Origin of the sequence: Sulfitobacter indolifex, assembly GCF_022788655.1 — a bacterium.
Classification (GTDB): Bacteria; Pseudomonadota; Alphaproteobacteria; order Rhodobacterales; family Rhodobacteraceae; genus Sulfitobacter; species Sulfitobacter indolifex.
This window is the reverse complement of sequence record NZ_CP084951.1, coordinates 1,353,777-1,466,340: the sequence shown is the minus strand read 5'-3', so window position 1 is coordinate 1,466,340 and position 112,564 is coordinate 1,353,777. Positions and strand designations below refer to the sequence as shown.

Annotated in this window: 105 protein-coding genes and 1 tRNA gene (1 of these 106 running past the window's edge); 48 read left to right on the top strand and 58 right to left on the bottom strand. The window is 60.0% G+C overall.

Features of this window, described 5'->3' with window-relative positions:
• From DSM14862_RS07110 to guaB, 3 genes are all read right to left on the bottom strand, one after another.
• Window positions 1-1,981, bottom strand: the 5' portion of a protein-coding gene (locus tag DSM14862_RS07110; protein WP_040701207.1) for an ATP-binding protein. It extends 254 nt beyond the left edge of the window; the window shows 1,981 of its 2,235 coding nt (coding positions 1-1,981); it begins with the start codon at window positions 1,979-1,981; its stop codon lies beyond the left edge, outside the window.
• Window positions 1,982-2,156: 175 nt separating this feature from the next.
• Window positions 2,157-3,317, bottom strand: a complete 1,161-nt coding sequence (locus DSM14862_RS07105; protein WP_007119568.1) for an RsmB/NOP family class I SAM-dependent RNA methyltransferase — start codon at window positions 3,315-3,317, stop codon at window positions 2,157-2,159.
• Between the two features lie 51 nt (window positions 3,318-3,368).
• Window positions 3,369-4,817, bottom strand: a complete 1,449-nt coding sequence (gene guaB / locus DSM14862_RS07100) for an IMP dehydrogenase (RefSeq protein ID WP_007119567.1) — start codon at window positions 4,815-4,817, stop codon at window positions 3,369-3,371.
• A 190-nt stretch (window positions 4,818-5,007) separates the two neighbouring features.
• Here guaB and DSM14862_RS07095 point away from each other — a divergent pair, with 190 nt between their 5' ends.
• The 4 genes from DSM14862_RS07095 (at window position 5,008) to DSM14862_RS07080 (ending at window position 10,279) form a co-directional block, all read left to right on the top strand.
• Window positions 5,008-7,068, top strand: a complete 2,061-nt coding sequence (locus DSM14862_RS07095; RefSeq protein ID WP_007119566.1) for an ASKHA domain-containing protein — start codon at window positions 5,008-5,010, stop codon at window positions 7,066-7,068.
• Window positions 7,068-7,913, top strand: coding sequence for a methyltransferase domain-containing protein (locus DSM14862_RS07090; protein ID WP_007119565.1), 846 nt, complete (start codon window positions 7,068-7,070; stop codon window positions 7,911-7,913). The genes DSM14862_RS07095 and DSM14862_RS07090 overlap by 1 nt, the downstream gene beginning before the upstream one ends.
• Before the next feature lie 41 nt (window positions 7,914-7,954).
• Window positions 7,955-8,028: transfer RNA gene (locus DSM14862_RS07085), tRNA-Gly, on the top strand.
• A gap of 199 nt (window positions 8,029-8,227) precedes the next feature.
• On the top strand, window positions 8,228-10,279 hold the full coding sequence (locus DSM14862_RS07080) for an ATP-binding protein (protein ID WP_007119564.1): 2,052 nt from the start codon (window positions 8,228-8,230) through the stop codon (window positions 10,277-10,279).
• A gap of 51 nt (window positions 10,280-10,330) precedes the next feature.
• On the opposite strand, the gene DSM14862_RS07075 is transcribed toward DSM14862_RS07080, so the two are convergent.
• From DSM14862_RS07075 to zwf, 4 genes are all read right to left on the bottom strand, one after another.
• The gene (locus DSM14862_RS07075; RefSeq protein WP_007119563.1) at window positions 10,331-11,959 is read right to left on the bottom strand and encodes a long-chain fatty acid--CoA ligase; all 1,629 of its coding nucleotides are present in this window, start codon (window positions 11,957-11,959) and stop codon (window positions 10,331-10,333) included.
• Window positions 11,960-12,120: 161 nt separating this feature from the next.
• Window positions 12,121-13,713: a glucose-6-phosphate isomerase gene (pgi, locus tag DSM14862_RS07070; protein ID WP_007119562.1), complete on the bottom strand. Its 1,593-nt coding sequence runs from the start codon at window positions 13,711-13,713 to the stop codon at window positions 12,121-12,123.
• Entirely contained in the window at window positions 13,710-14,381 is a 672-nt protein-coding gene (pgl, locus tag DSM14862_RS07065) for a 6-phosphogluconolactonase (protein WP_007119561.1), read from the bottom strand. The genes pgi and pgl overlap by 4 nt, the downstream gene beginning before the upstream one ends.
• Window positions 14,378-15,841 carry a glucose-6-phosphate dehydrogenase gene (gene zwf / locus DSM14862_RS07060; RefSeq protein ID WP_007119560.1) on the bottom strand — a complete coding sequence of 488 codons (1,464 nt, stop codon included), beginning with the start codon at window positions 15,839-15,841 and terminating at the stop codon, window positions 14,378-14,380. The genes pgl and zwf overlap by 4 nt, the downstream gene beginning before the upstream one ends.
• A gap of 160 nt (window positions 15,842-16,001) precedes the next feature.
• Between zwf and DSM14862_RS07055 the strand changes: the two genes are divergently transcribed.
• A complete protein-coding gene (locus DSM14862_RS07055) occupies window positions 16,002-16,949 on the top strand; it encodes a radical SAM protein (protein WP_007119559.1) in 948 nt (315 codons plus the stop codon).
• Between the two features lie 17 nt (window positions 16,950-16,966).
• Here DSM14862_RS07055 and DSM14862_RS07050 read toward each other — a convergent pair whose 3' ends face one another.
• Window positions 16,967-17,236, bottom strand: a complete 270-nt coding sequence (locus DSM14862_RS07050; protein ID WP_007119558.1) for an usg protein — start codon at window positions 17,234-17,236, stop codon at window positions 16,967-16,969.
• Window positions 17,237-17,426: 190 nt separating this feature from the next.
• Here DSM14862_RS07050 and gyrA point away from each other — a divergent pair, with 190 nt between their 5' ends.
• Complete coding sequence (gene gyrA / locus DSM14862_RS07045) at window positions 17,427-20,177, top strand: DNA gyrase subunit A (RefSeq protein ID WP_040701132.1); 2,751 nt, start codon at window positions 17,427-17,429, stop codon at window positions 20,175-20,177.
• A 145-nt stretch (window positions 20,178-20,322) separates the two neighbouring features.
• Here the strand turns inward: gyrA and DSM14862_RS07040 are convergent, their stop codons facing one another.
• The 4 genes from DSM14862_RS07040 to DSM14862_RS07025 form a co-directional block, all read right to left on the bottom strand.
• Window positions 20,323-20,655, bottom strand: coding sequence for a hypothetical protein (locus DSM14862_RS07040; protein ID WP_007119556.1), 333 nt, complete (start codon window positions 20,653-20,655; stop codon window positions 20,323-20,325).
• A 178-nt stretch (window positions 20,656-20,833) separates the two neighbouring features.
• Window positions 20,834-22,315, bottom strand: a complete 1,482-nt coding sequence (locus DSM14862_RS07035; RefSeq protein WP_007119555.1) for a carboxypeptidase M32 — start codon at window positions 22,313-22,315, stop codon at window positions 20,834-20,836.
• Window positions 22,316-22,318: 3 nt separating this feature from the next.
• On the bottom strand, window positions 22,319-23,464 hold the full coding sequence (gene ctaA / locus DSM14862_RS07030) for a heme A synthase (protein ID WP_007119554.1): 1,146 nt from the start codon (window positions 23,462-23,464) through the stop codon (window positions 22,319-22,321).
• Window positions 23,465-23,717: 253 nt separating this feature from the next.
• A complete protein-coding gene (locus DSM14862_RS07025; RefSeq protein WP_050770390.1) occupies window positions 23,718-24,482 on the bottom strand; it encodes an RNA methyltransferase in 765 nt (254 codons plus the stop codon).
• Between the two features lie 122 nt (window positions 24,483-24,604).
• Here DSM14862_RS07025 and DSM14862_RS07020 point away from each other — a divergent pair, with 122 nt between their 5' ends.
• Window positions 24,605-25,222 carry a thiamine phosphate synthase gene (locus DSM14862_RS07020; RefSeq protein WP_007119552.1) on the top strand — a complete coding sequence of 206 codons (618 nt, stop codon included), beginning with the start codon at window positions 24,605-24,607 and terminating at the stop codon, window positions 25,220-25,222.
• 46 nt (window positions 25,223-25,268) lie between these two features.
• Here DSM14862_RS07020 and DSM14862_RS07015 read toward each other — a convergent pair whose 3' ends face one another.
• Entirely contained in the window at window positions 25,269-26,414 is a 1,146-nt protein-coding gene (locus DSM14862_RS07015; RefSeq protein WP_007119551.1) for a HupE/UreJ family protein, read from the bottom strand.
• Here DSM14862_RS07015 and DSM14862_RS07010 point away from each other — a divergent pair.
• From DSM14862_RS07010 to DSM14862_RS06995, 4 genes are all read left to right on the top strand, one after another.
• Window positions 26,413-27,240, top strand: a complete 828-nt coding sequence (locus tag DSM14862_RS07010) for a DUF4198 domain-containing protein (RefSeq protein WP_007119550.1) — start codon at window positions 26,413-26,415, stop codon at window positions 27,238-27,240. The genes DSM14862_RS07015 and DSM14862_RS07010 overlap by 2 nt on opposite strands.
• A 42-nt stretch (window positions 27,241-27,282) precedes the next feature.
• On the top strand, window positions 27,283-28,167 hold the full coding sequence (locus DSM14862_RS07005; protein ID WP_007119549.1) for a PfkB family carbohydrate kinase: 885 nt from the start codon (window positions 27,283-27,285) through the stop codon (window positions 28,165-28,167).
• Window positions 28,164-29,096 carry a pseudouridine-5'-phosphate glycosidase gene (locus tag DSM14862_RS07000; RefSeq protein ID WP_007119548.1) on the top strand — a complete coding sequence of 311 codons (933 nt, stop codon included), beginning with the start codon at window positions 28,164-28,166 and terminating at the stop codon, window positions 29,094-29,096. Before DSM14862_RS07005 ends, DSM14862_RS07000 begins: the two co-directional genes overlap by 4 nt.
• Before the next feature lie 84 nt (window positions 29,097-29,180).
• Window positions 29,181-29,933, top strand: coding sequence for a DUF502 domain-containing protein (locus DSM14862_RS06995; RefSeq protein WP_007119547.1), 753 nt, complete (start codon window positions 29,181-29,183; stop codon window positions 29,931-29,933).
• Here the strand turns inward: DSM14862_RS06995 and DSM14862_RS06990 are convergent.
• Both DSM14862_RS06990 and DSM14862_RS06985 read right to left on the bottom strand, forming a co-directional pair.
• Window positions 29,913-30,947 carry a patatin-like phospholipase family protein gene (locus tag DSM14862_RS06990; RefSeq protein ID WP_007119546.1) on the bottom strand — a complete coding sequence of 345 codons (1,035 nt, stop codon included), beginning with the start codon at window positions 30,945-30,947 and terminating at the stop codon, window positions 29,913-29,915. The two genes, DSM14862_RS06995 and DSM14862_RS06990, sit on opposite strands and share 21 nt — an antisense overlap.
• A 5-nt stretch (window positions 30,948-30,952) precedes the next feature.
• The gene (locus DSM14862_RS06985) at window positions 30,953-31,738 is read right to left on the bottom strand and encodes a 3-hydroxybutyrate dehydrogenase (RefSeq protein WP_007119545.1); all 786 of its coding nucleotides are present in this window, start codon (window positions 31,736-31,738) and stop codon (window positions 30,953-30,955) included.
• Window positions 31,739-32,140: 402 nt separating this feature from the next.
• Here DSM14862_RS06985 and DSM14862_RS06980 point away from each other — a divergent pair, with 402 nt between their 5' ends.
• Window positions 32,141-33,871, top strand: coding sequence for an extracellular solute-binding protein (locus DSM14862_RS06980; protein ID WP_007119544.1), 1,731 nt, complete (start codon window positions 32,141-32,143; stop codon window positions 33,869-33,871).
• Here the strand turns inward: DSM14862_RS06980 and DSM14862_RS06975 are convergent.
• On the bottom strand, window positions 33,860-34,483 hold the full coding sequence (locus DSM14862_RS06975; RefSeq protein WP_007119543.1) for a helix-turn-helix domain-containing protein: 624 nt from the start codon (window positions 34,481-34,483) through the stop codon (window positions 33,860-33,862). The two genes, DSM14862_RS06980 and DSM14862_RS06975, sit on opposite strands and share 12 nt — an antisense overlap.
• A 104-nt stretch (window positions 34,484-34,587) precedes the next feature.
• On the opposite strand from DSM14862_RS06975, the gene DSM14862_RS06970 reads away from it, so the two are divergent.
• Window positions 34,588-35,232, top strand: a complete 645-nt coding sequence (locus DSM14862_RS06970) for a DsbA family oxidoreductase (protein ID WP_007119542.1) — start codon at window positions 34,588-34,590, stop codon at window positions 35,230-35,232.
• Window positions 35,233-35,377: 145 nt separating this feature from the next.
• Window positions 35,378-36,583 (top strand): multidrug effflux MFS transporter, encoded by a 1,206-nt coding sequence (locus tag DSM14862_RS06965; RefSeq protein ID WP_007119541.1) that lies wholly within the window; start codon window positions 35,378-35,380, stop codon window positions 36,581-36,583.
• Between the two features lie 18 nt (window positions 36,584-36,601).
• Here the strand turns inward: DSM14862_RS06965 and mfd are convergent, their stop codons facing one another.
• Window positions 36,602-40,072, bottom strand: coding sequence for a transcription-repair coupling factor (mfd, locus tag DSM14862_RS06960; RefSeq protein WP_007119540.1), 3,471 nt, complete (start codon window positions 40,070-40,072; stop codon window positions 36,602-36,604).
• Window positions 40,073-40,103: 31 nt separating this feature from the next.
• Complete coding sequence (locus tag DSM14862_RS06955; RefSeq protein ID WP_007119539.1) at window positions 40,104-40,631, bottom strand: hypothetical protein; 528 nt, start codon at window positions 40,629-40,631, stop codon at window positions 40,104-40,106.
• Between the two features lie 119 nt (window positions 40,632-40,750).
• Between DSM14862_RS06955 and hemB the strand changes: the two genes are divergently transcribed.
• Window positions 40,751-41,755, top strand: a complete 1,005-nt coding sequence (gene hemB / locus DSM14862_RS06950) for a porphobilinogen synthase (protein WP_007119538.1) — start codon at window positions 40,751-40,753, stop codon at window positions 41,753-41,755.
• Between the two features lie 123 nt (window positions 41,756-41,878).
• Complete coding sequence (locus DSM14862_RS06945) at window positions 41,879-42,445, top strand: lipid-binding SYLF domain-containing protein (protein ID WP_007119536.1); 567 nt, start codon at window positions 41,879-41,881, stop codon at window positions 42,443-42,445.
• Window positions 42,446-42,521: 76 nt separating this feature from the next.
• Here the strand turns inward: DSM14862_RS06945 and DSM14862_RS06940 are convergent, their stop codons facing one another.
• On the bottom strand, window positions 42,522-43,394 hold the full coding sequence (locus DSM14862_RS06940; RefSeq protein WP_007119535.1) for an NAD(P)-dependent oxidoreductase: 873 nt from the start codon (window positions 43,392-43,394) through the stop codon (window positions 42,522-42,524).
• Between the two features lie 96 nt (window positions 43,395-43,490).
• Here DSM14862_RS06940 and DSM14862_RS06935 point away from each other — a divergent pair, with 96 nt between their 5' ends.
• Complete coding sequence (locus DSM14862_RS06935; RefSeq protein ID WP_007119534.1) at window positions 43,491-45,956, top strand: penicillin acylase family protein; 2,466 nt, start codon at window positions 43,491-43,493, stop codon at window positions 45,954-45,956.
• A complete protein-coding gene (locus DSM14862_RS06930; protein WP_007119533.1) occupies window positions 45,953-46,519 on the top strand; it encodes a pseudouridine synthase in 567 nt (188 codons plus the stop codon). The genes DSM14862_RS06935 and DSM14862_RS06930 overlap by 4 nt, the downstream gene beginning before the upstream one ends.
• On the opposite strand, the gene DSM14862_RS06925 is transcribed toward DSM14862_RS06930, so the two are convergent.
• From DSM14862_RS06925 to trkA, 5 genes are all read right to left on the bottom strand, one after another.
• Complete coding sequence (locus tag DSM14862_RS06925; RefSeq protein ID WP_007119532.1) at window positions 46,516-46,917, bottom strand: DUF2177 family protein; 402 nt, start codon at window positions 46,915-46,917, stop codon at window positions 46,516-46,518. The two genes, DSM14862_RS06930 and DSM14862_RS06925, sit on opposite strands and share 4 nt — an antisense overlap.
• Window positions 46,918-47,016: 99 nt before the next feature.
• Window positions 47,017-48,315 (bottom strand): GTPase HflX, encoded by a 1,299-nt coding sequence (hflX, locus tag DSM14862_RS06920; RefSeq protein WP_007119531.1) that lies wholly within the window; start codon window positions 48,313-48,315, stop codon window positions 47,017-47,019.
• Window positions 48,312-48,551, bottom strand: a complete 240-nt coding sequence (gene hfq, locus DSM14862_RS06915) for an RNA chaperone Hfq (protein WP_007119530.1) — start codon at window positions 48,549-48,551, stop codon at window positions 48,312-48,314. The genes hflX and hfq overlap by 4 nt, the downstream gene beginning before the upstream one ends.
• Window positions 48,552-48,681: 130 nt before the next feature.
• On the bottom strand, window positions 48,682-50,250 hold the full coding sequence (locus DSM14862_RS06910; RefSeq protein ID WP_007119529.1) for a TrkH family potassium uptake protein: 1,569 nt from the start codon (window positions 50,248-50,250) through the stop codon (window positions 48,682-48,684).
• A 15-nt stretch (window positions 50,251-50,265) separates the two neighbouring features.
• The gene (gene trkA, locus DSM14862_RS06905; protein ID WP_007119528.1) at window positions 50,266-51,642 is read right to left on the bottom strand and encodes a Trk system potassium transporter TrkA; all 1,377 of its coding nucleotides are present in this window, start codon (window positions 51,640-51,642) and stop codon (window positions 50,266-50,268) included.
• Window positions 51,643-51,768: 126 nt separating this feature from the next.
• Here trkA and DSM14862_RS06900 point away from each other — a divergent pair, with 126 nt between their 5' ends.
• Window positions 51,769-52,263 (top strand): hypothetical protein, encoded by a 495-nt coding sequence (locus DSM14862_RS06900; RefSeq protein ID WP_243254342.1) that lies wholly within the window; start codon window positions 51,769-51,771, stop codon window positions 52,261-52,263.
• A gap of 45 nt (window positions 52,264-52,308) precedes the next feature.
• On the opposite strand, the gene ntrX is transcribed toward DSM14862_RS06900, so the two are convergent.
• The 5 genes from ntrX to dusB form a co-directional block, all read right to left on the bottom strand.
• Window positions 52,309-53,721, bottom strand: a complete 1,413-nt coding sequence (gene ntrX, locus DSM14862_RS06895) for a nitrogen assimilation response regulator NtrX (RefSeq protein WP_007119526.1) — start codon at window positions 53,719-53,721, stop codon at window positions 52,309-52,311.
• Complete coding sequence (locus tag DSM14862_RS06890; protein ID WP_007119525.1) at window positions 53,714-55,969, bottom strand: sensor histidine kinase NtrY-like; 2,256 nt, start codon at window positions 55,967-55,969, stop codon at window positions 53,714-53,716. The genes ntrX and DSM14862_RS06890 overlap by 8 nt, the downstream gene beginning before the upstream one ends.
• 95 nt (window positions 55,970-56,064) lie before the next feature.
• Window positions 56,065-57,444 (bottom strand): response regulator, encoded by a 1,380-nt coding sequence (locus tag DSM14862_RS06885; protein WP_007119524.1) that lies wholly within the window; start codon window positions 57,442-57,444, stop codon window positions 56,065-56,067.
• 1 nt (window position 57,445) lies between these two features.
• On the bottom strand, window positions 57,446-58,531 hold the full coding sequence (locus DSM14862_RS06880; protein WP_007119523.1) for a two-component system sensor histidine kinase NtrB: 1,086 nt from the start codon (window positions 58,529-58,531) through the stop codon (window positions 57,446-57,448).
• Window positions 58,528-59,472: a tRNA dihydrouridine synthase DusB gene (dusB, locus tag DSM14862_RS06875; protein ID WP_050770388.1), complete on the bottom strand. Its 945-nt coding sequence runs from the start codon at window positions 59,470-59,472 to the stop codon at window positions 58,528-58,530. The genes DSM14862_RS06880 and dusB overlap by 4 nt, the downstream gene beginning before the upstream one ends.
• Window positions 59,473-59,704: 232 nt before the next feature.
• Between dusB and DSM14862_RS06870 the strand changes: the two genes are divergently transcribed.
• Genes DSM14862_RS06870 through DSM14862_RS06860 form a run of 3 tightly spaced genes read left to right on the top strand, consistent with a single transcriptional unit; the run spans window position 59,705 to window position 61,796 of the window.
• On the top strand, window positions 59,705-60,835 hold the full coding sequence (locus DSM14862_RS06870; protein WP_007119521.1) for a bifunctional 2-C-methyl-D-erythritol 4-phosphate cytidylyltransferase/2-C-methyl-D-erythritol 2,4-cyclodiphosphate synthase: 1,131 nt from the start codon (window positions 59,705-59,707) through the stop codon (window positions 60,833-60,835).
• Complete coding sequence (locus DSM14862_RS06865; protein WP_007119520.1) at window positions 60,832-61,323, top strand: phosphatidylglycerophosphatase A family protein; 492 nt, start codon at window positions 60,832-60,834, stop codon at window positions 61,321-61,323. Before DSM14862_RS06870 ends, DSM14862_RS06865 begins: the two co-directional genes overlap by 4 nt.
• Entirely contained in the window at window positions 61,323-61,796 is a 474-nt protein-coding gene (locus DSM14862_RS06860) for a CinA family protein (protein WP_007119519.1), read from the top strand. The genes DSM14862_RS06865 and DSM14862_RS06860 overlap by 1 nt, the downstream gene beginning before the upstream one ends.
• Here DSM14862_RS06860 and DSM14862_RS06855 read toward each other — a convergent pair.
• Complete coding sequence (locus tag DSM14862_RS06855; RefSeq protein ID WP_007119518.1) at window positions 61,793-62,245, bottom strand: type II toxin-antitoxin system RatA family toxin; 453 nt, start codon at window positions 62,243-62,245, stop codon at window positions 61,793-61,795. The two genes, DSM14862_RS06860 and DSM14862_RS06855, sit on opposite strands and share 4 nt — an antisense overlap.
• 68 nt (window positions 62,246-62,313) lie before the next feature.
• Here DSM14862_RS06855 and hpt point away from each other — a divergent pair, with 68 nt between their 5' ends.
• From hpt to DSM14862_RS06835, 4 genes are all read left to right on the top strand, one after another.
• Window positions 62,314-62,850: a hypoxanthine phosphoribosyltransferase gene (hpt, locus tag DSM14862_RS06850; protein WP_007119517.1), complete on the top strand. Its 537-nt coding sequence runs from the start codon at window positions 62,314-62,316 to the stop codon at window positions 62,848-62,850.
• Entirely contained in the window at window positions 62,847-63,023 is a 177-nt protein-coding gene (locus DSM14862_RS06845; protein WP_007119516.1) for a hypothetical protein, read from the top strand. The genes hpt and DSM14862_RS06845 overlap by 4 nt, the downstream gene beginning before the upstream one ends.
• Before the next feature lie 93 nt (window positions 63,024-63,116).
• Window positions 63,117-63,596 carry a c-type cytochrome gene (locus DSM14862_RS06840; RefSeq protein WP_007119515.1) on the top strand — a complete coding sequence of 160 codons (480 nt, stop codon included), beginning with the start codon at window positions 63,117-63,119 and terminating at the stop codon, window positions 63,594-63,596.
• Between the two features lie 3 nt (window positions 63,597-63,599).
• Window positions 63,600-64,487: a c-type cytochrome gene (locus DSM14862_RS06835; protein WP_007119514.1), complete on the top strand. Its 888-nt coding sequence runs from the start codon at window positions 63,600-63,602 to the stop codon at window positions 64,485-64,487.
• Window positions 64,488-64,510: 23 nt separating this feature from the next.
• Here the strand turns inward: DSM14862_RS06835 and lipA are convergent, their stop codons facing one another.
• Entirely contained in the window at window positions 64,511-65,464 is a 954-nt protein-coding gene (lipA, locus tag DSM14862_RS06830; protein WP_007119513.1) for a lipoyl synthase, read from the bottom strand.
• 242 nt (window positions 65,465-65,706) lie between these two features.
• Between lipA and DSM14862_RS06825 the strand changes: the two genes are divergently transcribed.
• Entirely contained in the window at window positions 65,707-66,255 is a 549-nt protein-coding gene (locus DSM14862_RS06825) for a peroxiredoxin (RefSeq protein ID WP_007119512.1), read from the top strand.
• A 57-nt stretch (window positions 66,256-66,312) separates the two neighbouring features.
• Here the strand turns inward: DSM14862_RS06825 and DSM14862_RS06820 are convergent, their stop codons facing one another.
• Window positions 66,313-67,230 (bottom strand): hydrogen peroxide-inducible genes activator, encoded by a 918-nt coding sequence (locus DSM14862_RS06820; RefSeq protein ID WP_007119511.1) that lies wholly within the window; start codon window positions 67,228-67,230, stop codon window positions 66,313-66,315.
• A 95-nt stretch (window positions 67,231-67,325) separates the two neighbouring features.
• On the opposite strand from DSM14862_RS06820, the gene DSM14862_RS06815 reads away from it, so the two are divergent.
• Complete coding sequence (locus DSM14862_RS06815) at window positions 67,326-68,822, top strand: catalase (RefSeq protein WP_243254340.1); 1,497 nt, start codon at window positions 67,326-67,328, stop codon at window positions 68,820-68,822.
• Window positions 68,823-68,864: 42 nt separating this feature from the next.
• On the opposite strand, the gene DSM14862_RS06810 is transcribed toward DSM14862_RS06815, so the two are convergent.
• Complete coding sequence (locus DSM14862_RS06810; RefSeq protein ID WP_007120464.1) at window positions 68,865-69,956, bottom strand: DUF6456 domain-containing protein; 1,092 nt, start codon at window positions 69,954-69,956, stop codon at window positions 68,865-68,867.
• A 280-nt stretch (window positions 69,957-70,236) separates the two neighbouring features.
• Between DSM14862_RS06810 and DSM14862_RS06805 the strand changes: the two genes are divergently transcribed.
• Window positions 70,237-70,533 carry a DUF6477 family protein gene (locus tag DSM14862_RS06805; RefSeq protein WP_007120463.1) on the top strand — a complete coding sequence of 99 codons (297 nt, stop codon included), beginning with the start codon at window positions 70,237-70,239 and terminating at the stop codon, window positions 70,531-70,533.
• Window positions 70,534-70,570: 37 nt separating this feature from the next.
• On the opposite strand, the gene DSM14862_RS06800 is transcribed toward DSM14862_RS06805, so the two are convergent.
• Window positions 70,571-72,109 carry a trimethylamine methyltransferase family protein gene (locus tag DSM14862_RS06800; protein ID WP_007120462.1) on the bottom strand — a complete coding sequence of 513 codons (1,539 nt, stop codon included), beginning with the start codon at window positions 72,107-72,109 and terminating at the stop codon, window positions 70,571-70,573.
• Between the two features lie 198 nt (window positions 72,110-72,307).
• Here DSM14862_RS06800 and guaA point away from each other — a divergent pair, with 198 nt between their 5' ends.
• From guaA to DSM14862_RS06750, 10 genes are all read left to right on the top strand, one after another.
• A complete protein-coding gene (gene guaA / locus DSM14862_RS06795) occupies window positions 72,308-73,870 on the top strand; it encodes a glutamine-hydrolyzing GMP synthase (RefSeq protein WP_007120461.1) in 1,563 nt (520 codons plus the stop codon).
• A gap of 2 nt (window positions 73,871-73,872) precedes the next feature.
• Window positions 73,873-74,151 carry a putative quinol monooxygenase gene (locus DSM14862_RS06790; RefSeq protein WP_040701490.1) on the top strand — a complete coding sequence of 93 codons (279 nt, stop codon included), beginning with the start codon at window positions 73,873-73,875 and terminating at the stop codon, window positions 74,149-74,151.
• On the top strand, window positions 74,148-75,017 hold the full coding sequence (locus tag DSM14862_RS06785) for a DMT family transporter (RefSeq protein WP_007120459.1): 870 nt from the start codon (window positions 74,148-74,150) through the stop codon (window positions 75,015-75,017). Before DSM14862_RS06790 ends, DSM14862_RS06785 begins: the two co-directional genes overlap by 4 nt.
• Window positions 75,018-75,134: 117 nt before the next feature.
• Window positions 75,135-76,223 (top strand): OmpP1/FadL family transporter, encoded by a 1,089-nt coding sequence (locus DSM14862_RS06780; RefSeq protein WP_007120458.1) that lies wholly within the window; start codon window positions 75,135-75,137, stop codon window positions 76,221-76,223.
• A 110-nt stretch (window positions 76,224-76,333) separates the two neighbouring features.
• The gene (locus DSM14862_RS06775; RefSeq protein WP_007120457.1) at window positions 76,334-77,266 is read left to right on the top strand and encodes a DMT family transporter; all 933 of its coding nucleotides are present in this window, start codon (window positions 76,334-76,336) and stop codon (window positions 77,264-77,266) included.
• A gap of 12 nt (window positions 77,267-77,278) precedes the next feature.
• Window positions 77,279-78,139, top strand: a complete 861-nt coding sequence (locus DSM14862_RS06770; RefSeq protein ID WP_007120456.1) for a hypothetical protein — start codon at window positions 77,279-77,281, stop codon at window positions 78,137-78,139.
• A 56-nt stretch (window positions 78,140-78,195) separates the two neighbouring features.
• The gene (metA, locus tag DSM14862_RS06765; protein ID WP_007120455.1) at window positions 78,196-79,113 is read left to right on the top strand and encodes a homoserine O-acetyltransferase MetA; all 918 of its coding nucleotides are present in this window, start codon (window positions 78,196-78,198) and stop codon (window positions 79,111-79,113) included.
• Complete coding sequence (locus DSM14862_RS06760) at window positions 79,097-80,077, top strand: alpha/beta fold hydrolase (protein ID WP_040701489.1); 981 nt, start codon at window positions 79,097-79,099, stop codon at window positions 80,075-80,077. Before metA ends, DSM14862_RS06760 begins: the two co-directional genes overlap by 17 nt.
• 48 nt (window positions 80,078-80,125) lie before the next feature.
• Complete coding sequence (ppk2, locus tag DSM14862_RS06755; RefSeq protein ID WP_007120453.1) at window positions 80,126-80,995, top strand: polyphosphate kinase 2; 870 nt, start codon at window positions 80,126-80,128, stop codon at window positions 80,993-80,995.
• Complete coding sequence (locus tag DSM14862_RS06750) at window positions 80,988-81,605, top strand: TetR/AcrR family transcriptional regulator (protein ID WP_040701531.1); 618 nt, start codon at window positions 80,988-80,990, stop codon at window positions 81,603-81,605. Before ppk2 ends, DSM14862_RS06750 begins: the two co-directional genes overlap by 8 nt.
• 14 nt (window positions 81,606-81,619) lie before the next feature.
• Here the strand turns inward: DSM14862_RS06750 and DSM14862_RS06745 are convergent, their stop codons facing one another.
• Window positions 81,620-82,615 (bottom strand): LLM class flavin-dependent oxidoreductase, encoded by a 996-nt coding sequence (locus tag DSM14862_RS06745; RefSeq protein WP_007120451.1) that lies wholly within the window; start codon window positions 82,613-82,615, stop codon window positions 81,620-81,622.
• Between the two features lie 239 nt (window positions 82,616-82,854).
• On the opposite strand from DSM14862_RS06745, the gene DSM14862_RS06740 reads away from it, so the two are divergent.
• Window positions 82,855-83,544 (top strand): hypothetical protein, encoded by a 690-nt coding sequence (locus DSM14862_RS06740; protein ID WP_007120450.1) that lies wholly within the window; start codon window positions 82,855-82,857, stop codon window positions 83,542-83,544.
• Between the two features lie 155 nt (window positions 83,545-83,699).
• Here the strand turns inward: DSM14862_RS06740 and rpsI are convergent, their stop codons facing one another.
• From rpsI to DSM14862_RS06725, 3 genes are all read right to left on the bottom strand, one after another.
• On the bottom strand, window positions 83,700-84,200 hold the full coding sequence (gene rpsI, locus DSM14862_RS06735) for a 30S ribosomal protein S9 (protein WP_040701529.1): 501 nt from the start codon (window positions 84,198-84,200) through the stop codon (window positions 83,700-83,702).
• A 2-nt stretch (window positions 84,201-84,202) separates the two neighbouring features.
• Window positions 84,203-84,664, bottom strand: coding sequence for a 50S ribosomal protein L13 (rplM, locus tag DSM14862_RS06730; protein ID WP_007120448.1), 462 nt, complete (start codon window positions 84,662-84,664; stop codon window positions 84,203-84,205).
• A gap of 160 nt (window positions 84,665-84,824) precedes the next feature.
• Complete coding sequence (locus tag DSM14862_RS06725; RefSeq protein ID WP_007120447.1) at window positions 84,825-86,240, bottom strand: aminotransferase-like domain-containing protein; 1,416 nt, start codon at window positions 86,238-86,240, stop codon at window positions 84,825-84,827.
• Window positions 86,241-86,336: 96 nt separating this feature from the next.
• On the opposite strand from DSM14862_RS06725, the gene DSM14862_RS06720 reads away from it, so the two are divergent.
• Window positions 86,337-86,567, top strand: a complete 231-nt coding sequence (locus DSM14862_RS06720) for a DUF1127 domain-containing protein (protein WP_007120446.1) — start codon at window positions 86,337-86,339, stop codon at window positions 86,565-86,567.
• A 245-nt stretch (window positions 86,568-86,812) separates the two neighbouring features.
• Here the strand turns inward: DSM14862_RS06720 and DSM14862_RS06715 are convergent, their stop codons facing one another.
• On the bottom strand, window positions 86,813-87,241 hold the full coding sequence (locus tag DSM14862_RS06715; protein ID WP_007120445.1) for a PaaI family thioesterase: 429 nt from the start codon (window positions 87,239-87,241) through the stop codon (window positions 86,813-86,815).
• A 106-nt stretch (window positions 87,242-87,347) separates the two neighbouring features.
• Here DSM14862_RS06715 and DSM14862_RS06710 point away from each other — a divergent pair, with 106 nt between their 5' ends.
• From DSM14862_RS06710 to gluQRS, 4 genes are all read left to right on the top strand, one after another.
• Complete coding sequence (locus DSM14862_RS06710; protein WP_007120444.1) at window positions 87,348-88,085, top strand: enoyl-CoA hydratase; 738 nt, start codon at window positions 87,348-87,350, stop codon at window positions 88,083-88,085.
• A gap of 278 nt (window positions 88,086-88,363) precedes the next feature.
• On the top strand, window positions 88,364-89,704 hold the full coding sequence (trmFO, locus tag DSM14862_RS06705) for a methylenetetrahydrofolate--tRNA-(uracil(54)-C(5))-methyltransferase (FADH(2)-oxidizing) TrmFO (RefSeq protein WP_040701485.1): 1,341 nt from the start codon (window positions 88,364-88,366) through the stop codon (window positions 89,702-89,704).
• 53 nt (window positions 89,705-89,757) lie between these two features.
• Window positions 89,758-90,372, top strand: coding sequence for a class I SAM-dependent DNA methyltransferase (locus DSM14862_RS06700; RefSeq protein WP_007120442.1), 615 nt, complete (start codon window positions 89,758-89,760; stop codon window positions 90,370-90,372).
• Window positions 90,369-91,226 carry a tRNA glutamyl-Q(34) synthetase GluQRS gene (gene gluQRS, locus DSM14862_RS06695; RefSeq protein WP_040701483.1) on the top strand — a complete coding sequence of 286 codons (858 nt, stop codon included), beginning with the start codon at window positions 90,369-90,371 and terminating at the stop codon, window positions 91,224-91,226. Before DSM14862_RS06700 ends, gluQRS begins: the two co-directional genes overlap by 4 nt.
• Window positions 91,227-91,249: 23 nt before the next feature.
• On the opposite strand, the gene hisI is transcribed toward gluQRS, so the two are convergent.
• Complete coding sequence (gene hisI / locus DSM14862_RS06690; RefSeq protein ID WP_007120440.1) at window positions 91,250-91,609, bottom strand: phosphoribosyl-AMP cyclohydrolase; 360 nt, start codon at window positions 91,607-91,609, stop codon at window positions 91,250-91,252.
• A 74-nt stretch (window positions 91,610-91,683) separates the two neighbouring features.
• Here hisI and DSM14862_RS06685 point away from each other — a divergent pair, with 74 nt between their 5' ends.
• Window positions 91,684-92,145 carry an iron-sulfur cluster assembly scaffold protein gene (locus tag DSM14862_RS06685; RefSeq protein ID WP_007120439.1) on the top strand — a complete coding sequence of 154 codons (462 nt, stop codon included), beginning with the start codon at window positions 91,684-91,686 and terminating at the stop codon, window positions 92,143-92,145.
• A gap of 201 nt (window positions 92,146-92,346) precedes the next feature.
• Here the strand turns inward: DSM14862_RS06685 and DSM14862_RS21790 are convergent, their stop codons facing one another.
• The 5 genes from DSM14862_RS21790 to sciP all read right to left on the bottom strand — a co-directional run bounded on the left by DSM14862_RS21790 (window position 92,347) and on the right by sciP (window position 97,948).
• Window positions 92,347-92,475 (bottom strand): hypothetical protein, encoded by a 129-nt coding sequence (locus DSM14862_RS21790; RefSeq protein ID WP_007120438.1) that lies wholly within the window; start codon window positions 92,473-92,475, stop codon window positions 92,347-92,349.
• Window positions 92,476-92,574: 99 nt separating this feature from the next.
• The gene (gene recG / locus DSM14862_RS06680) at window positions 92,575-94,665 is read right to left on the bottom strand and encodes an ATP-dependent DNA helicase RecG (protein WP_007120437.1); all 2,091 of its coding nucleotides are present in this window, start codon (window positions 94,663-94,665) and stop codon (window positions 92,575-92,577) included.
• Window positions 94,662-96,782: an NAD-dependent DNA ligase LigA gene (gene ligA / locus DSM14862_RS06675; protein WP_050770425.1), complete on the bottom strand. Its 2,121-nt coding sequence runs from the start codon at window positions 96,780-96,782 to the stop codon at window positions 94,662-94,664. The genes recG and ligA overlap by 4 nt, the downstream gene beginning before the upstream one ends.
• Window positions 96,783-96,868: 86 nt before the next feature.
• On the bottom strand, window positions 96,869-97,576 hold the full coding sequence (gene ctrA / locus DSM14862_RS06670) for a response regulator transcription factor CtrA (protein WP_007120435.1): 708 nt from the start codon (window positions 97,574-97,576) through the stop codon (window positions 96,869-96,871).
• A 93-nt stretch (window positions 97,577-97,669) separates the two neighbouring features.
• Complete coding sequence (gene sciP / locus DSM14862_RS06665) at window positions 97,670-97,948, bottom strand: CtrA inhibitor SciP (RefSeq protein ID WP_040701526.1); 279 nt, start codon at window positions 97,946-97,948, stop codon at window positions 97,670-97,672.
• Between the two features lie 120 nt (window positions 97,949-98,068).
• Between sciP and mnmA the strand changes: the two genes are divergently transcribed.
• The gene (gene mnmA / locus DSM14862_RS06660; RefSeq protein WP_007120433.1) at window positions 98,069-99,211 is read left to right on the top strand and encodes a tRNA 2-thiouridine(34) synthase MnmA; all 1,143 of its coding nucleotides are present in this window, start codon (window positions 98,069-98,071) and stop codon (window positions 99,209-99,211) included.
• A 6-nt stretch (window positions 99,212-99,217) separates the two neighbouring features.
• Here the strand turns inward: mnmA and lpxB are convergent, their stop codons facing one another.
• From lpxB to pyrH, 13 genes are all read right to left on the bottom strand, one after another.
• Window positions 99,218-100,369, bottom strand: coding sequence for a lipid-A-disaccharide synthase (gene lpxB / locus DSM14862_RS06655; RefSeq protein ID WP_007120432.1), 1,152 nt, complete (start codon window positions 100,367-100,369; stop codon window positions 99,218-99,220).
• A complete protein-coding gene (locus DSM14862_RS06650) occupies window positions 100,366-101,166 on the bottom strand; it encodes an LpxI family protein (protein WP_007120431.1) in 801 nt (266 codons plus the stop codon). Before DSM14862_RS06650 ends, lpxB begins: the two co-directional genes overlap by 4 nt.
• On the bottom strand, window positions 101,163-101,945 hold the full coding sequence (lpxA, locus tag DSM14862_RS06645; RefSeq protein WP_007120430.1) for an acyl-ACP--UDP-N-acetylglucosamine O-acyltransferase: 783 nt from the start codon (window positions 101,943-101,945) through the stop codon (window positions 101,163-101,165). Before lpxA ends, DSM14862_RS06650 begins: the two co-directional genes overlap by 4 nt.
• Entirely contained in the window at window positions 101,942-102,412 is a 471-nt protein-coding gene (fabZ, locus tag DSM14862_RS06640; protein WP_007120429.1) for a 3-hydroxyacyl-ACP dehydratase FabZ, read from the bottom strand. Before fabZ ends, lpxA begins: the two co-directional genes overlap by 4 nt.
• An 82-nt stretch (window positions 102,413-102,494) precedes the next feature.
• Entirely contained in the window at window positions 102,495-103,076 is a 582-nt protein-coding gene (locus DSM14862_RS06635) for an OmpH family outer membrane protein (RefSeq protein WP_007120428.1), read from the bottom strand.
• Window positions 103,077-103,080: 4 nt separating this feature from the next.
• Window positions 103,081-105,414: an outer membrane protein assembly factor BamA gene (gene bamA / locus DSM14862_RS06630; RefSeq protein ID WP_007120427.1), complete on the bottom strand. Its 2,334-nt coding sequence runs from the start codon at window positions 105,412-105,414 to the stop codon at window positions 103,081-103,083.
• Between the two features lie 195 nt (window positions 105,415-105,609).
• On the bottom strand, window positions 105,610-105,735 hold the full coding sequence (locus DSM14862_RS21785) for a hypothetical protein (RefSeq protein ID WP_007120426.1): 126 nt from the start codon (window positions 105,733-105,735) through the stop codon (window positions 105,610-105,612).
• A 129-nt stretch (window positions 105,736-105,864) separates the two neighbouring features.
• Window positions 105,865-107,208: an RIP metalloprotease RseP gene (gene rseP, locus DSM14862_RS06625; RefSeq protein WP_113075729.1), complete on the bottom strand. Its 1,344-nt coding sequence runs from the start codon at window positions 107,206-107,208 to the stop codon at window positions 105,865-105,867.
• A 13-nt stretch (window positions 107,209-107,221) separates the two neighbouring features.
• Complete coding sequence (gene dxr, locus DSM14862_RS06620) at window positions 107,222-108,403, bottom strand: 1-deoxy-D-xylulose-5-phosphate reductoisomerase (protein ID WP_007120424.1); 1,182 nt, start codon at window positions 108,401-108,403, stop codon at window positions 107,222-107,224.
• Between the two features lie 6 nt (window positions 108,404-108,409).
• Window positions 108,410-109,201, bottom strand: coding sequence for a phosphatidate cytidylyltransferase (locus DSM14862_RS06615; protein WP_007120423.1), 792 nt, complete (start codon window positions 109,199-109,201; stop codon window positions 108,410-108,412).
• Window positions 109,202-109,212: 11 nt separating this feature from the next.
• Entirely contained in the window at window positions 109,213-109,950 is a 738-nt protein-coding gene (gene uppS / locus DSM14862_RS06610; RefSeq protein WP_007120422.1) for a polyprenyl diphosphate synthase, read from the bottom strand.
• Window positions 109,951-109,998: 48 nt separating this feature from the next.
• Window positions 109,999-110,565: a ribosome recycling factor gene (gene frr, locus DSM14862_RS06605; protein ID WP_007120421.1), complete on the bottom strand. Its 567-nt coding sequence runs from the start codon at window positions 110,563-110,565 to the stop codon at window positions 109,999-110,001.
• A gap of 171 nt (window positions 110,566-110,736) precedes the next feature.
• Window positions 110,737-111,462: a UMP kinase gene (gene pyrH / locus DSM14862_RS06600; RefSeq protein WP_007120420.1), complete on the bottom strand. Its 726-nt coding sequence runs from the start codon at window positions 111,460-111,462 to the stop codon at window positions 110,737-110,739.
• Window positions 111,463-111,592: 130 nt separating this feature from the next.
• Between pyrH and miaA the strand changes: the two genes are divergently transcribed.
• Window positions 111,593-112,483: a tRNA (adenosine(37)-N6)-dimethylallyltransferase MiaA gene (gene miaA, locus DSM14862_RS06595; protein WP_007120419.1), complete on the top strand. Its 891-nt coding sequence runs from the start codon at window positions 111,593-111,595 to the stop codon at window positions 112,481-112,483.
• Window positions 112,484-112,564 lie beyond the last annotated feature (81 nt).

Genomic DNA, 112,564 nt, shown 5'->3' with positions numbered 1-112,564 from the left:
CGGCTTCGGCGGATTCTGCTTCCAGCACAGTATAGCCGCGCAGGCGCAGTGCACGGCTGGCGAATGCGCGCACCGGGGCCTCATCTTCAACCAGCAAGATCACCCCGTCCGCACGTGGTGGCGGCCCCTTGTCGGGTGAGGATACTACGGCACGCGACACGGTCGTCGGCTGCCCTTCAAGTACAGGGAAGTAGAGGGTGAACGACGTCCCCCTGCCGACCTCGCTATCAACAAATATAAAACCGCCGGTTTGTTTGACGATGCCGTAAGCGGTTGAAAGGCCAAGGCCTGTGCCCTCGCCTGTCCGCTTTGTCGTAAAAAACGGCTCAAATATCTTTTGTAGCTTATCCCGCGGGATCCCGGTGCCATCGTCGTTCACTTGCACCGTTACAAATCGCCCGGCTGGGACGCTGACGCGGTCCCGTTCTAGCGGATGGTCAAGGGTGGTCACTTCCGTCACGATACGGATCTCGCCCCCGGCGGGCATCGCATCGCGCGCGTTTACGACGAGGTTCATCAAAACCTGCTCCAACTGACGTTTGTCTGCGCGAATGGGGGCAAGCACTGGGTCGTGACTAAGGGTGAGGGTCACCTTTTCCCCGACCAGGCGATTTAGCAGATGAGTTAGATCAGCCAGCGTATCGCGCATGTCGAGCGTTTCTGGCCGCAGGGTCTGTTTTCGGGAAAATGCCAGCAACTGGCCCACGAGAGCTGCCGCGCGGTTGGCATTCTGGTTGATCTGGACCAGATCGCTGAAATCCGGATCGCCTTGATCATGGCGCAGCAAAAGCAGGTCGCAATGGCCAGAAATCGCAGTAAGAAGATTATTGAAATCATGCGCCACGCCGCCGGCCAATTGCCCAATCGCCTGCATCTTCTGGCTTTGTACGAACTGGGCCTCTAGGGACTTTAACTCAGTCGCGTCTTGTAGAACCGCAATCAACGCCGCCTCCCCGGGCTCGGAAATCCGGTTGAGCGAAACCTGCACGAAAATTTCGCGATCCGTGCGGGTCAGCCTTAGAAATTCTGACTTTTGCACCAGCCGCCCAGCCAGACTGTCATCTAACCAATCTGAAATTGAGCGCCCTAAACCTTCCATAAGCTGCGAAAGGTGAGCTTCGCGTCGTAACGACACGCCAAGCAACTTCGCGGCCATGCGGTTAAATGCTAGTACGGTCCCGTCTGGGCCAAGTTTGATCAGGGGCACAGGCAGGTCTTGAAAAGTTTCCCATCCGAGTTCGCTGGGCGAGATGATTTCATCCGGGGGCGGCAGGAGGTAGAGCACGCGGCGGTTGGCACCGGCATCAATTTCAGCCACCAACACCTGTCTACTCCCTTCAGATGTTGATAACTCGGTCACCGCACCGGGCGTTAACGGAAGGGAATTGAACAATCTGTCCAGCGACTTCACCCGGTGCCCGACGAGGGTCCGCGCGGCATCATTCATGAACAATATGGCTCCGCTGCGACCAACCATTACCATCGGTAGAGCCACACCTTCTTGAGAGCTGCGAGGGCCGTCCCGGGCAGGGACCGGGTCAATGCGCCATAAAAATCTTTCGTTGGTAAGTTGGTGTACGGATATTCGGACTGGACCCTTGCGGGTGATCACCTCTTCGCGCGCATTACCGCTGGCCGTTGCCCGCGACTGCAAGCGATAGAGAAGTCCGACAGGATTAGAAAAATGTGCCTGCAGAGCCCGTGCAAGGGTTTCTGCGTTCAGCTCGCCAAACTGCACCTCAGCCGCCTGATTGCGGTACAAAATTTGCCTGTCTGTTGTCACAATAAAACTAGGCGTCCCGTCCTTTGCTATGAAATCTGCCACCCCGGCGCTAGCGGCCTGATCCCGCGTTTGAGCGCGCAGGTGCAGGCCCAAGTAACCCAATAATATTAAAACAAGTGTTACGGCGGAGGCGGCAAGGCCGATTGTCATTACCGCATCGGTGCTTTGAAGCGCGAGACCGGCGGTAGCCAAAGCCATAATGCCAAGCAACCATAGCCGCCCAAGGCCTGTCTGGCCGCCAATCGCTGAATGCCGGACGTCCTGCTGCACACAAATCCCCTCACAACCGAATCACACGACTATTACGTGCGACAGAGGTTAAGCGGGCTTTAACTCAGATCGCTTTGCACGCATTGGTTGATTATGAGGAAGTTTAGTCGCGCGTCAACTGTGCTGAAAAGAAGCCGTCGCCATCAGGGGTTACATCATAACGGTCCATCCGCGCGATTTTCCATGCCGGATGTCGGGTCAAAAAGGCTTCAACCCGCGCCTCATTCTCTTCGCGGAACAACGAACATGTTGCGTAAGCCAACACACCCTGCGGCGCCGTAAGTGCCGCTGCAGTATCGAGAATCTGATCCTGAATGCCAGTCAGCTCTGCCAGGCGGTCAGGGGTCAACGTCCACTTCCCTTCCGCCGCACGCCGCCATGCACCCGAGCCGGAACAGGGCGCGTCACATAGAACAAGATCGTAGGGACCGCCTGCCTTGGCCTGTTCAGCATCGGCCAGAGTAATCGACACGCCTGCACGCTCAGCGCGGGGGGTAAGATCGCTCATCCTGCGCGGGTCAATGTCATGAGCGGTGATTTCGCGAGACGGGTCCATTGCCAAAGCCAAAGCCTTGCCCCCGCCGCCAGCGCAGTAGTCAAGCACCCGACCCCCCAAAGGCAAAGCGGCGACGACCGCCTGGCTCGCAGCATCCTGCAATTCGACATAACCATCACTAAAAGCGCGCGAATTTCGGATGCGGCGTGCGCCTTCGGTAACTGTCAGAGCGGCATCGGCGAGGGGATTGGCGCAGGTTTGAACGCCATCCTCCGCGAGTAATGCCTGTGCGGCAGGAACCTCAATTCGCGCCGTGTTCACGCGCAAACAGATCGGTCCGCGTGCCTGTAATGCCACGGCGACTGCGTCCGCCTTATCGGCAAGCGCCGCGTCGAAAAGGGGCAGGAGCCAATCAGGAAGATTGTTCTTTGTAGCACGGTCTTCGGGCGCGTCCGGGACCTGTCGTTCTTCATCGCTTAGCGGAGTTGGCGCATGGCCTTCGCCCGTGAACAAAGTGTCAAGATCGGCCCCCTGCCCGTGCAGCACACCAATCATCAGCGCGCGACCTGTTTCACCGCATCCATAATGCGCCGCCGTACGCCTTTGACGTAGTACGTCAAAGACATGGTCGCGCACGGCGGCTCGGTCTTTGGAGCCTGCAAATCGGCTCTGCCGTGCCCACCGTGTTAACGCCTGTTCGGCGGCCAGCCCCCCGGCGATCGCATCAAGAACTTCTATTGCAGCCGATACACGCGCGCCCGGGGTCATGCCGTCTTCCTTTGTATTAAGAACGACCCTTAGGCCGTTGCTTTTTTTTCCTTAACCGATCCGATAGTTCGGAGATTCCCGCGTGATCTGCACATCATGCACATGGCTCTCTTTCAGCCCCGCACCCGTGATTTTCACAAAGCTACAGTCGCGGCGCATCGCGTCAACGGTGGCACAACCGGTATAGCCCATGGCCGCACGCAAACCGCCCACCAGTTGGTGGAGCACATTGCCCGCGCTGCCCTTATACGGCACCTGGCCTTCGATACCTTCTGGCACCAACTTGTCCGAAGCCGCGTCTTTCTGGAAATAGCGATCCGCCGAGCCGCGCGCCATGGCGCCCATGCTGCCCATACCACGGTAGCTTTTGAAGCTACGGCCTTGATACAGAATGACTTCACCGGGGCTTTCGTCGGTCCCAGCGATCATGCTGCCGACCATGGCGCATGAAGCACCAGCGGCAATCGCCTTGGCGAAATCGCCGGAGAACTTGATGCCGCCGTCCGCGATAATCGGCACGTCCCCCGCCGCAGCCACACAATCCATGATAGCAGTCAGCTGGGGCACACCGACGCCAGCGACCATCCGCGTGGTACAGATGGAGCCGGGGCCGATGCCGACCTTGACCGCATCGGCGCCTGCGTCGATCAACGCGCGGGTTGCGGCACCGGTGGCCACGTTGCCCGCGACGACCTGTACATCGCCGAAATGTTTCTTTGCCCGCGTCACCGCAAGGGCCACACCTTCGGAATGACCATGCGCCGTGTCGATCACGATCATATCGACACCGGCGTCAACCAGCGCTTCTGAGCGTTCAAAGCCCGCGTCGCCCACCGTGGTGGCGGCGGCAACGCGCAGACGGCCAAGATCATCTTTGCAGGCGGTTGGGTTCAACACGGCCTGTTCGGTATCGCGCAGGGTCAACAGCCCGGTCAGCTTGCCTTTGGCATCGGTCACCAGCAGCTTCTCGATCCGGCGCGCCTTCATCAGGCTGATCGCCTCGTCGCGGTCGGCAGGCTCTTGCAGAATGGCAAGGTGGTCAGAGGTCATCATCACCGAAACAGGCGTACGGTCGTCAGAGGCAAAGCGCATATCACGGTTGGTCACGATGCCCAGCACACGGCCACTGTCATCCACCACCGGGAAACCGGTCACGCGGTAACGTTCCTGCAGTTCCTTAGCATCCGCGAGGGTCTGGTCGGGGCGCAGGGTGATCGGGTTGTAAACGATGCCAGATTCAAAGCGCTTGACCCGGCGCACTTCGCGGGCCTGCTCTTCAACCGTAAGGTTGCGGTGCACAACACCCATGCCCCCGGCCTGCGCCAATGCAATTGCCATGCGGCTTTCGGTCACCGTATCCATCGCCGAGCTGAGCAGCGGGATGTTGAGCGCAATGCTCTGCGTGACGCGGGTTCTTGTATCTGCGGTAGACGGCAACACAGAGGACGCAGCGGGAACCAGCAGTACGTCATCAAAGGTCAGGGCCTCACGAATCTCCATTTAACACCTCGGTCTGGATGGGTTCATTTGGCGGTTTCCTATTTCACGGATGGCCCGGATTGGAAAGACCTATTCCCCAGCGTAAGCCGCAATGCAGGAATGACGTGGGCGGAGCACTAATTGCCGCGCAGCGGCTTTCCCCTGCCGCGCGGAACGCTATGGTGGCGCAAAGCAGTAAAGGACGGCCCCGATGAGCAGCGATCCCCTCGTGATTTTCACCCCCTCTGGCAAGAGAGGGCGCTTCCCCAAAGGCACACCGGTGCTGACCGCCGCACGGCAGTTGGGGGTTGATCTGGATTCAGTCTGTGGCGGGCGCGGTATCTGCTCGAAATGTCAGGTCTCGCCGGGATATGGCCAGTTTTCGAAACATGGCGTCACCGTAGCACCTGATGCTTTAAGCGAATGGAACGCGGTTGAGGAGCGGTACGACGAGAAACGCGGCCTGAAGGAAGGCCGCCGTCTGGGCTGTCAGGCCACGGTGCAGGGCGACGTGGTGATAGACGTTCCCCCAGAAAGCCAAGTCCACAAACAGGTCGTGCGCAAACGCGCTGAGGCGCGGGACATCGTCCTGAACCCTTCGGTGAAGCTGTTCTATGTTGAGGTGACAGAACCCGACATGCATGAGCCTTCGGGCGATCTGGAACGCCTGCGCACCGCGCTCGCTGAGCAATGGGAATTGAAGAAGGTGACTGCCGATCTGCACATCTTGCAGATGATGCAGCCTGTTCTGCGCAAAGGCGCGTGGAAGGTAACCGTCGCCGTGCATTTAGGCGATCAGGAGAACCCGCCGCGGATCATGAACATCTGGCCGGGGTATTACGACGGCACCGTCTATGGGCTGGCGGTTGATCTCGGCTCCACCACCATCGCGGCGCATCTGTGCGATCTGCAAACGGGCAAGGTCGTGGCCTCCTCTGGTGTGATGAACCCGCAAATTCGCTTTGGCGAAGACCTGATGAGCAGGGTCAGCTATTCGATGATGAACCCCGAGGGCGCGCAAGAAATGACCCGCGCGGTGCGCGACGGGATGAACGCGCTTTTTACCCAGATTGCCGAAGAAGGGGCGGTCGAGCAGAGCCTGATCGTCGATGCGGTCTTTGTCTGCAACCCGGTGATGCACCACCTGCTGCTTGGCATTGATCCCTTTGAACTTGGCCAAGCGCCGTTCGCGCTTGCGACTTCTGGCGCGCTACGACTGCGGGCTGAGGACCTGGATCTGAAAATCCACCCCTCTGCGCGGGTCTACCTGCTGCCCTGTATCGCAGGCCACGTGGGGGCGGATGCCGCCGCCGTTGCCCTTTCCGAAGCGCCCGAGAAGTCCGACGATCTGATGCTGGTGGTTGATGTGGGCACCAATGCGGAAATCCTGCTTGGGAACAAGGAAAAGGTGCTGGCATGTTCCTCGCCCACCGGCCCCGCCTTTGAAGGCGCGCAGATCAGCAGCGGCCAACGCGCGGCCCCCGGCGCGATTGAGCGTGTCGAGATTGACCCCGAAACCAAAGTGGCACGGTTCAAAGTGATCGGGTCCGATATCTGGTCTGATGACGAGGGCTTTGCAGAGGCCGTCGCAAGCACCGGCGTTACCGGCATCTGCGGCTCGGGGATCATCGAAATGGTCGCAGAGATGCGCATCCACGGCATTGTCGACGCCCCGGGCCTGATCGGCAGCGCAGAGCAGACCGGCTCTCCGTCAGTTTTTGCCGATGGGCGCACCAACAGTTATCTGGTTTATGACGGCACCGACAAAGGCGGCCCCAAAATCACCGTCACCAACCGCGACATTCGTGAAATCCAGATGGCCAAGGCAGCGCTTTATTCCGGGGCGCGTTTGCTGATGGACAAATTCGGCGTCGACAAGGTGGACCGCGTTGTGCTTGCGGGGGCTTTTGGCGCACATATCAGCCCGCGTCACGCGATGGTGCTCGGCATGATTCCAGATGCGCCACTCGACAAAGTGACCAGTGCTGGCAACGCCGCAGGCACAGGCGCCCGGATCGCGCTGCTGAACACCGACGCACGCGCCGAGATTGAGGCGACCGTGCGCGCGATCCACAAGATCGAAACCGCCGTAGAGCCGCGTTTTCAGGAGCATTTCGTGAACGCCTCTGCCATTCCCAACGCGGTGGAACCCTTCCCCATCCTCAACAGCCTCGTTGCCCTGCCGAACGTTACTTTCAACACCGGCGGCGGTGGCGCAGGCGGTGCAGAGGGCGCGCGTGGCGGACGCCGTCGCAGAAGAAAGACGACGTAATGAGCGATCATAACAACAGCGATCAGATCGAATTCTGGAGCAGTAAAGCCGGGCACAAATGGGTTGCACGGCAGGCAGAGTTGGACACCCTTATGAAACCCGTGCTCGACGGCGTACTGGCACGGGCGGAACTGAACTCAGGACTACGCGTGCTGGATATCGGCTGCGGCGCAGGTGCAGCTTGTCTCGCGGCAGCCGAGGCAGTGGGCACCGCAGGCGCGGTGCTGGGTGTTGATGTCTCTGAACCTCTTCTCAACCTTGCGCGGAAACGCAGCGCCGCCCTGCCCCAAATCGCCTTTCACCATGGCGACGCGACGGCGCTTCAACTTGATCCGCCCTATGACCGCCTGATCTCGCGCTTTGGGGTGATGTTCTTTGCCGACCCTGTCTTAAGCTTTAGGCGCATGGCCGCGCAGCTTACGCCTGGCGCACGGATGAGCTTTGCCGCTTGGGGGCAGATCCCTGAAAATCCCTTCTTCACCCTGCCCGCCCGTGCCGCCCGCGCGACCCTCGGCGCGATGCCCAAAAGCGATCCCGATGCACCCGGCCCCTTCGCGCTTCGCGATCCTGAGCGAATCCAAGCGATCCTCACGCAGGCGGGCTTGACCGAAGTGAGATGCGAGGTGGCCAAGATTGACCTCACGCCCGCAGGGTCGGTCGACGATCTGGCTCAACAAATGTGCGACATCGGCCCCGCTGGCGGGGCAGTCACCCATTTCGAACCGAGTGCAAAACAGGTGGACGAGCTGCGTCAAACAATTGCCGACGCCCTGCGCCCCTTTGCTGAAAACGGCCCTTTTCACTTGCCTGCCGAGATCAATTTCGTCACCGCAATCAAACCCTGACTTGACCTTCCCCGGCGCGCCGATTATCTGACCTTCAGCGCGCGGGTATGGTGAAAAGGTATCACGGCAGCTTCCCAAGCTTTAGTTACGAGTTCGATTCTCGTTACCCGCTCCACGCCGATTTACAGCCCCAGCACTGGCGACGGGTCGGACCTCGCAAGGTCCGATGGCTTCCCTTAGGTCATCCGTATGAAAAGTCTACTGATGTCCGAATTTTGCCATGATTCCCTAGAAAGGTAGCGCCCAACAGGGAAGTAACTTACGCGCAGCTGGCCCAACGATGTCAGAGGCGCCCGGAGGCAAAGGATAAAAGCGTGGCAAACACGTTTCGGGACTACGCGACATCCAAGGCGTTTATTATCGTCAATTTCATCGTGCTGTGCTGCGTGGCCGGCATCAGTTATTCGATCGTCAAACTGGATTACGAGCATCATATCGCCAGCATCCGTCAGGATGCGCGGCAAGCGCTGCATGAAGTCAGCAATCAGGTGCAACATCAGTTCCAAGAAACCATATTAGTTACCAAGAACATCGAGAATATCTTGCTGTCCGGCGAGGCATTCAAAGACAAAAAAATCGAATTGTTGGTGAAAGAGTTACGCGGGCGTAACCCCGGCATTCAAGCCTTTGCCCTCGCGCCGGATTTGAAGATCACGCAAAGCTATCCCAAAGCCCCGAGTGGCGAAATTATTGGGCTGGAATACAAGAATATTCCAGCCCAGTTGTCGGGTGTCGCCAATGCCTATCGACGCCAAAGCCCAACCATCGAAGGCCCGCTTGATCTAGTGCAAGGGGGTAAGGGCTACATCATGCACTATCCGGTGTTTGAACGCCCTATCGGCCTTGGCGCGCCGCGCTTTTGGGGGGTAATGTCGATCGTGTTTCAGCCTGACCGGCTGTTTGAACCGCATCAAAACCCGCATCAGGCTGCTGACTACATCTACAGCCTTCAAGCCTTTCCAACCGGCATATTGCCCCCTGAGATTGAGCCCGAAGCGACAGACCCCGGCTCGCCGGTCCGCACGCGGTTTGAACTATTGGGCAAGACATGGGAAGCCACGGCCAGCCCGGTCAACGGCCTGCCCCCCTATGCCCCGCAAAGCCCTTACCTCGTCGCCTTCGCGCTGGTTGCCACCATCGCGCTGATGGCAGGCCTTTGGGCGTTCCGCCGCGTGACGCTGAAAAAGCAGGAGGCGCACGCGCTTTTGGCTGAGGGCATCGGCTCGATCCAGGAAGGATTTATCGCCTTTGATGAAAAGGAACGGCTGGTCACTGTGAACAGCAAATTTCTTGAGTACCATCCCGAGATTGCCGATCTTCTTGTGCCCGGTAAGACCATTGAAGAACTGTTGCGCCATTGGGTCGCGCGCCATCAGCATCCTAAAGATGTTGAGGAACGTGAGAAATGGATCGCCAAGCGTCTCGCGCGGTTCCGCAACCCGACGGGCACCTTCAACCTAGAGGTTTCCGACAACTTCTGGCTCAAGGTGACTGAATCGCGCACGCCGCATGGGTATACCGTGGGCATTTGGACCGATGTGACCACCGAAAAACGCGCGCTGGATGCGGCCAAAGCGGCAGATCGGGAAAAGACCGAGTTCCTCAATAACGTCAGCCACGAGCTACGCACACCGCTTACGGTTATTTCAGGCCGGGCATCCTTTCTCCAGCATTCAGAAAAACTGCCGCAGGCGCGGCGCATGCAGACCGCCCTGACCAACAGCCCGAATGCCACGCCAGACATTCGTTCAAGCGTTAATGAATTTCAGGATTTCGTCTCTGATCAGGCGGGCGGCATTGCGGGATCGTCAAAGCATATGCTGCGTCTCGTCGAAGACCTGCTCGACTGGACCAAGGTTGCGCGTGGCAAGATGGAATTGGACCTGCAAGAGATCGAGGCCAGCGAAATTGCCCGATCCGTTGCCGATGATCTGCGTCCCGATGCCGAGGCAAAGGGGCTGACCCTCACCTATGAGGACAACGGCACCGCGACAGCCAACGCCGAACCGGTGCGCCTGCGGCAGATCCTCTACAACCTGATTTCAAATGCGATCAAGTTCACCCGCAGCGGCAACATTCATCTCAAGATGCATCAAGCCGCCGAAGAGATCACCTTTTGCGTGACCGACACAGGCTGCGGCATTTCTGAGGAAAACATCAAACGGGTTTTCTTGCGTTTCCAGCAGGTTGACGGATCCATGTCACGAGAGAATGGCGGTCTGGGTTTGGGATTGGCGATTGCCGAACAACTGGCGACGCTGCACGGTGGCGGGCTTTCGCTTGAGAGCGAAGTCGATGTCGGCAGCACTTTCCGGCTCACCCTGCCGCGGCCTCTGGCGAACAGCGAGCTGCGCCGTTCAGCATAAGCGACAGCCTAGAAAAAAAAGCCCCGGTCCGAAGACCGGGGCCGCTCTGCCTCAGCTTTCGTCTTGCAGTAGCACATCGCCAAATTGATCCCGAAGATCGCGCTTAAGGACTTTACCCGTCGCATTGCGTGGCAGCGCCTCTGCAAAGATCACCCGGTCGGGCACCTGCCATTTTGCGACCTGATCTTCGAATACTTTGAGTATGTCGGCCTCGGACGGGTCTGCCCCTTCGGCTTTGATTGCGATCAAAACCGGGCGCTCGTCCCATTTGGGATGGGTCGCGCCGATGACGGCGGCATCGGCCAAATCCGGATGGGCAATCGCGATATTCTCCAGCTCAACAGAGCTGATCCACTCGCCACCAGACTTGATGATGTCCTTCGCCCGGTCGCAGATGGTGACGTATCCGTCCTTGTCCATCGTCGCGATATCACCGGTATCGAACCAACCATCGCGCAGTGTGCTGGCGCGATCAGATTGGTAATAGGCGTCCAAAATCCAATGCCCGCGTGTGACCAGCGCACCTTGGGTTTTCCCGTCCTGCGGCAACGGGTTGCCCTCATCGTCCCAGACCTCAAGCTCTACGCCAAAGACCGGACGGCCTTGGTTCTCACGCAGTTTGTGTTGCTGCGCCTCGGGCAGATCGCCATGTTTTGCCAGCGGTTTGTTCACAGTGCCGACAGGCGACATTTCGGTCATGCCCCAGGCGTGGACCGTTTCAACCCCGAAATCTTCGCGGAAGGTTTTGATCATCGACGGCGGACAGGCCGAGCCACCCACGACGCTGCGTTCCAGGCTCGTCAGTTCGCTGCCCGACTTTTTGGCCGCCGCCAATAGCCCTTGCCAGATCGTTGGCACACCAAGCGCGAGGGACACTTTGTACTTGTCGATCAGCCCTACCAGCGACGCGCCATCAAGGTTCGGCCCCGGCAGCACCATCCGCGCGCCGGTCATGGCGCTGGCATAGGGCGACCCCCAAGCATTGACGTGGAACATCGGCACCACGGCCATCACAATATCCCGCGCGGAAATGGCAATACTGTCGGCCATGTTGATGCCGAAAGAGTGCAGCACAGTCGAGCGGTGGGAATAGAGCACACCCTTGGGGTTGCCCGTTGTGCCCGAGGTGTAGCACAGGCTCGATGCCGTGTTCTCATCCAGATCCGGCCAGGCGAAACCCGCGTCACCTGACGCGACCAATTCATCATAAAACAACAGCCCCGGCAGCGCCTCAGCGGCTTCTGTGTCGGGGCCAGACATCAGCACGAGGTGCTTAAGGTGCTCAAGCTTATCGCGGATCGCTGCGACCAGCGGCACAAAGGTCTTGTCGATGAACAGCACCTCATCAGCAGCGTGATTGAGGATATAGACCAGTTGATCGGGAAAGAGCCTTGGGTTGATCGTATGGCAGATAAACCCCGCGCCAGACGTGCCGAAGTAGATTTCCAAATGCCGCCGATTATTCCACGCGATCGTCCCGCAGCGCGCCTGAGGTGACAGCCCCAGACCCGTCAGTGCCGACCCCAAGCGCCGGGCGTTTTTGGCCACGTCTCCCCAGCTGGTTTCCTCTACCCCGCCCGTGGTCGAAACCGAGATGATCTCGCCTTCAGGATGATAGCGTTCGGCATGGGCAATCAGGCTCGAGATCAGCAGCGGCTGCGTCATCATCTGGCCAAGCATAATGGGATCCTCCAATTATTTATCTTCAGACTGTCCAATGGGCGCAGCAGTTGCAAGCCTTCCCCACGGACAAGTGAGGATCGGCGCTGATGGACATGGGCAAAGGCTGCGCGGCCGGACTTCGCCCACGCAGCCTAGTGGCCAACCTTCGATTGCAAAACCTAGTCGCGGTGCTGATGAATATAGCTGATCAGACTTGCAGTAGAGCCATCTTTGCCTTCGGCAGAGACCTCCCCCTCGATCAACGGCTGCAGCGACTTGGCCAGTTCCTTGCCCAGCTCCACGCCCCATTGATCAAAAGAGTTAATGCCAAGGATGATACCTTCGACGAAAACGCGATGCTCATACAGTGCGATGATCTGGCCCAGAGTAAAGGGATCCAGCGTTTCATAGACCAGCGTGGTTGAGGGGCGATTGCCGGGGAAAACCCGGTGGCGCGCTTGGCGTTCAAGCTCATCGCCCGATAGCCCGGCGTCGCGCATGATCGCCCGTGCCTCGTCCAAAGACCGCCCGCGCATCAACGCTTCGGACTGGGCAAGACAGTTAGCGATCAGCAAGTCGTGGTGATGCCGTAGGTCGGGCTCATGCCCCTTGGCCGCAACCAGAAACTCACACGGGATCACGCGGGTGCCTTGGTGGATCAACTGATAGAATGCATGCTGACCGTTGGTGCCCGCGGCCCCCCAAACCACCGGCCCGGTATGGCGCGGACTGTCAGAGCCATCCATCTGCACGCCCTTGCCGTTCGATTCCATCTCAAGCTGTTGCAGGTAGTCGGGCAGCATCTCAAGCCGTTGATCATAGGGCAGCACGGCGCGGGTGGCATGGCCGCAGATCTGGTTGTGCCAAATTCCGACAAGCGCTAGCAACATCGGCATATTTTCAGCCGGATCGGCGGCACAAAAGTGGCGGTCCATCTCCTGCGCGCCGCGTAGGAAACTGTCGAAGGCCTTGGGGCCAATGGCGATCATCAGCGAAAGGCCAATCGGGCCCCAAACGGAATAGCGTCCGCCGACCCAATCCTCAAATCCAAAAACCTGCGCAGAGTTAATCCCAAACTCGGCGGTCTTATCCTCGGCGGTGCTGAGTGCTGCAAATTGCGTGGCCGGATCGCCGCCATGATCTTGCATCCACGCCCGCGCGGTGCGCGCATTGGTCATGGTTTCAATGGTGGTGAAGGTCTTAGAGGCGACGATCACCAAAGTCGTCTTGGCATCCAAGCCGCGCAACGTATCCGCAATATGCGCGCCATCGACATTCGAGACGAAATGGCAGCGCGGCCCATCGTGATAAGGTGTCAGGGCGCGCGTCGCCATCGCAGGGCCAAGGTCGGACCCGCCAATGCCAATATTGACCACATCGGTAATCGCGCTGTCCCTGATCTGATCAGCGAAGCTGCGCATCCGCGCCAGCGTGTCGCGCACCGGAGGCATGACATCCGCGCCTTCGACCTCAATCGGCCCGCCATCAAGGTTGCGCAGGGCCGTATGCAGCACAGCGCGGCCTTCAGTCTCATTGATCGGTGCACCCGCAAACATCGCATCGCGGCGGCGGGGCACCTCTGCTTCGTCCACCAAACGCAGCAAAGCTGCGCGGGCCTCAGCGTCGATATTCGTTTTGGCGTAGTCAAACAGCATGAACTGCGTGCGCAACGAGAAGTCTTCGGCGCGGTCAGGGGCATCGAACAGCGTTGCAATTTTGCGATCTGCGGTCCCGCGTTGTTTTTCTTGAAGGTCTTGCCAAATGTTCATCATGCTGCCCAGTAAACTTCGGTTCCATCAAGCACCGCTGATATGGGTGCCTCCTCCGGTGAAAGCGTCTCCGCGCGCTCCAAAGCAGCACGTTTCTCATCGCCGAAGATAACGAGGTGTTTGTTCAATGCCCCATCCAACACATGTGCCGGGAGCGTGACACGCGCGGTCGGCTGACCCTGAGGATAGACCGGACATAGAAGCGGCGCATCTGCGGCCAGCGCGTCATGCAAACTTGGGTCGCCGGGAAAGAGCGAGGCGGTGTGCATGTCATCTCCCATCCCTAGCAGCATAACAGAGATCGGCATATGGGCGGCCAAACTGGGCGCCACAGCCTCTGCCCCCTCGCCCGGTGTCAGACCGGCGCGGAAAAACGGGATGAACCGCGCAGCGGCAGCGCGGTCGTTCAGCAGATGCTCCCGCACCAGCCGCGCGTTGGACAGCGGATCATTCCCATCGACCCAGCGTTCGTCGGTCAGCAACACGTCTACCCGGTCCCAATCAAGATCGGTCGCGCTGAGCATCTCAAAGATCGGCCCGGGGGTAGAGCCGCCGGGCACGGCAAACGACACCCGGTCATTACCCGAGAGCGCCGATTTCAATTTGCCCGCCAGTTTGTTGGCGACATTCATGACCAGCATTTCGCGGTCTGCATATTCGATGAAGTTCATGGGGATACCTTTCGCCATTCACGGCCATCGCGCCGCATCATTTCACCTGCATCCGTGGGCCCGGTAGAGCCGCTGTCATAGGGCTTTGGCACATCATTGCGCGCCTCCCAGCCTTGGATGATCGGATCGGTCCAAGCCCACGCGGCCTCGACCTCGTCATCGCGCATGAACAATGTCTGGTTGCCCCGGATCACGTCCATGATCAGCCGCTCATAGGCATCGACCTGATCGCCCCCATCAGGGCCGAGCGCCTCGGCAAATGTCATATCAAGCGGCACATCGACAAGACGCATGCCCCCCGGCCCCGGTTCCTTGATCGTCACGCCAAGGGTGATGCCTTCGTTGGGTTGCAGCCGGATCGACAGCACGTTGCGGTGACGGCCCGCGTCTTCGGCAAAGATCGAATGTGGCGTGTCTTTGAACACCACGGTGATCTCGCTTGACCGGGCGACCATGCGTTTGCCGGTGCGCAGATAGAAGGGCGTGCCATGCCAGCGCCAATTGCTGATATGCGCCTTCAGTGCCACAAAGCTTTCGGTGCGCGAACGCGGGTTCTCCACGGCATCGCGATAGCTGGGCGCCTTCTCCTCATTCCCCGCCTCGGCCTCATACTGACCTCGGACAAGGTGATGCGGCAGCACGGGGTCAAGCGCGCGGATCACTTTGAGTTTCTCATCGCGCACCGCATCAGGATCAAAGCGCGCTGGCGGCTCCATCGCGATCAGGCACAAAAGCTGCATCAGGTGGTTTTGCACCATGTCCCGCATGGCACCGGATTTGTCGTAATATTCGCCGCGCCCCCCGACCCCCACAGTCTCGGCCACGGTGATCTGGATGTGATCGACGTATTGCCGGTTCCAAAGCGGCTCAAACAGCATATTGCCAAAGCGTACGGCCATGAGATTTTGCACCGTCTCTTTGCCAAGGTAGTGGTCGATGCGGTAGATCTGCTGTTCCTTGAAATAGGTCGCCAGCGTTGCGTTCAGCGCCCGTGCACTTTCCAGATCACGGCCAAAAGGTTTTTCCACGACAATGCGGCTGTCTTCGCCCGCCATTCCCCATTGCTGCAAACGCTCGGCCAAATCACCAAACAGGCTGGGCGCGACGGAGAAGTAGTAAACCTCAATCCGATCCTTCCCGGCCATTATCTTCTGCAGTTCGGCCCAGCCGGTCTCTCCCCGTGCGTCGATCGCAATGTAGTCAAGCTTGGCCAGAAATGCGTCAAGGTTGTCGCAAGCATCTTTGCCGCCAAACTCACTGATCGCTTCAGACACCATTTCGCGGTAGCCTGCGACGTCCATCTCTGTGCGTGCGGCGCCGATGATCCGGGCCTCTTCTGGCATCTGACCCGCGCAATAACGCCGGTAGAGGCCGGGCAAAATTTTGCGCCGAGCCAAGTCGCCCGTCCCACCAAAAATAACCAAATCAAAGGGGTCGACAGGAATAACGCGCGAAACCATCAATTAATCCTTGTCTGTGAGAGCTAGCAAAGTTAGCGCAAACATACTCATTTTTACCCAGTTCACAAGACTGTGCACCCCGCACCTTGGACTTTTAGGCAGGGCCGCAATAGCTTAGCACAACTGGACAGGAACAAACGGGATCACGCAAGGACCAATCATGAAAGATATCGCGCAAGCAAACGAGGGCAAGTTCCAGAACCCGGCGGTCACCGCCAAGGGGGAACCACGCGCCACCGTTGCCCTGCGCGGGGCCGAGACGCTGTGGTTCAATACCGGCACCCTGTGCAACATCGAATGTGTGAACTGCTACATCGCCTCCAGCCCGAAAAATGACGCGCTGGTCTATATCACCGCTGATGAGGTGCGCGATTACCTTGACCAGATTGTTGAGCGTGACTGGCCGGTGCGTGAAATCGCCTTTACGGGCGGTGAGCCGTTCATGAACCCGCAAATGGTTGAGATCACGGAAGCCTCTTTGATGCGCGGCTATGAGGTGTTGATCCTGACAAATGCCATGCGCCCGATCATGCGCAAATCCGTGCAAGACGGGTTGTTGCGCCTGCGCGATGCGTACCCCGGCCAAATGACCTTCCGCATCTCTGTCGACCACTACCGCCGTGATCTGCACGATGCGGAACGTGGTGAAGGGGCGTTTGATAAGACGCTGATCGGCATGGAATGGCTGCGCGACAACGGGTTTCGAATGGCCGTCGCGGGTCGCTCTATTTTTGCCGACAGCGATGCCGACAGCCGCGCGGGCTATGCCGCATTTTACGCCGAGCATGGCTTTGACATCGACGCGCATGACCCCGGTATGACGGTGCTCTTCCCAGAGATGGACGAAGCCGTCGAGGTGCCAGAGATCACCACCGCCTGCTGGGGCATCTTGGATATTTCGCCCGACGCGGTGATGTGTGCCTCATCGCGTATGGTGGTCAAACGCAAAGGCGCTGAGAAGCCTGCTGTACTGGCCTGTACCTTGCTGCCCTATGACCCAGAGTTTGAACTTGGCACGACCTTGGCCGAAGCCGAGCGTGACGTGGCCCTGAACCATCCCCATTGTGCCAAGTTCTGCGTGCTGGGCGGGGCGAGCTGTTCTGCCTGACACCCCTGCCCATTAGATTAATGTAGCGTAAACTCACCCACCTGATTTTGCCATTCCCCGGGGCTGATCATCTTGCGGTGGGTAAAGCGCACCGAATGCAACGGGCCGTCTAACTCGGCTTGCCAAAACTCTACGAATTTAAACAGCCGCGGATGATCTGGCGCGATGTCATACTCCTGCCAGATGTAGCTGTTGAGCACATGGGCGTAGTCGGGCATATGATAAAAGAACTCTGCCGTGGTCAGCCCGTAACCTTTCAGCATCATTTCGGTTTCACTGCGGGGCATATTGCGCCTCCTTTGCTGCCTCTGTATGACAAGTTTGCGCGGTGAGAATTACTTTTCAATGAAAACAGCATGTTGGCACTCAGCTTGGAGTGCTGCCAGTGCGTTTTGGCCACAGCCATTGCACCTGATATGCCCCGTCTGCTATAGAAAACCCCAAGATATAGAACCATAAAAATGGTGGGCAAGACACGTGAACGATACGCCGGAAACTCCTGATAACGCAGACGAAAAGCCTATTTTCCACGGGCCGTCGGTAACAATCGAACACGAGATGCGCACGTCCTATCTGGACTATGCGATGTCGGTGATCGTCAGCCGGGCGATCCCCGATCTGCGCGACGGGCTAAAACCGGTGCATCGCCGCATCCTTTTTGCCATGCATGAAACGGGCAACACCCACGAAAAGTCCTATCGCAAATCTGCCCGCCCGGTGGGCGATGTTATGGGCCAGTACCACCCGCATGGTGACTCTGCGATCTATGACGCTTTGGTGCGTATGGCGCAGGATTTCTCCATGTCGCTGCCGCTGCTCGACGGTCAAGGCAACTTTGGCTCGATGGACGGCGATAACCCGGCGGCGATGCGCTATACCGAAGTGCGTATGGACAAGCCGGCCGCATTTCTACTGGCAGACATCGACAAAGACACCGTCGACTATCAAGACAACTATGACGGCAAGCAGAAAGAGCCGACGGTTCTGCCGGCGCGCTTCCCTAACATGCTGGTCAATGGCGCGGGCGGTATTGCCGTCGGCATGGCAACCAACATTCCGCCGCATAACCTTGGCGAAGTGATCGACGCCACGCTGGCCCTGATCGAAGATCCGGATCTGACGTCCGAGCAATTGATCGACTATGTCCCCGGCCCCGATTTCCCCACAGGCGGGATCATGCTCGGCCGTTCCGGCGCGCGCAAAGCCTACCTTGAGGGCCGCGGCAGCGTGGTGATCCGCGCCAAGACGCGGGTCGAAGAGATCCGCAAAGACCGCTGGGCCATCGTGATCGACGAGATCCCCTATCAGGTTAACAAAGCGTCGATGATCGAAAAGATCGCAGAACAGGTCCGCGACAAAAAGATCGAAGGCATTTCCCACGTTCAGGACGAAAGCGACCGTAACGGCGTGCGCGTGGTGGTCGAGCTTAAACGCGACGCGACTGCCGAAGTCGTGATGAACCAACTTTACCGCTTTACGCCGATGCAAACCTATTTCGGTTGTAACATGCTGGCGCTCAACGGTGGCCGCCCTGAACAGCTTACGTTGCGCAAATTCCTCAGCTACTTCATCGACTTCCGCGAAGATGTTGTCGCCCGACGCACCGCCTATCTGCTGCGCAAAGCGCGCGAGCGGAGCCATATCCTCTGTGGTCTGGCTGTGGCCGTCACCAACATCGACGAAGTTGTCGCCACCATCCGCTCCTCCACCGATGCTTCTGAGGCGCGCGAAAAGCTGATGACGCGCCGTTGGCCTGCCGAAGACATTCTGCCCTATATCGCGCTGATCGACGATCCGACCCATACCGCGAACGACGATGGCACCTATAACCTGTCCGAGGCTCAGGCCCGCGCCATTTTGGAACTCCGCCTACAGCGCCTGACGCAGATCGGCGTCAAAGAAGTCACCGACGAGTTGGAAGAGCTGGCGAGCAAGATCAAGGAATACCTTGAAATTCTCGGATCCCGCGAACGTATCCTCGGCATCATCTCGGACGAGTTGCGCGAAGTACGTGAACTCTTTGCCGTGCCGCGTCGCACCGAGATTGTCGACTGGTCCGGTGACATGGACGATGAAGACCTGATCGCCCGCGAAGATATGGTCGTGACCGTGACTTCTGGCGGCTATATCAAACGCACGCCCCTGGTCGATTTCCGCGCGCAGCGCCGCGGCGGCAAGGGTGTTTCGGGCATGCAGACCAAAGAAGAGGATGTCGTTACCAACCTTTTCGTCGCTAATACCCATACGCAGCTGCTGTTCTTCACCACCGACGGCATGGTCTATAAACTGAAGACATGGCGCTTGCCTCAAGGCGCGCGGACTGCCAAGGGCAAGGCCATCGTCAACATCCTGCCCATCCCCACCGGCGTCTCTGTTGCTGCGATCATGCCGGTTGACCGGGATGAGAAGGACTGGGACGATCTGCAAGTGGTTTTTGCCACCTCCGCCGGGACCGTGCGCCGCAACAAGCTGTCGGATTTCACCAACGTGAAGTCCAATGGCAAGATCGCCATGAAGTTCGAAGGTGAGCATGAAGGCACCACATTGATCAACGCCCGCATCGCATCAAACGATGATGACGTGATGCTGGTTACCGACGCTGGCCGGGCCATCCGCTTCCCCGCCACCGACGTGCGGATTTTCAACTCGCGCAACTCGGTCGGCGTACGCGGTATCCGTTTGGGCAAAGGGGACAATCTAGTTTCGATGTCCGTGATCCGCCATTTCGAAGCAACCTCGGAAGAGCGTGTCGCTTACCTCAAACAGCGCCGCTTGATGGCCGGGTTAACGGATGACGACAGCACAGATGACGAGGAAGAACAGGTTCAAGCCGGGCAGTTGAGCACCGAACGCTACGCAGAGATGTCGGCAGCCGAAGACCTGATCTTGACGATCACCGCCAAGGGCGCGGGTAAAGTTTCTTCTGCTCACGATTATCCTGTGCGCGGTCGAGGCGGCATGGGCGTCACAGCCTGGACGAAAGCCATGGCGCACGGTCCAATTGTTGCCTGCTTCCCAGTTGAGATGTCGGATCAGGTCATGTTGGCCACGTCCAAAGGCCAATCAATCCGCGTGCCAGTTGAAGGTATCTCTTTCCGGTCGCGTAGCGCGGGCGGGGTGAAGGTCTTTAGCACCGGCAAGAATGAAGAAGTTGTCAGCGTGGCTTGGATTGCCGATCAGGGGAACGAAGAGGATGACGCTGTCGAGGACGACGGCGCCGCCGAATAATAACCGGTTATCCCGCCCCGAAGTGAAAGCTTCGGGGCGATTTTCTTTCCAAGTCTACGTTTTTCCCAAGTCTACGATCGAACAGAAAAAATCCCCCGCGCCAGAGGCACGGGGGATTTTCTGATCTTAAGCTTATGTTAAGAAATTAGTTGGTAGTAGTAGTTGTCGAAGAGGACGAGGAGCCCGCTGCGATAGCAACCAGAACCAATGCCGCGCCAGCTGCTGCTGCGCCGCCACCAAGGCCAGCACCGGCTGCAAAGAGGCCAGCACCATCTGCGCGTACGCAAACGCGTGCAGTGTTGCCGTCAACTGTGACCGGGTTTGGCTTACAGTTATAAACAACGCCGTTGGCGCCCTGAACCTGAAGCGAATACACGGCATCGTCAGACGCGCCCAGCACAGCTTCTTGAGTTGTTGTTTGGGCGAAAGCAGCACCCGTAAGAGCGATAGTCGCCGCGACCGTTGCAAGAATTTTCATTGATTAGGTACTCCTATGATATCTTAAAAACCGAAACTCTCCGCACCATTGCATATTATCTTACCTAGAGCAAAGCCGAAATGCTAAAGCATAGTTAAGGATTGCAGTGGTGCCCGTTGTTTAAGCAACGCCGGCGAAGGCCAGTTGTTCCCTATTTATGAGCTTAAATTTTATGAGTTTAAATTCCATATAAATCGGTAAACTTATCTTCGAGATAGTTTAGCAAGGGTGCCTCATTCGGCGCCTTTCCGCAAGCCCGCGTAATAACCTCGCGGGGCTCATAAAGCCCACCATGCCGTTGTACGTTTTCACGGAGCCAGTTGGTTGCCGTGCTCGTGTCTCCCCGCGCAAGCGACTCGTCCAGATCCGGCACCGCTACACGTAGGGCTTCATTCAGGCATCCCGCGTAGACATTACCAAGACTATAGGTCGGAAAATACCCCAGCAGCCCGACTGACCAATGAACGTCCTGCAGCACACCGTTTGAAGGACGATCGACCCGGTACCCGAAATCGGCCTCAAACCGGTCATTCCACGCGGCTTCTAATCCATCGACCTGTAGATCGCCCGACATCAACGCCCGCTCAAGATCAAAGCGAAGCAACACGTGCAGGTTATATTGTAACTCATCGGCTTCGGTACGGATGAACCCGTCTGACACACGGTTAACGATTTTATAAAACGTCTCGTCATCCGCGACACCAAAGTCCCCGTAAGCAGTCGTCATTTCTTTATAAAGCCAACCGGTGAAGGCACGGCTGCGGCCAATCTGATTCTCATAGATGCGGCTTTGGCTTTCATGCACCCCCATCGACACACCTCGGCCCAAAGGTGTCAGCAGATAGGCGCTATCAATCCCCTGTTCGTAGGCGGCATGGCCAACTTCGTGAACTGTCGAATAAAAGCAGTTAAACGGATCAAGTGCATTGGTCCGCGTCGTAATCCGAACGTCCAACCCCGAACCGGAGGAAAACGGATGCACAGCCTTGTCGATCCGTCCCGTGGTAAGATCATAGCCAAAGCGCCGCGCCAGTTTAGCGGCAAGGGTCATCTGCGCGGCTTCGTCAAAGTGCCCCTCTAGCACCGGCGGCGCTTCGGCTTCACGCACGGCTGCCCGCAATTCAACCAATTTAGGGCGCAACGCGTCAAACATAGCGCTGAGATCAGCTGCTGTGGTGCCAGGCTCGTAATCCTCCAGCATTGCGTCATAGATGCCGATGCCCCGGCCTTCGGCCAGTGCGGCCCCCTCTTCACGTTTGAGAGAGATCACTTCTTTCAAGGTCGGTGCAAAGGCCGCGAAATCATCGGCGGCGCGGGCTTGGGCCCATGTGCCTTGAGCGGCTGAGGTGACACGTGCAATCCGTGCGGCCAGATCAGCAGGCACGCGAACGGTACGGTCGAAGTCGCGCTTGATATGACGCAGGTTGGCCTGCCCCACTTCATCCAAAGCAGACGGATCAATAGTTTCGAGCCAATCGGCAATGCGCGGATCGATGCGGCGGGCGTGCAGCACGCCTTCCATCGCCGCCATCTCCTCGCCCCGTTGCGGCGCGGCGCCACGCGGCATGACTGTTTCTTGATCCCAGCCCAAGCGGCCCGCGACCTGCGCCAGCGCTTCGGTTTCGCGCTGAAAGGCCATCAAATTGTCATATGCAGTCATGTCTCAGCCTCTCAGCGATGTGGCAACGGGATAGGCGGCAAGGAAGCGCGCGCGCAGGATGAGCACCCAAAGCAGCACAGCCAGTGCCTGATGCATCAACGCCAGATGCACAGGGGCGGCATAGAGCACCGTGGTGATGCCCAGCACCACCTGCAATGCCAGCACCGCCATCACAGCATTAAAGGCAAAACGCGTGCGTGCATGGGCCGAACGGCGGCCGCGCAGCCAGACGACTACGCCAAAAGCGAAAAGCAGATAGCCCGCCATCCGGTGCATGAATTGGACAAGTCCGGGGTTTTCGAAGAAATTGCGCCATGTGGGCGTGATGTCAAAAGCCTCCGGTGGGAAGAACTGGCCTTGCATCAGCGGCCAATCGACGAAGTAGCGCCCGGCGTCGATGCCCGCGACCAATGCCCCTAGCAGAATCTGCAGCGCTGCAAAATGCAAGAGCCCCGTGGCCAGACCGAACTGCTTACCCTCCTTGGCGCGCCGGGCCTGAATCAGGTCACGTTCGCTGCGGCCCAGCAGCAGCACATACCATGTGATGAAGCCAAGGATGACAAAGGCGAGGCCGAGATGGGTCGCCAATCGGTAAGAGGCCACATCCGTCACCCCCTGCCCGCTGGTCACGCCTGAGGCAACCATCCACCAACCAATCGCCCCCTGTGCGCCGCCCAACGCGCCGATAAAGAGCAGGCGTTTGGTCCAGCCCCCCGGGATCTGACGCCGAAGAAGGAAGTAGAGAAAGCCCAAAGCCCAGACGAGGCCGATGACCCGACCGAGTTGCCGATGCCCCCATTCCCACCAATAGATGCTTTTGAAATCAGCAAGTTCCATCCAAGCGTTCTGGACCTGAAACTCGTCGATCTGCTTGTATTTGTCGAATTCCGCCTGCCAGTCGGCCTCGTTCATTGGCGGCAAAGCCCCGGTCACGGGACGCCATTCAGTGATGCTGAGGCCGCTGTCCGTAAGCCGCGTAAGCCCGCCCACGGCAATCATGATAAAGACTAGCGCAAAGAGGATCATCAGCCAGATCCGGATCGGGCCGCGGGCGCCGCCACGGCCTTTGTCGATGCCACCGGTTTGCACCGGAGCACGGGTGGGTTGGTCGGTCCCGACCTCTTCGAAAAGTTTGCGTTTTTCCGCCATGGCGCGCCTCATTTTCCGTTTGGATGCAGTGGTATGCGATGGGCGGGGAAAGGTCTAGCGGGGTGGCGGCATAGCTGTTGCGGGCCATCGCCTGACCGAAGGGTGGCGATCTTAGGGTCGCGTCATGCCACTTTATGGTTCAGCCGTGGCGCGATCCATGTAAGGCGTTGTACCCATTTGTAAAATCGCCTCCCCGTTTGGCGGCAGGCGATGGCCCGGCGCCTGCGGCTTGAGTCCGGGCCAAGGGAAAACTTCAGCCCTTCTCTTTCCACCGGACCATTTGCCGCAGGATCCCATGCAGCATCTGCACATCCGCCCGGGTCAGCGGCATCCGCGACCACATATTGCGCAGGTTCAGCTTCATTGAGGCCGTCTTATGCTCAGGATAGAAGAACCCCGCCTCTTCCAACCGATCCTCATAATGCCGCGCCAGATGGTCGACCTCGGCCCCTTTGGCCCAGTCCGTGCCCGCCATTTCGGTCACCTCATGGGTTACCTCACCCTGCGCGCGCATCCATTCGTAGGACATCAAGAGCACACATTGCGCGAGGTTCAGCGAGGCGAATTTCGGGTTCACCGGGACCGAAACGATGGCATTGGCCTGCGCGATATCCTCATTCTCCAGCCCGGCCCGTTCTGGCCCAAAAAGCACCGCAACCCGTTGCCCTGCCGCGATTTTTTCCGCTGCCAACTTCATCGCAGCTTCCGGGCTATAAACCGGCTTGGTCAGATCCCGCCCGCGCGCCGTGGTGGCAAAGGTGAAGTCACAGTCACCAAGCGCACTTGGCAGATCGGCAGAGTGCTGCGCCTCATCCAACAGCCGCCCCGCACCCGAGGCCATCGCCACAGCAGACTGGCTTGGCCAGCCGTCGCGCGGTGCCACGACCCGCATATGATCAAGGCCAAAGTTCCACATCGCACGCGCAGCCGCGCCGATGTTCTCGCCCATTTGCGGACGTACGAGCACGATTGCCGGAATCGGCGCGGGAAGGACGGGAGATGAAGGTGTCTGGGTCATGCGCGCCTCATAGCCCCTGCGCTGCACCACCGCAAGAAAGCCCGCGCCACACACGCATATCCGTTTTCTTTTGCAACGCCTTGCGCTACTCAGACCTTCAGACCCGAGCAAGGACTTAGACCATGGACGCGCCAGAACAGCCGCAGATTTACCTTATCACCCCGCCCGAAGTTGAACTCAGCCGTTTCCCGGCGCAACTGGCCGCCGTATTGGACGCGCATCCCGTGGCCTGCGTGCGGATGGCGCTTTCAACGCGGGACGAAGACCGCCTGTCGCGCGCGGGCGATGCCCTGCGCGAAGTGACCCATTCCCGCGATGTAGCACTGGTGATCTCGGATCATCTGCTGATGGTCGAACGCCTTGGCCTTGACGGGGTTCACCTCAGCGACGCCGCCCGCACCGTGCGTCATGCGCGCAAAGAATTGGGCGAGGACGCGATTATCGGCAGCTATTGCGGTATCTCGCGGCATGAAGGCATGGCCGCAGGCGAAGCGGGCGCGGATTACGTCAGCTTTGGCCCCGTACAGTCCAGCGCGCTTGGCGATGGCAGCTTTGCCGAGGCCGAATTGTTTCAGTGGTGGTCCGAAGTGATCGAAGTGCCTGTCGTGGCCGAAGGCGCGCTCGACATCGACATGATCCGCGCGCTTGCCCCGCGCACCGATTTCTTCGGCATCGGCGCCGAGATTTGGGATAAGGACGATCCGGTAGCAGAACTCGCCACCTTGATCGCCGCCATGTAGGGCTAAGCGGCCCTTGGGGCAGCCCGGTTAAGGGCTGCCCGCTCGCTTACAGAAACACCCGCTCGACGAACCAATAGGCCCCCACCGCCGCGATCACGCAGGAGGCGGGCACGGCAATGGCGCGGCGATACCAGTCACGCTTCATCGCCCAGCCGACCAGCACAAAAGCGATGGCGATCACCGCAAGCTGGCCCAGTTCCACACCGATGTTAAAGCCGATGAGCGCGGGCACGAATTGTCCCGCAGGCAGGCCGAAATCCCCCAGCACTGACGCAAAGCCAAGCCCGTGCAGCAGACCGAATCCAAAAATCACCAGAGGTCGCCAGCGGTTCAGACCCGAGTGAAAGATATTCTCAACCGCGACGTAAGTGATCGACGCGGCAATCAGCGGCTCAACGATCGCGCCGGGGACATTCACCCAGCCCATCGCCCCGAGCGCCAGCGTCACAGTATGCGCCAAGGTAAAGGCCGAGACCTGCCAGATCAGTGGTCTCAGGTGTGACGAGAGGAAGAAGAGCCCTAAAACAAAGAGGATGTGATCCAACCCTTTGGGCAAGATGTGGTCGAAGCCGACTGGAATATAGCTGACAAACGCCTGCAACCCGCTTTGCGCATCGCCCCCGGAAAGAACGATCTCGGGGCTGGCTTCGCCGCCGGCCAAATATCCAGTATAAGGCTCCTCAACCCCCTGTTGGCGCAAGACCAACGCGCCTGCCCCCTCGGGCCATGTGATCTGCACGCGCGCGGACCCGTCAGGCAACTCTGCTTCCAGCCGCCAGATGCTATCGCGCGGCAGCTCGGCGTCGATCCCGTCGGGCACGTCGACCGATACGCTCTCCAGCGCCACGGCCTCTCCATCCACGCTCAGCAACGGGAGGCTGTTCCAGTCGGGCAAAAGCTCGGGCACGCGGGCGGCGATACGCTCGGCTGGCAGGCTGCGAAGCGCGTCATAATCGCCTGCATTCTCGGCATTGTCGGTGTCTTCAATGCTATCGAGATCAATCCCCGCGAGCAGCGCTTCAAAGTTGATCTGAAGCTCCAACACCGCGCGGCCTTCGGTGATCGTCAGGTCCGCGATCGTGGGTTTGACCTCATGGGCCTGTGCCGCAGCGACCAATGAAAAAAGGATCGCGCTTGACAAAAGCCATAGCAACGCCAGCTTGGATCTTAACCAAAAGAAAGTACTTTTCATGAAAATGTCCCAGTTGTCCGCTATTATTTTCAGTGCCTTACCGGCAGCACCGGCATTTGCCCATGAATACTGGCTGTCGCCTCTGAACTATCAAGTGGAAAGCGGCGAAAAGATCGCAGCGCATTTTCGCAACGGCGAAGAGTTTGTTGGCGCGACCTTTCCCTACCTCCCCAACCGCCTCACGCGTTTTGAAGTCTTGGTAGAGGGGCAGACCTACAACCTCTCCCCGCGCGCTGGCGACAACCCGGCCTTGCAAATCCCCGCGCCGGACAAGGATGCGCTGGTCGTCGTGGTCGCCGAAACGACGCCCTCCAAGGTGATTTATAAGGAATGGGAGAAGTTCCTTTCCTTTGCAGAACACAAAGATTTTCCCAAGGCGGAGGCCGATCATACCGCCAATGGCTGGTCGCAGGAAAAAATCATTGAGACCTACACGCGCCATGTCAAAACATTGATCGCCACCGGCACTGGCATCGGGCAAGATGCAGCAACCGGCATGGCCACCGAATTTGTGGCTATGACCAACCCCTATGACGCGAATTTTGACAATCAGATGAAGGTTCGTCTGCTTTATCAGGACGAACCGCGCGCCGATGCGCAGGTCGAAGTCTTTGACCGCGCGGCCGATGACAGTGTTACCATTTCGCTGCACAGCACAGATGCGGCTGGCGAAGCGGTGATTCCAGTAACAGCCGGCCATGAATACCTTTTTGACGCTGTGGTGCTGCGCACGGCGGCGGATGCGCAGACCGGCGGCAGCTACACTCCCGATGAACCGGTATGGGAGACGCTCTGGGCGGCCTTAACGTTCCAAGTGCCGGAATAAGGCCGCTTGCGCGCGGTGACGCTTGGCGGCTAGAAGCGCCGCATGACCAGAACACCTGACATCCTGTGCATCGGCTCCGTCCTTTGGGACGTGATTGGCCGCTCTGAAAACGCCATGCGCCAAGGCTCTGACATGCCGGGGCGCATTACGCGCCTGCCCGGCGGTGTGGCGTTGAACATCGGCATGGCGCTGGCGCGGTTTGGGCTGACGCCTGCGCTGCTGTCCGCCGTAGGCCGGGATGCTGAAGGCGACGAGTTGATCGCCGCTTGCACGCTGCGTGGGCTGATTACCGATTATGTCTACCGCTCTGATGATCTGCCGACTGATCGCTATATGGCCGTCGAAGGCTCAAACGGATTGATCGCCGCGATTGCTGATGCGCATTCGCTGGAGGCCGCGGGCGATAAGATCCTCCGCCCGCTCGAAGACGGCAGCCTGCCCGCGCCTTACAAAGGGGCTGTGGCGCTCGATGGGAACCTGACCGTCGAGCTGCTCGCCCGCATGGCGCAAAGCCCGCTGCTGGCTGAGGCTGATCTGCGGGTTGCCCCCGCCTCGCCCGGCAAGGCACTGCGGTTAACGCCCTTCCTCAAGGCCGGGCGCGGCACGCTTTATGTGAACCTCGAAGAAGCCGGGCTGCTCTGTCAGGCGAGTTTTGACGATTCCCCGGCCGCCGCTCGCGCCCTGCTGGCCCGTGGCGCGCGCCGCGCTGTGGTGACCGACGGCGGCAACCCGGCCACCGTCGGCGAAGGCGATGAGATCATCACGCTAACCCCACCATCGGTCCATGTGGCACGGGTGACCGGCGCAGGCGATACATTCATGGCGGCCCATGTGGCCGCTGAACTTGGCGGTGCCGTTGCGCAATCCGCCCTCAAGGCAGCACTCGACGCCGCCGCCCTCTATGTTTCCGGAGAGACCAAGATATGACCACCGCGCCCAGCACCCTGCCCCTGACCTTCAGTGCCGAAGTGGCCACGGCCCGCGAAAGCGGCGCACCGATTGTGGCGTTGGAAAGCACCATCATTACGCATGGCATGCCCTATCCGCAAAACCTTGAAGTGGCGCGGCAGGTCGAGCAGGATATTCGTGACGCAGGCGCTGTCCCAGCAACCATCGCCGTGATCCGTGGCGCGCTGCATATCGGTTTGGACGACGATCAGTTAAGCGATCTGGCGCAGGCCAAAGACGTTGCGAAACTGTCACGTGCGGATATGGCCGTCTGTATCGCATCGGGTGGCACAGGTGCCACCACTGTCGCCGCCACCATGATCGCCGCCAACCTCGCGGGCATCGAAGTTTTCGCCACGGGCGGCATCGGCGGCGTGCACAAAGGAGCGGAAGACAGCTTTGACATCTCCGCTGACCTGATGGAACTGTCGCAAACCCCCGTTACCGTGATCGCCGCGGGCGCCAAAGCCATCCTCGACGTGCCAAAAACGCTGGAAGTGCTGGAAACCCAAGGCGTGCCAGTCATCACCGTGGGCCAAGACAGCTTCCCCGCTTTCTGGAGCGCAGGCTCCGCGCTGCAATCGCCGCTCCGTCTAGACGACGCCGCCGCGATCGCCAAAGCCCACCGCACCCGCGCCGCCATGGGCCTGCCCGGCGGTCAACTCGTGGCCAATCCGATCCCAGCGGACGAAGAGATCCCCGCCGCCGAACTCGCGCCGATCATCGCACAGGCGCAGTCCGAGGCCGATGCGCAGGGTGTCAGCGGCAAAGGTGTGACCCCCTTCCTGCTCCAGCGCATTTTCGAGCTAACCGAAGGCCACTCGCTTACCGCCAATATCGCATTGGTGCGCAACAACGCCCGACTGGGGGCCAAGATCGCGGCAAACCTCGTCAACCTGCCGCGATAAAGGCGAAAAACATCGTCGAGCCATTGCCGGACCGGGGCATACGCCTTAGCTATGTTGCGAATAACTCTTCGGAAAACGGCGCAGATGAACACACCTTTTGATCCCGACCCGACGCAGGTCCGGCGCAGCCTTGTCGCAAGGCTGCGGGCGTCCTTCTTGACCGGGTTGGTCGTGATCGCACCCGTTGGGCTGACCATTTGGCTGATCTGGAGCGTGGTGGGCTGGATCGACGGCTTCGTGCTGCCACTGGTTCCTAAAGCCTATCACCCGGATCGCCTGATCCAAGACTTCCTTGGCCTCGACCCGTCGATGCAAATTAACATCCGCGGGCTTGGTGTGGTGATCTTCTTGATCTTCACAATCATGGTCGGCTGGGCCGCCAAGGGGCTGATCGGCCGCTCGATGATCCGCTTTGCCGAAAGTCTGGTGGAGCGTACGCCCGTGGTGCGGACCATCTACTCCGGTATCAAGCAGATTTCTGAGACGATCTTTGCCCAGTCCGAACGCAGTTTTGAGACCGCCTGCCTGATCGAATACCCTCGGCGCGGCATTTGGGCGCTTGGTTTCATCTCGACCGAGGCCAAGGGCGAGGTTTTGGCCCGCACCAATTCAAATGGCGAGATGCTCTCGGTTTTCCTGCCGACAACACCGAACCCGACCTCAGGGTTCTTGCTATTCGTCCCCCGTGGCGATGTGATCGAGCTTGATATGAGCGTAGAGGACGCGGCGAAGCTGGTGATTTCCGCCGGGTTGGTCTATCCGCCGCGCCCCGGTGCTGACTTGCCCGAGGCGCTGTCGCTGTCAGACCCCGAAAGCTCAGCTGAACATCGTAGGTAGATCGACGCTGCTGCGCTGGTTCAGATCGTCGAAGTGGTCTGTCAGGAACCGTTCCGCAGCCGCGACACCAGCCTCACGCAATGCCTTGATGATTGCCGGGTTGGGCAGCATCTTGGTCGCCACCGAAAGCTGCGCCATCAGCGCGTCGTCGGCGATCATATGCATGTGAACCCGCTTCATCCGCCCTTCGGGCAAAGTGCCATCCGCAATCAGACGCTGCACGAAATCGATCGCGCGCATCTCGCGTAACAGACTGGAGTTAAAGCTGATTTCGTTGATCCGGTTCTGGATCTGCTGCGGTGTTGTCGGCAGGTCTTCGCGTTCTAACGGATTGATATTCACCACAACGACATCTTCGGGCAAGTCATCGCGAAACAGCGGAAACAGCGCCGGATTGCCGGTATAGCCGCCGTCCCAAAACGCCTCGCGCTGGCCGGTCTGGGCATCGTCGATTTCAACGGCCTTAAAGACGGTCGGCAGACAGGCCGAGGCCAAAAGCGCATCAGGTCCAATCTCATCGCCTTCAAACACCCTGATCTTGCCATTGCGAACCCGCGTGGCACAAACAAAGAAGAACGGCGGTGTGTTCGCCCCAACCTTTCCATAGTCAAAGCGCGCGACGACGTCCTCCAACGGGTTACGGTAAAACGGCCCGTAGGCATAGGGCGAGACCATCCGTGTCAGAGAGTCCGAAAACGCCACCGGCAGCGAATATTCCATCGCTGGACTGAGCTTATCCAATCCAAAAGGCGCCAGCCAATGCGAGAGCCGTAGGTCGGAGATGCCCGAGACCTGCGCCCACAGCCAATCAAGGTTCTCTCGCGCCCCCTCGCGCCCGCCTGAGATCATGCCAGATTTCAGCGCCGCACCATTCAGCGCCCCGGCAGAGGTGCCGGAGATGCCGCAGATTTCCAGATCTTCCTGCTGCAACAGCCGATCCAACACCCCCCAAGTGAAAGCGCCATGCGCGCCGCCCCCTTGGAGGGCGAGGTTAATGCGTTTTTTGACCGCCACAGCCCTTACAACGCCGTCCAGCCGCCATCGACGCTGATCGTCGTGCCGGTGATCTGGGCTGCCGCATCAGAGCACAGGAAAGTGGCTGTGCCGCCCATTTGCTCAACGGTTGCAAACTCGCGCGACGGTTGGCGGGTGAGCATGACCTGCTCAATCACCTCTTCGCGCGACATGTCGTATTCCTTCATCGTGTCGGGGATCTGTTTTTCGACAATCGGGGTCAGTACATAGCCAGGGCAGATGGCGTTGCAGGTGATCGGCTCCTTCGCCGTTTCCAGTGCTGTGGTCTTGCTGAGGCCAACAATCCCGTGTTTCGCGGCGATATAGGCGGATTTGTAGGGCGAAGCCGTCAGACCATGGGCGGAAGCTATGTTGATCACCCGTCCCCAGCCCGCTTTGCGCATCATCGGCAGCGCTACGGCAGTGGTGTGAAAGGCCGATGAAAGGTTAATCGCGATGATCGCGTCCCATTTCTCGGCCGGGAAATCGGGGATTGGGGCGACATGCTGGATGCCCGCGTTGTTCACCAGGATGTCACAGGTCCCGGCTTCGGCAATCAAGCGCCGACACTCATCCCCTTTGGACATATCGGCCTTGATGTACCGGGCCGTTACGTTGCATTCCTCGGCAATCTGCTGCGCCAGCGCGTGATCCGCTTCGTCGTCGGTAAATGAGTTCAACACGATATCGGCCCCGGCCCGCGCCAGTTCCCAGGCGATGCCTAGACCGATTCCAGAATTCGATCCGGTGATGACGGCTGTTTTGCCGGACAGGTCGATGGTGAAAGCCATGGCGCGTCTCCTTGTTCATGCTGCGACTGCATCATGTACTGCGATCGGGCCAAAGGGAAAGGGTTTGCGCGCGAAAGCGCCAAGCGAATAAACTGGAGGGGCTCAGGCCAAAAAAAAACGCCCGCACGAAGCGGGCGTAAGTTATTGAGGCAGGTTTCATACAGGCAAGAAACCTATCGAGCAGTGATCTCTGTATACGCCTTCTATGGTCACAATCCAAGCTAAAAGTTTGATAAGGCGGGAATCCGCGGGTATGGATTAACTCCAACAAAATAAGGGCAGAACGTGATTGTTTCAAAATTGAGCAGGGATTTTTTCTCGACAGCACGGGGCGTTGCGGCCCTTTCTTCACTGATTCTGCTCTCGGGCACCGCTTTGGCGGCCCCTCAACATGGAATCAGTATGTACGGGGAACCTGATCTGCCCTCGGATTTCAGCGCCCTGCCTTATGTGAACGCCGACGCGCCCAAAGGCGGTGCGATTGTTTTGGGCAATACGGGGGGATTCGACAGCCTCAACCCCTTCGTGCGCAAAGGCACAGCACCTTGGCAGTTGCCGCATTTCACCCATGAGACCTTGATGGGGCGCTCATGGGATGAGCCATTTGCCCTTTACGGCCTGCTGGCCGAAACCATTGAGGTACCCGACGACCGCTCATGGGTTGAGTTCACCCTGCGCGAAGAAGCGCGGTTTTCCGATGGCAGCCCGGTGACCGTTGAAGATGTCATCTTTTCTTTCGAGCTTTTGGGAAGTGAAGGCCACCCGCGCTACCACGGGCTGCGCCAACAGATTGATACCATTGAACAAACCGGCCCGCGCAGCCTGCGCATGACCTTTAACAGCGACAACCGCGAGCTTGCCCTGCTGGCTGGGATGCGCCCTATTCTCAGCAAAGCGCAATGGGAAGGTCAGGACTTCGCCAACGCGCCTCTGGAAGAGTTCCCGCTGGGCACCGGCCCCTATGTCATCAGCGACTATCAGGCAGGCCGCCACGTGACCCTGACGCGCAACCCCGACTACTGGGGCGCTGAGGTGCCATTCCGCCAAGGCACGCATAACTACGACGAGGTCAAAATCGACTTCTACGGCGATGCCAATGTGTTGTTCGAAGCGTTCAAGGCTGGCCAGATCTCAGCCGTGCGCGAATTCAACGCCGAGACTTGGGCCACGCAATACAACTTCCCCGCCATTGCGCGTGGCGAAGTGTTGAAATCCACCTTCCCACACAGCAAACCCTCAGGCATGACCGGCTTTGTCATGAACTCCCGCCGTGCGCCTTTTGACGATTGGCGGGTGCGCGATGCGCTGATCTCGGCTTTCAATTTTGAGTATATCAACGAGACGCTTACAGGCGGCGCCTTGCCCCGGATCACCTCTTATTTCTCGAACTCCGACCTCGCCATGCGCGACGGGCCCGCGACGGGCCGGGTCTTTGACCTGCTGGCAGACTATGCCGATACGCTGCCACCGGGCACCGTGGATGGCTATACGCTGCCCGTGGCCGACGGTTCGGTCCGCAACCGCTCGGGCATCCGTGCGGCGATGCAGCAACTTAACGCGGCAGGCTATAAGGCCGAAGGCGGTATGATGCATCGCGCCGATGGCACGCCGCTGACCTTCACCATTCTACTATCCAAGGGCAGCCGCGAAAACCTAGCGATTGCAGAGCTTTACACGCAGTCGCTAAAGCGACTTGGGATCACGGCACAGATCGAAACGGTCGATGACGCGCAATTTGTAGCACGGCAAAATGAATACGACTTCGACATGACCTTCTTCCGGCGCTCCCTTTCGCTCAGTCCCGGCACAGAGCAGCGCTTTTACTGGGGGTCAGAGGCCGCGGATCAACCCGGCACGCGCAACCTCATGGGGGTCCGTTCTCCGGCCGTAGATGCGATGATTGATCAGATGCTACAGGCCCGCGAAAGCGCTGACTTTGTCGCTGCCACACGTGCGCTGGACCGTATCCTGACGGCGGGGCGCTATGTCATTCCCTTTTGGCAGTTCGACGAGGGGCTGATCGCCCATGACGCGCGGATGGCCTATCCGGACGAAATTCCGCTTTATGGCGATGGGCCGAACTTTATGCCCGAAGTCTGGTGGTGGAAACCGGCAGAGACCTCAGACCAGTGAGGTCACCCAAAGGATCGTCGCGTCCTCGTCGCTGAGCGACACCACATTATGCCCCATGGTAGCGTCGTAATAGGCGCTATCACCCCGTCGCATGTCGACGGGTTCATAAAACTCGGTAAACAAGCGCACCATGCCGGTCAGCACATAGAGGAATTCCTCACCGTCATGGCGCACCCAGCCGTCGAATTCTTCCATCCGGCGGGCGCGGATGCGCGCGCGGTAGGGTAGCATCTGTTTCTTGCGCAGTGCATCGGCCAGCAAGACATGTTCATAGGTGCCTGTGGCCTTGGCCGCGCCCTCTTCGGCACGGGTGACGGCCATGCGTCCGGTAATCTTCTCACCGGCAGGTGGGGTGAACAGCTGCGGCACGGTGATCTCCAACCCCACCGCAAGCTTCTTTAGTGCATCGTAGGTCGGCGACATCAGTCCGTTTTCGATCTTGCTGAGCGTGGAACGTGCCAGCCCGGCCTGCCGAGCAGCTTGTTCCAACGTCCAGTTTCGCGCTTTACGTAATTCGCGCACCCGTGCGCCAAGGTCGACCGGCGGTGCGGTCTCGCTCGCGCCGCTTTCGCGGGCGATTTGGATCATGGAACGGGGCGGGGTGTCTGTCATGAACCTGCTATAGACGCGCCCCCTAACGCTTGCAACGCCCGCCCGCCTTGCGATACGCGCCGCAGCCCGCTATGCCCGACGCGCAGCAACAGATGGGATGTACCATGGCCGAAGCGATCAAACTCGATATCATGTCAGACCCGATCTGCCCGTGGTGTTATATCGGTAAGGCGCATCTGGACCGCGCGTTGCAGGATCATCCCAATCATCCTTTCGCCATCGAATGGCACCCGTTCCAACTGAACCCCGACATGCCACGCGAAGGGATGGACCGCCGCGCCTATCTCGAAGGCAAGTTTGGCGGCAAAGAAGGCGCGGTGAAAGCCTATGCGCCAGTCGTGGAACATGCTGAAAAAGCCGGGCTGAACATTAACTTCGAGGCCATGCAACGCACGCCCAACACGCTGGATGCCCACCGCTTGATCCATTGGGCCGGAATTGAGGGCCGCCAGACCGCTGCGGTCTCAGCCCTATTCAAAGCCTATTTTGTAGATGCCCGCGACATTGGCGATGCCGAGGTGTTGGCCGACATTGCCGATGGTATCGAGATGGACGCCGCCGTTGTCACCCGCTTGTTGAAATCCGATGTCGATACGCAAGACATCCGCGACCGCGATGCGCACAGCCGCCAGATGGGCGTAAACTCGGTCCCGACCTTCATCGTTGCCAATGCCCATGCCGTGCCCGGCGCGCAGCCGCCTGAGCTATGGGCGCAGGTCATTGCTGATCTGACCAAACAGCAGGGCTAAACCGGGCGGAAATCATTGCCAAGTTAAGCGTTCTCGATTATCGAGAGCGCAACCACTAGTTATTCCCCAAAGCCCCCCGCGTTGACCTGTCCGCGAGGATCAACCGCCGGAGCGCCGTGTGACCACTGAAAACCCAAAATTCGCCATGGGTCGGATCGAATTTATCGGTCTGATCGCGATGATGTTTGCCACGATCGCCTTTTCCATCGACGCGATGCTGCCCGCCTTGCCAGAGATCGCTGCAGAACTTTCCCCAGAACTCGCACATCGGGCGCCGTTGATCCTCACGGCCTTCGTGCTGGGTATGGGGCTTGGCACCTTCTTTAGCGGGCCATTGTCCGACGCCTTTGGCCGCCGCAATGTGGTCTTCGGCGGTGCGGCGCTTTATTCGCTGTCGGCTTTTGTCGCTTGGATGAGCAACTCGCTTGAGGTCATGCTGGTGGCGCGGGTCTTTCAAGGGCTCGGTGCCTCCGGCCCCCGCGTGGTGGCCGTGGCGATCATCCGCGACCTCTTTGAAGGGCGAGAGATGGCGCGAATTATGTCGATCGTGATGATGGTCTTTGCACTGGTGCCAGCGCTCGCGCCGATGCTGGGCGCAGGGATCATCCTTACCGCCGGTTGGCGCGCGATATTCATCGCCTTTATGGTTTTCTCTATCATATCTGTGGTTTGGATGGGTCTGCGCCTGCCTGAAACCCTGCCGCGCAAAAACCGCCGCCCATTGCGGGCGCGACTTATCATTGCCGCTGTGCGCGAGTTGTTGACCCACCCTTCGGTGCGCCTATCGATCATTGTGCAGTCTTTGGCCCTAGCGATGCTGTTTTCCATGCTGATGCTGGTCCAGCCGATCTATGATAGCGTCTATGGCCGGGGCGATAGCTTCCCACTGTGGTTTGGCGGCATTGCCGTCGTGGCGGCCAGCGCCAGCCTGATCAATGCGCTGCTGGTCGTGCGCTATGGCATGCGCCGGCTGGTGACCATTGCCCTTGGCGTGCAAATCATCCTGTCGGGGGTCATGTATTTTGCAAACCTCGGCGCCCTGCCCGACCCTTACGGCTTTGCCGCCTTTGTGTTTTTCCAGACCTGCTTGTTTTTCCAGGCGGGCCTGACACTGGGCAACCTCAATGCCATCGCAATGGAACCGATGGGCCATATTGCGGGCATGGCCGCGTCGGTCGTGGGGGCGATTTCTACGGTTTTGGCCGCCCTCATTGCCTCACCCGTTGGGCTGATGTTTGACGGCACCACCAAACCGCTGGCTTTGGCCATGCTTTGCATGGCGGTCGTGGCCTATGGTTTGATGCTTTACATGGGCCGGGTCGAAAACCGGCTCCCGGCGGCGGCGGAATAACCGCCGCCCCTTTGGGGTTTAGCCCTTGGCTTTGGCCTTCTTCGCAAGTTTTTCCTTGGCGATCACATGTTCGGCAAGGTCACGCGCGATGGCAAAGGCGCCTTTGATCTTATCCGCATCCGACTTCCAATCGCGGCGCACGACGATCTTGTTGTCTTTCACTTTGGCCAACCCGCGCTGATCCTGAATGAACTGCACCAGCCCCTCCGGCGAGGCGAATTTGTCATTGTGGAACTGGATTGTCGCGCCCTTTGGCCCGCCATCAAGTTTAGCGATCCCGGCGCGTTTGCACATCGCCTTGATCCGCACCACCAGCATCAGCGTGTTAACCTCTTTCGGCAGTTTGCCGAACCGGTCGATCAATTCGGCGGCAAAGCCTTCAAGCTCCACCTTAGTCGACAGCTCGCTGAGGCGGCGGTAGAGGCCAAGCCGCACATCGAGATCAGGCACATAGTCTTCGGGGATCAACACCGGCACGCCAAGGTTAATCTGCGGCGCCCATTGCTCATCGGCCTCGCTGAGGCCTTCCATCTCACCCGCCCGGATTTTGGCAATCGCCTCTTCCAGCATCGACTGGTACAGCTCAAAACCCACATCGCGCATCTGGCCCGACTGCTCTTCGCCCAAGAGGTTGCCCGCCCCGCGAATATCAAGGTCTTGGGACGCCAGCGTAAAGCCCGCACCGAGCGTGTCGAGGCTGCCCAACACCCGCAAACGTTTCTGGGCCGTATCCGTCAGCTTGGCGCGCGGCTTGGTCGTGAGGTACGCATAGGCGCGGGTTTTCGAGCGGCCCACGCGGCCCCGGATTTGATAGAGCTGCGCCAGACCGAACATATCGGCACGGTGCACAACCATCGTGTTGGCGGTCGGGATATCGAGCCCGGATTCGACAATCGTCGTCGCCAATAGAACGTCGAATTTACCATCGTAGAAGGCGTTCATCCGATCATCCAACTCGCCCGGTGCCATCTGCCCGTGGGCGACGACATAAGAAAGCTCTGGCAATTGCGCCTGCAAGAAATCCTCAATCTCGCGCAGGTCGCTGAGGCGGGGCACGACGTAGAAACTCTGCCCGCCTCGATAATGCTCGCGCAAAAGCGCCTCGCGGATCGTCACCGCGTCGAACTCGCTCACATAGGTACGGATCGACAGACGATCGACAGGCGGCGTGCCGATAACCGACAGATCGCGCACGCCGGTCAGCGACAGCTGCAAGGTGCGCGGAATCGGAGTGGCGGTCAGGGTCAGCACATGGATGTCGGTCCGCAGGGACTTAAGCCGTTCCTTATGACTCACCCCAAAATGCTGTTCTTCGTCAATCACCAACAGGCCAAGATCCTTGAACCGAATGCCTTTGGCGAGCAGCGCATGGGTGCCAATGACGATATCAACCGTGCCTTTAGCCATACCGTCGCGCGTCGCCGTCGCCTCCTTTGCCGAGACGAAACGGCTCAGTTGGCGCACTTCAATCGGAAAACCGCGGAAGCGTTCGGCAAAGCTTTTGTAGTGCTGCCGGGCAAGCAGCGTCGTCGGCGCGATCACCGCGACCTGAACGCCCGACATCGCCGCAACAAAGGCCGCGCGCATGGCGACTTCGGTTTTACCAAAGCCCACATCGCCGCAAATCAGACGGTCCATCGGGTTGCCGCTGGTCAGGTCATCCACCACATCGCCAATGGCGCGCAGCTGGTCGTCGGTCTCGGTATAAGGGAACCGGGCCGAGAATGCGTCCCACATGCCCGGAGGCGGGTCGAGCACCGGCGCTTTGCGCAGCGCGCGTTCGGCGGCGATGCGGATAAGCTTGTCGGCCATCTCGCGGATGCGCTCTTTGAGTTTGGCCTTTTTCGACTGCCACGCGCCACCGCCGAGCTTGTCCAGCAGCCCTTCGTCATGGCCGTAACGCGACAGCAGTTCAATGTTCTCTACAGGCAGATAAAGCTTTGATTGCTCGGCATATTCCAAGACGAGGCATTCATGTGCAGCGCCCGCAGCGGTCACCACTTCCATGCCATGATAGCGCCCGATACCGTGGTCCACATGAACCACCAGATCGCCGGGGCTGAGGCTTTGCGCTTCGGTCAAGAAGTTCTCGGCCCGGCGCTTGCGTTTCGGTGCGCGGATCAGCCGATCACCCAGCACATCCTGCTCAGAGATCACCGTCATCCCCGGCGCTTCGAACCCATGCTCCAGCGCCCAGACGGCCAAATGCAGCCCGCGTTTGCCGATCCGCGTGGCATCTGTCACCGGGATTGCTTCGGCCAGACCTTCGTCTTCGATCAGCCCCGTCAGCCGTTCCCGCGCGCCGTCAGAATAGCTGGCAATCAGCACCGGCCCAACTTCAAGCTTTGCTTTAATTTGAGACGCCAAAGCGCCGAAAAGGCTGATAGATTCCTGCTGACGCTCCGGCGCAAAGTTGCGCCCGATCCGTGCCCCTGCGTCTAAGACGCCCGGTCCTGTCGGCTGCGGCAATGGGTTGAATTGGATCACCCGACGCCCAACCAGCGCTGCTTCCCAAGCGTCATCGGTTAGGTAAAGCCCTTCGGGCGGCGCAGGTTTATAGACGCTGTCCATCTTAGAGCGCGTTTTCATCGCCAGTTGCCGCGTCTCATATTGGTCGGCAATCGTGTCCCACCGCGCGAGGCGCATGGGCGTCAGTTGATCGTCCAGCGTGATCGTGGCCTTGGGCAGGTAATCAAACAGCGTCTCTAGATTGTCGTGGAAGAACGCCAGCCAATGCTCCGCGCCCTGATGTTTGCGCCCGGCGCTGATCGCTTCATACAGCGGATCATCGGTACCTGCCGCGCCAAATTCGATGCGGTAGTTCTGCCGGAAGCGGGTGATTGCCGCGTCGTCCAAAATCACTTCGCTGACCGGGGCCAGTTCGACCAGATCAAGCTTTTCCGTTGTCCGCTGCGTCGCCGGATCAAAGCGCCGCGCGCCGTCCAGCACATCGCCGAAAAGGTCGAGCCGCACCGGGCCAAGATCCCCGGGCGGGTAAATGTCGATAATCCCGCCGCGCACCGCGTAGTCGCCCGGCTCCATCACCGTGGGGCTTTGCACAAAACCCATCCGTACCAGAAAATGACGCAGGGCTTTCTCGTCGATACGGCTGCCCACCCGCGCCGCAAAGGCCGCATCGCGCAATGTGTCGCGCGCAGGGATACGCTGGCTCGCAGCATTCAGCGTCGTCAGCAGGACAAACTGATCCGGCATCCCATGCACCAGCGCCGCCAAAGTCGCCATGCGCTGCGCAGAGATATCAGCATTGGGCGAGACGCGGTCATAGGGCAGGCAATCCCAGCTTGGGAAAGTGAAGACCGGCATATCAGGCGCGTAAAACCGCAGGGCGGCCTGCATCGCGGCCATCCGCTTGTCATCGCGCGCCACATGGGCCACCGGCTGGCCGCCCTTGGCGATTTCATCAAGGATGGCGCGGGCATCAAAGCCTTCGGGAACGCCGGAGAGGGTGATATTGCGCGGATCGTTCATCGGGTCTCAATTGGGCCTGCGGCGTGGCCTGTCAACCCGCGAGCGGGCCAAGGTTTAGATTTTGATACATTCCCCAAAGCGCGGTCACAAAGATCGCGACCATGCCGATGATCTGAGTATAGAGCCGGTGCCGCATCAGACGCCGCTGCAATACATCACCGCTGGACCCCTCAATACGGATCAGCCGCGCGGTCGACAGGCTCAGCAGCCCAACCAACGACATGGGAAAGCCGAGCAGCAGCAAGGCCTGCGCAAATTCGATGTCATAGACAAAGCCCAAAAGCACCAAAGTGGTCAGCGCAAAGAACCCCAGCCCCAACAGCCAAAGCCCTGAAACTTGAGAGATATAGAGCAGCCGGTTCACATTAATCCGCACGATGTCTTCGAGATCAGCCTGCGTGTCACCCCCGTGACGCCGGGCGCGCAACACCATGTCAAAGGGCACGCCCAGCACCCAATGGCTTGCCGTGGACCACATCACCGCCAGCGCGATCCAGAACCAAAGGTTCGAGAAAGAGCGCATGTCGATCATTTCGAAAAGGGTCTGATACCAGTCCAAGGCGTGCTCGTCCGAAAATTAAGTTCGCATCTCTTAGCTGTCCGGTGCGGCAATTCATAGGGTTGAGGCGTTCAAAAATACATGGCAAGCCCGTGCCAAGCCATTCTGAGGTAAAATTGATGCAACCCGTTCAAGCCCCCTTCCCCGCGACACGTCTGCGCCGCACCCGTGCCAACGCCGGTATTCGCGCGCTGGTGCGCGAGAATAACCTGCAACTGGGCGATCTGATCTGGCCGGTGTTCGTGCGCGACGGTGAAGGCGTGGAAGAGCCGATCCCTTCCATGCCCGGCGTCATGCGCCGTTCGGTCGATAAGCTGGTCGAGGCAGTGCGCGAGGCGGCTGAGTTGGGTATCGGCGCGGTCTGCGTCTTTCCCTATACCGGCCCCGAAGACCGTACCGAGGATTGCGCCCGCGCGTGGGATCCGCAGAATGCCACCAACCGCGCGATTGCCGCGATTAAGCAGGCGCTGCCTGACATGGTGGTGATGACCGATGTGGCGCTGGATACCTATAACATCAACGGCCATGACGGTTTTGTCGAAGACGGCATCATCGTGAATGACCGCACGGTTGAGGCGCTGGTCAAAATGGCGCTGGCCCAGGCCGAAGCCGGGGCGGATATCATCGGCCCCTCGGACATGATGGATGGCCGCATCGGCGCGATCCGCGAAGCCCTTGAAAAGGCTGGGCACCACGATGTCATGATCCTGAGCTATGCCGCCAAATACGCCAGTGCTTTCTACGGGCCGTTCCGCGATGCCGTGGGTGCCTCCTCGGCACTCACGGGCGATAAGAAGACCTATCAGATGGATCCCGCCAACAGCGATGAAGCGCTCCGGCTAGTGGCGCGCGATCTGTCTGAGGGCGCGGATATGGTCATGGTAAAACCCGGCATGCCTTACCTGGATATCTGCCGCCGTGTGAAAGACGCCTTCGGCGCACCGACCTTCGCCTATCAGGTTTCCGGCGAATATAGCATGATCCGCGGTGCAGCGGATCAAGGCTGGGTCGATGGCGAACGGGTGATGATGGAGAGCCTTTTGGCCTTCAAACGCGCGGGCTGTGATGGGGTGTTGACCTACTTTGCCCCCGATGTTGCCCGGCTTTTGGCCAAAAACGCGTGACCTAGGGGCGTAAATCTGCGCAAAGGGTCCAATCAACATGACAAAGCGCATGATTATGCGTAATCTCGCGCTCAAGCTGGGAAAACCGGCAGGCAGGCAACCGATCTTATACAGGCAGATAAAATGAGCAAGCAAACTTACAACCGGCGCATCGTGACTTTGGGCGCCCTCTCGGCGCTTGGCGTGACCGCGGCATGCGGCAACGGCGTGGGCGGGCGTGGCAGCGCCATGATCGACGCGCGCGTCGACGCGACTTTGGCCGAGATGTACCGCAGCTATCCTAACACGCGACAACTGGCCGAAAAGGCCAACGGCATGTTGGTCATGCCGCTGGTCACCGAAGCGGGTCTTGGCTTTGGCGGCGCATACGGGCGCGGCGCGCTGCGCGTGAACAATGTAACGGTGGATTACTATTCGGTAACCAAAGCCTCAGGCGGGTTGCAGATCGGTGCACAGCAATACGCGCATGTTCTGTTTTTCATGACTGAACCCGCGTTGCGCGATTTCCGCACCTCGCCCGGTTGGGCGGCTGGGGCCGGTCTGGAATATGTGATTTCCGACAAAGGTGACAGCGTGAGCGCCGATACCACAACCGTGATGGCCCCCGTTCTGGCAGCGGTCTTTGGCCGCGCAGGCCTGCGCATCGGTGCGACGCTGGAAGGCACGAAATACACGCGGATCATCCCCTAAATCTGGGCCGACCTATGGTCTTTGAAGGGCAGCGCCAGTCTTAACCGGCGCTGCCCTTTTTCCTTTGCGGTAAGGCTTAGCCCATCGCGCGCAAGCGTTTGATCAGGCTCGACGTATCCCAACGCCCACCGCCCTGCTTTTGCACGTCTTTGTAGAACTGATCGACCAGCGCCGTGACCGGCAGGCTCGCTCCCGTTTCATCCGCTGTGTCCAAACAAATGCCAAGGTCCTTGCGCATCCAATCCACGGCAAAACCATGCTCGAACTCATCATCCAGCATCGTCTCGTAGCGGTTCGCCATCTGCCAAGACCCCGCAGCGCCTTGACTGATCACCTCGACCACCGCGCGGCCATCAAGCCCCGCCTTCTCGGCAAAATGCAGCGCTTCGGAGAGCCCCTGCACCAGCCCGGCAATGGCGATCTGGTTGCACATCTTGGTCATCTGGCCCGCGCCGCTGTCGCCAATGCGGCGGCAAATCTTGGAATAGACCTCCATGATCGGCAGCGCGCGGTCGAACGCAGCTTTGTCGCCGCCACACATCACCGACAGTTGGCCGTTTTCCGCTCCTGCCTGACCGCCTGAGATCGGCGCGTCGACAAAGCTGACCTGCGCGTCATTGGCAGCGGCATAAAGCTCGCGGGTGACAGCCGCCGAAACGGTCGTGTGATCAACAAAGATCGCCCCCGCCGTCATAGCACCAAAAGCGCCTTCATCTCCCAGACAGACTGAGCGCAGATCATCGTCATTGCCCACGCAGGACATGACAAAATCCGCATCCTTTGCCGCCTCGCGCGGGGTCTTGGCCATAGCACCGCCATAGGTTTTTACCCAGTCCTGCGCTTTACTTTCAGTGCGGTTATAGACGGTCACATCGTGGCCGGCCTTTTGCAGGTGCCCTGCCATTGGGGCGCCCATGACGCCCAGTCCTAGAAACGCGAGCTTTGCCATGTGCTTTTCCTTATCATTCAGTTGCGTTATTGCCTGTGACTACACCTACCACCCTGCGCGCCCCGGTCAATCTGCGCGCCAGTCGAGGACTTTCCGATGGCATTGATGTTTCGCTGGCTTGTCCGTTTGGCGGTGTTTCTCATCACACTGAGCGTCGTGGTGCTGCTGCTGGTCTATTGGTTCGCCGCACGCTCTCTGCCCGACTATGACGATACGGTTCAGGTGCGGGGTGTCAGCGCGCCTGTTGAGGTCGTGCGCGACAACGCCAATGTGCCGCATGTTTTTGGCGAGACGGACGAAGACGTCTTCTTTGGGCTTGGTTTCGCCCATGCACAGGACCGGTTGTGGCAACTTATTACTCTGCGTCGCACCGCCCAGGGGCGGCTGTCGGAGGTCTTCGGCACCTCGACGATCACCACCGACAAGCTGATGCGGCGCTATGACATCTACCGTCTTGCGACACGTTCAGCCGAGCAGTTAGACCCCGAAACCGACGCCGCGCTGGAAGCCTATGCGGCGGGGATCAACGCCCGCCTCGACCAGATCAACACCGAAGCGCTTGGCCGTGGCGCGCCTGAGATGTGGCTCTTTAATGCCCCGATGGCCCCATGGCGCCCGGCGGATTCGTTGGCCATTGCAAAGCTTATGGGGCTGCAAATGTCTGGCCATCTTGAGGCCGAAGTCCTGCGCGCCCGGGTGTCTTTGGCATTGACCGACGAAGACAGAGTGAAAGACATTCTGCCCGATGTGCCGGGCTCGGGCGTCGCAGCTCTGCCCGAATATGCAGCCCTGTTCCCCGATGCCCGGCACTTTGCCTCTGCAACGTCCAATCCGGGCCATCCGCTCTCCCCCTTCAAACCGCAAGCTTTTTCTGGGGCGTCGAACGCCTGGGCCGCGGCGCCTTCGCGTTCAGCGGCGGGCGGCACGCTTCTGGCCAATGACCCGCATCTGGGCTTCAGTGCCCCGGCGATCTGGTATTTGGCCCGGCTGGAGCTTGAAACCGGCGGCGTCATCGGCGGCACCATCCCCGGCATGCCGGTGGTCCTGACAGGGCGCAGCGCCGATTTAGGCTGGGGGCTCACCACCGCCTATGTCGACGACCAAGACGTCTATATTGAAGAGCTGAACCCCGACAACAGCGAGGAATATCGCACCCCGGATGGGTTCAAGAAATTCCGCAAACGCTCCTCAATCATCAACATCAAAGACGCCGACCCCGTGACCGTTACACTGCGCTGGACGGACAATGGCCCAGTGCTTCCCAGCAGCCACTACAACCTTGGCGAAATTACACCGGCGGGCCATGTGGCCTCTCTCGCCTCGACGCTGCTGCGCGACGACGACAGCTCGCTCGCTGCCGCAATGAAGGTGATGCGTGCGAAATCGGTACAGCAGGCCATCAACGCCGCGACCGACTATGTCGCCCCCGCACAAAACCTCACACTGGTGGACCGTGACACGATCGCCATGAAGACCATCGGCGCCCTGCCGCGCCGCGATGCGCAGCATCAAAGCCAAGGTCGCATGCCCAGCCCCGGCTGGATCGCCGAAAACCGCTGGGACGGCATGATGCCCTATACCGCCAACCCCGAATTCATCGCCCCGGCGGGCGGCATCTTGGGCAACACCAACAACAAGACCGTCGACCGCCCCTTCCCCAATCATGTCTCTTTCGTCTGGGGCGACACGCAGCGGGTGCAACGCTGGCAACGCTTGATGCAGAACCGCGAGGTCCACACCCGCGACAGCTTCATCGAGGCGCAGCTTGATACTGTCAGCCCTACCGCACGTGCTCTCTTGCCCCTAATCGGCGCCGAGCTGTGGTTCACCGGAGAGGCCGCCCCCGACGGCACGCCAGAGCGTCAACGCCAGCGCGCGCTGGACCTGCTGGCGGGCTGGTCAGGAGAGATGAACGAACATCTGCCCGAACCGCTGATCTATGCTGCGTGGGTCCGCGCCTTGCAGGACCGTCTGATCCGCGACGAATTGGGCCCCTTGGCCGAGGACTTCACCCACGTTCAGCCGCTCTTTGTCGAACGTGCCTTCCGCGATGTGCAAGGCGCTTCAAAATGGTGCGACGTGCGCCAATCCGCCCCGGTTGAGACCTGCCACGATATGGCGCGACTGGCGCTCGATGACGCGCTTTTGTGGATCAATGAGACATGGGGCACGCAGCTCGAATCCCTCCGCTGGGGCGACGCGCATCAGGCGACACATGATCACCCGGTGCTGGGCGAGGTGCCGCTGTTGCGCTACTTCGTGAACATCCGGCAATCGACCTCGGGCGGAGACAACACGCTGCAACGTGGGCTGACCCGCGGCACTGGGAAAGACCCGTTTTATAACGTGCATGGCGCGGGCTATCGCGGGGTCTATGATTTTGCCGATCCCGACAGTTCGGTTTTCGTAACCTCGACCGGGCAATCGGGGCATTTCCTGTCGCGCCATTATGACGATATGGCGCAACTCTGGCGGCGCGGTGAATATATCCCGATGTCGCTAGACGCCGAATTGGCCCGCGCTGCTGCCGTCGGTGTGACCCGCTTGGAGCCTACACAATGACCGCCCGCGTAATCCTGCTGAACAAACCTTACGGCGTACTATCGCAATTCACCGACAAGGGCACCGAGGGCAGCAGCCGCCCAACCCTGTCGACCTATATCGACGAGAAGGGTTTTTACCCCGCTGGACGGCTGGACCGCGACAGCGAAGGATTGCTGGTGCTGACCGACCACGGCCCGCTACAGGCCCGCATCGCGCATCCCAAGTACAAACGGCCCAAGACCTATCTGGTACAGGTCGAAGGCACGCCGGACGCTGCGGCGCTAGAGGCGCTACGCAAGGGTGTGGACCTGAAAGACGGCCTTACCAAACCCGCTGAAGTCGATCAGATCGACGCGCCCGAGACCCTCTGGCCGCGCGACCCGCCGGTGCGTTTTCGCAAGACGGTGCCGGACGCTTGGCTGCGCATCACCATCCGCGAGGGGCGCAACCGCCAGGTGCGACGCATGACGGCGCATGTGGACCTGCCCACGCTCAGGCTGATCCGCGCCAGCGTAGGCGATTGGGAATTGGCCGGGCTGCAGCCGGGCGCTTGGCGCTGGTCGACCGAAAACGGCCGTTAGGTCAGCGCGCGGGTGAGCGCAACACCAGCTGTTGCCGCCGTGCCGGTCAACAGCGACCCCCACGTAAAGTCTCGCGCCACCATGGCCCATGTCCAATCTTTGAGCGTCGCCAGATTGGTGAATTCATAGGTGCCATAGCCCATCGCGCCGATCAGCAGCGCGTTGCCAAAGACCCAAAGCAGCGAATGGTCCTGCGCCATCGCAGGCCACGATACGAACCAGAGCACCACCGCGACAAAGAAAGCATAGAAGATCAGCGCGGGCGCGACTCGAAACTCATCCAAAAGCCAATCGCCGATGGCACGCTCAAACACTGGTTTGATGAGGTAGGTCAGGCCGAGGAAATCAAGCCCGAGAAAGACAACCACAGTGGAAGCATAAAGAATGACGAGGGTCATGGCCGTGCTCCATAAAAGATCGCATCACCATATGCGGCGCAGCGGACAAATTTCGATCCCAGCCGGGCAAAAAAACTGCCCCGGCGTGCGCCACCGCTCTCAATTCTGCTGAAATTCAGCCTCTTGCCGCGCGGACCAACGGACGGTGATTTCAAATCCGTCTTCGGTCTGACGTTCGCCCTCAACCACATCCTGCGCAAACAGCCAGGCGCGTTTTTTGCCGTCGGAAAAGCCAAGGGTCAGCACCGCCTCGCGCACCGCACCTTGGAGCGCTTCGGCAATGGTCTCTTGCAGCGCCTCTAGCCCTTCGCCGGTGATGGCCGAAATCGCCAGCAAATCATCATTGCGCGCAGCGCGAGCACGCATGGCATCGGCACGGTCTTCGGGCAGCAGGTCGAGCTTGTTCCAAACCTCAAAGCTGCGGGTCTCTTTCGGCACGCCTAAGGATGCAAGGATATCGCGCACGTTTTGGGCCTGTTCTTCGGTCTCGGCGTGGGACACATCGCGCACGTGGCAGATGATATCGGCGGCCAGCACCTCTTCGAGCGTGGCGCGGAAGGAAGCGACAAGCTCGGTCGGCAGATCAGAGATGAAGCCCACAGTATCGCTCAAAATGATCTCAGGCCCGTCCGGCAGCACAAGGCTGCGCATCGTCGGGTCTAGCGTGGCAAAGAGCATGTCTTTTGCCATGACCTCCGCCCCAGTCAAGCGGTTGAAAAGCGTGGATTTCCCGGCGTTGGTATAGCCCACAAGTGCGACGATCGGAAAAGGCACTTTGGCCCGCGCGGCGCGGTGCAAAGCGCGGGTTTTCACGACCTTTTCCAACTGGCGGCGCAAGCGCACCAATTGGTCGTCAATGGCGCGGCGGTCAGCCTCGATCTGGGTCTCCCCCGGACCACCAACAAAGCCCAAACCGCCCCGCTGACGCTCAAGGTGGGTCCAAGCCCGCACCAGACGTGTACGCTGATAGTTCAATGCTGCCATTTCGACCTGCAACACACCTTCACGGGTGGCGGCACGGTCGCTAAAAATTTCGAGAATCAGCCCGGTGCGGTCAAGCAGTTTGACGCCCCAAGCCTTCTCAAGGTTGCGCTGCTGCACGGGCGTGACGGGGCCGTCGACCAACACAAGCTCGACTTCCGCCGCCTTCATGCGCTGCTCAAGCTCTTCGATCTTGCCTTTGCCAAACAACATTCCGGCATGAACGGTGCGCAGGGGCACGACTTCGGCTCCCACAACCTCAAGCTCTGGAAGTGCTTCGGCCAATGCCACAGCTTCGGCCAGCGCGGGCTCTGGCGCGCGCCGGTCGTTATCGGTTTTGATATCAGGATGCAGCACCCAGGCGCGCGTTACGCGGGGTCCGTCGCTGTTATCGATCTGAAAAGTTGGACGGCTCAAGAAGCGTCTTCGCCCTCATAAAGGCTGATCGGCTGGCTTGGCATAATGGTCGAAATCGCATGCTTGTAGACAAGTTGCGATTGGCCATCACGGCGCAGCAGAACGCAAAAATTATCAAACCAGGTAATGACGCCTTGCAGCTTAACCCCATTGATCAGAAAAATGGTTACCGGGACCTTGGTCTTGCGGACGTGGTTTAGGAACGCATCCTGAAGGTTCTGTCTGTCTGACGCCATGGTAGTCTCGCCTTTTGTTCTTGCTGGCGTCCGCGTACCGGACCCCCCCGTTAAGCCAAGTATGGAGTGCGAAAGCGCGAGTTTCCAGCCCCAATATCAGCGGTCTAGGACAGTTCTGGGGACAAACGTGTCAGGCGCGCCACAAATTCGGGGTCATCAGCGCAATAATCGCCAAAGTTTCGAGCCGCCCCAGTACCATTGCGCCGCTCAGAATGATTTTTGCGGCCAGCCCCAGTTCAATCAGGCGAATGGGCGTGTCGGCGGCATGTTCGATCAACGGCCCGGTTGTGGACAGTGTGGCGACCGACATGACCAAAGCCGCATCAAAGGACGTACCGGTGAGGGTCAGTAGCAAGGTGACGCCAGCCAGCGACATGGCAAAAAGCATGAAGAAAATCCACGCGATGAACGCGCCGTTACTTTGCAGCCGCCGCCCCGCCGCACCGGCCCCGCTGACGGAATTGGGATAGACCAGACGGTCCATCTCGCGCACGCCGTTTTGATAGAGCGCGAATACCCGCAGCAGTTTCACACCGCCCGCCGTGGTGGCCACCCCGCCGCCGATCAGCGCAAGCCCCATGAGAACCAGGCCCGGCGTACGCAGGCCCGACCAGCTCTGCGCATCGGACCAATGCTCTGACACAAATCCGGTGGTCGTGAGAAAGGATAGCACCGTAAACAGCCCCCCCCAAAGCGCCTGAAGCGCGCGGGCACCATCGACCTCAACCTCAACCTCAAACGCACCGATCCAGTGGCGGGCGAAAAGCAGCAAAGGCACACCAATAACGACAAGAAGGCCAATGCGAAACTCAGGGTCGGTCATCAGCCCGCCTTGGGTCGCCGTGACCGTATCCTTAGAAAAGGTGAGCCGCGACAGAGCAAAAAGCATAAACAGCATCATCACTGCTTCGCCTGAGACCCCAATCTGCGCATTATCGACCCCGCCGATAGGCGAAATGCCAGAAGTCGCCATCACCGACATCGCGTGACAAAGCGCCACCAAGGCCGTCTCTCCACCGATTACCAGCAAGAGCCAAAGCAGCAGCGTCAGCCCGGTGTAGATCGGCAGCAATGCCTGTGTTGTCCGCAGCAGGCGTTGGCGCGGGGTGATCTTGCCCATCCGAGCGCCCATACGGTCATCGGGCCGACCGGGTTCGGCCTGTGCGGTCACCTCAAACCCACCCAAGTGCAACGGTGCCAGAATCGCCGACGCCGTGACCCACATGAGCAAGCCGCCCATCCAGCCGACCTGCGCACGCCACAGATGCAGCGTGTTACTCAGCCGTGCGGGGTTTTCGAACATCGTAGCGCCCGTGGTGGTCAGGGCGCTGACCATTTCGAAATAGACATTCACAAAGCGCGTGGTCGGCAGCGCCTCAAGGAAAGGCACTGCGAAAAAAACTGGCAGAAACACAAAGGCAGAGAGCAGCGACAAGAGCGGCCCAAGTGCGCCGTCCAAGGGTTTGCGCCCGGCATGGGCGATGGCAATGAGCGTAAAGGCGACAAGTCCCAACAGACCCGCATAGAGAAAGGCGCGGCTGGCCAGGTGGTCATTCACCACCAGCCCGTGAATTGAGGGCAGGATCATCGACACAGCAGAGACGCCGAACAATTGCAGGAACAGCGGCAGCTGCACGATCTCGCGGCGGATGCCGGTCGGGCGGTTGCCGGTGGGACGGATGCTGGTCGGTTGCGTCACACGGCGCTCCTGCGCTTAGAAAAAGTCGATCGAGACCTGCAAAAGCTGCTCAACCCGCGGCACGTCTTCGGCCAAAGCAAAGAGTGCTACCACATCGCCCTCATCAATCCGGGTGCTGCCCATGGGGCGGATCACTTTACCTTCTTTGCGCAGCATGCCGATCAGCACGCCTTCGGGGAAGTCGATATCTGAAACTTTCTTGCCCGCGAGGGGCGAAGTGGAGAGTACCTCGGCCTCAATCACCTCGGCCTCGGCATCGCCGATGGAATAGACCGCCCGCACCCGCCCATGACGGATGTGGCGCAGGATCGAGCTAACGGTCGTGGCACGCGGGTTGATATAGGCGTCGATCCCAAGGTGGGTCATCAGCGGCACCAACGTCGGGTCATTGATCAGCGCGATCACATAGGGGCAGCCTTCGGCCTTGGCGCGCACGCAAGACAGCATGTTAGTCTTATCGTCGTCCGTCACCGCCAGCATCGCATCGGCGCGGCTGATCCCTGCTTCGGCAAGCAAGGCCGCATCAAGGCCATCCCCGTGCAGCACGATGGTCCGCTCTAACGCCTCGGCGGCGCGTTCGGCGGATTTGCGATTTTTCTCGATCATCTTGGTGCGCACGCGCAGCGGCCCGGCCTCAAGGTGTTGGGCCACGGTCAACCCGACATTGCCGCCACCCACAAGCACAACACGTTCTTGCTTGGTGGTCTGCTTGCCGAAAATCTCCATCGTGCGGGCGATGTCATCGTGATGCGAAAAGACATAGCAGTCATCGCCAACGAACAGCTGGTCTTTCGCCTCGGGCGCGAAAAGCGTGCCATCGCGGCGCACCCCCACGACCACGGCGCGCAGGGTTGAGAAGAGATCGGTCAACTGACGCAGCGGCGTGTTCACCACCGGGCAATCGCTGTCGATGTTAATGCCCAAAAGCTGCGCCTGCCCGTCCATGAAAATCTCGGTGTCGAAAGCCGCCGGCGCGCTGAGGCGCTGAAGTGCGGCGGTTGCGACTTCTTTCTCTGGCGAGATCACGACGTCGATCGGCATGTGATCGCGGCGGTAGAGGTCGGAATAAATGGCATCCAGATAGGACTGGCTGCGCAACCGCGCGATCTTGCGGTTGATGCCAAAGACCGAATGCGCCACCTGACAGGTCACCATATTGACCTCATCGGAATGGGTCGCGGCGATGATCATCTCGGCGTCTCGCGCGCCTGCACGGTCCAGCACATCAGGGTAGCTGGCAAAACCGGCGATGCCCTGCACATCCAGCGTGTCAGTGGCGCGGCGGATCAATTCTGCATTGCTGTCGACCACGGTCACATCGTTGCGCTCTCCGCTCAGGTGGCGGGCAATCTGCCAACCCACCTGCCCTGCACCGCAAATGATGATTTTCATGAAGGCTTCCTTACCCTGAGCAAAGATCGTGTGAGGGTTATCTTAGGTCGGTTAGAGGGCATGACAGATGGGTTGGCAAGGGTCAAATCAATTGTCATTCCCTCGCAACAGCGGCATGATGGCGCTATGAAACCGATATCGCTTCGCCCCTCTCGCGCCGCCTTTGCCCTGACGCTCATCGCCTTGGGGGCTGCCGCCTGCGCGCCACTAAATACCTATTATAAACCGGGCGCGAGTGTTGCGCAGGTGAACCGCGCGACCACCGCCTGCGAGGTGCAGGCGCTGCGCGATGTGCCGATCTCTACCCAAGTGCGCCGCGAACCACCGCGCTATGTGCCCGAGCGGCGCCACTGTAATGCCGACAATAAATGCAGGGTTACGGGCGGCTTTTACGTCCCCGGTGAGCTGGTGACCTTTGATCCCAACGAGAACCTGCGCAACCGGGTTGAGGGGCAATGCATGGCCGATCAGGGCTTTGCTCCCGTGTCGATCCCCGCTTGCCCGAACAATATCGCCCGCGCCGCACCACCGCGCGCAACCACGACCCTGCCGGCCCTGAACTCCAATTCCTGCGTGATCCGCAACAAGAACGGGTCTTTCCAGATCGTTACGCGCGGCTAACTGGGATCGCGAGGGGTGCCGCCCCTCGCGCCTGAGCCTTGCGGCTTAGCCCGCCGCTTCGACCTCTTCGTCCACATGTGCGATGCGCACACCTGCCTTGGCCGAAGTCACAACGCCAAGCGATTTCAGCTTGCGGTGCAGGGCGCTGCGTTCCATCCCCACGAAATTCGCGGTGCGGCTGATGTTGCCACCAAAACGGTTGATCTGGGTCAGCAGATATTCGCGTTCAAACGCCTCACGCGCTTCGCGCAGCGGCAGTGTGGCCAATGCGCCCGAAAGCACAACACGCCCATCATCGCCGCCGTTCTCATCGTCGCCGGGCAATTCGCGCGCTTCAATAGGGCCAGTGCCATCGCCAAGGATCAGCACACGCTCAACAAGGTTCTTGAGTTGCCGCACGTTGCCGGGCCAGACCATCGTCTGCATCAAGGCCACGGCATCTTCGGTCAGCGCCCGCTGCGGCAGACCTTGGGAGGCGTTGAACTCAGCAATGAAATGCTCGGCCAACAGTGGGATATCCTCGCGGCGCTCTTCTAGGGACGGCACGGCAATCGGCACCACGTTGAGGCGGTGATACAGCTCTTGGCGGAACGTATCGGCTTTGATCGCCTGATCCAGATCGCGATTGGTGGAGGAGATCACCCGCAGGTCAACGCGCACCTTATCTGTCCCGCCGACGCGGTTAAACTGTTGATCCACCAACACCCGCAGGATTTTCGATTGGGTGCCAAGCGGCATGTCCGCGACCTCGTCAAAGTAGATCACCCCGCCGTGTGCCTGTTCCAGCAGCCCCGGCTCGATCCCCCGGTCCGGCGTCTCGCGGCCAAAAAGCACCTCTTCCATCCGATCCGGGGCCACCCCGGCGCAATTGACCGTGACAAAAGGCGCAGAGGCGCGGGCGGAATGGGCATGAATATAGCGCGCGGCCACTTCCTTGCCCGAACCGGCGGGGCCAGTCAGCATCACGCGGCCATTGGATTTGGTCACCTTATCAAGCTGGCTTAACAAAGCGCGGTAGGGCGCGGAGGTGCCCAGCATCTCAGCCGACGCCACATCGCGCCGCTTAAGGTTCTGGTTTTCACGGCGCAGACGTGAGGTTTCCATCGCGCGGCGGATCACCACCAAGAGTTGGTCAATGTTGAAGGGTTTTTCGATAAAGTCATAAGCACCCTGTTTGATCGCCGCGACGGCAATCTCGATATTGCCATGGCCTGAGATGATCACCACCGGCACATCCGGGTTGTCGCGCTTGACGGTCTTGAGAATGTCGATCCCGTCCATTCGGCTGTCTTTGAGCCAAATGTCGAGAATGATCAGCGCCGGCGCTTCGGTGTTGATCTCGGCCATCGTCTCGTCTGAATTGCTGGCTAATCGCGTGGCAAAGCCTTCGTCCTTAAGGATATCCGAGATCAACTCACGGATGTCGCGTTCGTCGTCTACAATTAGGATGTCACTCATCTGCCTTGTCCCCTTGATCTGTCATTGTGTCGATGGCCATAGGCAGCGCGATGACTGCCATGGCCCCGTGATGGTCTTGCCCGTCAAACGCGGGCGCGGTTTCGAGTGTCAGGCTGCCGCCATGCTCTTCGATGATCTTTTTCACGATTGGCAGGCCCAGCCCGGTGCCTTCGCTGCGCGTGGTCACATAGGGCTCAAATAGCCGTGCGCGGTCTTCGGGCAGGCCGATGCCATTGTCGGCGATGGTCAGCCGCAAAAGCCGGGTGTCAGGTGCAAGCACCACCCGGATCTGCGGAACGTGCCCCTCTGGCGGGCCTTCTTTCTTTAGTGTTTCGATCGCTTCACCGGCGTTTTTGATCAGATTGGTCAATGCCTGCGAAATCATGGTGCCGTCGATATTGGCCATGACCGGCTGTGTGGGCAGGTCAAGATTGATTGTCACGTCTTCCTGCCTGCTTTGCTGTAAGAGCACTGCATCGCGCAGCAGCTGCCGGATGTCCTGACGGCTGGTCTCTGGCTCGGGCATCCGCGCGAATTTAGAGAATTCATCGACAATGCGCCGCAGATCACCCGTTTGACGGATGATCACGCCCGTCATCTGCTCAAGCGCGTCGTCGTCCCCTTCGGCCATTTTGGGGCCGAACTTGCGCCGAATGCGTTCCGCGCTCAATTGGATGGGCGTCAGCGGATTCTTGATCTCATGGGCGATCCGACGCGCCACGTCGCCCCAAGCGGCCATCCGCTGCGCACTAACCAAATCGGTCACATCATCAAAGGCCACCACATAGCCTTCCAGGTCGCCATCCTTGGCACGCCGTGTCGCCATGCGGACCAGCAGGTTTTCCAGCGCCCCTTGGCGAGAGACCTTTACCTCGGCCTGCGCCACCTCATCGGTTGCGGTTTTCACGGTTTCAAACAGCGGTCCGAATTCGGGCACAGCAAGGGTCAACGGCAGGCTCTGCTGATCCTCAGACCAATCAAGCAACCGCATGGCGGAGCGGTTCACAAAGGTCACGCGCCCCTCGGGGTCCAGCCCCACAACGCCGGAGGTGACTGAACTCAGCACGGAATCAAACAGCCGGCGGCGACGCTCAATCTGGTCGGTATTTTCCAGCAGCGTCTCGCGCTGGCCCTTAAGCTGCCGGGTCATTTGGTTAAAGTAGCGGCCCAGCATGGCGATCTCGTCATCGCCATCCTCTTCGCGGACCTGCACGTTCAGATCCCCTGCCCCGACCTGCTGTGCTGCACCGGTAAGCCGACCAACAGGGCCGGAGAGCCGCTCGGCGAACCACAGGCCAAGCCAAACCGCGGCCAAGATCAGGATGACCGCAAAGCCAAGGTAAACCAGCGCGAATTCAAACAGCAGCCGTCCGCGTTCGGACTCAAGCTGTTGGTAGAGGCGCACCGTTTCCTTGGTCTCGTCCAGCAGCGACAAAATATCGCCATCCACCGCGCGGGACACATAGAGGAAGCGGTCGACATAGGCGTCCATGGGCACCAAGGCCCGGAATTCATTGTTGGGCCAATCTTCGATGACAAGTAAACCTTGCTCGCTTGCTGCTTCGATCTGCTCTTCCGTGATCGGGTCAAAATCGAATAGGTAAGATCGATCTCCCCGCGCTCGGATCTGTGCGGTGCTGTCCACCAAGAACGCTTCGCGCAGGCCGCGTTGAATTTGCCGCTGGCCTTCGCCTAAAAGCTCACTGTCGCTTAGGTTGATGCCCTGCGACCGCGCGCTGTCGATGCTGCGGGCAAGGGTCTGGGCATCTGAGATCAAATCTTCGCGCTGCTCGGCCTCATAGGCTTCTGCGGCCGCCAAGGAAGAGCCAACCACGCTACTGACCCGGTCAGAAAACCACCCTTCAAGCCCGACATTCACCGTCAACCCTGCAAAGATCGCCACCGTCACTGTCGGGATCAGCGCCATCAGGGCAAAGACACCCGTCAGTCGCAGGTGAAGCCGTGAGCCCGCCGATTTGGCCCGGCGCGCCGAGATCAGCCGCCCGACTTGAATGAGGACCAGCGCCGCAACCAGCAGCACATAAACGAGATCGGTAAGAAGAATGAGCCGCAGGTTGAGCGTATCCGCCCCCTGCCCCAAAGGCCCAAGTGCCAGATAGGTGGCCAGCGCCAAAACCGGCCCCAGCACAACAAGCCCAAATGTGGACCAGTTGCGCAGCCGCTTAACGCGCCTGAGCCGCCCCAAACGCTCGAGCTTGAACCTACGTGCCCGGGTTGCCACCCCCATACCTCACCGATGTTGTGATGCATCGCTGCATCAACCGCCATATTTTGTGGTCCTGAACGGGGTAGTACCCCGATGGCCACTGTTATGTGGCTCTTTTACATCATCTTGCGGCCCCGTGTCACCTCAATATCGAGGTCGGTGATCTTCTTACGCAAAGTATTTCGGTTGATTCCCAACAATGCGGCACATTTTGCTTGGTTACCCGCGGTTGCAGCCAGTGCGATTTCGATCATCGGCAGCTCAACCTCGCGCAAGATCCGCGCATAAAGTCCCGGAGGCGGCAACATTGAGCCGTGCAAGTCGAAGTAGCGTTGCAGGTGACGCTCTACCGATGCCCCGAGCCGTTCTGTGTCGGCCTCTGTTTGCATCGGGGCCGGGCCGGTCTGCGCGCCAAGCAGCAGCTCCGCCTCGCTGGCTGTAATCTCGGCCGCCTGACTGGCCAGTGCCAGTTGGCGCATCGCATGTTCTAATTGACGCACGTTGCCGGGCCATGGGAATTTCAGAAGTATCTGTGCGGCTTTGTCCGAAAGTTTGCGCGGCGACGCCGGGCCGGGGTTGGCGCGGGCCAAAAAGTGGTCGGCCAAAAGCGGAATATCATCGACCCGGTCACGCAGCGCGGGCACTTCTAATGTAGCGCCCGACAGACGGTAATAGAGGTCGCGGCGCAGTTTGCCGTCCTGCATGGCCGCATCAAGATCGTTTTGGCTGGTCGCCATGAAGCGCGGCGCGTCCTCCCCCGGGGCGTCCATCATGCGGACCAAACGGGCCTGAATTTCTTGTGGAAAATCCGCGATCTCGTCGATCATCAGCGTGCCACCGCGCACCCGCGCCAACACCCGCGATGGGCCTTCGATATCAGATAGATCCGCATCCGTCACCGTCACAAACGGCAGGCTACGCCGGTCGGAGAAGTCATGAATGGCGCGTGCAATCAATGATTTACCAGAACCGCTCTCGCCCCAAATAAGCACAGGCAAGTCGGTGTTTATGACCCGCGCCACAGTACGGTAAAGCGCCTGCATCACCGGGGTGCGTCCGATCATCGGCAGATCGTCGCGTTCGGCGTCGATCTCGGCGCTGTCATCAGCGCTTGGCTTCCGGCTCAGCGTCGCGCGTTGCTCAAGCGCGCGGGCCGTGCGCTTCATCAGGTCCGGCAAATCGAACGGCTTGGGCAGATAGTCAAAGGCTTCGGCCTCTGCCGCCTTGATCGCCGTCATGATCGTGTTTTGTGCCGAAATGACAATGACTGGTAAACCGGGACGATCCTGCGCAATTTTCGGCAGCATTTCCAAACCGTTGCCATCGGGCATGATCACGTCAGAGATCACCGCGTCGCCCTTGCCTTCGCTCACCCAACGCATCAGCGTGGTCAGGCTTGAGGTGGCGTGCACCTTGCAACCTGCGCGGGTGAGCGCTTGGGTCAGGACGGTTCGGATTGTGCGGTCGTCATCGGCGACGAGGATGGTGCCATCCATGTCAATTCTCCTTGATGGCCGCGGCACCAGCGCGCGGCAGCGAAATGCGGAATGCGGTTCGACCGGGGGCAGAACTGACAGAAATCCACCCCCCGTGGTCTGAAATGATTTTGCTTACGAGGGCGAGGCCCAGCCCCGTGCCGTTCTCGCGGCCCGAGACAAAAGGGTCAAAAACATCTGCGCGGATATGGTCAGGTAAGCCGGGGCCATCGTCGATCACCTCGATCTGCAAGGGCAGCGGTTGACCGTCCCCATCGGCGCGGCGCAACTGGAAACCGTGTTCATAGAAACTGCGCAAGCGGATCGTGCCACCCGCGTCGCCTGCGGCCTCAGACGCATTACGGATGAGGTTCAAAAGCACCTGCAAAAGCTGGTCTTTGTCGCCAAGCGCGGGCGGCAATGAAGGGTCGTAATCCTCGCAAATTTTCATCTTCGCGCCGAAGCCCAACAGCGCCGAGCGTCGGGCACGGTCGAGCACGTCATGCAGGTTCACCGGCTTGCGCTCAGGCGGCATGAGATTGCCGAACTGCTCGACCTGCTCCAACAGTTTCACAATGCGGCGGCTTTCAGCGACGATCAGATCGGTCAGCTCCAGATCATCCTGCGGCAGGTTCATCGACAAAAGCTGTGCCGCGCCGGTGATCCCGGCCAGTGGGTTCTTGATCTCATGTGCCAGCATCTCAGCCATGCCGATGGCGGATTTCGCGGCGGACTTCACGCTGTGATCCTGCGTGATGCGCCCGGCCAACTCTCGCGGTGTGATCATCAAGATCATCTGTTTGGCCCCGCCCACCAGTGGCGCAATTTGCAAGGCACATTGAAGCGGCGCACGCTGCATCGCCCCCACATCCACATCATTAACAAACAGCGGTGTTCCCTGCAGTCGCGCGCGGGCAAAAGCGGCCTCAAGCGGTTGATCCACTGCAATCAGACGCCAGATCGACTGGCCGATCGCCGCGCGGGCCGACGCATTCAGGAACCCTTCGGCAGAGGGGTTCAGATCATCAACCCGGTCGTCGTCACTGATGATGAAGGCAGGCACCGGGAGCGAGGTCCAAATCTGACGCTCGGAAGTCTCGGTTCTCATGCTGCGACCGGGGGTTGCAGGGCTGCGGCATCATACTGCATCGCTTCGGTGATCAAATCGAAGGTGGTGTTCACCTCCCGCGCGGTCAACACAGCGCGGCGCAGGTCGGCGGGGGTGCCGCAATGGTCCATATACCAGCCCAGATGTTTCCGCGCGACCTTGGCACCCAGTTCGACCCCGTAAAAACGTAGCATCTCGTCGTAATGCTCAGTGACCATTTCGGCCATCGCGCGCCCTTTGGGGATCACCGGGGCCGGACGACCGTGCAGATCATGAGCAATCTGCGCCAGCAGCCAAGGTCGCCCTTGCGCGCCGCGCCCGACCATCACGCCATCTGCGCCCGAGAGTTTCAGCGCCTGCCGCGCCTCGTCGCTACCGATGATGTCACCATTGGCAATAACGGGGACATTAACCGTCTCTTTCACCGCCCGGATCGCCGCCCAATCGGCGCGACCTTTGTAGAACTGGCAGCGCGTGCGCCCATGGATGGTGATCATCTGCACGCCAGCGTCTTCGGCCCGTTTGGCGATAGGTGCTGCGTTGAGCATATTGTCATCCCACCCGAGCCGGGTTTTCAACGTCACCGGCACGTTGACCGCGCCCACAACCGCCTCGATCAGCCGCAGCGCATGGTCTGGTGTTTTCATCAACGCCGAGCCGGAGGCCCCTTGCGTCACCTTCTTGGCCGGGCAGCCCATGTTGATGTCGATGATCCGCGCGCCCATGGCCTCTACCATGCGGGCAGCTTCGGCCATCGGTTCGGCCTCGCGGCCCGCAAGCTGGACTGAGGTGCCGATGACATCCAGCCCCAGCTCTGCCTTCTCGCGGGTTCCGGGGCGGCGGCTCAGCAATTCTTGGCTGGCGACCATCTCAGACACGACCAATCCGGCCCCGAATCGTGCCACAAGACTGCGATAGGGCAGATCGGTGATCCCGGCCATCGGCGCGAGGAATACCGGCGGATCGAAATTTAGGGGGTCGGCGGTCACATGCTTAATCCTTGTGCGGTCCCTTGCTGTGTAGCTCTGCCACGGCACGACCTCAATAAAACTAACCTGAAAAGCAGCTATGCGCCAAGTGAATGCTTAATTTTTAAGCAATGCCCCCAGATTGCACCCTGCCCGCGCTTTGCCTAGACAGGGTCATGTTCAAAGACTTGCCCGGAATGTCCTCATGAGTATCGCAGCCCTGATTGTCGCCGCCGGGCGTGGCAGCCGCGCAGGCGGTCCGCAGCCCAAGCAGTGGCAGGGGTTGGCAGGCGCGCGGGTGATTGACCACACGCTCGCGGCCTTTCGCGCCCTGCCCCAGATCACCGAGATTGTGCTGGTGCTGCATGAAGATGACATGGATCAGGCCGAGGCGTTTGCCGCGCAAGGCGTCACCGTCACCACCGGCGGGGCGGAGCGCGCGGCCTCTGTTCAGCGCGGTCTTGATGCGATTGGCCAAGCCGACAAGGTGCTGATCCACGACGCCGCGCGACCCTGTGTTTCGGCTGAGATCATCCTTGGGGTGGTTGAGGCGCTTGCGCACCACCAAGCCGCGGCCCCCGGATTGCCTGTCACCGACGCACTTTGGCAGGGCAACGATGGGCACGTCACGGGCACACAAGACCGCAGCAGCCTGTTCGCCGCACAGACGCCGCAGGGATTTGACCTTGCCGCGATCCGCGCCGCCCACGCAAGCTACGGCGGTCAAGCGGCAGATGATGTCGAAGTTGCCCGCGCGGCGGGCCTGACCGTTGCCATCACCAAAGGCAGCGCCGATAACCTGAAAATCACCCGGCCCAAGGATTTCGCCCGTGCCGCCCGCATATTGGAGACCCGCATGGACATTCGCACCGGCAACGGATTTGACGTTCACGCCTTTGGCCCCGGAGATCATGTCACCCTCTGCGGCCTCGACATTCCGCACACCCACGGGCTGGTCGGCCATTCCGACGCCGACGTGGCGCTGCACACGGTCACTGACGCGATTTATGGCGCGCTGGCACGGGGCGACATCGGCCAGCACTTCCCACCGAGCGATCCACAGTGGAAAGGCGCGCGCAGCGATATCTTTCTGCGCCATGCCGCGCAGATGGCCCGCGATATGGGGTTCACATTGACCCATGTTGATTGCACGCTGATCTGCGAGACTCCTAAGATTGGCCCCCATGTACAGCCGATGCGCGCCTCTATGGCTGAGATGGTAGGGCTTGAGATCGACCGCGTGTCCGTCAAAGCGACAACAAGCGAGCGCCTCGGCTTTACCGGACGTGGCGAAGGCATCGCCTGTATGGCCACAGCAACATTGGTGAAATCATGACCCCAGCTCATCTCATTGCGACACTTCTGGGCGTTGGCCATATCCGCCCCGCGCCGGGCACTTGGGGCTCACTTGTCGCTCTGCCCTATGCGTGGCTTTTGCATGTGATCGGGGGCTTTCCGCTGCTGGTGATTGGGATACTCGTGGCCATCCCCTTGGGCTGGTGGGCCACGGCGCGCTATACGGCCGGCGGGCCGGATCATGATCCGGGCGAGGTTGTGATCGACGAATTGGTCGGCCAGTGGATCGCGCTTTTGCCGCTGTCTTATGCCGCTTGGTCCATGCAAATTCCGATCCTTTCCATGTGGCCCGGTTGGATCGCCGCCTTTGCCCTGTTCCGACTATTTGACATCACCAAACCGCTGATCATCGGCTGGGCAGACCGTCAGGGTGGCCCCTTTGGTGTGATGCTTGACGATATCTTTGCCGGTATCTTCGCCGCGCTTGGCGTCATGGCGCTGGCGGCGCTTTACCACGGTGTGTTGTAATGAGCCTTGCCGCGCAACTCTTGGAAAAGGCACGCGAAACCGGCGTAATGGTCGCCTGTGCGGAGAGTTGCACGGGCGGAATGGTGGCGGCCGCACTGACCGACTTGCCGGGGTCTTCGGCGCTGCTCGACCGGGGCTTCGTGACCTATACCAATGCCGCGAAGATCGCGATGTTGGGCGTTTCAGAGGCGACGCTCGCGCAATGGGGTGCGGTGTCTGAACAGGTGGCCGCAGAGATGGCGACAGGCGCATTGGCGAACTCTGAGGCGCAGATCGCGGTGTCGATCACAGGCATCGCGGGGCCCGGCGGATCAGAGCATAAGCCCGAAGGCCGCGTTTGTTTTGGCCTCGCCACAGCGGCGGGCGTTCAGACGGAAACGATTGAGTTCGGTGCACAGGGCCGCGGCGCGGTGCGGCTTGCGGCCCGTGACCATGCGCTTGGCCTGTTGCTGCGAGGCTTCGCGGCGCTTTAGCCTTTAGGGCCGTAAAGCTCTTTCGCACGGTTCTCAAAGGCCCGCACGATGCGCTGCATCGCTTCGTTGAAAACCACACCGATGACCTTTTGCAAGATCATGTTCTTGAACTCAAAATCGACAAAGAAATGCACCTGGCATCCTTCGAGGTTATCCTCAAAATGCCAGTTTGATTTCATATACTTGAACGGCCCATCAAGATATTCAGTGTCGATCTTTTTGGCCTCGGGCCAGAGCACCACACGGCTGGTGAACCGCTCCCGAAACACCTTGAAGGAGATCACAAGATCGGCCTCCATCACCCGGTGATCGCCGCGCTCTTCGTCGCTACGAATGCGCGCAGCAGCGGTCCAGGGCAAAAATTCAGGGTAGCGGCCCACATCGGCAACCAGATCATACATCTGTTGCGCGCTATAGGGCAATTGGCGGGTCTCAGAATGGGTGGGCATTGCGTTCCGTTGCGTAGCGAGGTACCCCCTATCTCACTGTTCGATCCCGCAGATTCAAGGGCAAAACCATGGCACAACGGCCTTACGTCATCGATGAAATGATCTCGGCCAAGGCCATCGCGGCCCGGATCGAGTCTCTCTGCCGCGAAATTCACGACGAATTTGATGGCACCGACAAGCTGGTCGTGGTCGGCCTGTTGCGCGGTTCCTTCGTGTTCATTGCCGATCTGGTGCGCGAACTGGACCTGCCGATCGAGGTCGATTTCCTCGAAGCCTCCAGCTATGGCGACGGCATGGAGAGCAGCCGGGAAGTGCGCATTCTCAAAGACTTGCGCGGCGCGATCGAAGGGCGTGATGTGCTGGTTGTCGAAGATATCGTCGACACGGGCCACACGCTGCACCATGTCACCAACCTGCTGCGTTCACGCGAACCGGCGCGGTTGAAATCCATTGCCCTGCTCGACAAACCCACCCGGCGTGAGGTCGATCTTAAGGCTGACTGGACCGGCTTTGAAATCCCCGATGAATTTGTCGTGGGCTATGGCATCGACTTTGCCCAACGCAATCGCAACCTGCCCTTCATCGGCAAAGTCCGCTTTACATGATGGACCCACGGTGGCTGTTGCGCATGTCCAATTGGGCGCGCAATCCACCGTCGATGAAACGGGTGATCGTAGTCTTCGCAATCATCGCTGCGGCCCTGGCCATCGGCTTGATCGACTGGCTGGGCTACTGGCCTGATTGGGCCACGGCAGAGCGTATCCCCCGCCGGTTCTAAGCCGAACCGCGCCTGTTATCCTGCTGATCACGTTTTTGTTTTTTGTCAGCTTCCTGCCCCGTGTTACGCTGCGGCAATCAAAGGGAGAAAATCATGCATTTAACAAAGAGTATTACAGCGATTAGCCTCGGCGCTTTGGTCATCGCAACTGCTGGCTTTGCGGCCGGCCATAGCGACAAAGCCGCTGCCGCTGCCGTCGGCGCACGCCATGCACAGATGCAGCTTATCGCTTATCACACCGGGGTTTTGGGTGGAATGGCCAAGGGCGAAGCCGAGTATGACGCTGAAAAGGCCAAAGTCGCCGCGTCCAACCTGCATGCCGCAGCCACGCTTGATACATCGACAATGTGGATCGAAGGCACCGAGAATGGGATGGTCGAAGGATCAGACGCCAAGGCCGAAGTCTGGACCGACGCCGAAGGTTTTGCCAGCAAGTTAGAGAACCTGCAAACCGCCAGCGCCGCGATGATGGACGCTGCCGGGACCGATCTTGATGCGCTTAAGGCTGGCATGGGCAATCTCGGCAAAGCCTGTGGCGCTTGCCACGACGATTACCGCGTACCCAAGAGCTAATCCTTGCGACGCATTTTGATGATCCTGCTGGGCTGCGCCATTCTTGGCGCGGCCTTTGGCTGGGTCGTTACCGGGCCCGATCCGCTTGACCCGTCCTATGGCGCGGGGCTGACACCTGATGCCGAGGCTGGCGCGCTCGTCTTTGCCGCCGGGGGCTGCGTATCGTGCCATGCCGCGCCCAAGAGTGAGGGGGATAAGATGCTGGTTTTGGCCGGTGGCCTGCCCTTCCCCAGCGACTTCGGGACCTTCCACGCGCCAAATATATCGCCAGACCCGAACCACGGCATCGGCGGCTGGACCCTACCGCAATTTGCCCGCGCCGTGACGCGTGGTGTCTCACCCGAGGGGCAGCATTACTACCCCGCTTTCCCCTATGCCGCCTACCAGCACCTCGCCCCGCAGGACGTGGTGAACCTTTTTGCCTATATGCAGACCCTGCCCGCCGCAGAGGTCCCAAGCCTGCCGCATGAGGTGGGCTTTCCCTTCAACGTGCGCCGCGGGCTTGGGGTGTGGAAGATGCTGTTTTTTAATGATGAATACGTCATGGCCGAGGTGTCAGGCGCGCAAGTTGAACGCGGTCGATATCTCGTCGAGGGGATGGCCCATTGCGGGGAATGCCACACAGCGCGCAATGCCTTGGGTGGGCTACAGCGCAAGGCTTGGCTGACCGGCGCGCCGAACCCTTCGGGCAAAGGGCGCATCCCTGGTATCACGCCTGCGCATCTGGATTGGTCGCAGGCAGATTTGGTGGAATACTTCACTTCCGGCTTCACGCCGGAATACGACAGCGCAGGCGGTGAAATGGCCGAAGTGGTGCGCAACCTTGCACAACTGCCCGAAAGCGACCGCGAAGCGATTGCGGCCTATCTCAAAGCCCTGCCCGGCGGGTAACGCCGGGCGCAGCTATTGGTGCTTTACCCCAGCCCCAGCTTACGGTTCCGCGCCTCGCGCAGACGCGCGAAATCGTCGCCAGCGTGATAGCTCGACCGGGTCAGCGGCGTGGCCGAAACCATCAAGAACCCCTTGCCGTAAGCCGCCTTTTCAAAGGACGCAAATTCCTCCGGCGTTACAAAACGGTCCAACGCGTGGTGCTTTGGCGTCGGCTGCAAGTATTGTCCGATGGTCAAGAAGTCGATGTCGGCGGCGCGCATGTCTTCCATCACCTGAATGACCGATTGCCGATCTTCGCCCAAGCCCACCATGATGCCCGATTTGGTGAACATCGACGGGTCCAGTTCCTTTACCCGCTGAAGCAAGCGTAGGGAGTGGAAGTAACGCGCGCCGGGGCGCACTTCGGGATAGAGGCCCGGTACCGTCTCAAGGTTGTGGTTGAACACATCCGGGCGCGCTTCGACAACCTTTTCAAGGGCTTCGGGGCCGCAACGGATGAAATCCGGCGTCAGAATTTCGATTGTCGTGTCGGGGCTGCGGTGACGCACGGCGCGGATGGTTTGGGCAAAATGCTCGGCCCCGCCATCTTCGATGTCGTCGCGGTCGACCGAAGTAATGACAACGTGGTTCAGCCCCAGTTTGGCAACCGCATCGGCCACACGGCCCGGCTCGAACACATCCAGATCCTCTGGCGGCTTACCCGTAGCGATGTTGCAGAAGGTACAAGCGCGGGTACAAACCTCGCCCATGATCATCATTGTGGCGTGGCCCTGCGACCAACATTCGCCAACATTGGGGCAGCCCGCCTCTTCGCAGACCGTCGTCAACTTGTTGTCACGCATGATGCGCGCAGTCTCGGCATAGCCCTTGCCGCCGGGCGCTTTGACCCTGATCCAACTCGGCTTTTTCGGCTGGGCGTTGTCAGGCTTGCGCGCCTTTTCGGGGTGGCGCTGTTCGGGAATCTTCAGATCGCGCATCGGGGGCCTCTGATCATTGTGTCGCCGTTTGTTTATCATAGTCCTTGGCCCGATGACCACCTACAGCATGCGCCCTCAGAACAAGGCAGCCATGCGCCAGTGACATTGGCCCATCGTCTTGATTTAGCGCGTTGTTTTCTAACCCGAAAGATACAATGCAGTTGCAGCATTGCGAAAGTTGATCACGCTTCTTATATCCGCTACCAAGCCACAAAGATTCCAATTCGAGAAAGAGAGACGCGATGAAACCCGGTATCCAAGTCCCTAACGTCACCTTCAAAACGCGCGTGCGCGATGACAGCATCGAAGGCAACAACCCCTTCCGCTGGGAAGACAAAACCAGCGAAGACTTCTTCAAAGGCAAGCGCGTTGTCCTGTTCTCGCTCCCCGGTGCTTTCACGCCGACATGCAGCACCTACCAGCTGCCCGGCTTTGAGAACAACTTCGCTGCGTTCCAAGAGCATGGCATCGACGGCATCTACTGCCTGTCGGTCAACGACAGCTTTGTCATGAACAAATGGAAAGAGATGCAGGGTGTTGAGAACATCGACGTGATCCCTGATGGGTCGGGCGAATTCACCCGCCGCATGGGCATGTTGGTCGCCAAGGACAACCTCGGCTTTGGTGCACGCAGCTGGCGCTATGCCGCCATCGTCAACGACGGTCAGATCGAAGCATGGTTCGAAGAGCCCGGCATCAGCGACAACCACGGTGATGACCCTTACGGCGTATCCAGCCCCGAAACCGTGCTGGAATACCTCGAAAACCAAAAGAAAACCGAAGCGGCCTAAGCCCTTCCATGTGATCGGATCGGGCCGCTTGGCCCGGTCCCTTTGACCCGCTTGCGCCTAGTAATTTGCGCGCAGCCGTCCGGTCAGCCCCTCCCCCACCTCTGTTAGCGTTTCGGCCAATTGCGTCGCCCAACCGCCTGCTGGCGTGCCCGCCCGACGCACGAGCCCAATTTGCCGCGCAGGCTCCGGCGTGCCGAAACGGTGCAGGCGCAGCCCCGGTGCGGCGTCAAGCTCGGTTCGGGCGGCGATTTCGGGCATCAAGGTCATGCCAAAACCCGCCTCCACCAGCCGCGACAGGGTGGCGAGGGACGATGCCCCCGTGTGGATGCCCGCCTGTGTGCGGTCGCGCTGACAGACTTCTAGCGCCTGATCGGTTAAGCAGTGGCCATCCTCCAACAACATCAAAGGTGTACGCGCCAGATCGGTCGGATGGTTGACCATGGCCCCGGCCATACGCTCTGCCGATCCTGCGAGGAGAAAGCGGTCTTCGAACAGCGCTACTTCGGCCAATCCGGTTTCCCCCGTCGGCAGGGCCATGACCGCCGCGTCAAGCGCACCTGCGCGCAGATCGGTCAGAAGTTGATCGGTCTGTGCCTCGCGCACTTCGACCCGCAACGAGATGTCCTGCGATCGGAGCGCTGCCAGCACCCCCGGCAGCAGATAAGGCGCAACGGTGGGAATAAGCCCAAGGTTCAGTGTGCCCGCCAACCCCACCTGTTCACGGGCCGTCGCCTCCAGCAGTTTCGCGCGGCGCAGGATGTCATCAGCGCAGCTCAAAACCTCGCGGCCTAAGGGCGTTAGGACCGAAGCGCGGCTCTGCCGTTCAACCAGCCGCCCGCCAAGCGACTGCTCCAAACTGCGGATTTGCACTGAAAGTGCGGGTTGCGAGATGTTGCACGCCTCCGCCGCGCGGCCGAAGTTGCCCAATGTCGCCAGTGCACGGAAATATTCCAATTGTTTGAGCGTGAAGTTCATAACTTTTTCCTATCGCAAATTTACAAAACTGCAATTGGAAATTATAGAGAACCTCCGCCATTCTCCCCTCAGACAATAACCGAGGGGAACCCAAGATGAGCAAGCGTCTCACCACCACCGCCGGCGCGCCGATGCCGACCAATGACACCAGCAAAACCGCCGGAAGCCGCGGCCCGGTGCTGTTGGATGACTACCAACTGATCGAAAAACTGGCCCATCAAAACCGCGAGCGGATCCCCGAGCGCGCCGTGCACGCCAAGGGCTGGGGCGCGGAAGGCACGTTCACCGTCACCCATGACATCAGCGACTATAGCTGTGCGGCGATCTTCTCCGAAGTGGGCAAAACCTGCGAAATCCTCTCGCGCTGGTCCACTGTGGCGGGCGAATTGGGTGCTGCCGACAGTGAGCGTGACGTGCGCGGATTCTCGGTGAAATTTTACACCGAAGAAGGCAATTGGGACGTGGTGGGCAACAACACCCCGATCTTCTTTGTCCGCGACGCCTATAAATTCCCGGACTTTATCCGCACTCAGAAACGCCACCCGCGCACCAACCTGCGCTCGCCCGAGGCGATGTTTGATTTCTGGGCGGCGCAGCCTGAATCAGCGCACCAAGTTACAATCCTGATGTCCGACCGCGGCATTCCGGTGAACCCGATGCACATGCACGGCTACGGAAGCCACACCTATTCGATGTGGAACGCCAAGGGTGAGCGTCATTGGGTGAAGTTCCACTTCCGCTGCCAGCAGGAGATCCGCAACCGCTCGAACGAGGACGCGGAGAAGCTGATCGGGTCGACACGTGAGAACTTCCAAGAGGATCTGTTCAACGCCATCGAAGGCGGCGAATTCCCGAAATGGGAGCTGAACATCCAAGTCATGCCCGAGGCGGAGGCCGAAACCTGCGGCTTTAACCCCTTTGACCTGACCAAAGTCTGGCCGCATGCGGATTACCCGCTGATCCCGGTTGGTATGTTGGAGTTTAATCGCAACCCCGACAACTACTTCCAGAGCGTCGAAAACGCCGCCTATTCGCCATCGAACAAGGTGCCCGGCATCGGTTTCTCACCCGATAAGATGTTGCAAGCACGGGTCTTTTCCTATGCAGATGCGCACCGCTACCGTCTTGGCACGCATTACGAGGCTCTGCCCGTCAACGCGCCCAAGGCCGCGCCGATGCACCACTACCACAAAGATGGCTCCATGCGGTTCTTCCCGCAGCAGACCGGCCACCCAGATGCCTATTACGAGCCGAACCAATACGAAGAATCGGCCCGTCCCGACCCGTCGGTTCAGGAACCGCCGCTGCGCATTTCGGGCGATGCAGATCGCTATGTCCAAGAGGAATCGGATGCCGATTACGTGCAGCCGCGCAAGCTCTACCTTGAGGTCTTTGACCAAGGGCAGCGCGACCGTCTGCACGCGAACATGGCCGGTGCGATGGCCCCCTGCTCGCAGTCGGTGAAAGAACGCTGGTATGCGGTGCTTGAGAAAGTGCACCCAGACTATGCCGCCGGTGTGCGCAACGCTTATGAGAAAGACGAGGTCGCGATTTCGGTGACAGATGAGACGCCGACGACGGTCGCAGACTAAAACGATTGGGGCGGCAGGGTCCTTTCCCCTGCCGCCCCTTCTTTATCCGATCATCGGCCCCCCCGGCCCTACGGTTTCGTCGTAGTGCCGCTTGAGCCGCATGAGCGCGATCCGCAGCACGATCTTGCCTGAGCGTGCCGACCACCCCAGCCGCTTTTCAGTGGTCTCTAACCCTTCCAAATAGCAACAACAGCGCAGCACCACATCCGACAGGCCGGGTCCAAGATCGGCCATCGCATCGGCCACCCGCTTGCGTGCCTCTGCAGCGGCCATGACGCCCGAATTGTCGCCCCGCCCGGTTGGTTTGGTACCGGGGGTCAGAAAATGATCCCAGTTCTGCGTGATTCCGCCGCCCATTTGCGCCAATTCGAAATCCTCGCGCAGCCGCTCTCCTGCGTGCACCAGCCCATCCTCTAAAAACGGCGTGCCAGATTTGTCCCGTCGCCGCGCCAGTGCAGAGAGCGGGCTTTCCGACAGGCAATAGCGGTTGCGACGGGGTGTTGGTTCTGTATCGCCGTCCTCTTCCATTTGCGGATCACAAGACATGCTCAGAAACGCCGTTTGATCTTCGGCAAAGCCATCGGCTGCCACCGCGCCCTGGTCCTCTATCATGCGCCGCAACGCGCCCCGGCCTGCGCTGGTGATGTGATAACGCGTCACCCGGCCTGTGCTGCCCGGCGCGATCCAGTCCTTCAAAGCCATTGCTTGCGCCACGGCGCTGTCGACCACAGCAGTGCGCGCGCCGGGGCCGGCATCTGTTTCCCGGACGACGACGGCCTTCTCCATGCCCTCGGCCACGGCGAGAACCGCGCCTGTTTCATGCAAACGGCGCAACACGCGCAGCGCCTCTGCGGCAAATGTATCTTCGTCCAAGAGGGGGGCGGCTGTTGTATTCATTGTTGTTGTCTTTCCTGCTGGGGGGCCAGCATTACAATCCAAGTCACGCCGCACCGCGCCGAGCCTGCGCAAAGCTGCATCCACCAGCGGATCGTCGCGCCGGGTCTCGATACGGCGAATTTGGCGCATGATCGTTGAGGCATGACAGCCAGCTTGGCGTGCCAAAGCCCGGATCGGTGCGCCGGTCTCCGTATGTGCGAGGTAATGCAGGGCTCCATGCGGCACCCATCCCGGCATAACTGTCTGTTGGGTTTGGTGATGCGCCTTCAATTGACTGCCACTTCCATTTTTTGGCGGGTCCCCAAGCTGGAGAGCTATCCCCAGAGACATTCACAACCTATGGATGTTTTGGTTACCCGTTCGTTAAAATCATCTTGTTTGGCAATGATTGTTTCCAAAAGGTAAACGATGCCGGAATGCGCCGTACGCCGGGAAAGTGCACGACGCAACACCCGCAAAAGTTGTGACACACTTTCCGAGATGGGGTGATTCACCACCCGCTTACCGGAGAGTTGTGATGCAAGATCTACTGACAATGCTGCAAAAGCTTCACCGCCCGCGCCTCTTGATGCGGGCCGCGCGAATTGGGTCTGAGGACTATCGACGTGGCACCCATCTGCCCCGCATCTTGGGCTTTGGGGTGTTGCCACGTCACGGTACTGCGCTGATCACGCTCATTGAAATTGAGGCGGAGCTAAACACCCAGCGCAAGGCGGCAGATGCAAGCTATAGCCTGATCCGCCATGTTGATGTGTTGATCGCCATGATTGGCGAAGCGCGTTATCTTAAGGCTGCGCAAACCCCCAGCGCCTGAAAGCCAACGCGGGGGGACCGCCCCCCGCCTGAACGCCTTAAGTAAAACTGTCAGGCTCGGCCGCTTTGCGCTCCGCGACAAACGCATCTAGCGCCTCGCGAATGGCCGGATCCAATGCCGGTTGCTGATAATCCGCCAGCATCTTTTCCATCCGTGCGGTGGCAAGCGCCTGCGTATCGCGCGCGCCTTCGTCCGACCATGTCTCGAAGGGTTTGTAATCCAGCAGGTCCGACTTCCAGAACGCCTCGCGGAAGTTGTTCTGTGTATGGGCGCAGCCAAGGTAATGCCCCCCCGGCCCGACTTCGCGGATCGCGTCCATCGCCTGCGCGTTTTCGTCAATCTCTATACCACGGGCGAGGTGATGCAGCGTGCCCAGTTGGTCAGCATCCATCACGAATTTCTCAAAGGACGATACAAGCCCCCCTTCCAGCCAACCGCAGGCATGCAGCATAAAGTTTACGCCCGACAAAAGCCCCATATTCAGACTGTTCGAGGTCTCATAGGCCGCCTGCGCATCGGGCAGTTTCGAGCCGTTGAACGACCCGGCACTGCGGTATGGCAGGTTCATGCGCCGCGCCAATTGCCCAGCGCCATAGGTGATATGCGCAGCCTCTGGCGTGCCAAAGGTCGGCGCACCACTGTTCATATCGATGGAGGTCACAAAGGCCCCCATGATCACGGGTGCACCGGGGCGCACAAGCTGGCTATAAGCGATCCCTGCCAAAGTCTCGGCCAGCACCTGCGTGAGTGTTCCTGCTACACTCACTGGTGCCATAGCCCCTCCCACGATAAAGGGAGAGATGATGCAGGCCTGATTGTTCTCGGCATAGACCTTAAGCGCGCCCATCATCACATCGTCAAAAGTCATCGGCGAGTTGATGTTGATGAGCGAGGTCATCACCGTGTTTTCCTGCACGAAGTCCTTACCAAAGAGGATCCCGCACATATCGACACTGTCCTGCGCCCGAGACGGTTCGGTCACCGAGCCCATGAACGGTTTGTCGCTCAGCGTCATATGCGCGTGCAGCATATCAAGGTGGCGCTTGTTCACCGGGATGTCCGTCGGCTCGCATACCGTCCCCCCGGAGTGATGCAGCCATTTGGACATATAGCCCAGCTTCACGAATTTCTCGAAGTCCGCCATTGTGGCATAACGGCGTCCCCCAGCGGCATCGCGCACGAAGGGCGGGCCATATACGGGGGCGAGCACCAGGCTCTTCCCCCCTATCACAACATCACGGTCCCGGTTACGCGCCACTTGGGTAATCGTAGAGGGTGCCGTGGCACAGAGCTTGCGGGCCAACCCACGCGGGATGCGCACCCGCTCCCCCTGCACATCCGCCCCGGCGTCACGCCATAGCGCCAGCGCATCGGGGTTATCGGGGAAGTTTACGCCGATCTCTTCGAGCACCGTGTCGGCGTTATGCTCAATGATCTCCAGCGCCTCTTCGGTCAGCACTTCGAAGTTCGGGATGTTGCGCTCAATATATCGCGCTGTCTCGAAGGAAACCGCTGTGCGTGCCGCGCGCCGTGCTGCACCTCCGCCACCGCGTGCCCGTCGTGCTGATTCCGCCATTGCTCTGTCCTTCTCGCAAGTCTTGCTTGTGACTACCCCATTCCCAGCGCCCCCTTCGCGCGGATAACGCCCCTCCGCGGCAAAAAGCGACATCGCGTGCCGTCCCCGCGTCATTGCGGCGCATTAAACGCCTTGGGGCTGCCTCTTCGGCGCCCTTGAGGCTTGCCAGCACGCGCCCACGGGCCTAATCACACCCCCATGACAGATATCACCCATGACCGCCTTCTCATCATCGACTTCGGCAGCCAGGTCACGCAGCTTATCGCGCGTCGCCTGCGGGAGCTGAATGTCTTTTGCGAAATTCACCCGTTCAACGTGGTGGACGATGCTTTCCTTAAGGAATTCGCGCCTAAGGCGGTGATCCTGTCGGGCGGCCCGTCCTCTGTGTTTGCCGAAGGCGCGCCAATGCCGCCACAGGCCGTGTTTGAACTGGGCGTGCCAATCCTTGGCATCTGCTACGGCCAACAGGTCATGATGCACTGTCTCGGTGGCCATGTGGAGCGCGGTCACGGAACGGCTGAATTTGGCCGGGCTTTCGTGACCCCCACGGGCCAACAGCTTGAACTGCTCGAAGGTTGGTTTGCCACCGACCGCGAACAGGTCTGGATGAGCCACGGCGACCACGTCAGCAAGATCGCTCCTGGGTTTGAGGTCTATGGCACCTCCCCTAATGCGCCTTTCGCCATTACCGGCGACGTGTCGCGCAACTTCTACGCGGTGCAGTTCCACCCCGAAGTGCACCACACCCCCAACGGCCCGCGCCTCTATGAGAATTTCGTGCGTCTTGCGGGCTTCAAGGGCGACTGGACCATGCGCGCCTACCGTGACGAGGCGATTGCCGCAATCCGCGAACAAGTCGGCGATCAGAAGGTGATTTGCGGTCTGTCGGGTGGCGTAGACTCCTCCGTGGCCGCTGTACTGATCCACGAAGCGATCGGTGACCAGCTGACCTGCGTCTTTGTTGACCACGGTCTGCTGCGCAAGGGTGAGGCCGAAGAGGTCGTCACCATGTTCCGTGACCATTACAACATGCCGCTGATCCATGCGGATGAGCAGGAACTGTTCCTTGGTGAGCTCGACGGCGTTTCGGACCCCGAGACCAAGCGCAAGATCATCGGCAAGCTGTTCATCGACGTGTTCCAGAAACACGCGAAAGACGTGGGCGATGCGACCTTCTTGGCCCAAGGCACGCTCTACCCAGATGTCATCGAAAGCGTCAGCTTCTCCGGCGGCCCCTCGGTGACCATTAAGAGCCACCACAACGTCGGTGGGCTGCCCGAGAAGATGGGCCTCAAACTGGTTGAGCCGCTGCGTGAGCTTTTCAAAGACGAAGTGCGCGAGCTGGGCCGTGAGTTGGGCTTGCCGCCGTCGTTCATTGGCCGTCATCCTTTCCCCGGTCCGGGTCTGGCAATCCGCTGCCCGGGTGAGATCACCCGCGAGAAACTGGCGATCCTGCGCGAAGCCGATGCCGTCTATATCGACCAGATCCGCCGCCACGGCCTCTATGACGAAATCTGGCAAGCCTTCGTGGCGATCCTGCCCGTGCGCACCGTGGGCGTCATGGGCGATGGCCGCACCTATGACTTCGCCTGCGCCCTGCGTGCGGTGACCTCCGTCGACGGCATGACAGCGGACTACTACCCGTTCACCCATGACTTCCTTGGTGAAACCGCCACGCGGATCATCAACGAAGTGCCGGGCATCAACCGTGTTACCTATGACATCACTTCGAAACCTCCGGGCACCATCGAGTGGGAATAAACATGAGGGTGGCCCTAACCGGCCACCTTCGCTGCGCCACCCCGGCCCAAGCGGACCGGGTGCGCGCGGGGCTTGACGCGCATCTGCGTCTCACCCGTGCCGAGCCGGGATGTCTACGCTTTGACGTGACCCCCACCGATGATCCACTTGTCTGGCAAGTATCAGAGCTTTTCACCAACCGCGCCGCCTTTGACGCCCACCAAGCCCGCGCTGCGGCTTCAGACTGGGCCACACTTACCGCCGGGATCACACGCGACTATCAGATCACGAGCCCGGCATGACCCCGACCTTCCGCGCCGCCCTTTGGATGATCGGTTCCATCGGCTCCTTCTCGGCCATGGCGGTGGCGGGGCGTGAGCTTTCGGCGCGTTTCGATACGTTTGAGGTGATGCTCTACCGCAGTGTGATCGGCGTGATCATCGTCGTTACACTTGCCGGCGCCACCGGGGCATGGCGGCAGATCAACACCCGCAACTTTGGCACACAACTGCTCCGGAACCTTGCGCATTTCACCGGGCAGAACCTGTGGTTCCTCGCCGTATCCCTGATCCCGCTCGCGCAGGTTTTCGCGCTAGAGTTCACCTCACCGCTTTGGGTCATCGTACTGTCGATCTTTCTGCTCGGCGAACGGTTGACCGCCACGCGGGCACTGGCGGCCGTTTTGGGGTTCATCGGCATCTTGATCGTCGCACGCCCTGATATTGGCAACCTTAACACCGGCATTCTGGCCGCGGCGGGCTGTGCCGTTTTCTTTGCGCTAACTAATGTGCTGACCAAACGGCTGACGCGCACCCAAGGGATCACCACGATCCTGTTCTACCTCACCACACTGCAACTTATTTTCGGCCTGATCTCTGCTGGCTACGACGGCGATATCGCTTTGCCCACGGCAGACACGGCACCCTTTCTGCTGCTTGTCGGTGCCTGCGGTCTGCTGGCCCATTTCTGCCTGACCAACGCGCTTAGCCTTGCACCGGCAACCGTGGTGGTGCCGATTGATTTTGTCCGTCTCCCGGCCATCGCCGTGGTCGGTATGCTGCTCTATGGCGAGGTGTTGGATGTCTGGGTGTTCATCGGTGCCGGTATCATCTTTGCGGGCAACTATCTGAACCTCTGGTTCGAGACCCGCAAACCACACATTTGGTAATTTTGTCTCAGATATCAGCCTGACCTTAGGTCAGGAATTGACGCAAACGGCAGCAATCCGCTTAGATCATTCCAACTCGCGCCGGGGAGGTTCGGCGCAGCATCTTGGGAGAGAAACATGAAATCACATTTCTTGGCAATTCCGGCGCTTATGGCGTCGACTGCCGCCGTTCATGCGGGCGGTATTGACCGCTCTGGTCAGTCCATCAATGCTCTGTTTGAAAGCGGGCGTTATGCGGAGTTCAGCTTTGGGCATATCTCGCCCGATACGTCTGGCACTTCCGTGGCCGCGCTCGGCAGCCGGAATTCGGGCAACGCGACCGAAGACTACATGCAGTTCGGTGCTGCTTATAAAGCCGACATTAACGACAAGCTGTCCTATGCAATCATCTATGACCAACCTTTTGGCGCGGACATCGATTATCCAACAGGCACCGGATACTATGCCGCAGGCGCGCAGGCTGATCTTGAGGCGCACGCTCTGACCGGCCTGCTGCGCTACCGGATGAACGATAACTTCAGCGTTCACGGCGGTCTGCGTGTGCAAACCATCGAAGCCACAGCGGCTGTCCCCTTCGTGGGCGGCTATACGGTTGATGGTGAGCGCGACACAGGCGTCGGTTATGTCGCTGGTGTCGCCTATGAGCGCCCCGACATCGCCATGCGCGTGGCGCTGACCTATAACTCCAAGATCGAACATGACGTCGACACGACCGAGTTCGGCGCAGCGATGAGCACGACCGAAATCGAAACACCTCAGTCGGTGAACCTCGACTTCCAGACCGGTATCGCTGCTGACACGCTTCTGTTCGGTGGCATCCGCTGGGTTGATTGGTCTTCCTTCGACATTTCTCCGGCTGCCTATGCAGGCGCCACAGGTGGTGCATCTCTCGTCAGCTACGACAACGATGTCTTTACCTACTCGCTGGGTGTGGGCCGCCGTCTGAACGACAACTGGTCGGTCTCCGCCTCTGTCGGCTATGAGAAGTCCGAAGGCGGCTTTGCCTCGAACCTCGGCCCGACCGATGGCAACAAGAGCCTCGCACTGGCCGCTGTCTACACCCGCGATAACATGAAGGTCACCACCGGCATCCGCTACGTGAACATCGGCGACGCGCAGACTGCGATCCCGACCAACGCTCCGGCGGCTAACTTCGAGGACAACGACGCGGTCGCCTTTGGCGTCAAGGTCGGTTTCACTTTCTAAGCCACCTCACAAACCAATCTATCACGCCGCCCGAAGCATTCGGGCGGCGTTTTTCGTACATGCGCATCTTTCGGGTCGTCCGCGCCGCGCCAAACGCCTAAACCCATGCCATGATCACACAAAAAACCATCCCCCCGCGCGCTTGGATTGAAATGGGCTTTCTTGCCCTCCTCTGGGGCGCGTCCTTTCTAGCCGTGCGTGTAGCACTAGATGAGATCGGCCCGCTCACCTCGGTCGCGCATCGGGTGTTCTGGGCGATGCTGGTGCTTTGGGCTGCGGTCGCCGTCATGCGCTTGCCCATACCGCGTGAGCCGCGCATTTGGGCGGCGTTCCTGCTGATGGGACTTTTGAACAACGTGATCCCCTTCTCGCTGATGGCTTGGGGGCAGTTGCACATCCCCTCAGGGCTGACCTCGATCATCAACGCAGCCACGGCGATCTTTGGCGTGGTAGCCGCGGCGATCTTTCTGGCAGATGAGCGTATTACCCCTCGTAAAGCTGTCGGCGTCTGCCTCGGCTTTGCCGGGGTCAGCACCGCCATCGGTTTGGAAAACCTCACGAATTTCGACCTCGGCAGCCTTGCGCAACTGGCCGTGCTGGGTGGGGCGATGTCCTATGCTATGGCCGGGGTCTGCGCGCGTAAATTCCTGCCCGGCCAGCCGCCGCAACTGGCCGCTGCGGGGATGCTGACCGGGGCCACGCTGATCATGCTGCCGCTGGCATGGGCCGTTGAAGGGCCGCTGACGCTCGACCTTGCCCCGACCACGGTCATGGCCATCGCCTATTACGCGCTGGCCGCCACGGCGCTGGCCTATCTGCTTTATTACCGCGTGCTGGCCATGGCGGGCAGCAGCAACCTTATGCTGGTGACGCTGCTGGTTGCACCCGTGGCGATCCTGCTGGGCGCATGGCTGCGCGATGAGACCCTGCGCCCTGCCGCCTACATCGGCTTTGCCCTTCTGGCGCTTGGGCTTTTGGTGCTCGATGGCCGCATCTGGCGTCTTGTCAAACACTGGGGTAATCAGGGGAAACGAAGCACTTAACCTTGGTGATACATGCTCTACCCCACGGCTGACGACTGGCGCGCGGCCCCGCGCCGCAAAGTTCTGATCTTTGGCATGTCGGGCTTGGGCAAGACCCATCTGTCCAGCCTGCTGCGCGCCAGCGGGGATTGGTTTCACTACTCCATCGATTACCGCATCGGCACCCGCTATCTGGGCGAACTCATCGCCGACAACGCCAAGGCCGAGGCGATGAAAGTGCCGTTTCTGCGTGATCTGTTGCTCAGCGATAGCATTTACATCGGGTCAAACATCACCTTCGACAATCTATCGCCCGTGGCCACGTGGCTCGGCAAACCCGGCGATCCGGCGCGCGGCGGGCTGCCCATGGCGGACTATGCAACGCGCCAAGAGGCGTTCCGCCGGGCCGAGATCAGCGCGCTGAAAGACACCGCCTATTTCGCCAACCGCGCCGAGCAGCTTTATGGCTACCCGCATTTCATCTGCGACACAGGCGGCTCGATCTGCGAATGGGTCGATCCCGAAGACCCGAACGACCCGCTGTTGCAGCAATTGGCCGACGAATGTCTGCTGGTCTGGATCAAAGGCGATGAGGCCCATACCGAAGAACTGATCCGCCGCTTCGACAAAGCCCCCAAGCCAATGGCCTACCAGCCTGAATTCCTCTCCCGTGCTTGGGCTGACTATCTCGCCGAAAAGAACATCACCGAAGACTCCGTGAACCCCGATGAGTTCATCCGCTGGACCTATGCCGCCGCGCTGTCGCACCGCCAACCGCGCTATGCCGCCATGTCGAAATGGGGCGTCACCATCACCCCTGCCGACATCGACGCGCTGAAAGCTCCCGAAGACTTTACCGATCTTATCGCCCGCCACCTACCCTCGGGCGGTTGAACCCACCCCGCCCAAGATTATCTGACTGCTCTGGCTACCCCTGAAAGACCTGTCTCATGCCCATCAAGATCCCCTCCCGCCTGCCCGCCTTTGACGTTTTGCGTAACGAAGGGGTCATGGTGCTGGACGAGGAGCTGGCATCGCGGCAAGACATCCGGCCTCTACGCATTGCGCTGCTGAACCTGATGCCTAAAAAAATCCAGACCGAGAACCAGTTTGCCCGCCTCATCGGCGCGACGCCCCTGCAGATTGAGCTGAGCCTCATCCGCATGTCCGACCACCAAGCCCGCAACACGGCAGCGGAACATATGGAGAGCTTTTACCGCCCCTTTGAGGAGATGAAGGCCGAGAAATTCGACGGGCTGATCATCACCGGTGCGCCGATTGAGCATCTTGAGTTTGACGAGGTGACCTATTGGGACGAACTGGGCGAGGTGATGGAATGGACGCAAACCAACGTCCACTCGACATTCGGCGTTTGCTGGGGCGGCATGGCGATGATCAACCATTTTCATGGGGTCAAAAAACACATGCTGAGCGAGAAGGCCTTCGGCTGCTTCCGTCACCGCAACCTTGCGCCCGCATCGCCCTATCTGCGCGGGTTTTCGGATGATTGCACCGTGCCCGTCTCTCGCTGGACCGAGATGCGCCAAGACGAGGTGAACGCGCACCCCGGCCTCACCACGCTCTTGGGCAGTGATGAGGTTGGCCCCTGCCTGATCGAAGACCCGGCGCATCGCGCGCTCTATGTCTTTAACCACTTTGAATATGACCGCGACACGCTGAAACAAGAGTATGACCGCGACGTGGAAAGCGGCGTGCCGATCAATGTGCCGTGCAACTACTACCCCGAGGATGACCCATCGCGCACCCCGGTGAACCGCTGGCGCAGCCACGCGCATTTGCTTTATGGCAATTGGATCAACGAGATATACCAGACCACTCCCTTCGATATGAATGAGATTGGCCATTAAACTGTTGCTCGTCCTTCTGCTTGGGCTGGCCCTGCTGGTGGCGCTTGTCCAATGGCGCGCCGCGCGGCATGAAGCCCGCGCCGAAGCCAGCCATCCGCCCGAGGGCGAGATCATTGATGTGGATGGCCTGCCGGTCCATGCCAAAGTGATTGGCAACGGGCCGGATCTGGTGCTGATCCATGGCGCCAGCGGCAACCTGCGCGATTTCACCTTCGACTTCGCGCAACGGCTTAGCGACCGCTACCGCGTTATCATGTTCGACCGCCCCGGCATGGGCTATACCGCCCGCCTGCCCGGCGCCCGCGGCGCGTGGAACCCACGGGGTGAGTCGCCGCAAGAGCAGGCCGCTTTGCTGCAAAAGGCTGCCGATAAACTCGGCGTCGAGTCTCCTATCGTATTGGGCCATTCCTTTGGCGGCGCCGTGGCGCTGGCTTGGGGCGTGCAGCGCCCAAAGGACACCGCCGCGCTGGTGCTGGTCTCAGCGGTATCAGAGCCTTGGCCGGGTGGGCTGGGCTGGATCTATAACCTCAGCGCATCTCGTCTTGGCGGCGCGCTCTTTGTTCCTACCGTGACGGCCTTTGTCCCCGACAGTGTGGTGCAAAGCAGCATTGAATCCATCTTTGCCCCGCAGCCTGCGCCCGATGGCTATGCCGATCACATTGGCACCGGGCTGACCCTGCGGCGCAGCGCCAGCCGTGCCAATGCCCAGCAAGTTCACCAGCTGCGCCCCCATGTGGTGGAAATGGCGAAACTTTACGACCGTCTGACCATGCCGGTCGAAATCATCCACGGCGATGCCGATACCATCGTCCCGATGCATATCCACGCCGAAGAACTGATCAACGACATCCCCAACGGCACCCTGACGCGATTGCCCGGCATGGGCCATATGCCCCAACACACCGCGCCGCAGGAAGTCATTGATGCCATTGACCGCGCCGCCGCCCGTGCGGGTTTGCGTTAATCGCCTTAACATCCCATATTGAAACAAGAACACCCGCAAGGAGCGCCCATGGACCTGCCCTTTGACGGCGCAATCAGCGCCTTTTTCGAGAATGACGCCCCCGAGGACATTCGCCAAGCGATTCAGCGGGCCGATAAGGACGACATCCTTTCGCCCAGCTACCCGCATGACGAGCGCATGTCGCGCAAGACCTATGAACGGGACTACGAGCGGTTGCAGATCGAAATGGTCAAACTGCAATCTTGGGTCCGGGAGACCGGGCAGCGGGTGGTCATGGTCTTTGAAGGGCGCGACGCTGCCGGAAAAGGCGGCACCATCCGCCGCATGCGCGAGAACCTCAATCCACGCGCGGCACGTGTCGTGGCCCTGGCAAAACCCACCGAGACCGAGCAAGGCGAGTGGTATTTCCAGCGCTACGTCAAACACTTGCCGACCGCAGGTGAAATGGTTTTCTATGACCGCTCTTGGTACAACCGCGGCGTTGTGGAAAAGGTCTTTGGCTTTTGCACCCCCGAACAGCGCGCGCATTTCTTTGAGCAAGTCACCCCGTTTGAACAGATGCTCGTCGAAGACGGCATCCACCTGATCAAATTCTGGCTCAACGTGGGTCGGGGCGAGCAGTTGCGCCGCATGCTGTCACGCGAATCCGATCCGCTGAAACAGTGGAAACTGAGCTCCATTGACGTGAAAGGCCTCTCGAAATGGGCGGAATACTCAGCCGCCATCGACGAGACCCTGTCGCGCAGCCATACAGACCAAACCCCTTGGACCGTGATCCGCTCTGACGACAAACGCCGCGCCCGGTTGGCCGCGATGCGCCATCTGCTGCACCGCTTCGACTATCCCCAAAAGGACGCCAAAGCGATCGGCAAGGCGGACGATGAAATTTGCGGCGGGCCGGACATCTGGGATGCCTAAGCGCGGCTACCATCACGGCAATCTGCGCCAAGCCCTGATCGATGCGGCCCTTGAGCTGATCGAGCAGCGCGGCCCTACGGGCTTCACGCTCTCAGAGGCTGCCAAACGCGCGGGCGTCACCCCCGCCGCCGTTTACCGCCACTTTGAAGGTCGCGAAGACCTGATCGCCGAGACCGCGCATCAAGGCTATGATATCTTTGCGGAATTGATGGAATTCGCCTATGAATCCGGCCAACCTTCGGCCCTAAAGGCCTTTGAGGCCACGGGCCGTGCCTATCTCGCCTTTGCCCGGAAATACCCCGGCCATTATATCGCCATGTTCGAATCCGGTATCTCGGTCAACCGCACGCCAGAGCTGGCCCATGCCGCCAACCGCGCCAACGGCGTTCTGGAACGCGCAGCATCCGACCTCAGCCAGCATATCCCCGAAGACAAACGCCCCCCTGCTTCGATGTTCTCGGCCCATATCTGGGCGATGAGCCATGGCGTTGTCGAACTTTTCGCCCGCAACTCGCCGGGTCGCGCGTCACCCTTCCCAGCAGACGATCTGCTGGAAACCGGGATCGGCATTTACTTGCGGGGGTTGGGGTTGGTCAGCCCTGACGAGTGACGGGGCAGCGGCCCTTAAGCCGCCACCTTCATGTCTTGCATCACATCCGCCGCAATCTCAAACGAGCGCAGCCGCGCCGCGTGATCGTGGATCTGCCCGGTCAGGATCAACTCATCCGGACGGTGCTGCGCGATCAACGCCTCAAGCTCGCGTTTCACCGTCTCGGGGCTGCCAACTGCCGAAATCCGCAGCGCTTGATCCACCCCCTGCCGCATCCCTGCGCCAATCTCGGCATCAATGTCGCGCACCGGGCGCGGCAGCTTGCCGGGGCGGCCTGTGCGCAAACGGGCAAAAGCTTGCTGCATGGTGGTGCGCAGATAGGCCCCCTCTTCATCGGTATCCGCCGCGAAGACATTCACCGCCAACATGAAACGTGGCTTCGGGCAGGCCTCAGACGGCTTGAAATCCCGGCGGTAGATCGCGGTGGCCTCTTCCAACGCGTCCGGCGCGAAGTGAGAAGCAAAGGCGTAAGGCAGCCCGAAATGCGCTGCCAGTTGCGCGCCGTATAGCGAAGAGCCGAGGATCCAGATCGGCACATGCGTTCCCTCACCGGGATGCGCCCGCACCGGGGCACTTGGGTCTGGATCGCCCAGATAAGACATCAACTCAGCCACATCATCGGGGAAGTGATCGCCGCCGCCCATGCCACGCCGCATGGCCCGCATCACCGCTTGATCCCCGCCCGGCGCGCGGCCCAGACCCAAATCAATCCGGTCGCCATGGATCGCGGCCAGCGTGCCAAACTGCTCTGCAATCGCCAACGGCGCGTGGTTGGGCAGCATGACACCGCCCGCCCCTACGCGGATATGCTGCGTATGGTCCGCCACATGCCCCAGCAAAACCGATGTCGCCGCAGAGGCGATGCCGGGCATGTTGTGATGCTCTGCCATCCAGAACCGGTGATAGCCCTTAGCTTCGGCCAGTTGCGCCAGCGCGACGGAATTGCGGATCGCCGTTGGCGTGTCTGACCCTTCAGGCACCGGGGCGAGATCGAGAACTGAATACTGCATGTCTATCTCCTGTGTTCTGCCTGATATAGGCAGCCTCCCCCCCGCCCGGAACCGCGGAGCCGCAAGAAAAACCAAACACTTGGGCGAAATATCCGCCAATCACGATGTTATGTTCTAACGCATGCCAGATATGCGCGAACGGCGCTTGCAGCTCTCCCATCACGGGCATATCCGAAGGGCCTTCACAACCAGACCTCGCCAGTCGCAGACAAGCCACGGTCCAAAACTAGGCAAAAGCTATGAACATCAAACACCTTATCGGGTTCGGCCTCACCGCCGGGCTGCTCTCTTCTGCGGCCTACGCTCAGGACAATATTACAACCGGGTTCGACCCCGTCATCGAAGACCGCGGCTTCAGCTCAATGGTCGGCTGGACCGCTGGTGTCTCTGCCGCCACGCGCTTCAACACCTCGGACGACTTTGACCACCTCGACAACGAAGTCGAAGGCTTTGTTGAGCTAACTTACGGCGGCTTCCACACCGGCCTGAGCGCGACATCGCTTTACCAAGATCCCACAGACGACGCTGAATTCGAAGCGAACCTTGGCTATGGTGCAGACTTTGGCCAGGGCATGAGCTGGGATCTGAGCTATTCCTACACCTGGCTGGACGATTCCAAAGACCACAGCGAAGAAATCACCGCGACGCTGGGCTTCCCCATCGGCCGTGACGCCTCTGGTGCATTCGCCGTGATCATCGACCCCGACAATGGCGAAAGCGATCAAGAAGTGGCGTTTGAAGCGCCCCTGTCTGAGCGTTGGACCGCCGTCGGCCTGATCGGCAACAGCGACCGCGACGACAACATCTATGCCGAAGCCGGTGCCGTCTATGACTTTGGCGATGGCGTCAGCTTTGAAGCTCTATACGAAGACACCAACGATGGTGACGGCGTGCTGGGCTTTACCGTGAGCTACGAAATCGGCGGCTAATCCCGCAAGGGATCATCCCTGATCTTGACTAAGGGCCGTTGCGGGAAACTGCAGCGGCCTTTTTCATGAGCAATGGCCAGACATGCCTGCTGCACGTCCCCAACGAAAAAGGGCCACCCCTGAGGGCAGCCCTTTCGCAAACTTGATCGGAAAGCTTAACGCTTGGAGAACTGGAAGCTCCGGCGCGCTTTGGCCTTACCGTATTTCTTCCGCTCGACGACGCGGCTGTCACGGGTCAGGAAGCCTGCCGCTTTCAGCGCACCGCGCAGGGAGGGATCATAAAGCTGCAGCGCCTTGGAGACACCGTGCTTAACCGCACCCGCTTGACCGGACAGACCGCCGCCTTTGACCGTTGCGAACACGTCGAACTGGCCTTCGGTGTTGGTGATGCCGAAAGGCTGCGCCAGGATCAGCTGCTGCACGGGGCGCGCGAAGTATTCGTTCTGCGGCTTGCCGTTTACGATAACCTTGCCGGAGCCGGGCTTGATCCAAACGCGGGCGACCGCGTCTTTACGTTTGCCGGTGGCATAGGCGCGGCCCAGTTCGTCACGAACCGGCTCACGAGGGGTCATTTCGGTTTCAGTGCCCTGCACGCCGCCGATGTTCTCGGTTACAGCGGCTTCGAGCCCTTCGAGTGTTTTGATTTCGTCAGCCATGCTCATGCACTCCGCGTGTTTTTCTTGTTCATGGACTTTACGTCCAGAACTTCGGGGCTCTGGGCCTCATGGGGGTGATCGCTACCTGCATAGACGCGCAGGTTGGTCATGATCTGGCGGCTCAGGCGGTTGCCGGGCAGCATACGCTTGACGGCTTGGGTCACCACACGCTCAGGATGCGCGCCTTCAAGGATCTGCTCCTTGGTGCGCGACTTGATCCCGCCGGGGTGGTTGGTGTGCCAGTAGAAGTTTTCTTCACGCTTCTTGCCCGTCATCTGCACCTTCTCGGCGTTGATGACGATCACGTTGTCACCGCAATCCATATGCGGTGTGAAGGACGGCTTGTGCTTGCCGCGCAGGCGCGTGGCGATGATCGAGGCGAGACGGCCCAGCACGACGCCTTCGGCGTCGACGATGATCCATTTCTTGTCGATATCTGCCGGTGTCGCAGAAAAGGTTTTCATGGAAGAATTCCCGTTTGAGGTTGGTCGAACGAGGATTCCCCCGTCCGCTATCTGATGAGGGGGTTATAAACACCTGCTTGACCGGGTCAAGCGCAGCAATCACGGATTATATCAATGAAAACAGTACCTTATTATTTAGGTATAATAATACCCCATATTTCTACACGCTGATCTGCTCTGGCGGATTGTCCAAAAGACAACGCAGCCGCTGCATCGCCGCCTCGAAGGAGCGCAGGGAGACATGGGCATTCACCGCAATGCGCACCGCATGGGGCGCGCGGCCATCGCGCAGGGCAAATTCATCAGCAGACCGGATTTGCACGCCCTGCGCCTCTGCGGCCCGACAAAACCCCGCCGCCCGCCAGCCGGGGGGCAGGTGCAACCACAAAAACGGCACATCGCGCGACCATTGCAATTCATGGCCGCCCAGATGGTTCACTGCGACTTCTACATATTCACCCAACCGCTCGCGGATGTCGTTGCAGATACCTTTCATCCGGGGATCGGTCAGCAGAATGCGCGTGGCCTCAGCCAAGGGGCGGGCAAGTCCGAAGTATCCATATTCCGCCACCCGCCGCAAATCCGCTGACCTGCCTTTCGGTGCCAGCGCAAACCCCACACGCAGCGCCGGCGTAAGCTCTTTCGAGATCGACGAGACATGCCAGACATGTTCCGGCCAAAGCGACCGATAGCTCGGCGCGCGGGCCGAGCCCATGCGATAGCAATCGTCTTCCAATATCTCCAACCCGTGCCGCTTGGCGACCTCTAGCAATGCGCGCCGCCGCTCTAGGCTGGTGTGGCTGCCGGTCGGGTTGTGCACCTCAGGCGTGGTACAAAACACCTGCGCACCACTGTCGCGCGCGGCTTTGTCCAGCGCCTCGGGCAAGACGCCGTCTTTGTCCATCGCCACGCCGACCACTTCTGCGCGCAACACCTCTGCTGCGCGGCGAAACCCAGCATAGGACAGGTCTTCAACCAGCATCACCGGCTTTGGCCCAGTCAGTATCGCCTGAAGTACCAGTACAATCCCGCTCTGCCCGCCATGAGAGAGCACCACGTCTTGCTCGCTCAGCGGCCCGAGGGACAGATGCGAGAGCCAATCAACCGCCGCCTGCCGGACCGGCGCATAGGCATCGCGGGTCGGGTAGTTCATCAGCTCTTCGCCCGGCACATCCGCCACCTGCCGCAAGGCACTGCGGATCACCGCCACCTGCCCCATATCCGGCAAACGCGGGCTAAAAAGGCTGACCGCATCGGTATCGGCAATCTCTAGCTCTTTGATCCAGCTGTCTTGTTCGCGGTTCCAGACATCTTCGCGAATGGCCGCCTGTGGTGGCGCCACAAAGGTGCCCCGGCCCACCTCAGCCTCAAGCAGCCCTTCATCCGTGAGGATCGTATAGGCTCGGGCCACGGTGCCCGGCGTGATCCCCAACTGCCAGGCCAACTCTCGTACGGGCGGTAATTTATCCCCGACGTCTAGGGCACCCGATTTGATCCCCTCGCGAATCGTGAGGGCCACGAGCTTGTATTTTGGCCCCTGCCCTTCGGCGAGCGTCGGCTGCCAAATTGTACCCATTACAATATTCCTGTGGTCAAATTGTATCGCGCTTTGTACCCTTATACTTGTAGAGTTTCTACACTTTGTGTCAATACAATTTCAAGGAGTTCCCCCATGACACAGGCTCGCCCTATCAGCGCTGATGCAATGACATTGATGACATACCGCGCTTTGCCGGTCCCTGCGGTGATCGCGCTGCGCTTTGCGGCGGTCGTGACCACATGGGCGGCCCGCCGACGCACCCGCCTCGCGCTTGCAGCGCTAGAGCCGTGGGAGCTTGATGATGCGGGACTTACACCGGAACAAGCCTCAGCCGAGGCTTCCCGCGTGTTCTGGCAAGCGTGACTTCCCTGTGGCGCCAGCCAGACCTCTTCCTTGGGCCGGGTTTTTCCCGGCCCTTTTTTATTGCTTTCGGGTAAATCCACAGCCCGGAATCAAGCCGCAGGCGCCGGGCCATCGCCTGCCCGTCCCGGCGGGCTGGCGATTTGGTGAGGCTGGGCCTACCTTCGAGAAGGCACAACACGGCTGCACCATAAAGTGGCACGGATCGCCCTCACAATCGCCACCCCACGGTCAGGCGCTGGCCCTCCTCATCCCATCGACGCGGGCGGAATCGCATAAGTAAGGCTCGCCCGCGCGACAGGCTTGTCTGACCCTTCCGAATAGATCAGCACATCCGTCACCGACAATTGCCGCCCCAGCTTGAGCAGCTTCGCCTTAGCAATCAAATGCACATCCGCCAGCGGCTTGCGCATGAAATCAATCGAGCAATTTGTCGTCACCGCCAGCGCCTTAGGCCCAATCATCGCCAGCGTCACCAGATAGGCCGCGACATCCGCCAGCGCGAACATCGACGGGCCCGAGACTGTCCCGCCGGGCCGCAAATGGCGGTGGCTGGTCAGCAGACGCATGGTGATCTCGTTCTCGGCCACGTGATCCACGGCGAAATCATCCGCCACCTGATCAAACACCTCACGCATGAACGCTTGCAGCGCTTCTGCATCCATCACCACGGCCATACTTGTTCTCCCTGCCTGCCTCGGCCTAACGTTGGCGCGACCAGCTTGGGAGGGCAAGGTGACAATTCTTGACGTTACGGCACAAGGGCCGATCACCCATCTGCGCATGAACGCGCCCGAGCGGCTGAACGCGCTGTCAGACGAAATGTTGGCCGCCCTGCACAGCAAACTCGACGTATTGGCTGAAGACCGGCAAACACGGGTAATTGTCCTGTCGGGCGCGGGCAAAGCCTTCTGCGCGGGCCACGACCTGCGCCAAATGACCGCCATGCGCCAAGCCGAAGATGGCGGTGCGGCGGCCTTCAAAGACCTCTTTGATCGATGCGCCGCCCTGATGGCCCGCATCCAAAGCCTCCCGCAGCCGGTCATCGCCCAAGTTCACGGCATCGCCACCGCCGCAGGCTGCCAGCTTGTCGCCACCTGCGACCTCGCCATCGCCAGCGAGGACACCCGTTTTGGCGTCAACGGCGTGAACATCGGCCTCTTTTGCTCTACCCCCATGGTCGCGCTGACCCGCAGCATCCCGCGCAAACAGGCGTTTGAGATGCTCACGACAGGCGAGTTCATCTTTGCCCCCCGCGCCGCCGAACTGGGTCTGATCAACCGCGCAGTGCCAGCCGACCAACTGGCCAAAGAGACCAACGCGTTGGCCGAAAAAATCGCCAGCAAACTTGGCACCGCTGTCGCCCATGGCAAAGGGGCCTTCTACCAGCAAATGCAACTGCCCACAGACCAAGCCTATGCTTTCACCGGCGAGGTTATGGTACGCAACATGCTTGAGGCAGACACCCGCGAGGGCATCGACGCCTTCTTGGAAAAACGCGCCCCCGACTGGCAGCAGTGATTGTTTCCAAATCCGCGCAACTTTGTTGCCACGCTAGGGCTGGCAAATTAGGCGAAATCGGGGCACTGTTATATTAGGGTGCAGAAGCCCCGATGATTTTGGGTCGCCGCCGGCGGAAGGTCCCTCCGGGTCAGCCTCTCACTGACCGACCATTCCCGCAGCGGCGACCCCAAAACCATACCCCCGGCAAAGCGGTCCATCTCGATATTTCAGCGCGCAGCGGCCCGCATCCGCGCTTGCCTGTTGCGTGCGGCGCAGCCCTGCCCTACATCGCCCCCATGACAGATACATTGCATATCATCGGCGGCGGCATGGCCGGATCAGAGGCGGCTTGGCAAGCGGCAAACGCAGGCGTCAACGTGGTGATCCACGAAATGCGCCCCAAGGTCGAAACCTTCGCCCACCAAACCGGGCTTTTGGGCGAGATGGTCTGCTCCAATTCTTTCCGCTCAGATGATGATGAGCAAAACGCCGTGGGCCTCCTGCATTGGGAAATGCGCGCCGCCAATGGCCTGATCATGGCCTGTGCCGACAAGAACCGCCTGCCCGCAGGCGGTGCACTGGCCGTCGACCGTGACCCCTTCGCGCAGACTGTCACCGACACGCTGCTCGCGCACCCCAATATCACTGTGGAATACGGCGAGATCACCGAGCTGCCGAAAGACGGCAAATGGATCATCGCCACTGGCCCGCTGACCTCAGGCGCGCTGGCCGAAGCCATCGCCGCCGAAACAGGTGCCGAAGCCCTCGCATTTTTCGACGCCATCGCGCCCATCGTCTATTTCGACAGTATCGACATGTCGCAGGCATGGATGCAGTCGCGCTATGACAAGGGCGAGACCGAGGAAGAGCGCACCGCCTACCTCAACTGCCCAATGGACAAGCAGCAATACGACGACTTCATCGACGCACTGCTTGCGGCCGACAAGACCGAATTCCGCGAGGGCGAGACGGCGGGTTATTTTGACGGCTGCTTGCCCATCGAAGTCATGGCCGAACGCGGTCGCGAGACCCTGCGCCATGGCCCGATGAAGCCAGTTGGCCTGACCAATCCGCACCAGCCCGAGATTAAAGCCCATGCCGTTGTGCAGCTTCGCCGCGATAACAAGCTCGGCACGCTCTACAATATCGTCGGCTTCCAGACCAAGATGAAGTACGGCGCGCAAACGGATGTTTTCAAACGCATTCCGGGTCTTGAAAACGCACGTTTTGCCCGCCTTGGCGGCATCCACCGGAACTCTTTCATCAACTCGCCGACGCTAATTGACGATCAGATGCGCCTGCGCAGCCGCCCGAACATCCGCTTTGCCGGGCAGATCACTGGCGTCGAAGGCTATGTAGAAAGTGCCGCCATGGGGATGCTGGCAGGCCGTATGGCCGCGGCGGAGATCAAGGGCGGGAGCCTCTCCACCCCGCCAGACAGCACCGCCATGGGCGCGCTGGTCACCCACATCACGGGCGGCGCGGATGCCAAAACGTTCCAGCCGATGAATGTGAACTTCGGCCTCTTTCCGCCAGTTGAAGGGCTGAAATCTGGACGCCGTGGCCGCAAGGATCGGTACAAAGCCTATACCGACCGCGCAAAAGCGGATTGGCAGGATTGGCTTAATCAAGGTTAACATCGGCCGGGTTAACACTGGACCCTTCGTGCCATCCCCCATACTCTAGGGGGATGACACAACATTATTTCGACAAGGCCTATGCGGCACGCGGCGCCGAGGTCATCCGTAGCCTCTACGACGAATGGGCAAGCAGCTACGACGACGACATCAAGGCGCAGGGCTATGCCACTCCCGAACGCGCCGCTGCAACCCTCGCTGAATTTCTACATGACAAAGACGCTCCAATTTTCGACATTGGTTGTGGTACCGGGTTGTCTGGTGCGGCGCTGAAACATGTAGGTTTTACCACGATCGACGGCGGTGATGTATCTGCCGCGATGCTGGCTGTGGCGCATAAAAAAAACATTTACCGCAAGCTTCTAGAGCTCGAAGTTGATGCTCCCCTTCCGTTCGCCCCCGGTGCCTATGCGGCAATCACCGCGATCGGCGTGATCGGTCCGGGCGCCGCCCCGATCAGTTTATTCGACACTTTGATGCACAGCTTAGGAAAACGCGGAAAGCTATTGTTTTCCCTCAATGAAAAGGCATTGGCAGACCGTGGCGCTTTGGGCATGATCCACGAATGGACCGACTGCGGCGCGGCAATCCTACTCCATGCTGAGGAAGGCGCCCATCTGCCCGGAATTGACCTGAAGTCCACAGTCTATCTGATTGAAAAGAATTGACTCTTACAACTAGGTTTGCCCCATCTCCAACCGGCCCTTTGCACCTTGGCCACGCCTATTCTGCGCTTTTGGCCTATAATTTGGCTCAATTGGCGGGAGGCACCTTTCATCTTCGTATTGAAGATATTGATCAATCTCGCGCCCGTCCTCAATGGGAAGCGCAGATTTATCAAGAACTTGCATGGCTCGGGATCCAGTGGTCAACGCCAGTAATGCGCCAGTCGGATCGGATGGAGAGCTACCGAACCGCCCTCGATGTGCTATGGGCCGACGGCCTGCTCTATGCGTGCACCTGCAACCGCCGCGACATCGCCGCCGCCACAACGGCCCCCCAAGAGGGCGCGGAACCGCCCGTTGGCCCCGACGGCATTATTTACCCCGGAACCTGTCGCGATGCCGGTCACCCGCGCGAGGATGGGGCCCTGCGGCTAGATATGGCTAAGGCCTTGAAAAGAATTGAGGGTACACCGCTTAGTTTTACTGAGAACGGGCACGGCCCAACGGGGGAAACCGGCGAAACCACCATCTCCCCCGACCAGCTCATCCGCTCCGTCGGTGACGTGGTCCTTGCGCGGCGGGACATGGGCACGTCCTACCACCTTTCGGTCGTGATTGATGACGCGGCGCAGGGCATCACGCTGGTCACCCGAGGGGCCGACCTTTTTGATGCGACCTATATTCACATCGTGCTGCAAGCCCTGCTTGAGTTACCAAAGCCCAGCTATCACCACCATCATTTGATCCGAGATGAAACTGGTAGAAGGCTCGCCAAACGTGACGACGCCCGTGCCATCGCGCTCTACCGGGAAAACGGCGCGACACCCGGAGATATCCGTTCTATGGTAGGACTTTAGTGACAGACCTTAAACCATAGGCCTTAAACCATAGGCCTCATCAATTCGACTTCTTCGCCGCCTTGAATGGCAGTGTAAAAGCAGTTGCGCCGCCCTGTGTGACAGGCCGGACCGCTCTGCTCAACCAACACCAGCAGACAATCGCGGTCGCAATCAACGCGCATCTCTACCAGCTTTTGCACATTCCCGCTGGTCTCGCCCTTAACCCAGAAGGCCTGCCGCGAGCGGCTCCAATAAGTGACTTTGCCGCTCTCCAATGTACGCGTGATGCTTTCGGCGCTCATCCACGCCAGCATCAACACCTCATAGGTCTGGGCATCCTGCGCGATCACCGGAATCAGACCGGCCTCATTAAATTGAAGGCTTGCAGGATCAAAAGTCATCGGGCACCTCGTGGAAATATTTGCATCTTTGTCTGCGGCGCTTATGTAGGGTTTCAGCACGAAAAGGAACAGCCATGTCGGATGAGACGGACCTCATCAAGCTCTACTCGGCGCGCATTCTGGCGCTTGCAGCAGAGATCCCACATCTGGGCCGCATGGAGGATGCGCAGGCCAGCGTCAAACGCCGCTCGCCCCTCTGCGGCTCTACGGTGACGGTGGATGTGCGCGTCAAGGATGGACATTTGGCTGAGATGAAGCAGGACGTAAAAGCCTGCGCATTGGGTCAGGCTGCCGCCGCCGTTGTGGGCGCCGCTGCCCCCGGAGCTTCGCTCGCGCAGGTCACTACCGCCCGTGATCAACTGCGCGCTATGCTTAAAGGCGAAGGCCCCGTGCCAGACGCCCCGTTTGACGGGTTCGAAGTGCTGACCCCAGCGACCGCTTATAAAAACCGCCATGCGTCCATCATGCTTAGCATCGAAGCACTGAATGAGGCGATGCAAAATGCCGAAGCCCCTGTTGAGGCACGCGAGCGCTAAGCCTGCTGGGCTTCTGAAGACGTCTCTTTCCCAACAGCTCCCATAAAAAAAAACGCCGCACATCCTGATGGGGATGGCGGCGTTAGTAGGCGTTACTCATGTGGGACCCGCTTGGTCATAGTCCGACGCGGACAGGCAAATCGGTGCATCAAATTGGGACGGATGCAGCAGACAAAGCGGCATGAGAGCCTCAGGCAGAACTCAGATAAAGGCGGGCAGATGCAAACCGACGACCAGCATCACAATCAAAGCTGCGGCCCCTGCTGCATCTTGCAGCAATGTGGCCTGCGACCTTAAGGCGATCGTTTTCAACGTGGTGTAAGTCATCATCGTTACCTCCTCATCTTTGTTGCCTCTTTGTTCTCATTTTCAGCCCCACCTGTAAAGAACTTTATGAGAACATTCGCGAACAAAAATGGCTGCCTGATGCTAACCTACTGAAATCAAACGGATCGCCTCATCTTGACGCATGAGCCATAGCAGCAGGCGAACAGCCTTGCCACGCGGCCCTTCAAGGGTCGGATCGTCCGTCAATAGCTTGCGGGCATCTGACTGCGCGACAGCCAGCAGCCCCGCTTGGCGCTCCAAATCCGCCACGCGGAAACGTGGCACGCCCGACTGCGCGGTGCCAATGAGATCGCCAGTGCCGCGCATCTTTAGGTCGGTCTCGGCGATGACGAACCCGTCTTCCGATTCGCGTAACACCTCCAGCCGTTGACGGCCTGTCTCACTCAGCGGCGCTTGATACATCAGCAAACAGGTCGAGGCCCCCTCGCCCCGCCCGACACGCCCCCTGAGCTGGTGCAGCTGCGCAAGACCGAAAATCTCGGCCCGCTCTACCACCATGATCGTCGCATTGGGTACGTCCACCCCCACTTCGATCACCGTCGTCGCGACCAGTACCTTTGTTTCGCCGGTCTGAAAGGCGCGCATCGCCGCGTCTTTTTCAGCTGGTGGCATCTGGCCATGCACCAATCCAACGACACCCTCGCCAAAGGCGGCGCGCAACCGCTTAAACCGATCCTCCGCTGCGGTTAAATCACTGACTTCGCTTTCTTCGACCAGTGGGCAAACCCAATAACACTGCCGCCCCTCGCTGATAGCGTGACGCATCCGTTCGATGACTTCGTCCATCCGCGAAGTCGAGACCAGCGCGGTGCGAATGGCCTGCCGTCCGGGCGGTTTTTCATCTAAGATTGAGACATCCATATCGCCATATTGCGCCAACGCAAGACTGCGCGGAATTGGCGTCGCGGTCATAACCAGCACGTCGGCCAACCGGCCTTTGCGGCCTAATTCCAACCGCTGGCGCACACCGAAACGATGTTGCTCGTCGACCACCGCAAGACGCAGATCAGCAAAACTCACGTCTGCTTGGAATACCGCATGGGTGCCGACAAGAATTTGGATATCGCCGCGCTCGAGCGCTGCAAGTTTGGCACGCCGTTCCGCCCCCTTGTCGCGCCCCGTAAGTATTTCCAGCACCACGCCAGCCTGTTCTGCCAGCGGTTGCAGCCCCATAAGGTGCTGCCGTGCAAGGATTTCTGTCGGGGCCATTAGCACCGCTTGGCCGCCCGCCTCTACCGCGCGGAGCAGCGCCATGAAGGCAACCAGCGTCTTGCCCGCACCGACATCGCCTTGCAAAAGCCGATTCATCCGGGTCTCTTGCCCCATGTCGGCGGTGATCTCGTCGATCGCACGGCGCTGCGCCCCGGTGGGGCTGTAGGGCAACGATTTCAGCACCCGTTGCTCCAAACGACCGTCGCCATGACTCGCCCGGCCCTTTTTGCGCCGCTCGCTCTGCCGCGCGAGTGCCAAGGTCACTTGATGAGCGAGTAATTCATCGTAGGCCAGCCGCTCGCGGGCAGGCGCCGTGGCGGTAAGGTCTTGGGCGGTTTGCGGATCATGCGCGGCCTCAGCGGCGGCCGCAAAATCAGGCCAATTGGCCTGTGCCACCTGCCCCGGATCGGCCCATTCTGCAACCACCGGCAGCCGCGCCAATGCGCCCCGCGTGGCCTTATACATCACCTTTTGCGTCAGACCGGCGGTCAGCGGATAAACCGGCTCGAAATCCGGAATGTCGCCCGCCTGTTCTTCTGGCACAGCAAAATCGGGGTGGACCATCTGCGCGATGCCATCAAAAAACTCCACCCGGCCCGAGACGATCCGACGGCTGCCTTCGGGCAATTGCCGCTGCCAGTAGTCCCCGCGCGCGTGAAAATAAACCAGCTGAAAACTGGTCTGTGCGTCTTCGACCGTAATACGGTAAGCGCCGCCCTTGGTGCGCGCTGGACGGTGCGCGCCAATTGTTACGGCCACCGTAATGGTCGCAGGCAAATGCGCGTCCTGCACGCTGTCGCGCAACCGGCGGTCAATGCCGGAATGCGGCAGGGTAAAAATGAGGTCGCGCGGCGCTTGAATGGCCAATTGGTTCAACAATTGCGCGGTCTTCGGCCCCACCCCTTCGAGCGTTTCCAACCCGGCAAAAAGCGGGAAAAGCTGTTCCGGTCTGCCGCTCATTGACCCTCAATCAAGGCAAGCCAGCCGTCCTCATCCAAGGTTTCGATGCCCAAATCAGCGGCCTTCTTTGCCTTGGACCCCGCGCCCGGCCCGGCCACCAAAATGTCGGTTTTCGCGCTGACCGACCCGGAAACCTTGGCCCCCAAACGCTCAGCACGCGCTTTGGCCTCAGCTCGGCTCATTTTTTCCAAGGTGCCGGTAAAAACGACGGTTTTGCCCGCCACTGGGCTGCCCTCGGTGTCGGGACGCTCAGTCGGGACGACGGTCAAATGCGCCACCAAACGGTCGATTGACGCGCGCTCGGCCTCCTGCGCGAAGGCCGAGACGAGCGATCCCGCCATAACGCTGCCGACACCATCGACCGCGATCAGATCGTCCCATGCGGGGCCTTCCAGCCCCCGTGCCTCGGCCATGGCGGTCTCAAAACTGTCCCAATCACCGTAATGCAGCGCGATAAGGTTTGACGCCGCATCCCCCACATGGCGGATGCCAAGGGCAAAGATCAGCCGTGACATTGGAATTTTGCGCTTATCCTTAATGGCTTGAAATAGGTTATCCGCCGACTTTGGTCCCCAACCTTCGCGGTTTTTCAACTGTTGGACGCCGTTGCCGAAACGCTCTTTCAAGGTAAAGATATCCGCCGGTTCCGCTATCCACCCATCGTGGTAAAATTGCTCGACCTGTTTGGCACCCAACCCATCAATGTCGAATGCCCCGCGGGCGACGAAATGTTTCAGCTTTTCCACAGCCTGAGCCGGGCAAATCAGCCCGCCCGTGCACCGCCGCACTGCGTCTCCCGGCTCGCGGATTGCGTCAGAGCCGCATTCAGGACAGACAGAGGGGAAAACAAACGGCGCCGCATCCTTGGGGCGTTTCGACAGGTCCACATCCGCCACCTTGGGGATCACATCGCCCGCGCGGTAAATCTGGACCCAGTCGCCGACGCGGATGTCTTTGCCGCCGCGAATTTCGGCACCTTTGCTGTCAAGACCCTTGATGTAATCCTCATTATGCAGCGTCGCGTTGGAAACGACGACACCGCCCACCGTGACCGGCTGCAACCGCGCCACAGGGGAAAGCGCCCCGGTGCGGCCAACCTGAATGTCGATGCCTTCCAACCGGGTCCAGGCCAGTTCAGCGGCAAATTTATGAGCGATCGCCCACCGCGGTGTGGTGGAGCGAAAGCCAAGCCGTTCCTGCAGTGCCAGGTCATCGACCTTGTAGACCACACCGTCGATATCATAGCCAAGCGTGGCACGCTGCGCTTCGATCTTCGCGTAATGGGCGACCATATCGCTCGGGCCGTCGCAAAGTGCTGTGAGAGGGTTGGTGACAAAGCCCAGTTTCGCCAGACGGTCGATGGCGCCCTTTTGTGTTTCGGCCAATGGTGCCGACAGCGCGCCCCACGCGTAGGCGAAAAAGCGCAGTGGACGCGCACGGGTGATTTCCGCATCCAACTGCCGCAGCGATCCCGCAGCCGCGTTGCGCGGGTTGGCAAATGTTTTGCCGCCCCTTTCCGCCTGCCGTTCGTTCAACGCCGCGAAATCGGCGTGGCTCATATAGACTTCGCCGCGTACCTCTAGCAGATCTGGAGCCTCATCTATTTGATGCGGTATGTCTTGAATGGTGCGTGCATTGGCGGTGACATTTTCCCCCACCGCGCCATCGCCGCGGGTGGCCGCCTGAACCAGCAAGCCGTTCTCATAGCGTAACGAAAGTGACAGCCCGTCGATTTTGGGCTCCGCTGTATAGGCCAGCGGTGCATCGGCTTCGACCCCAAGGTATTTTCGTATCCGGGCATCGAAATCGGTTACTTCCTCTGCATCAAAGGCGTTGGCAAGTGACAGCATCGACACGGCGTGGCGAACTTTTCCGAACCCTTCGGCCACTGGCGCGCCGACTTGTTCTGTAGGGCTATCGTCCCGCTTAAGGTCAGGGTAGCGGGCCTCTATTGCCGCGTTCCGGCGCTTGAGCGCGTCATATTCCGCATCCGAAATCTCGGGTGCATCCTCTGTGTGATAGGCCGTATTCGCCGCGTTCAGCAATGCTGCCAATCGGGTAAGTTCTGTCTCTGCCTGCGCCCTGTCCAGGGCCGCCACTTCGATCTGGGATGTCACGATCTGCCCCCGATATTGTCACCTGTCGCTTAGATAGGTGGCGATCCGGGGCAGGTCTAGCGGTTTTAGGACATGCAGTCAGCCTGTCAGGCGCTGGCCGCCAGATCCATCGTTGCAGGCTCAGGATCGCGCAGCACATAGCCACGCCCCCAGACCGTTTCGATATAACTTTCACCGCCTGTTGCCTGGCTCAGCTTTTTGCGCAACTTGCAGATGAAGACATCGATGATCTTCAACTCGGGTTCATCCATGCCGCCATAGAGATGGTTCAGAAACATTTCCTTGGTCAGGGTCGTCCCTTTGCGCAGGCTAAGCAGTTCCAGCATTTGGTATTCTTTGCCCGTCAGATGCACGGGGCTATCATTCACACTGACAGTTTTCGCGTCAAGGTTAACAGCCACCTGTCCAGTTTCAATCACCGATTGTGCATGCCCCTTAGAGCGGCGAATGATCGCGTGGATACGGGCCACCAGTTCTTCGCGGTGGAACGGTTTGGTCAAATAGTCGTCAGCACCGAACCCAAATCCCCTAATCTTATTTTCTGTGTCATCTGCACCAGAAAGGATCAGGATCGGGGTATCAATCCGCGCCAGCCGCAATTGGCGCAGCACGTCATGGCCGTTCATATCTGGCAGATCGAGATCAAGCAGAATTAAATCGTAGTCATAAAGCTTTGCCAGATCGATCCCCTCTTCGCCGAGGTCGGTTGCATAGACGTTGAGATTCGCATGGGTCAGCATCAATTCGATGCTGCGCGAAGTGGTCGGGTCATCTTCAACTAACAATACACGCATTCGGTTTCTCCGGCTCAACTGGGACGATGGTCCAACCCTGAGCATAAAAGGTTAACTACCCGTTACCGATACTAAGTATGCTATCTTAACAACTTAAAGTTGTCTATATTTATATAGGGCCGTGGCCTTCAACGCCCCCTCTCCATGCTCTGTAACCGCTTGAAGCCACTCCATAAACTCATCCTCACTGATGCCATATCGCTCCAGAGCTTCGGACTGGGTGATCAGCCCATAGACCACGCCGCGCACAACTGCCGCCTTGCGAGAGGCGACCCACCTTCGGATATCGGCACTGGGCAGGTCGGCACGGGACATCACGCTCCCGTCAGCGAGGGTAACAGACCGTGGCCCATCGACTTTTTTCAGGTACATCGCATCATCCGCCATTGTTCTGGCGCCCAATAACCCCCATGTGCCTTAACGCGGAGTGAAGCCTGCCCTTGTGACTAGGTAGGATTTTCCTATATTCGCGCACAAACTCCGGAGATACCCATGGCCCTTGATCAGACCCCGCCGCTCAATTCGCTTGGCTTTGCCAAAGCCCCCGCTGACACGCGGGTGGTTGTGGCGATGTCTGGCGGTGTGGACAGTTCGGTGGTTGCCGCCATGCTGGCGGATGAGGGGTATGACGTCGTCGGCGTCACCCTCCAGCTTTACGATCACGGTGCGGCGCTGGCCAAAAAAGGTGCCTGTTGCGCGGGCGTTGATATTCAGGATGCGCGCCGCGTGGCCGAAGAAATGGGCTTTCCGCACTATGTGTTGGACTATGAAAACGTCTTCAAAGACGCGGTGATTGATGAGTTTGCCGACAGCTACCTTGGCGGCGCGACACCCGTGCCCTGCATTCGCTGTAACGAGCGGGTGAAATTCAAGGATTTGCTGGAAACCGCCAAGGACCTTGAAGCCGACTGTATGGCTACGGGTCACTATATCCAGCGCAAGATGGGCGAAAACGGCCCCGAGTTGCACGCTGCTGCCGATGGCAACCGCGACCAAAGCTATTTTCTATTCTCCACCACCGAAGAACAACTCGACTACCTGCGCTTCCCCCTGGGCCATCTGCCGAGCAAGGATGACACCCGTGCGCTGGCAGCAAAATATGGGCTGGTGGTGGCTGACAAACCCGACAGCCAAGACATCTGTTTCGTCCCCAACGGCGACTATGCTGCGGTGATCCGCAAACTGCGTCCTGAGGCTGCCGATCCGGGTAATATCGTTGATACCGAAGGCAATGTGCTGGCGAAACATGAGGGCGTGATCCACTACACCATCGGCCAGCGCCGGGGCTTGGGCATAGGCGGTCTGGCGGATCCGCTTTATGTGGTAAAACTGGATGCTGAGCGTAAAGAGGTCGTTGTCGGCCCGAAATCCATGCTTGCCACCCGCAAAATCCCGGTGCGTGAGATCAACTGGCTGGGCGATGAGCCCCTGACCTCGCGGTCAGAGTGGAACATCACCGTGCGCGTGCGCTCCACCCGTCCGCCGCGCGATGCGATCCTGCGTCCGATCAGCGCGACAGAGGCTGAGGTTGAACTGCTGACCGCCGAGGAAGGTGTGTCACCGGGTCAGGCTTGTGTGTTCTATGATCCTGAAAGCACCCGCATCTTCGGGGGTGGCTGGATCCACCGGGGCTAGCCGCGCCTACAGCCGCGCAAGCACGGCGCGCGCGGCCCGCAGGCCCGGTGCCTCACCACCCTGCCCCAATCGCTCCATCGTCAGCGCCATTGCGTCCTTCTGTGCGCCGGGTGCGCGCAGCACCTGCAAGACGCCTTCGGCAATGGGTCCGGGGCGGCAGTTGGCGCCGATAAATTCCGGCACCACGCGGGTTTCTGAGACCAGATTAACCAGCGTCACCGTATCCACCCGCAGCATCCGCCCGATGATCTGACGGCTGATCCAATTCATGTCATAGGCAATGACCATCGGCGTGTTCACCGCAGCAAGCTCCAGCGACACTGTGCCCGAGGCCGCCAATGCCACATCCGCCGCGCGAAAAGCGGCGCGTTTGGTGGCGGTGAACTCTTCGGTCGTATGGTCGCGCGGATCGAGCACCAGCGGGTTGCCTGCCCAATTGCGCGTCACCTGTTTGACCAGCGCGGCCACCGGAGCCGCCGCAGGCACCACGACGCGCAAGGAAGGCTCCGCCTCCACCAGCCGTGCTACAACCTGCTGAAACACCGGCGCCAGCCGCGTGACTTCGCCCCGGCGCGAGCCGGGCAAGGCCAGCAACAGCGGCGCATCGGCCAGGCGATGTTCGGCGCGGAAGGCCGCAGCGGCAGCATCATCGGCGATCGGCTCGGCCACAACCGGATGGCCGACGAAATCACAGGCCATACCCGCCGCTTCCATATAGGGCGGCTCAAATGGGAAAAGCGCCAGCACATGATCGACCGAGCGCGCCATCTTCTCGGCCCGGCCGGGGCGCCATGCCCAGACGGTCGGGGCCACGTAATGCACTGTTCTGATGTTAGATTTCTCTTTCACCTTACGCGCCACACGCAGGGAAAAATCGGGACTGTCGATGGTGATGAGCACGTCTGGCTTGGTCTCAACCACCGCCTGTGCCGTCTCATTGATCCGGGCCATCAACGCGCGGTATTTGGGCAGGATTTCGGCCAACCCCATGACGCTCAGCTCGTCCATGTTGAAACGGCTTTCCAGCCCCTGCGCCATCATCATTGGCCCGCCGATGCCGTCAAAGGTCACTTCAGGACAAAGCTCTTTCAGCCCCGCCATCAGCGCGCCGCCCAACCGGTCTCCCGAAGGCTCGCCTGCCAGAATGAACAGTCTCATGTCGCGTCTTCCTCTCGGACCCAGAGCACCAGACCAAGCTCATCAGCCAGTGCCACGCAGGTATCACGCTCGAGCAGCATCACGCCGCCCGCAGTGACAACCACGCCCGCCAGCCCCGCCGCATGGGCGGCACGCAATGTGTCTGGGCCGATGGTCGGGAGATCGATCTCACGGATTTGGCCAGCCTTCGGTCCCTTACAGAGCACTGCACGCGCCGCGCCCACCGCTTCTGGCAGGGTCGCCAGCAGGTGATCCGTGCCGCCGATGGTCTCAACCCCGTAAACCTGTTCGCGCCCGATGACGCAGGCCTGCCCGATGTCGAGCGCCGCCAAGCCACCCAGCACGGCCGCCCCGCGCGCGGCATCCCGGCGCATCTGCTCATCTGGCAACTCGCGCGAAAGCACGCCACTATCGGACAACAGGTCCGGCACCAGTTCATCAGCCCCGACAACACGCAGACCGTGGTCTTCGAAAATCGTCTTGATCACCTCAAGCGCGCCATTATCGCCCGCCGCCAGCGCCTGTTTGAATTGCGGCACCAAAGGTGCTGTGCGCATATCGAGTTTCGCGGGATCAAGCGTCGGCCGGTCGATTGCGCCGCAGAGACAAACCTCGCGAATGCCCACGCCCAAAAGATGCGCCAAAATACTGCCAAGCGTCTCTAACCGGAACGTCAGGTCTGCCTTCAACCCATCCGGCGCGCTGCCTTCATAGACGCAAACCAAAGGCGGCTCGGCCTGCGCTGCCGCCACCCGTGCGGGCAAGCCGCCGCGTCCGGCGATCAGCGCAAGGCTCATTTCGGCGTCAAGAAATGGCGGCCCGTGTCGGCCATGACAAAATCCACGATCTGGCGGACGTAATCGCTTTGGGTTTCTTCGCCCAAGCGCCGCGCCCGGTCCGAGAACGTCCCCTCGCCCTGCGCCAACATCTGAAACGCCGCACGGAGCGCGGTAATGTCGCTGCGCGCCACGCCTGCGCGCTTCAACCCGACAAGGTTCAACCCATCCAGATCACCGCGCGACGCTTGCACAAGGCCGTAGGGGATCACGTCATTGGTCACCATCGTCACCGCGCCAATAATCGCGCCCTGACCGATGCGCACCCATTGGTGGATGCCCGAGAGCCCGCCAACGATCACATCGTCTTCAAGCACGCAATGCCCCGCGACAGCGGCAGAGTTCACCACGATCACCCGGTCGCCGATGATGGCGTCATGGGCGATGTGACAGCCCGCCATGAACAGCCCGTCGTCGCCCACGCGCGTCACGCCGCCACCGCCTTCGGTGCCGCAGTTCATGGTGACATGCTCGCGGATGCGGTTCCGCGCGCCGATAACCAGACGGCTGGCTTCGCCCTTGAACTTCAAATCCTGTGGAATTTCACCGATCACCGCGAAGGGGAAAATCACCGTGCCTGCGCCGACCTCAGTCTGGCCGGTGACGATCACATGGGATTTCAGCTCCACATCCGCCTTCAGCACGACCTCAGGGCCGACCACGCAAAAAGGGCCGACGCGTGCCGAAGGGTCGATCTGCGCGCCCTCTTCGATCACGGCACTGGGGTGGATATTGCTCATGCTGCGTCCTGTGGCAGGTCCATCATCGCCATGAACTCGGCCTCGGCAGCCATTTCGCCTTCAACGGTGGCAACACCACTGAACTTCCAGATCTTCGCACCTGGCTTGCCGCGCAGGGTTTTCAGGTCCATCCGCAGCACATCGCCGGGGCCAACCTTGCGGCGGAACTTACATTTGTCGATCGACATGAAGTAGATCAGCATGTTGCGGTCTTCCATGCCAAGCGCGGCACCCACCATGACACCCGCCGTCTGGGCCATCGCCTCAACGATGGTGACGCCCGGCATGATTGGCGTGCCGGGGAAGTGGCCCTGAAAATGCGGCTCGTTCATGGTCACGTTTTTGTAGCCGACAGCACTCTCGGTGCCGTTGATCTCTTCGACCTTGTCGACCAGCAAAAAGGGGTAGCGGTGTGGCAAAATGCGCTGGATCAATTGAATATCGGCGCGCAGCAGCTCTTCGGTCATGGACTGTCCTTTGTCTCAGAAGGTTGCTGAATGGCTACCAATTTGGGCGGCTGGGGGCAAGCATCCCCGCAGGCCGCAGGGCTCAATCGGCCTCGGGCAGCCCGCTTCCGATTGTCTCATCCAACAGCGAAATGGCCTGATCCGTGACCTCAATCGCCGAGGAGGACACAAAGACCCGCCGCCGCTCAAGAATGACCGCCGCATCTGAATTGCGCATCAACTGCTCCAGCACCGGACCCGCGGCCGAAAGGAAACGGTCCCGCTCTAATTCTAAAGTCTCACTCAACACGCGGTTTTTCGATGCTTGCTCTGCCCGGGTGCGCTGGACCTTTTCGTCAAAGGCATCGGCCAGCACGCGGAACGCTGACGGTGACATCTGGGCGCGCTTTTCGGTGAGCTCACGTTCCTCGGCTTCGAGCGCAGCCTCGATCTCGCGGTTTTCGTTGGCGAGTTGCTCACTTTGCATTTCGATCTCACGGGTGACCCGCTCGCCAAAAGCGCTTTCCCGAAAGAGACGTTCAGAATCGATGGTCAACACCGGGCTGATAACACCCTGCGGGGTGCTGGCCTCGCCCATCTGAAGTGCCGCTTCCGGGGTCTGCTGCGCATGGCCGGGGGTGACCCCGGCCAGCATCATCACAAAAGGGATGAACGCGCGCTGCATTTGCTTAGAACGTGGTCCGCAAAGTGACCTCAAAGCTTTGTTCTTTGTCAAAGCTCTCTTTCTTCAGTGCGTCAGAGACGTTGAACTGAAGTGGTCCCAGCGGTGTGTCCCAGAAGAGGGATAGGCCGACCACATGGCGGAACGACCCACTTTCACCGACGATCGTGCCGCCGCTGGTGTTCACATCACTCAAGTCCCACAGGTTGCCCACATCATAGAAGACGCCGCCGGTGATGCCATATTCCTCAGGCAGCCCCAGCGGGAATTCCGCCTCAAAACGGGCCACGGCGAAAAAGTTACCACCAAGTGCATCGTCTACGCCATTGCTCTGGTCACGTGGGCCAATGCCGCCCGGCTCAAAGCCGCGCATGATCGATGGGCCAAGAATGAAGCGGTCAACAGCACGGTTGGTACCGCTGTTCCACGCCAGTGCACCGCCTTCGAGCGTGGCCCGGAGGGTCACATCCTCATTGAAGATGAGTTTCTCGCCTGTGACCTTCGCCGTGGTTTTGATGAACTCGTTGTCGCCGCCAAGACCGGCAAAGTCCTGCCCGAACTCGAACAAGACACCCTGCGTCGGGTCCAATCCGGTGCGGCGGGTGTCATAGGTATAGGTGTAGCCCACCGAAGACGAGAAAAGCGCGCCGGCGCCGATTTCGTTCGCGATCGTCGCGCTGTTGTCCTCGTCGTCACGCTTCAGCATCTCGATGCCCTCAAGCGTGTAGCGCGTCGACAGACGGCCATTCTCGCTCACTGGGAAGGTCAGGCTGGGCTGAAATACCAGACGCTCGGTGTCATAGCTGGTGTAGGAGGAATTCGTCTCTGCGTAATCAAGCTTGAGGCCGAAGGCCAAATCACGCCCAAGGAAGCGCGGCTCGACAAAGGTCAGACCATAGCGGGTGGCGTCCTCAGCGGTAGAGATAGACAGGCTCAGCCTTTGACCACGGCCAAGGAAGTTATCCTCTTGGAAGCTAACGGCCACGCCGAAACCGTCGTTGTTGGAAAAGGAGCCGCCGAAGTTCAGCGAGCCGGTAGGTTTCTCTACGACATCCACATCGATCACGACCTGCTCAGGGCTAGAACCCTGACGCGCGTTGACCTCTGCCGTTTCAAAGTATTGCAGTGCGCGAATACGCTCTGCCGATTGCCGGATTTCGCGCGGATTGAAGGGGTCGCCCTCCACACTATCGAACTCGCGGCGAATGACCCGGTCAAGCGTGGTGGTGTTGCCCTCGATGTCAATTCGTTCAACGAAGACGCGTTCGCCACGGGTCAGCTTGTAGGTCACGTTCAACGACAGATCGCGGTCGTTGCGGTCGATCACCGGCTCGACGCGCAGGAAATCAACACCATCACGGATGGCTTGGCGCTCAATCCGGGCGACGTCGGTTTCGATCAGGGTCGGCGAATAAATCACACCGGGACGGATCTTGAGCAGGTCACGGTAGGCCGCAGCGTTCAACCCCGGCACTTCGGATTCAAGCGACACTGTGCCAAAGCGGAACTGCTGCCCTTCGGTGATGTTATAGGCGACAAAGACGCCATCACGCTCTTCGGTCAGTTCGGCATTGACCGCTTCGGTGCGCATATCGACATAGCCGCGCGAAAGATAGAAATCGCGCAGCATTTGTTTGTCTGCCTCGACCCGGCCCTCGACATAGGTATCGCGCTTGACCAAGCGGCGGAACAGACCCGCCTGTTTGGTGCCCAGAACGCGGCGCAGTCGGCTGTCGGAATAGACGCGGTTGCCGACAAAGCTCAGGCGCTCGATCTCGACGTTGTCGCCTTCGAAGATTTCAAACACCAGATCGACGCGGTTCTGATCGCGGCGGATGATGCGCGGCTGCACACGCGCCGACAGGCGGCCTTCGTTGCTATAGGCCTCAGCGATGGCGGCGGCGTCTTGTTCGGCTTGGCTGGGGTTAAACACCCGACGCTCGGTTGAGCCGATCAACTCGGCCAGCATCTCATCCTTGATGCGGCGGTTGCCTTCAAAGCTCACACGGTTCAGCGTCGGCAGTTCGACCACCGTGATGACCAGCGTGCCGCCTTGTGGCTCAATGGAAACGGATTCAAACAGGCCCGAGTTTTGTAGGTTCTGATAGGCATCATTCAATTGCCCGCCCGACACTGCCTGCCCCTGGCCGATCCCGGCCTGACGCAAAATTGCGCTATCGCCGATCCGCTCGTTGCCGTCGATGACCACAGTGTTGAACTGATACTGCTGCGCCAGCGTTTGGCTGCCCGGCACCAGCCATGCAACGGACAGCATGACACATAGTGATGCGCCCCGCAGAGACTTGCCGACATTGCTGCGCTGCGCCCACTCGATGGGCATTCTGCCCTCGTTCCTCAGTCCCATTACACCGACCCGTTTTTTTACGACATTAATTGTCAACCTGACTACGCAGGTTAACGGGGTTTGTCAAAAGCAACGGAGGGAAAAATCTACCATATCATGCGGCAGGAAGCGCGAGAATGACAGCATACGCCAATAACGGACAGAACGGCCCGCCCTGGCAAAGCATTAAGATCAGAGAGAAGCGACAAAGGCGCCGGCAGAGAGGGCGGCACCAATGGCCGCCGCGAAAAGCGCGCGGTCCCAGTTCAGGTCCAGCAGCAGGCTCAGGCCGCGGTATGATCCTTGAATCACATGCATCTTCGGTTCCTTCTCATTGAGAAGAGATTTTACCCAAAGATTACGGCACGATTTTGTTCAATTGTGGCGATTTGAAGGCAATTTGCCCTGCCCCCCTTTGGGGCAAGGCGGTTGCATAGCGCGGCGCGCTTACGGACAGAACAGATCGTTCCCAAGCGCAAAGAGCATCAAGGTCAGCACCAGCGTGATGCCGATGGTCATCAAGACCCGCAGCGCGCCATCGCTGGGCGGTTTGCCGGTCACGGCCTCATAGGCGTAAAACACCAGATGCCCGCCATCCAAAGCCGGGATCGGGAAGAGGTTCAGCAGCCCGACCGCCGTGCTCAGCACCGCGATGAAATATATAAACGACTGCGCCCCTTGGCTTGCCATCGCGCCCGAGGTCTGGGCGATGCCCACCGGGCCGCTCAGGTTACAGGTGCTGATATTGCCCACGATCATCTCCCGCAGGCCCGACAGAGAGCCTGTGATGATCCGCCACGTGTTCTCCACGCCCGAGCCAAGCGCCTCGCCCACGCCGGGTGTTTCGGTTGCGGGCACAAAGGCCATGCCCCCGACGATGCCGATGCGCAGGTTTTGTTTAAAGCTGCCATCGGGCTGGGGCTCATCCGTGGCCTTGGGGACAAGGGTGAACTCCAAAGTTTCCCCGTCGCGCCAAACGGTCAACTGCTGCGCTGCACCTTCAGAGGCTTCCACCACTTCTTTCAGCTCACCAAAGGCCACGATCTCTTGGCCGTTGACGGCTGTAATCACATCGCCACCACGCAGCCCCGCTTCATGGGCCGCCGATTGTGGCGCGACATTGCTGACCAGCGGCGGCAAGAGATAAGGGCCGGGTACGGTCATTTCCGCATTATCGCGGGTGATATCATAGCTCAGCACCGCCTGCTGCGGCAGGTTCGTCAGAAAATTGCTATACCCTTCGCCCGCGGCCAATGACGGCACCGGCGTACCTTCGACTGCACGCAGCACATCGCCCGACTGCAGCTCATAGGCCGCATTCGGCAGATCACGCAGCTCGCCCACGGTCAGCGGGTCACGCGCGGTGCCTGCGGTCATCGCCACGGCGAAGAAGATAATGATCGACAGGGCGAAGTTGAACACCGGCCCTGCTGCCACGGTCAGCGCGCGGGCATAAAGCGGCGCGCCGTGCATCGTGTGGCGCAGCGCTTCGGGGTCTTCGGCCAGCGCCTGCATCGCGGTTTCATCCTTGCCCGATGCGGCATTGGAATCGCCCGCAAACTTCACATAGCCGCCAAAGGGCAGCAGCGCGAACTGCCAGCGCGTGCCGCGCTTGTCCATGCGCGAAAACAGCACCGGGCCGAAGCCGAGGCTAAATACATCCGCCTTGATCCCGGTCCAGCGGCCAACGATGTAATGGCCGTATTCGTGGATCGCCACGATCACCGAAAGCGCCACGACAAAGGCCAATATCGTCCAAATCAGCCCGCCGAACTCCGGCAAAAATCCCATGATGTCCAACGTGCTACCCTGCCCTTTTTAGAATTGCGGCCTTAGCAGCCTTACGTGCGAGATGGTCGGCTTTGCCCACCAGATCAAGTGTCATATCGTCGCTGCCCCGGCCCAAAGACGCGTCAGACGCGCGCGCGTCCAGAACCTCTTCGACGATCTCGGCCATTTGGGTAAAGCGCAACTGCCCGGCGATGAAGCCATCCAGCGCCACCTCCTTAGCCGCGTTAAACACCGCGCCCATAAGGCCGCCTGCCGCCATAACCTCCCGCGCGAGGCGCAGTGCGGGCCAGCGGGCGTCGTCAGGTGCGGTGAAATCGAAACGTCCGATCTTGGTCAGATCCAGCCGCTCCACCGGCAACGGTGCGCGCTGCGGGTGATGCAGCGCATAGCCGATCGCGTGGCGCATGTCAGGCGGTCCGACATGGGCCATCAACCCACCGTCGCAGAACCCCACCAGCGCATGGATCATCGACTGCGGATGCACCAGCACTTCAATAGCCTCGGGCGAGACGCCGAAAAACTCCCGCGTTTCAATGACTTCCATCGCTTTGTTAAACATCGAGGCCGAGTCGATGGTGATGCGCTGGCCCATGTCCCAGTTGGGATGGTTTGACGCCTGATCAAGTGTCGCATTGTGCAAGTCTTCGAGCGGCCAATCGCGAAACGCGCCGCCGCTGGCGGTGATGATGACGCGCTCAACGGCGGCCATATCCTCGCCCACCAGCGCTTGAAACACGGCGGAATGCTCGCTGTCGACCGGCAGAATGGTGGCGCCGTGACGCTCGGCCTCGCCCATGATCAGGGCACCGGCGCAGACCAGCGATTCCTTATTGGCCAGTGCCAGCGTGCCGCCTTGACGCAGGGCGGCCAGACCGGGCGCAAGCCCCGCGGCACCGATGATCGCAGACATCGTCCAATCCGCCGGACGCGATGCCGCCTCGGTAATCGCCTCTGCCCCAGCGGCGGCCTCAATCCCACTGCCGCTAAGCGCATCGCGCAGATCATCCAACAGGTCTTCGCGGGCGGTCACGGCCACTTCGGCGTTCAGCGCTTTCGCGTCCGTTGCCAGCTGCGCGATATTGCTGGCGCCGGTCAGCGCCACAACGTCATAGGCATCAGGCGCACGGCGGATCAGATCAATCGTGTTCTGACCGATGGACCCAGTGGCCCCCAGTATCGAAATTTTACGTGGCATATCGGGTTAATTAACGCCCGGAGGGAAGCCGATCAGCGGCCCTACAATCAGCAAAAAAACAGCAGCGCCCAGCATACCGTCGAAACGGTCCAGCAGACCGCCATGGCCCGGGATCAGGGCCGAGCTGTCTTTGACGCCCATCTTCCGTTTCATCCCCGATTCCGCCATATCGCCCATCTGCGAGGCCATCGACAGTGCGACCGAGATGCCAACAAGTTGTAGCCCAAAGCCGGTGTTGAACGAAAAGATCAGCCCGACCACAGCCGCCCCAACCCAGCCCGAGGCGGTGCCGGACCATGTTTTCTTGGGGCTGACCTTGGGCCAAAATTTCGGCCCGCCGATGGCACGGCCTGCAAAATAGCCGACCACATCGGTGACCACGACCACCAGTACCAGCCACATCAGCCAGCCAAACCCCATGTCATCGCGCAACTGGATCAGACCAAAGCCCGCCAGCAGGATCAGCGCGGTAAAACTCATGTAAAGCGTGCGGTTGGCACTCAACAGCGCGAACCCCAGAAGCGCTGGCGCCAGCAACAGCGGCAAGCCAAAGCCCACCGGCAGATAGACCGACGCCAGCACCGCCACGCCCGTGACCAGCCCAAGCTGCCAAGATTCCGCCTGCCCCGGCCCGCGTAGCATGCCGACCAATTCCCAGACCATCATGCCGCAGATCAAGGCCACCAGCAGATGAAACACCACACCGCCCAGCCAAATGCCCAGCAGGCCCACAAGGATCATGGCGCTGGCCGATAGCATCCGCGCCCGCAGGTCGGACCATTGTTCAGGTGATTTCATCGCAAGTCTCCTCAGGTCTTGACCGCACCGAACCGCCTGTCACGCCCGCCATAAGCGGCGCAAAGCCGGGCAAATTCCTCACGCGTGAAGTCCGGCCACAGCGTGTCGATAAACTCATATTCCGCATAGGCCGACTGCCACAGCAGAAAGTTCGAAATCCGCGCCTCGCCGCTGGTACGGATCACCAGGTCGGGGTCGGGTAGGACATGGGTATCGAGGTAGCGCGGCAGGGTCTCTTCGTCCACGCTATCGGGGTCAAGTTTGCCGCTGGCGACATCTTGGGCCAAACGATGCGTGGCGCGGGCCACCTCATCGCGGCCCCCGTAATTCAGTGCAATCGTCAGATTGATGCGGGTGTTATGCGCGGTGTGGTCCTCAAGCTCGCCCATCAGCTTGATGAGCTTGTCATCCAGCCGGTCGCGGTCCCCGATGAACCGAACCCGCGCGCCATATTCGCTGAGGCTGCGCATTTCCTTGGAAATATAGCGCCGAAACAGAGACATAAGACCCGCCACTTCGACCTGCGTGCGCTTCCAATTCTCGGTCGAGAAGGCAAAGATCGTCAGATACTCCACCCCCACGTCGGGGCAGGCCTCAACGATTTCGCGGACCCGTTTAGCACCGGCGTGGTGACCAAACAGCCGGGGCCGCCCGCGTTGGGTGGCCCAACGGCCATTGCCGTCCATGATGATCGCCACATGGCGTGGCCCGCCGGGAATTGTCTTGGGCTGAATGTCGGCGGTGCTCATGTCTCGACCTTTTCTTTCAAGTTCTATGTCCCTGCGCGAAAGCGCGGGTCAGACTTGCATGATCTCGGCCTGTTTCGTCTCAAGCTGGTCATCGATGAGGGTGATGAAGCGGTTTGTCAGGTCCTGCACTTCGCCTTCCCAAATCTTCTGGTCATCTTCGGACATCGCGCCGTCGTTCTTAGCCTTCTTGATCTGGTCCATCCCGTCGCGGCGGATGTTGCGGATCGAAACGCGGGCGTGCTCAGCATACTGGCCAGCAACCTTTGTCAGCTGGGTGCGGCGCTCTTCGTTCAGCTCAGGGATCGGCAGCATGATGATGGTGCCGTTGAGCTGCGGGTTGATGCCCAGACCGCTTTCGCGGATGGCTTTTTCAACCTTACCGACAAGACCTTTGTCCCAAACATTGATCGTCACCATGCGCGGCTCGGGCACGTTGACGGTGCCCACTTGGTTCACCGGGGTCATCTGGCCGTAGGCCTCAACCATCACCGGCTCCAGCATAGAGGCCGAGCCGCGGCCTGTGCGCAGCGATGCGAACTCGGTCCGAAGCGACGCAATTGCGCCGTTCATCCGCCGTTCAAGATCATCGGTATCGAGCATAAATTCGTCTGACATGGCGAGGCCTGCTTGTTGTTTCCTTGCGTTACGGCTTTCTAACGGTGGCGCGGCGCTTTCACAACTGCCCATTACTTCGCCACCATGCGCCAACCGCGACCCCAAGAGAGCCGCGGCGGCCTTAAGCGTATCGCCCCGCCGTAGGACGATCACCTGCGGTGCATTTTGCGTTTAGCCGACGCGGGTATAGGTGCCCTGCCCGGCCAAAATGCCTTGGAACCCGCCCGGCTCATCCAATGAGAAGACGATGATCGGCAGGTTGTTGTCGCGCGCCAATGCAATGGCAGAGGCGTCCATCACGCCAAGCCGCTTTTGCAGCACATCGTCATAGCTCACCGTGTCATAGCGTTTTGCATCGTCGAATTTCGCCGGGTCTTTGTCATAGACGCCATCGACCTTGGTGCCCTTAAAGATCGCCTCGCAAGACATCTCATTGGCGCGCAGGGTCGCGGCGGTGTCGGTGGTGAAATAGGGGTTCCCGGTGCCTGCGGCAAAGATGCAAACGCGCTTCTTCTCAAGGTGGCGCACGGCGCGGCGGCGGATGTAAGGCTCGGCCACTTCGTTCATCGTGATGGCCGAGATCACCCGTGTGTGGATGCCCAGACCCTCAAGCGCCGATTGCATCGCCAGCGCGTTCATCACCGTGGCAAGCATGCCCATATAATCCGCCGTGGTCCGCTCCATCCCCTGTGCGGAGCCTTGCAGCCCGCGGAAGATATTGCCGCCGCCGATGACCATGCAGATCTCAACGCCAAGCGAATGTACGGTTTGCACTTCGCGGGCGATGCGCTCAACGGTTGGCGGATGCAGGCCGTAGCCGAGGTCACCCATCAGCGCCTCCCCGGAAATCTTCAGCATCACGCGGTTAAAGGAGACTTGGGGGGTGTCTTGGGACATCGGGCACACCTTATTGTTTCACCAACCGGGGGAGATTTGAGCCTTGCGGCGGTGAAGGGTTTTCAATTCGCGCCAAAATGTCGCAAATACGTCCAAGGTTCAATGCGAGACGTAAGGAAGACGCAAAGAAATGCCGGATATTCCCAAGGCCCAGATGGACGCGCTGCTGCAAGGGCTGCCGCCCGAGCGCCCGGTGCTGATCGCCGGGCCGACCGCCAGCGGCAAATCCGCCCTTGCGCTGGCCATCGCCGAGTCACAGGGCGGTGTGATCGTCAACGCCGATGCCAGTCAGGTCTATGAGCCTTTGCGCATCATCAGCGCCCGCCCCTCAGCCGAGGAAGAAGCCCGCGCACCGCATCTGCTCTATGGCCATCTGGCGGAGGATGCGCCCTATTCCACCGGCCATTGGCTGCGGGAGGTTGCCCCCCTGCTCAGCGGCAATCAGCGGGTGATCATCACCGGCGGCACCGGGCTTTATTTCTCGGCTCTGACTCAAGGCTTGGCCGAGATACCGGAGACTTCGCCCGAGGTGCGCGCCCAGGGCGATGAAATGGCGCTTGAGGACTTGCTGTTGCAGCTCGATGGCGACACCGCCGCAGGCATCGACCCGCGCAACCGCGCGCGGGTGCAGCGTGCTTGGGAGGTCTGGCAGGCCACTGGCCGCGGCCTGTCGGACTGGCAGCGCGATACTGGCGCGCCGCTTCTGCCGCTCGAAGAATGTTTGCCGATCGTATTTGATGTTGAGCGCGATTGGCTCAACGCCCGCATCGCACAGCGCTTTGACATAATGCTAGCGCAAGGCGCACTTGAGGAAGTCGCCGCCCTGCGCCCGCGCTATGATCCATCGCGCCCCGCCCATCGCGCGATTGGCGTGCCGGAACTGATCCGCTACATTGATGGCGACTGGCCGCTTCACCGCGCCCGCGAAGCCGCCGTAGTTGCAACGCGCCAGTTCGCCAAACGTCAGCGCACTTGGATGCGTAGCAAAATGGCAGACTGGCAGCGCGTGACGCCAAAATAGGGTTTGGCCTGCTCGCCACCCTTGCAAAATAGCAATCATCGGATAGCATATTGTTAAAGAATGGCCCCGTGGGGTTTTCAA

Excerpts from the sequence above, each read along its gene's own strand:
- DSM14862_RS07105 (WP_007119568.1), bottom strand. The coding sequence starts at position 3,317 with ATGACCCCGGGCGCGCGTGTATCGGCTGCAATAGAAGTTCTTGATGCG.
- guaB (WP_007119567.1), bottom strand. The coding sequence starts at position 4,817 with ATGGAGATTCGTGAGGCCCTGACCTTTGATGACGTACTGCTGGTTCCC.
- DSM14862_RS07095 (WP_007119566.1), top strand. The coding sequence starts at position 5,008 with ATGAGCAGCGATCCCCTCGTGATTTTCACCCCCTCTGGCAAGAGAGGG.
- DSM14862_RS07090 (WP_007119565.1), top strand. The coding sequence starts at position 7,068 with ATGAGCGATCATAACAACAGCGATCAGATCGAATTCTGGAGCAGTAAA.
- DSM14862_RS07075 (WP_007119563.1), bottom strand. The coding sequence starts at position 11,959 with ATGCTTGGCCAGATGATGACGCAGCCGCTGCTGATCTCGAGCCTGATT.
- pgi (WP_007119562.1), bottom strand. The coding sequence starts at position 13,713 with ATGATGAACATTTGGCAAGACCTTCAAGAAAAACAACGCGGGACCGCA.
- pgl (WP_007119561.1), bottom strand. The coding sequence starts at position 14,381 with ATGAACTTCATCGAATATGCAGACCGCGAAATGCTGGTCATGAATGTC.
- zwf (WP_007119560.1), bottom strand. The coding sequence starts at position 15,841 with ATGGTTTCGCGCGTTATTCCTGTCGACCCCTTTGATTTGGTTATTTTT.
- DSM14862_RS07055 (WP_007119559.1), top strand. The coding sequence starts at position 16,002 with ATGAAAGATATCGCGCAAGCAAACGAGGGCAAGTTCCAGAACCCGGCG.
- DSM14862_RS07050 (WP_007119558.1), bottom strand. The coding sequence starts at position 17,236 with ATGCCCCGCAGTGAAACCGAAATGATGCTGAAAGGTTACGGGCTGACC.
- DSM14862_RS07040 (WP_007119556.1), bottom strand. The coding sequence starts at position 20,655 with ATGAAAATTCTTGCAACGGTCGCGGCGACTATCGCTCTTACGGGTGCT.
- DSM14862_RS07035 (WP_007119555.1), bottom strand. The coding sequence starts at position 22,315 with ATGACTGCATATGACAATTTGATGGCCTTTCAGCGCGAAACCGAAGCG.
- ctaA (WP_007119554.1), bottom strand. The coding sequence starts at position 23,464 with ATGGCGGAAAAACGCAAACTTTTCGAAGAGGTCGGGACCGACCAACCC.
- DSM14862_RS07025 (WP_050770390.1), bottom strand. The coding sequence starts at position 24,482 with ATGACCCAGACACCTTCATCTCCCGTCCTTCCCGCGCCGATTCCGGCA.
- DSM14862_RS07020 (WP_007119552.1), top strand. The coding sequence starts at position 24,605 with ATGGACGCGCCAGAACAGCCGCAGATTTACCTTATCACCCCGCCCGAA.
- DSM14862_RS07010 (WP_007119550.1), top strand. The coding sequence starts at position 26,413 with ATGAAAATGTCCCAGTTGTCCGCTATTATTTTCAGTGCCTTACCGGCA.
- DSM14862_RS07015 (WP_007119551.1), bottom strand. The coding sequence starts at position 26,414 with ATGAAAAGTACTTTCTTTTGGTTAAGATCCAAGCTGGCGTTGCTATGG.
- DSM14862_RS07005 (WP_007119549.1), top strand. The coding sequence starts at position 27,283 with ATGACCAGAACACCTGACATCCTGTGCATCGGCTCCGTCCTTTGGGAC.
- DSM14862_RS07000 (WP_007119548.1), top strand. The coding sequence starts at position 28,164 with ATGACCACCGCGCCCAGCACCCTGCCCCTGACCTTCAGTGCCGAAGTG.
- DSM14862_RS06995 (WP_007119547.1), top strand. The coding sequence starts at position 29,181 with ATGAACACACCTTTTGATCCCGACCCGACGCAGGTCCGGCGCAGCCTT.
- DSM14862_RS06985 (WP_007119545.1), bottom strand. The coding sequence starts at position 31,738 with ATGGCTTTCACCATCGACCTGTCCGGCAAAACAGCCGTCATCACCGGA.
- DSM14862_RS06980 (WP_007119544.1), top strand. The coding sequence starts at position 32,141 with ATGTACGGGGAACCTGATCTGCCCTCGGATTTCAGCGCCCTGCCTTAT.
- DSM14862_RS06975 (WP_007119543.1), bottom strand. The coding sequence starts at position 34,483 with ATGACAGACACCCCGCCCCGTTCCATGATCCAAATCGCCCGCGAAAGC.
- DSM14862_RS06970 (WP_007119542.1), top strand. The coding sequence starts at position 34,588 with ATGGCCGAAGCGATCAAACTCGATATCATGTCAGACCCGATCTGCCCG.
- DSM14862_RS06965 (WP_007119541.1), top strand. The coding sequence starts at position 35,378 with ATGGGTCGGATCGAATTTATCGGTCTGATCGCGATGATGTTTGCCACG.
- mfd (WP_007119540.1), bottom strand. The coding sequence starts at position 40,072 with ATGAACGATCCGCGCAATATCACCCTCTCCGGCGTTCCCGAAGGCTTT.
- hemB (WP_007119538.1), top strand. The coding sequence starts at position 40,751 with ATGCAACCCGTTCAAGCCCCCTTCCCCGCGACACGTCTGCGCCGCACC.
- DSM14862_RS06945 (WP_007119536.1), top strand. The coding sequence starts at position 41,879 with ATGAGCAAGCAAACTTACAACCGGCGCATCGTGACTTTGGGCGCCCTC.
- DSM14862_RS06940 (WP_007119535.1), bottom strand. The coding sequence starts at position 43,394 with ATGGCAAAGCTCGCGTTTCTAGGACTGGGCGTCATGGGCGCCCCAATG.
- DSM14862_RS06935 (WP_007119534.1), top strand. The coding sequence starts at position 43,491 with ATGGCATTGATGTTTCGCTGGCTTGTCCGTTTGGCGGTGTTTCTCATC.
- DSM14862_RS06930 (WP_007119533.1), top strand. The coding sequence starts at position 45,953 with ATGACCGCCCGCGTAATCCTGCTGAACAAACCTTACGGCGTACTATCG.
- DSM14862_RS06925 (WP_007119532.1), bottom strand. The coding sequence starts at position 46,917 with ATGACCCTCGTCATTCTTTATGCTTCCACTGTGGTTGTCTTTCTCGGG.
- hfq (WP_007119530.1), bottom strand. The coding sequence starts at position 48,551 with ATGGCGTCAGACAGACAGAACCTTCAGGATGCGTTCCTAAACCACGTC.
- trkA (WP_007119528.1), bottom strand. The coding sequence starts at position 51,642 with ATGAAAATCATCATTTGCGGTGCAGGGCAGGTGGGTTGGCAGATTGCC.
- DSM14862_RS06900 (WP_243254342.1), top strand. The coding sequence starts at position 51,769 with ATGAAACCGATATCGCTTCGCCCCTCTCGCGCCGCCTTTGCCCTGACG.
- ntrX (WP_007119526.1), bottom strand. The coding sequence starts at position 53,721 with ATGAGTGACATCCTAATTGTAGACGACGAACGCGACATCCGTGAGTTG.
- DSM14862_RS06890 (WP_007119525.1), bottom strand. The coding sequence starts at position 55,969 with ATGGGGGTGGCAACCCGGGCACGTAGGTTCAAGCTCGAGCGTTTGGGG.
- DSM14862_RS06885 (WP_007119524.1), bottom strand. The coding sequence starts at position 57,444 with ATGGATGGCACCATCCTCGTCGCCGATGACGACCGCACAATCCGAACC.
- DSM14862_RS06880 (WP_007119523.1), bottom strand. The coding sequence starts at position 58,531 with ATGAGAACCGAGACTTCCGAGCGTCAGATTTGGACCTCGCTCCCGGTG.
- dusB (WP_050770388.1), bottom strand. The coding sequence starts at position 59,472 with ATGGCCGGGATCACCGATCTGCCCTATCGCAGTCTTGTGGCACGATTC.
- DSM14862_RS06870 (WP_007119521.1), top strand. The coding sequence starts at position 59,705 with ATGAGTATCGCAGCCCTGATTGTCGCCGCCGGGCGTGGCAGCCGCGCA.
- DSM14862_RS06865 (WP_007119520.1), top strand. The coding sequence starts at position 60,832 with ATGACCCCAGCTCATCTCATTGCGACACTTCTGGGCGTTGGCCATATC.
- DSM14862_RS06860 (WP_007119519.1), top strand. The coding sequence starts at position 61,323 with ATGAGCCTTGCCGCGCAACTCTTGGAAAAGGCACGCGAAACCGGCGTA.
- DSM14862_RS06855 (WP_007119518.1), bottom strand. The coding sequence starts at position 62,245 with ATGCCCACCCATTCTGAGACCCGCCAATTGCCCTATAGCGCGCAACAG.
- hpt (WP_007119517.1), top strand. The coding sequence starts at position 62,314 with ATGGCACAACGGCCTTACGTCATCGATGAAATGATCTCGGCCAAGGCC.
- DSM14862_RS06845 (WP_007119516.1), top strand. The coding sequence starts at position 62,847 with ATGATGGACCCACGGTGGCTGTTGCGCATGTCCAATTGGGCGCGCAAT.
- DSM14862_RS06840 (WP_007119515.1), top strand. The coding sequence starts at position 63,117 with ATGCATTTAACAAAGAGTATTACAGCGATTAGCCTCGGCGCTTTGGTC.
- lipA (WP_007119513.1), bottom strand. The coding sequence starts at position 65,464 with ATGCGCGATCTGAAGATTCCCGAACAGCGCCACCCCGAAAAGGCGCGC.
- DSM14862_RS06825 (WP_007119512.1), top strand. The coding sequence starts at position 65,707 with ATGAAACCCGGTATCCAAGTCCCTAACGTCACCTTCAAAACGCGCGTG.
- DSM14862_RS06820 (WP_007119511.1), bottom strand. The coding sequence starts at position 67,230 with ATGAACTTCACGCTCAAACAATTGGAATATTTCCGTGCACTGGCGACA.
- DSM14862_RS06815 (WP_243254340.1), top strand. The coding sequence starts at position 67,326 with ATGAGCAAGCGTCTCACCACCACCGCCGGCGCGCCGATGCCGACCAAT.
- DSM14862_RS06810 (WP_007120464.1), bottom strand. The coding sequence starts at position 69,956 with ATGCCGGGATGGGTGCCGCATGGAGCCCTGCATTACCTCGCACATACG.
- DSM14862_RS06805 (WP_007120463.1), top strand. The coding sequence starts at position 70,237 with ATGCAAGATCTACTGACAATGCTGCAAAAGCTTCACCGCCCGCGCCTC.
- DSM14862_RS06800 (WP_007120462.1), bottom strand. The coding sequence starts at position 72,109 with ATGGCGGAATCAGCACGACGGGCACGCGGTGGCGGAGGTGCAGCACGG.
- guaA (WP_007120461.1), top strand. The coding sequence starts at position 72,308 with ATGACAGATATCACCCATGACCGCCTTCTCATCATCGACTTCGGCAGC.
- DSM14862_RS06790 (WP_040701490.1), top strand. The coding sequence starts at position 73,873 with ATGAGGGTGGCCCTAACCGGCCACCTTCGCTGCGCCACCCCGGCCCAA.
- DSM14862_RS06785 (WP_007120459.1), top strand. The coding sequence starts at position 74,148 with ATGACCCCGACCTTCCGCGCCGCCCTTTGGATGATCGGTTCCATCGGC.
- DSM14862_RS06780 (WP_007120458.1), top strand. The coding sequence starts at position 75,135 with ATGAAATCACATTTCTTGGCAATTCCGGCGCTTATGGCGTCGACTGCC.
- DSM14862_RS06775 (WP_007120457.1), top strand. The coding sequence starts at position 76,334 with ATGATCACACAAAAAACCATCCCCCCGCGCGCTTGGATTGAAATGGGC.
- DSM14862_RS06770 (WP_007120456.1), top strand. The coding sequence starts at position 77,279 with ATGCTCTACCCCACGGCTGACGACTGGCGCGCGGCCCCGCGCCGCAAA.
- metA (WP_007120455.1), top strand. The coding sequence starts at position 78,196 with ATGCCCATCAAGATCCCCTCCCGCCTGCCCGCCTTTGACGTTTTGCGT.
- DSM14862_RS06760 (WP_040701489.1), top strand. The coding sequence starts at position 79,097 with ATGAGATTGGCCATTAAACTGTTGCTCGTCCTTCTGCTTGGGCTGGCC.
- ppk2 (WP_007120453.1), top strand. The coding sequence starts at position 80,126 with ATGGACCTGCCCTTTGACGGCGCAATCAGCGCCTTTTTCGAGAATGAC.
- DSM14862_RS06750 (WP_040701531.1), top strand. The coding sequence starts at position 80,988 with ATGCCTAAGCGCGGCTACCATCACGGCAATCTGCGCCAAGCCCTGATC.
- DSM14862_RS06745 (WP_007120451.1), bottom strand. The coding sequence starts at position 82,615 with ATGCAGTATTCAGTTCTCGATCTCGCCCCGGTGCCTGAAGGGTCAGAC.
- DSM14862_RS06740 (WP_007120450.1), top strand. The coding sequence starts at position 82,855 with ATGAACATCAAACACCTTATCGGGTTCGGCCTCACCGCCGGGCTGCTC.
- rpsI (WP_040701529.1), bottom strand. The coding sequence starts at position 84,200 with ATGGCTGACGAAATCAAAACACTCGAAGGGCTCGAAGCCGCTGTAACC.
- rplM (WP_007120448.1), bottom strand. The coding sequence starts at position 84,664 with ATGAAAACCTTTTCTGCGACACCGGCAGATATCGACAAGAAATGGATC.
- DSM14862_RS06725 (WP_007120447.1), bottom strand. The coding sequence starts at position 86,240 with ATGGGTACAATTTGGCAGCCGACGCTCGCCGAAGGGCAGGGGCCAAAA.
- DSM14862_RS06720 (WP_007120446.1), top strand. The coding sequence starts at position 86,337 with ATGACACAGGCTCGCCCTATCAGCGCTGATGCAATGACATTGATGACA.
- DSM14862_RS06715 (WP_007120445.1), bottom strand. The coding sequence starts at position 87,241 with ATGGCCGTGGTGATGGATGCAGAAGCGCTGCAAGCGTTCATGCGTGAG.
- DSM14862_RS06710 (WP_007120444.1), top strand. The coding sequence starts at position 87,348 with ATGAACGCGCCCGAGCGGCTGAACGCGCTGTCAGACGAAATGTTGGCC.
- trmFO (WP_040701485.1), top strand. The coding sequence starts at position 88,364 with ATGACAGATACATTGCATATCATCGGCGGCGGCATGGCCGGATCAGAG.
- DSM14862_RS06700 (WP_007120442.1), top strand. The coding sequence starts at position 89,758 with ATGACACAACATTATTTCGACAAGGCCTATGCGGCACGCGGCGCCGAG.
- hisI (WP_007120440.1), bottom strand. The coding sequence starts at position 91,609 with ATGACTTTTGATCCTGCAAGCCTTCAATTTAATGAGGCCGGTCTGATT.
- DSM14862_RS06685 (WP_007120439.1), top strand. The coding sequence starts at position 91,684 with ATGTCGGATGAGACGGACCTCATCAAGCTCTACTCGGCGCGCATTCTG.
- DSM14862_RS21790 (WP_007120438.1), bottom strand. The coding sequence starts at position 92,475 with ATGATGACTTACACCACGTTGAAAACGATCGCCTTAAGGTCGCAGGCC.
- recG (WP_007120437.1), bottom strand. The coding sequence starts at position 94,665 with ATGAGCGGCAGACCGGAACAGCTTTTCCCGCTTTTTGCCGGGTTGGAA.
- ctrA (WP_007120435.1), bottom strand. The coding sequence starts at position 97,576 with ATGCGTGTATTGTTAGTTGAAGATGACCCGACCACTTCGCGCAGCATC.
- sciP (WP_040701526.1), bottom strand. The coding sequence starts at position 97,948 with ATGTACCTGAAAAAAGTCGATGGGCCACGGTCTGTTACCCTCGCTGAC.
- mnmA (WP_007120433.1), top strand. The coding sequence starts at position 98,069 with ATGGCCCTTGATCAGACCCCGCCGCTCAATTCGCTTGGCTTTGCCAAA.
- lpxB (WP_007120432.1), bottom strand. The coding sequence starts at position 100,369 with ATGAGACTGTTCATTCTGGCAGGCGAGCCTTCGGGAGACCGGTTGGGC.
- DSM14862_RS06650 (WP_007120431.1), bottom strand. The coding sequence starts at position 101,166 with ATGAGCCTTGCGCTGATCGCCGGACGCGGCGGCTTGCCCGCACGGGTG.
- lpxA (WP_007120430.1), bottom strand. The coding sequence starts at position 101,945 with ATGAGCAATATCCACCCCAGTGCCGTGATCGAAGAGGGCGCGCAGATC.
- fabZ (WP_007120429.1), bottom strand. The coding sequence starts at position 102,412 with ATGACCGAAGAGCTGCTGCGCGCCGATATTCAATTGATCCAGCGCATT.
- DSM14862_RS06635 (WP_007120428.1), bottom strand. The coding sequence starts at position 103,076 with ATGCAGCGCGCGTTCATCCCTTTTGTGATGATGCTGGCCGGGGTCACC.
- bamA (WP_007120427.1), bottom strand. The coding sequence starts at position 105,414 with ATGCCCATCGAGTGGGCGCAGCGCAGCAATGTCGGCAAGTCTCTGCGG.
- DSM14862_RS21785 (WP_007120426.1), bottom strand. The coding sequence starts at position 105,735 with ATGCATGTGATTCAAGGATCATACCGCGGCCTGAGCCTGCTGCTGGAC.
- rseP (WP_113075729.1), bottom strand. The coding sequence starts at position 107,208 with ATGGGATTTTTGCCGGAGTTCGGCGGGCTGATTTGGACGATATTGGCC.
- dxr (WP_007120424.1), bottom strand. The coding sequence starts at position 108,403 with ATGCCACGTAAAATTTCGATACTGGGGGCCACTGGGTCCATCGGTCAG.
- DSM14862_RS06615 (WP_007120423.1), bottom strand. The coding sequence starts at position 109,201 with ATGAAATCACCTGAACAATGGTCCGACCTGCGGGCGCGGATGCTATCG.
- uppS (WP_007120422.1), bottom strand. The coding sequence starts at position 109,950 with ATGAGCACCGCCGACATTCAGCCCAAGACAATTCCCGGCGGGCCACGC.
- frr (WP_007120421.1), bottom strand. The coding sequence starts at position 110,565 with ATGTCAGACGAATTTATGCTCGATACCGATGATCTTGAACGGCGGATG.
- pyrH (WP_007120420.1), bottom strand. The coding sequence starts at position 111,462 with ATGTCCCAAGACACCCCCCAAGTCTCCTTTAACCGCGTGATGCTGAAG.
- miaA (WP_007120419.1), top strand. The coding sequence starts at position 111,593 with ATGCCGGATATTCCCAAGGCCCAGATGGACGCGCTGCTGCAAGGGCTG.